The 115343-nt window shown below is 33.4% G+C and carries 107 protein-coding genes (2 of these 107 cut by a window edge); 47 read left to right on the top strand and 60 right to left on the bottom strand.

The window, feature by feature from the left end; genetic code table 11:
* Positions 1–1475: the 3' portion of a hypothetical protein gene (locus tag Q0910_RS05200; RefSeq protein WP_299213274.1), read on the top strand. 226 nt of this gene lie to the left of the window's left edge; the window shows 1475 of its 1701 coding nt (coding positions 227–1701); the start codon falls outside the window, past its left edge; it ends in the stop codon at positions 1473–1475.
* Between the two features lie 138 nt (positions 1476–1613).
* Here Q0910_RS05200 and Q0910_RS05195 read toward each other — a convergent pair whose 3' ends face one another.
* The gene (locus Q0910_RS05195; RefSeq protein ID WP_299213272.1) at positions 1614–2354 is read right to left on the bottom strand and encodes a lysophospholipid acyltransferase family protein; all 741 of its coding nucleotides are present in this window, start codon (positions 2352–2354) and stop codon (positions 1614–1616) included.
* Between the two features lie 74 nt (positions 2355–2428).
* On the opposite strand from Q0910_RS05195, the gene trpS reads away from it, so the two are divergent.
* Positions 2429–3397 (top strand): tryptophan--tRNA ligase, encoded by a 969-nt coding sequence (gene trpS / locus Q0910_RS05190; protein WP_299213271.1) that lies wholly within the window; start codon positions 2429–2431, stop codon positions 3395–3397.
* A gap of 73 nt (positions 3398–3470) precedes the next feature.
* On the opposite strand, the gene Q0910_RS05185 is transcribed toward trpS, so the two are convergent.
* Positions 3471–4160 (bottom strand): hypothetical protein, encoded by a 690-nt coding sequence (locus Q0910_RS05185; RefSeq protein WP_299213269.1) that lies wholly within the window; start codon positions 4158–4160, stop codon positions 3471–3473.
* A gap of 189 nt (positions 4161–4349) precedes the next feature.
* Complete coding sequence (locus Q0910_RS05180; RefSeq protein ID WP_299213267.1) at positions 4350–5822, bottom strand: hypothetical protein; 1473 nt, start codon at positions 5820–5822, stop codon at positions 4350–4352.
* A 235-nt stretch (positions 5823–6057) separates the two neighbouring features.
* On the opposite strand from Q0910_RS05180, the gene Q0910_RS05175 reads away from it, so the two are divergent.
* Complete coding sequence (locus Q0910_RS05175; protein ID WP_118459537.1) at positions 6058–6420, top strand: BlaI/MecI/CopY family transcriptional regulator; 363 nt, start codon at positions 6058–6060, stop codon at positions 6418–6420.
* A 1-nt stretch (position 6421) separates the two neighbouring features.
* Positions 6422–7867 (top strand): M56 family metallopeptidase, encoded by a 1446-nt coding sequence (locus Q0910_RS05170; protein ID WP_299213265.1) that lies wholly within the window; start codon positions 6422–6424, stop codon positions 7865–7867.
* 84 nt (positions 7868–7951) lie between these two features.
* Here the strand turns inward: Q0910_RS05170 and Q0910_RS05165 are convergent, their stop codons facing one another.
* The 8 genes from Q0910_RS05165 to Q0910_RS05130 all read right to left on the bottom strand — a co-directional run bounded on the left by Q0910_RS05165 (position 7952) and on the right by Q0910_RS05130 (position 15735).
* On the bottom strand, positions 7952–8569 hold the full coding sequence (locus Q0910_RS05165; protein ID WP_299213263.1) for a hypothetical protein: 618 nt from the start codon (positions 8567–8569) through the stop codon (positions 7952–7954).
* A gap of 238 nt (positions 8570–8807) precedes the next feature.
* Complete coding sequence (locus tag Q0910_RS05160) at positions 8808–9203, bottom strand: hypothetical protein (protein WP_299213262.1); 396 nt, start codon at positions 9201–9203, stop codon at positions 8808–8810.
* Complete coding sequence (pheS, locus tag Q0910_RS05155) at positions 9204–10223, bottom strand: phenylalanine--tRNA ligase subunit alpha (RefSeq protein ID WP_299213260.1); 1020 nt, start codon at positions 10221–10223, stop codon at positions 9204–9206.
* 112 nt (positions 10224–10335) lie between these two features.
* Positions 10336–11043 carry a ceramidase domain-containing protein gene (locus Q0910_RS05150; RefSeq protein WP_299213258.1) on the bottom strand — a complete coding sequence of 236 codons (708 nt, stop codon included), beginning with the start codon at positions 11041–11043 and terminating at the stop codon, positions 10336–10338.
* Between the two features lie 551 nt (positions 11044–11594).
* Positions 11595–11951, bottom strand: coding sequence for a hypothetical protein (locus Q0910_RS05145; RefSeq protein WP_298314508.1), 357 nt, complete (start codon positions 11949–11951; stop codon positions 11595–11597).
* A gap of 98 nt (positions 11952–12049) precedes the next feature.
* Positions 12050–13183, bottom strand: coding sequence for a hypothetical protein (locus tag Q0910_RS05140; protein WP_299213256.1), 1134 nt, complete (start codon positions 13181–13183; stop codon positions 12050–12052).
* 20 nt (positions 13184–13203) lie between these two features.
* The gene (locus Q0910_RS05135; protein ID WP_299213254.1) at positions 13204–14067 is read right to left on the bottom strand and encodes a sugar-transfer associated ATP-grasp domain-containing protein; all 864 of its coding nucleotides are present in this window, start codon (positions 14065–14067) and stop codon (positions 13204–13206) included.
* Between the two features lie 99 nt (positions 14068–14166).
* Entirely contained in the window at positions 14167–15735 is a 1569-nt protein-coding gene (locus Q0910_RS05130; protein WP_298314513.1) for a 7TM domain-containing protein, read from the bottom strand.
* Positions 15736–15809: 74 nt separating this feature from the next.
* On the opposite strand from Q0910_RS05130, the gene Q0910_RS05125 reads away from it, so the two are divergent.
* From Q0910_RS05125 to Q0910_RS05110, 4 genes are all read left to right on the top strand, one after another.
* The gene (locus Q0910_RS05125; RefSeq protein WP_118459547.1) at positions 15810–16322 is read left to right on the top strand and encodes an RNA polymerase sigma factor; all 513 of its coding nucleotides are present in this window, start codon (positions 15810–15812) and stop codon (positions 16320–16322) included.
* An 80-nt stretch (positions 16323–16402) separates the two neighbouring features.
* Positions 16403–17302 carry a FecR family protein gene (locus tag Q0910_RS05120; RefSeq protein WP_298314515.1) on the top strand — a complete coding sequence of 300 codons (900 nt, stop codon included), beginning with the start codon at positions 16403–16405 and terminating at the stop codon, positions 17300–17302.
* Between the two features lie 77 nt (positions 17303–17379).
* Positions 17380–19932, top strand: a complete 2553-nt coding sequence (locus tag Q0910_RS05115; RefSeq protein ID WP_299213251.1) for a carboxypeptidase-like regulatory domain-containing protein — start codon at positions 17380–17382, stop codon at positions 19930–19932.
* A gap of 86 nt (positions 19933–20018) precedes the next feature.
* Positions 20019–20531: a CvpA family protein gene (locus Q0910_RS05110; protein WP_299213249.1), complete on the top strand. Its 513-nt coding sequence runs from the start codon at positions 20019–20021 to the stop codon at positions 20529–20531.
* A gap of 41 nt (positions 20532–20572) precedes the next feature.
* Here Q0910_RS05110 and Q0910_RS05105 read toward each other — a convergent pair whose 3' ends face one another.
* The 4 genes from Q0910_RS05105 to Q0910_RS05090 form a co-directional block, all read right to left on the bottom strand.
* Positions 20573–22444 (bottom strand): SulP family inorganic anion transporter, encoded by a 1872-nt coding sequence (locus Q0910_RS05105; RefSeq protein ID WP_299213247.1) that lies wholly within the window; start codon positions 22442–22444, stop codon positions 20573–20575.
* Positions 22445–22550: 106 nt separating this feature from the next.
* The gene (locus tag Q0910_RS05100) at positions 22551–23183 is read right to left on the bottom strand and encodes a carbonic anhydrase family protein (protein WP_299213245.1); all 633 of its coding nucleotides are present in this window, start codon (positions 23181–23183) and stop codon (positions 22551–22553) included.
* 14 nt (positions 23184–23197) lie between these two features.
* A complete protein-coding gene (locus Q0910_RS05095) occupies positions 23198–24775 on the bottom strand; it encodes a SulP family inorganic anion transporter (RefSeq protein ID WP_299213503.1) in 1578 nt (525 codons plus the stop codon).
* Between the two features lie 130 nt (positions 24776–24905).
* Positions 24906–25238, bottom strand: coding sequence for a hypothetical protein (locus tag Q0910_RS05090; RefSeq protein WP_299213243.1), 333 nt, complete (start codon positions 25236–25238; stop codon positions 24906–24908).
* Positions 25239–25419: 181 nt separating this feature from the next.
* On the opposite strand from Q0910_RS05090, the gene Q0910_RS05085 reads away from it, so the two are divergent.
* A complete protein-coding gene (locus Q0910_RS05085) occupies positions 25420–26625 on the top strand; it encodes a DUF418 domain-containing protein (RefSeq protein ID WP_299213241.1) in 1206 nt (401 codons plus the stop codon).
* A gap of 3 nt (positions 26626–26628) precedes the next feature.
* Here the strand turns inward: Q0910_RS05085 and Q0910_RS05080 are convergent, their stop codons facing one another.
* The 9 genes from Q0910_RS05080 to Q0910_RS05040 form a co-directional block, all read right to left on the bottom strand.
* Positions 26629–27378 carry a tetratricopeptide repeat protein gene (locus Q0910_RS05080; RefSeq protein ID WP_299213240.1) on the bottom strand — a complete coding sequence of 250 codons (750 nt, stop codon included), beginning with the start codon at positions 27376–27378 and terminating at the stop codon, positions 26629–26631.
* A 12-nt stretch (positions 27379–27390) separates the two neighbouring features.
* Positions 27391–29157, bottom strand: coding sequence for a BatD family protein (locus Q0910_RS05075; RefSeq protein ID WP_299213238.1), 1767 nt, complete (start codon positions 29155–29157; stop codon positions 27391–27393).
* Between the two features lie 10 nt (positions 29158–29167).
* Positions 29168–30037 (bottom strand): tetratricopeptide repeat protein, encoded by an 870-nt coding sequence (locus Q0910_RS05070; RefSeq protein ID WP_299213236.1) that lies wholly within the window; start codon positions 30035–30037, stop codon positions 29168–29170.
* Between the two features lie 71 nt (positions 30038–30108).
* On the bottom strand, positions 30109–31143 hold the full coding sequence (locus tag Q0910_RS05065; protein ID WP_299213234.1) for a VWA domain-containing protein: 1035 nt from the start codon (positions 31141–31143) through the stop codon (positions 30109–30111).
* A 120-nt stretch (positions 31144–31263) separates the two neighbouring features.
* Positions 31264–31770 carry an NAD(P)H-dependent oxidoreductase gene (locus tag Q0910_RS05060; RefSeq protein WP_299213232.1) on the bottom strand — a complete coding sequence of 169 codons (507 nt, stop codon included), beginning with the start codon at positions 31768–31770 and terminating at the stop codon, positions 31264–31266.
* 70 nt (positions 31771–31840) lie between these two features.
* Positions 31841–32845, bottom strand: coding sequence for a VWA domain-containing protein (locus Q0910_RS05055; protein ID WP_299213230.1), 1005 nt, complete (start codon positions 32843–32845; stop codon positions 31841–31843).
* Between the two features lie 2 nt (positions 32846–32847).
* Positions 32848–34437, bottom strand: a complete 1590-nt coding sequence (locus Q0910_RS05050) for a DUF4381 domain-containing protein (RefSeq protein WP_299213228.1) — start codon at positions 34435–34437, stop codon at positions 32848–32850.
* Between the two features lie 82 nt (positions 34438–34519).
* Complete coding sequence (locus Q0910_RS05045) at positions 34520–35386, bottom strand: DUF58 domain-containing protein (RefSeq protein WP_299213501.1); 867 nt, start codon at positions 35384–35386, stop codon at positions 34520–34522.
* A gap of 133 nt (positions 35387–35519) precedes the next feature.
* On the bottom strand, positions 35520–36521 hold the full coding sequence (locus Q0910_RS05040; RefSeq protein ID WP_299213226.1) for a MoxR family ATPase: 1002 nt from the start codon (positions 36519–36521) through the stop codon (positions 35520–35522).
* A gap of 413 nt (positions 36522–36934) precedes the next feature.
* On the opposite strand from Q0910_RS05040, the gene Q0910_RS05035 reads away from it, so the two are divergent.
* The 7 genes from Q0910_RS05035 to Q0910_RS05005 all read left to right on the top strand — a co-directional run bounded on the left by Q0910_RS05035 (position 36935) and on the right by Q0910_RS05005 (position 42741).
* Positions 36935–37687, top strand: a complete 753-nt coding sequence (locus Q0910_RS05035; protein ID WP_299213224.1) for an SDR family NAD(P)-dependent oxidoreductase — start codon at positions 36935–36937, stop codon at positions 37685–37687.
* Between the two features lie 78 nt (positions 37688–37765).
* Positions 37766–38269, top strand: coding sequence for an RNA polymerase sigma factor (locus tag Q0910_RS05030; protein WP_299213222.1), 504 nt, complete (start codon positions 37766–37768; stop codon positions 38267–38269).
* Positions 38269–38862 (top strand): hypothetical protein, encoded by a 594-nt coding sequence (locus Q0910_RS05025; RefSeq protein ID WP_299213220.1) that lies wholly within the window; start codon positions 38269–38271, stop codon positions 38860–38862. The genes Q0910_RS05030 and Q0910_RS05025 overlap by 1 nt, the downstream gene beginning before the upstream one ends.
* Before the next feature lie 161 nt (positions 38863–39023).
* Entirely contained in the window at positions 39024–40163 is a 1140-nt protein-coding gene (locus Q0910_RS05020; RefSeq protein WP_299213219.1) for an ATP-binding protein, read from the top strand.
* A gap of 41 nt (positions 40164–40204) precedes the next feature.
* Positions 40205–40933 (top strand): metallophosphoesterase, encoded by a 729-nt coding sequence (locus Q0910_RS05015; RefSeq protein WP_299213217.1) that lies wholly within the window; start codon positions 40205–40207, stop codon positions 40931–40933.
* Positions 40934–41050: 117 nt separating this feature from the next.
* Positions 41051–42031, top strand: a complete 981-nt coding sequence (locus tag Q0910_RS05010; RefSeq protein WP_299213215.1) for a kelch repeat-containing protein — start codon at positions 41051–41053, stop codon at positions 42029–42031.
* 20 nt (positions 42032–42051) lie between these two features.
* Positions 42052–42741 (top strand): hypothetical protein, encoded by a 690-nt coding sequence (locus tag Q0910_RS05005; RefSeq protein WP_299213213.1) that lies wholly within the window; start codon positions 42052–42054, stop codon positions 42739–42741.
* A gap of 119 nt (positions 42742–42860) precedes the next feature.
* On the opposite strand, the gene Q0910_RS05000 is transcribed toward Q0910_RS05005, so the two are convergent.
* From Q0910_RS05000 to hemB, 10 genes are all read right to left on the bottom strand, one after another.
* The gene (locus tag Q0910_RS05000; protein ID WP_299213211.1) at positions 42861–43574 is read right to left on the bottom strand and encodes a 3'-5' exonuclease; all 714 of its coding nucleotides are present in this window, start codon (positions 43572–43574) and stop codon (positions 42861–42863) included.
* Entirely contained in the window at positions 43564–44718 is a 1155-nt protein-coding gene (locus Q0910_RS04995) for a serine hydrolase (protein ID WP_299213209.1), read from the bottom strand. The genes Q0910_RS05000 and Q0910_RS04995 overlap by 11 nt, the downstream gene beginning before the upstream one ends.
* Before the next feature lie 59 nt (positions 44719–44777).
* Positions 44778–45254 carry a methylated-DNA--[protein]-cysteine S-methyltransferase gene (locus Q0910_RS04990; RefSeq protein WP_299213499.1) on the bottom strand — a complete coding sequence of 159 codons (477 nt, stop codon included), beginning with the start codon at positions 45252–45254 and terminating at the stop codon, positions 44778–44780.
* Positions 45254–46372, bottom strand: coding sequence for a CNNM domain-containing protein (locus Q0910_RS04985; RefSeq protein WP_299213207.1), 1119 nt, complete (start codon positions 46370–46372; stop codon positions 45254–45256). The genes Q0910_RS04990 and Q0910_RS04985 overlap by 1 nt, the downstream gene beginning before the upstream one ends.
* A 223-nt stretch (positions 46373–46595) precedes the next feature.
* Positions 46596–47723: a T9SS type A sorting domain-containing protein gene (locus tag Q0910_RS04980; protein WP_299213205.1), complete on the bottom strand. Its 1128-nt coding sequence runs from the start codon at positions 47721–47723 to the stop codon at positions 46596–46598.
* Between the two features lie 293 nt (positions 47724–48016).
* Positions 48017–48487 (bottom strand): DinB family protein, encoded by a 471-nt coding sequence (locus Q0910_RS04975; RefSeq protein ID WP_299213497.1) that lies wholly within the window; start codon positions 48485–48487, stop codon positions 48017–48019.
* Positions 48488–48531: 44 nt separating this feature from the next.
* Positions 48532–48930, bottom strand: coding sequence for a c-type cytochrome (locus Q0910_RS04970; RefSeq protein ID WP_299213203.1), 399 nt, complete (start codon positions 48928–48930; stop codon positions 48532–48534).
* Positions 48931–48944: 14 nt separating this feature from the next.
* The gene (locus tag Q0910_RS04965; protein WP_299213201.1) at positions 48945–49322 is read right to left on the bottom strand and encodes a TerB family tellurite resistance protein; all 378 of its coding nucleotides are present in this window, start codon (positions 49320–49322) and stop codon (positions 48945–48947) included.
* A 223-nt stretch (positions 49323–49545) separates the two neighbouring features.
* Positions 49546–51090: an anti-phage dCTP deaminase gene (locus tag Q0910_RS04960; RefSeq protein ID WP_299213199.1), complete on the bottom strand. Its 1545-nt coding sequence runs from the start codon at positions 51088–51090 to the stop codon at positions 49546–49548.
* A gap of 28 nt (positions 51091–51118) precedes the next feature.
* Positions 51119–52093 (bottom strand): porphobilinogen synthase, encoded by a 975-nt coding sequence (gene hemB / locus Q0910_RS04955; RefSeq protein ID WP_299213197.1) that lies wholly within the window; start codon positions 52091–52093, stop codon positions 51119–51121.
* A gap of 326 nt (positions 52094–52419) precedes the next feature.
* On the opposite strand from hemB, the gene Q0910_RS04950 reads away from it, so the two are divergent.
* A complete protein-coding gene (locus tag Q0910_RS04950; protein ID WP_299213195.1) occupies positions 52420–53301 on the top strand; it encodes an ABC transporter ATP-binding protein in 882 nt (293 codons plus the stop codon).
* 2 nt (positions 53302–53303) lie between these two features.
* Positions 53304–56903 carry a M1 family aminopeptidase gene (locus Q0910_RS04945; RefSeq protein WP_299213193.1) on the top strand — a complete coding sequence of 1200 codons (3600 nt, stop codon included), beginning with the start codon at positions 53304–53306 and terminating at the stop codon, positions 56901–56903.
* Positions 56904–57157: 254 nt separating this feature from the next.
* Here Q0910_RS04945 and Q0910_RS04940 read toward each other — a convergent pair whose 3' ends face one another.
* Entirely contained in the window at positions 57158–60154 is a 2997-nt protein-coding gene (locus tag Q0910_RS04940; protein ID WP_299213192.1) for a carboxypeptidase-like regulatory domain-containing protein, read from the bottom strand.
* Between the two features lie 359 nt (positions 60155–60513).
* Here Q0910_RS04940 and Q0910_RS04935 point away from each other — a divergent pair, with 359 nt between their 5' ends.
* The 3 genes from Q0910_RS04935 to Q0910_RS04925 all read left to right on the top strand — a co-directional run bounded on the left by Q0910_RS04935 (position 60514) and on the right by Q0910_RS04925 (position 64304).
* Positions 60514–62022 (top strand): carboxypeptidase-like regulatory domain-containing protein, encoded by a 1509-nt coding sequence (locus tag Q0910_RS04935; protein ID WP_299213190.1) that lies wholly within the window; start codon positions 60514–60516, stop codon positions 62020–62022.
* A 236-nt stretch (positions 62023–62258) separates the two neighbouring features.
* Positions 62259–63767 (top strand): carboxypeptidase-like regulatory domain-containing protein, encoded by a 1509-nt coding sequence (locus Q0910_RS04930; RefSeq protein ID WP_299213188.1) that lies wholly within the window; start codon positions 62259–62261, stop codon positions 63765–63767.
* Between the two features lie 21 nt (positions 63768–63788).
* Entirely contained in the window at positions 63789–64304 is a 516-nt protein-coding gene (locus Q0910_RS04925; protein ID WP_299213186.1) for a GNAT family N-acetyltransferase, read from the top strand.
* A gap of 13 nt (positions 64305–64317) precedes the next feature.
* Here Q0910_RS04925 and Q0910_RS04920 read toward each other — a convergent pair whose 3' ends face one another.
* The 9 genes from Q0910_RS04920 to hemA all read right to left on the bottom strand — a co-directional run bounded on the left by Q0910_RS04920 (position 64318) and on the right by hemA (position 71776).
* Positions 64318–64716 (bottom strand): hypothetical protein, encoded by a 399-nt coding sequence (locus tag Q0910_RS04920; RefSeq protein ID WP_299213184.1) that lies wholly within the window; start codon positions 64714–64716, stop codon positions 64318–64320.
* 163 nt (positions 64717–64879) lie between these two features.
* Positions 64880–65494 (bottom strand): hypothetical protein, encoded by a 615-nt coding sequence (locus tag Q0910_RS04915; protein WP_299213182.1) that lies wholly within the window; start codon positions 65492–65494, stop codon positions 64880–64882.
* 162 nt (positions 65495–65656) lie between these two features.
* Positions 65657–66559 carry an oxygen-dependent coproporphyrinogen oxidase gene (hemF, locus tag Q0910_RS04910; RefSeq protein WP_299213180.1) on the bottom strand — a complete coding sequence of 301 codons (903 nt, stop codon included), beginning with the start codon at positions 66557–66559 and terminating at the stop codon, positions 65657–65659.
* Positions 66560–66562: 3 nt separating this feature from the next.
* Positions 66563–67354 (bottom strand): EI24 domain-containing protein, encoded by a 792-nt coding sequence (locus Q0910_RS04905; protein WP_299213178.1) that lies wholly within the window; start codon positions 67352–67354, stop codon positions 66563–66565.
* A 72-nt stretch (positions 67355–67426) separates the two neighbouring features.
* A complete protein-coding gene (locus Q0910_RS04900; protein ID WP_299213176.1) occupies positions 67427–67924 on the bottom strand; it encodes a hypothetical protein in 498 nt (165 codons plus the stop codon).
* Positions 67925–67926: 2 nt separating this feature from the next.
* Positions 67927–68952, bottom strand: a complete 1026-nt coding sequence (gene hemE / locus Q0910_RS04895) for a uroporphyrinogen decarboxylase (RefSeq protein WP_299213174.1) — start codon at positions 68950–68952, stop codon at positions 67927–67929.
* Complete coding sequence (locus tag Q0910_RS04890) at positions 68949–69611, bottom strand: uroporphyrinogen-III synthase (RefSeq protein WP_299213172.1); 663 nt, start codon at positions 69609–69611, stop codon at positions 68949–68951. The genes hemE and Q0910_RS04890 overlap by 4 nt, the downstream gene beginning before the upstream one ends.
* The gene (gene hemC, locus Q0910_RS04885) at positions 69612–70526 is read right to left on the bottom strand and encodes a hydroxymethylbilane synthase (RefSeq protein WP_299213171.1); all 915 of its coding nucleotides are present in this window, start codon (positions 70524–70526) and stop codon (positions 69612–69614) included. It lies immediately after the preceding gene.
* On the bottom strand, positions 70526–71776 hold the full coding sequence (gene hemA / locus Q0910_RS04880) for a glutamyl-tRNA reductase (RefSeq protein ID WP_299213169.1): 1251 nt from the start codon (positions 71774–71776) through the stop codon (positions 70526–70528). The genes hemC and hemA overlap by 1 nt, the downstream gene beginning before the upstream one ends.
* 198 nt (positions 71777–71974) lie before the next feature.
* On the opposite strand from hemA, the gene Q0910_RS04875 reads away from it, so the two are divergent.
* A complete protein-coding gene (locus Q0910_RS04875) occupies positions 71975–72865 on the top strand; it encodes an AraC family transcriptional regulator (protein ID WP_299213167.1) in 891 nt (296 codons plus the stop codon).
* On the opposite strand, the gene Q0910_RS04870 is transcribed toward Q0910_RS04875, so the two are convergent.
* Complete coding sequence (locus tag Q0910_RS04870; RefSeq protein ID WP_299213165.1) at positions 72866–73048, bottom strand: hypothetical protein; 183 nt, start codon at positions 73046–73048, stop codon at positions 72866–72868. It abuts the gene before it with no gap.
* A gap of 241 nt (positions 73049–73289) precedes the next feature.
* Here Q0910_RS04870 and hemH point away from each other — a divergent pair, with 241 nt between their 5' ends.
* From hemH to nadD, 10 genes are all read left to right on the top strand, one after another.
* A complete protein-coding gene (hemH, locus tag Q0910_RS04865) occupies positions 73290–74327 on the top strand; it encodes a ferrochelatase (protein WP_299213163.1) in 1038 nt (345 codons plus the stop codon).
* Positions 74327–75709, top strand: coding sequence for an MATE family efflux transporter (locus Q0910_RS04860; protein WP_299213161.1), 1383 nt, complete (start codon positions 74327–74329; stop codon positions 75707–75709). Before hemH ends, Q0910_RS04860 begins: the two co-directional genes overlap by 1 nt.
* Before the next feature lie 219 nt (positions 75710–75928).
* Entirely contained in the window at positions 75929–79006 is a 3078-nt protein-coding gene (locus Q0910_RS04855; protein WP_299213495.1) for a glycosyl hydrolase, read from the top strand.
* A gap of 34 nt (positions 79007–79040) precedes the next feature.
* Positions 79041–79310 carry a hypothetical protein gene (locus Q0910_RS04850; RefSeq protein ID WP_299213159.1) on the top strand — a complete coding sequence of 90 codons (270 nt, stop codon included), beginning with the start codon at positions 79041–79043 and terminating at the stop codon, positions 79308–79310.
* Positions 79300–79590 carry a hypothetical protein gene (locus Q0910_RS04845; RefSeq protein ID WP_299213157.1) on the top strand — a complete coding sequence of 97 codons (291 nt, stop codon included), beginning with the start codon at positions 79300–79302 and terminating at the stop codon, positions 79588–79590. Before Q0910_RS04850 ends, Q0910_RS04845 begins: the two co-directional genes overlap by 11 nt.
* Entirely contained in the window at positions 79590–80141 is a 552-nt protein-coding gene (locus Q0910_RS04840; protein WP_299213155.1) for a CopD family protein, read from the top strand. Before Q0910_RS04845 ends, Q0910_RS04840 begins: the two co-directional genes overlap by 1 nt.
* A 21-nt stretch (positions 80142–80162) precedes the next feature.
* Entirely contained in the window at positions 80163–80717 is a 555-nt protein-coding gene (locus Q0910_RS04835) for a GNAT family N-acetyltransferase (RefSeq protein WP_299213154.1), read from the top strand.
* 121 nt (positions 80718–80838) lie between these two features.
* A complete protein-coding gene (locus Q0910_RS04830; RefSeq protein WP_299213152.1) occupies positions 80839–81705 on the top strand; it encodes a YicC/YloC family endoribonuclease in 867 nt (288 codons plus the stop codon).
* Between the two features lie 36 nt (positions 81706–81741).
* Complete coding sequence (gene gmk / locus Q0910_RS04825) at positions 81742–82314, top strand: guanylate kinase (RefSeq protein ID WP_299213150.1); 573 nt, start codon at positions 81742–81744, stop codon at positions 82312–82314.
* A 58-nt stretch (positions 82315–82372) separates the two neighbouring features.
* Positions 82373–82954 carry a nicotinate (nicotinamide) nucleotide adenylyltransferase gene (gene nadD, locus Q0910_RS04820; RefSeq protein WP_299213148.1) on the top strand — a complete coding sequence of 194 codons (582 nt, stop codon included), beginning with the start codon at positions 82373–82375 and terminating at the stop codon, positions 82952–82954.
* A gap of 167 nt (positions 82955–83121) precedes the next feature.
* Here nadD and Q0910_RS04815 read toward each other — a convergent pair whose 3' ends face one another.
* Genes Q0910_RS04815 through Q0910_RS04805 form a run of 3 tightly spaced genes read right to left on the bottom strand, consistent with a single transcriptional unit; the run spans position 83122 to position 85597 of the window.
* A complete protein-coding gene (locus Q0910_RS04815) occupies positions 83122–83901 on the bottom strand; it encodes an enoyl-CoA hydratase-related protein (RefSeq protein ID WP_299213146.1) in 780 nt (259 codons plus the stop codon).
* A 16-nt stretch (positions 83902–83917) separates the two neighbouring features.
* Complete coding sequence (locus Q0910_RS04810; RefSeq protein WP_299213144.1) at positions 83918–84124, bottom strand: DUF4177 domain-containing protein; 207 nt, start codon at positions 84122–84124, stop codon at positions 83918–83920.
* 12 nt (positions 84125–84136) lie between these two features.
* The gene (locus Q0910_RS04805) at positions 84137–85597 is read right to left on the bottom strand and encodes a HAMP domain-containing sensor histidine kinase (RefSeq protein WP_299213142.1); all 1461 of its coding nucleotides are present in this window, start codon (positions 85595–85597) and stop codon (positions 84137–84139) included.
* Positions 85598–85725: 128 nt separating this feature from the next.
* Between Q0910_RS04805 and Q0910_RS04800 the strand changes: the two genes are divergently transcribed.
* From Q0910_RS04800 to Q0910_RS04780, 5 genes are all read left to right on the top strand, one after another.
* The gene (locus Q0910_RS04800; RefSeq protein WP_299213140.1) at positions 85726–87414 is read left to right on the top strand and encodes an ABC transporter ATP-binding protein; all 1689 of its coding nucleotides are present in this window, start codon (positions 85726–85728) and stop codon (positions 87412–87414) included.
* A gap of 134 nt (positions 87415–87548) precedes the next feature.
* Positions 87549–88082 (top strand): hypothetical protein, encoded by a 534-nt coding sequence (locus Q0910_RS04795; protein WP_299213138.1) that lies wholly within the window; start codon positions 87549–87551, stop codon positions 88080–88082.
* A 172-nt stretch (positions 88083–88254) separates the two neighbouring features.
* Positions 88255–88488 (top strand): hypothetical protein, encoded by a 234-nt coding sequence (locus Q0910_RS04790; protein WP_299213136.1) that lies wholly within the window; start codon positions 88255–88257, stop codon positions 88486–88488.
* Between the two features lie 439 nt (positions 88489–88927).
* The gene (locus Q0910_RS04785) at positions 88928–90064 is read left to right on the top strand and encodes an SPFH domain-containing protein (RefSeq protein WP_299213134.1); all 1137 of its coding nucleotides are present in this window, start codon (positions 88928–88930) and stop codon (positions 90062–90064) included.
* Positions 90065–90167: 103 nt separating this feature from the next.
* Positions 90168–91286 carry a DNA helicase PriA gene (locus Q0910_RS04780; RefSeq protein WP_299213132.1) on the top strand — a complete coding sequence of 373 codons (1119 nt, stop codon included), beginning with the start codon at positions 90168–90170 and terminating at the stop codon, positions 91284–91286.
* Between the two features lie 2 nt (positions 91287–91288).
* Here the strand turns inward: Q0910_RS04780 and Q0910_RS04775 are convergent, their stop codons facing one another.
* From Q0910_RS04775 to Q0910_RS04740, 8 genes are all read right to left on the bottom strand, one after another.
* Complete coding sequence (locus tag Q0910_RS04775; protein ID WP_299213130.1) at positions 91289–91831, bottom strand: hypothetical protein; 543 nt, start codon at positions 91829–91831, stop codon at positions 91289–91291.
* 14 nt (positions 91832–91845) lie between these two features.
* Positions 91846–95544 (bottom strand): T9SS type A sorting domain-containing protein, encoded by a 3699-nt coding sequence (locus Q0910_RS04770; protein ID WP_299213128.1) that lies wholly within the window; start codon positions 95542–95544, stop codon positions 91846–91848.
* Between the two features lie 89 nt (positions 95545–95633).
* A complete protein-coding gene (locus tag Q0910_RS04765) occupies positions 95634–96011 on the bottom strand; it encodes a hypothetical protein (RefSeq protein WP_299213126.1) in 378 nt (125 codons plus the stop codon).
* Between the two features lie 215 nt (positions 96012–96226).
* Positions 96227–97780: an aldehyde dehydrogenase family protein gene (locus Q0910_RS04760; protein ID WP_299213124.1), complete on the bottom strand. Its 1554-nt coding sequence runs from the start codon at positions 97778–97780 to the stop codon at positions 96227–96229.
* A gap of 255 nt (positions 97781–98035) precedes the next feature.
* Positions 98036–98962 (bottom strand): hypothetical protein, encoded by a 927-nt coding sequence (locus tag Q0910_RS04755; protein ID WP_299213122.1) that lies wholly within the window; start codon positions 98960–98962, stop codon positions 98036–98038.
* Between the two features lie 15 nt (positions 98963–98977).
* Complete coding sequence (locus tag Q0910_RS04750; RefSeq protein ID WP_299213120.1) at positions 98978–99517, bottom strand: 3-hydroxyanthranilate 3,4-dioxygenase; 540 nt, start codon at positions 99515–99517, stop codon at positions 98978–98980.
* 115 nt (positions 99518–99632) lie between these two features.
* Positions 99633–99845, bottom strand: coding sequence for a hypothetical protein (locus Q0910_RS04745; RefSeq protein WP_299213118.1), 213 nt, complete (start codon positions 99843–99845; stop codon positions 99633–99635).
* A 353-nt stretch (positions 99846–100198) separates the two neighbouring features.
* The gene (locus Q0910_RS04740; RefSeq protein ID WP_299213116.1) at positions 100199–101122 is read right to left on the bottom strand and encodes a nicotinic acid mononucleotide adenyltransferase; all 924 of its coding nucleotides are present in this window, start codon (positions 101120–101122) and stop codon (positions 100199–100201) included.
* A gap of 214 nt (positions 101123–101336) precedes the next feature.
* Here Q0910_RS04740 and Q0910_RS04735 point away from each other — a divergent pair, with 214 nt between their 5' ends.
* From Q0910_RS04735 to Q0910_RS04700, 8 genes are all read left to right on the top strand, one after another.
* Complete coding sequence (locus Q0910_RS04735; protein WP_299213114.1) at positions 101337–102332, top strand: NAD(P)H-dependent glycerol-3-phosphate dehydrogenase; 996 nt, start codon at positions 101337–101339, stop codon at positions 102330–102332.
* A gap of 47 nt (positions 102333–102379) precedes the next feature.
* The gene (locus Q0910_RS04730; RefSeq protein WP_299213112.1) at positions 102380–103207 is read left to right on the top strand and encodes a tetratricopeptide repeat protein; all 828 of its coding nucleotides are present in this window, start codon (positions 102380–102382) and stop codon (positions 103205–103207) included.
* 75 nt (positions 103208–103282) lie between these two features.
* Positions 103283–103528, top strand: a complete 246-nt coding sequence (locus Q0910_RS04725) for a VF530 family protein (protein ID WP_299213110.1) — start codon at positions 103283–103285, stop codon at positions 103526–103528.
* Between the two features lie 109 nt (positions 103529–103637).
* Complete coding sequence (locus Q0910_RS04720; RefSeq protein WP_299213108.1) at positions 103638–104093, top strand: nuclear transport factor 2 family protein; 456 nt, start codon at positions 103638–103640, stop codon at positions 104091–104093.
* A gap of 3 nt (positions 104094–104096) precedes the next feature.
* Positions 104097–104945 (top strand): sulfurtransferase, encoded by an 849-nt coding sequence (locus tag Q0910_RS04715; protein ID WP_299213106.1) that lies wholly within the window; start codon positions 104097–104099, stop codon positions 104943–104945.
* Between the two features lie 29 nt (positions 104946–104974).
* Positions 104975–106072: a glycoside hydrolase family 3 N-terminal domain-containing protein gene (locus Q0910_RS04710; RefSeq protein ID WP_299213104.1), complete on the top strand. Its 1098-nt coding sequence runs from the start codon at positions 104975–104977 to the stop codon at positions 106070–106072.
* 47 nt (positions 106073–106119) lie between these two features.
* Positions 106120–109260 (top strand): S41 family peptidase, encoded by a 3141-nt coding sequence (locus Q0910_RS04705; protein WP_299213102.1) that lies wholly within the window; start codon positions 106120–106122, stop codon positions 109258–109260.
* Positions 109261–109323: 63 nt separating this feature from the next.
* Positions 109324–110037 carry an SGNH/GDSL hydrolase family protein gene (locus Q0910_RS04700; RefSeq protein WP_299213100.1) on the top strand — a complete coding sequence of 238 codons (714 nt, stop codon included), beginning with the start codon at positions 109324–109326 and terminating at the stop codon, positions 110035–110037.
* Here the strand turns inward: Q0910_RS04700 and dprA are convergent, their stop codons facing one another.
* Complete coding sequence (gene dprA / locus Q0910_RS04695) at positions 110038–111141, bottom strand: DNA-processing protein DprA (RefSeq protein ID WP_299213098.1); 1104 nt, start codon at positions 111139–111141, stop codon at positions 110038–110040.
* Between the two features lie 209 nt (positions 111142–111350).
* Between dprA and Q0910_RS04690 the strand changes: the two genes are divergently transcribed.
* Both Q0910_RS04690 and Q0910_RS04685 read left to right on the top strand, forming a co-directional pair.
* Positions 111351–112382: an SPOR domain-containing protein gene (locus Q0910_RS04690; protein WP_299213096.1), complete on the top strand. Its 1032-nt coding sequence runs from the start codon at positions 111351–111353 to the stop codon at positions 112380–112382.
* A 213-nt stretch (positions 112383–112595) separates the two neighbouring features.
* Complete coding sequence (locus tag Q0910_RS04685) at positions 112596–113105, top strand: acyl-CoA thioesterase (protein ID WP_299213094.1); 510 nt, start codon at positions 112596–112598, stop codon at positions 113103–113105.
* Between the two features lies 1 nt (position 113106).
* Here the strand turns inward: Q0910_RS04685 and Q0910_RS04680 are convergent, their stop codons facing one another.
* The 3 genes in view from Q0910_RS04680 to Q0910_RS04670 are tightly spaced (at most 7 nt apart) and all read right to left on the bottom strand, a layout consistent with a single transcriptional unit that may run on beyond the window.
* A complete protein-coding gene (locus Q0910_RS04680) occupies positions 113107–113880 on the bottom strand; it encodes a sulfite exporter TauE/SafE family protein (RefSeq protein ID WP_299213092.1) in 774 nt (257 codons plus the stop codon).
* Between the two features lie 7 nt (positions 113881–113887).
* Positions 113888–115117: a peptidoglycan DD-metalloendopeptidase family protein gene (locus Q0910_RS04675; protein WP_299213090.1), complete on the bottom strand. Its 1230-nt coding sequence runs from the start codon at positions 115115–115117 to the stop codon at positions 113888–113890.
* A protein-coding gene (locus Q0910_RS04670; RefSeq protein WP_299213088.1) for a DUF4292 domain-containing protein crosses the window boundary here: on the bottom strand, positions 115114–115343 show its final stretch. It continues 544 nt past the right edge of the window; only the last 230 of its 774 coding nucleotides appear in the window; its start codon lies beyond the right edge, outside the window; its stop codon occupies positions 115114–115116. The genes Q0910_RS04675 and Q0910_RS04670 overlap by 4 nt, the downstream gene beginning before the upstream one ends.

Here is a 115343-nt window from a genome sequence, read left to right as displayed (position 1 = left end):
CTATAGTTGTAACTAAGGATTCGGAAAACACAGATAATTTATCTACTGAAAATCAAGACAGCAATACAACCATTCCTGATGATGGTCTTGTAGGCACTTCAAAAAATGAAAAATCAAACTATAATGATGGAGCATCCGAAAGTTCCAACGCGAATAACGAAGCGATTACGAATAGTTCCTTAAAAAATGATGATAAGAAAGATACTCCGTTTGATATAACTTCAGATTCTAAATCTACCATTTCAGATACTTATAAAAACCCTTCTGCAAATAAAAACACTACCAATAAAGAGTCTATAACAACCACTAATCTAACAAATACCGAAGCAATTGTTTCCAATAAAGATAATCAGAAAAAAGACGACATGTTATTGGAACAAAAAGCAACAACTTTAAATACAGTAGCTGAAACACAAAAAACCAGTACTTCTGAAATAAATAAAGAAAAAGTTCTTATTACTGGCACAGCTATTACTGCTAAAAATGGGATAGCAGAAAATAATAACGCTACTAACAATCAATCAGAAAATATTACGAAAAAAGAGAGCCCATATTTCCAAGATCCAAGTAATAAGGAAAATACCATTAAGGAGTCTATTGTAGACAACCAAGAAGAATCTAATAATTTGGGTAAAGAAGAAGTTTCTGACCAGACTTCAGATCAAAATCAGGGTAGTGGAAAAAAATCAATCTTTGAGGCTATCAAAGAAAAAGAAGAAAAAGAAAAAATTATAGCAGAAACCAAGTCAGGTAAAAGATGGAACATATCACCAAACGTTGCTCCAGTGTACTATGATTCATTTGGTGGATCTTCTATCGATGCAGAATTCTCTGATAATAATAAACAAGGACAAGTCAATCTTAGCTACGGTATCCAAGTTGCTTATTCAATTAATAAAAAGTTAAGTGTACGATCAGGAGTGAATAAGGTTGATGTTGGGTATAATACAGAAGATGTAGGATTTGGAATTTCTTCTGTAGGTAGGGGAGACAATAACAATGGCTTCACAAATACCCAAAGCATTATTGTGTCAGATTTTCAAGCTACACAAGCCAGCTTTACTCCTTCTCCTCCTGATATTAATGGTGAAGTTTTAGTAAAATCTCAAAATCCTGGATTACTTAATCATAGTATTGGATATATCGAAGTCCCGCTAGAACTTAAATATTCGCTAACAGACTCTAAAATCGGGATTCATATGATCGGAGGAGTCAGCACACTATTTTTAGAAGATGAAGAAGTATCTATCATTGCCGGTAGTTTTAGAAATGAAAACGTAGCGAGAGATGAAACTGTCAATGATATAAGCTTTAGTGGAAATATTGGTATAGGATTTGATTATAAGTTGTCAGATCAATTCCAGATTAATATGGAACCTATCTTTAAATATCAATTTAATGGATTTAAGGATAGTGCAGAAAATTTTAAACCCTATTATTTCGGTATATATACCGGGATAAGTTTTAAATTTTAAGACAACGAAAAAGAAAAGTAACTAAATGTGTTTTAGGTTATTTTAGTTGGTTAGGTTGAATTATTGCTCTAGGGAAGCAATGATGACAAAGCTGTTTCTGGGGAGGAACAGCTTTTGTTTTTTCTTAAAAATCGCTTTCTATAATTGACCAGATAGTAATTTATCCAAAATGACTTTGCGTATTTTTATGTTAAGCTCTTTCTTATTTTCTTGAGTCGATCCCTCAGTTGGGATTTCTTTATGGACATAAGCCCTCATTTTTCCGGGACTTCCACTAAAAAACGTATATGAAAATCTTTTTTTATTGTCTAGAAACGTTAAAGGAACTATGGGTATCTGATGATCAATCGCTAATCTGAATGCACCATCCTTAAAATCATCGAGCATAATAGATTCGTCCTCTGGAACACCTCCTTCTGGAAATATACAAATGCTAGTTCCTTCCTGTAGTCTGGCTTGCGCACGGTCAAAAACTTCTTTCCGACTTCTCTGACTATTGCGATCTACAAGTATACAGGTTCGTTTATAAAAAAAGCCAAATATTGGAATCTTAGCTAATTCTTTTTTTCCCACAAAAACAAAAGGATTTTTCACACAATACAACATTAACATAATATCTGCCATAGAAGTATGGTTGGCCACAAACATATAGCTTTTATGAGAGTCCACTTTTGCTTCTTTTTTTACTCTAGGAACAAAACCGCTGCCAAACAGCACAATTTTAGCCCAGAATCTGGCGACAACAAAAAACTGCGGATACCACTGCTCTCTTGATGTTAATATCAACAAAACCGGAAATAATATAATAATAGGGATTCCCATCATTACATAAAACCAAATTCGCCAAAGAAGAATCAATATGTATCTAAGGATAAACATAGCCGCAAAAATACACAATTGGTTTGAGCTATCTGAACAAAAAAATTACCTTTGCGAGAAACTATAAAATTACTATGGCAAGAATTCTAACAGGAGTCCAAAGTACAGGAACACCTCATTTAGGAAACTTATTAGGAGCTATTATTCCAGCAATTCATATGGCTAATCAGCCAGAGAATGATTCCTTTTTGTTTATTGCAGATATGCATTCATTAACACAGATTAAGGATGCTAAAACACTAAGAGAAAACACCTACTCTACCGCTGCAACCTGGCTAGCTTTTGGTTTAGACATAGAAAAAACTGTATTTTATCGCCAGAGTGATATTCCACAAGTTACAGAATTGTCGTGGTACCTTAGTTGTTTCTTTCCATATCAACGGTTAACCCTAGCACATTCCTTTAAGGACAAAGCAGATCGATTAGAAGATGTTAATGCTGGGTTGTTTACGTATCCGATGTTAATGGCTGCTGATATTTTATTATATGACGCAGAAATTGTACCTGTGGGGAAAGACCAGGAACAGCATATAGAAATGACCAGAAATGTAGCGGAACGTATGCATAATCAAGTTGGAGAACTTTTTGTCTTACCTGAAGCACAATTTCAGAAAGAAACGATGTATGTTCCAGGAACGGATGGTGCTAAAATGAGTAAGTCCAAAGGCAATACTATTAATTTATTTTTACCAGACAAAAAATTACGTAAAAATATTATGGGCATCCAAACAGACAGTACTCCATTAGAAGAACCTAAAAACCCTGATACCTGTAATCTATTTGCTCTGTATCAACTAGTAGCTACTGAGGAGCAATTAGCAGAAATGCGGGCAAATTATCTGAGAGGTAATTATGGATACGGTCATGCAAAACAAGCTTTATACGAACTCTTAATAAGCAAGTTCTCTAAAGAACGTGAACGCTATAATTATTACATGGATAATCTGGAAGAGATAGATAAAGCATTGGCAATTGGTGCTGAAAAAGCTTCAAAAGTAGCAAACAAAGTACTTTCCAGAGTACGTGAAAAAGTTGGATATTAATATAATTAGAATTGATATAAAAAATGCAGGTTCTCGATTAAGAACCTGCATTTTTTTTCGAACTTATCCATCCCTAAAACCCCGTTTCTATTATTAATAACACATTATGTGTTTTGTTTTCTTTATTAAAGATAACAGGATACTTTCCAGGCTCAATAACATTTCCTCTTAATCCCAATTTCTTGGCTACCGCTCCATCCAGAACAATCTTTTTTTCTAGATAAAACACACTTGGTTGTGGAGTTGGGTCTCCGTAAGCTATTTCGTAACTTGATTGTGGTTGTGAATAAAATTGTACTCCTAATAGGTTTTGGTTCAGGGCGAATGGCACACCTTCTACTTTTTCATCCAGTCGCAATTCATATGCTTCTTTAAAGGACCTGAATTCTCGTGGATCAATTCTTTCATATATTACCCAAGGGTCCATAAAGTCAAAACCACACGGAACTAGTTGACACGGATCCCAAAGTACCGGTGGAAGATTAATTTCAATAAAAGGATTGGGTAAACAGTCTACTCTGACACAAATATCGCCACGAGAAAATTCACAGGATTCTTGACCTGTAATAGGATCAATATCATTCTTAAAATTAGCCTGAAGTGTGAATTTACAAAACTCCCCAGATGCTTTTCCTAGAACAGCCTTATTATCCTGTTCTAAAATTGCCTCGGTAGTTGCAACTTCTTCTGTAATGTTTTCTTTTTGGCAAGCTATTAAAGAAATCAACATTGCCCCAATAATTACTAATGATCGTTTTTTCATGATTACATGGTTTTAAGTTAAAAAATAAAAAAGAACCTCAAGACCATTATCAGCTATAAATAGCTGTGGCCTAGTAAGGTTCTTTGATCATTAGTGTAAACTTTTATGAAGGGGTAAACATTCTAAATAAATAAATTTCCATTAATACCATGGATGAAAAATGAAACTGTCTATTAAATTTAACTCGTTTTAACGAACTGAATCTCCTTTATAAACTTTCATCTCCAGTAATTCATATTTTTTTGCTACCCCACTTGGATCTTTACTCTCATCATTTTTTAAATGTCTATCAAAAAATGAAGTTACAAGTTGGGTGGTGATTTTCATCCCTAGTTCGGCATCTATAACCCCTGTTCCAGCAATTGATTTAACAGGAATCATAAATGGAATATCCATAAAATTGGGGTGTCCTGATTGTAATAACTTACTTTCATAAAAATAATCGGTACTCTTGTTTACATAAACATGAGAATTAATATCCTGATGTTCCGCTGGCCAATCTGCAGAAATATATAAGAATGGTTTATGGTAAATAGTATCCATCATTTCGCCCCACTGAATTCCATCAATATTGGCAGCGGCTTTTATTCTATTATCTGTTATTGTTGCTTGACCAGCTGCACCACCTCCTCGAGAATGGCCAAAAACTCCAATTTTATTCAAGTCTAGTCTGTCTTTAAAAAAACCGTTATCGTTGCGATTCTCTAGTATATCTATTACAGAAACCAAGTCATTAGACCATCTCTTTACTATTTTAGTCACAACATAATCTTTAGAAGCCTCTCTAATTATTCTATGACGCTCATCAAAAGAAATATCCCGTAAAAAGGCATTCTTTATCGGCGTAATATGTTCCATAGATCCCGCATCTTCTCTTGACTGATAGTCATAATCGAAAAACTTCATAGTACCATCAGGAAATGTAGTTCCCAAGCTTTCATAGGTATGTGTAACGTTTATAATAATATACCCGTGACTTACAATTTCTGTCAATAAAGAATAATAACCAGAGGACATTGAACCATAACCAGGAGAAAAAATCAAAACAGGAAACGTTTCTTTTTGGATAGGTGCATCTAGATAAACATCTGTTTTAATACGATCTAGATAATTTATTGTAAAGGGAGGTAAAACTCCCATGCTATATTTTTTGATAAAACCTATTCGGTTTGCATCATCAATATATGTTTCCCTTTTTACATCAGAAATATGTTTTGTAGGATACCATACCTTAACCATCAACTCTCGTTTATCTAAAGAATCTTTAGTTATCAACTCCTCTCGATCCGTCTGTATATGTATCCATTTACTTCCCACAGAATAAGCTCCAGTTGGTTCTGGCAGTGAAAAAACTGGAAGTACTATTGGTAAAATCCAACCAACAATCAATAACATTATCAAACCTAAATATCCCAAACCTCGGCGGAGAGTTAACTTAAAAGGTTTATTTACATATACTAAATACATTCTCCATATCAATATTACAATCAGTAAGTATCCAGGAATCATTTGCCAACGCCAGCCTTCGACACTAAGATGTAAGACCATCACAACACATAAGGAAGTTATCCAATATTTCTTAGGAATTTCCTTAATGGATTGACGTTTTACAAATGGTAAAATTGTTACAAAAATTAATAAGATGATTTCTAAAACTCTCATTTTTTTAAAGGTAAATAGTTATATCTGTTACAAGATTTCTAAAAAAAGCTGGTCATTGACTTTTAATCGATAAACAACTCATTTAGATTCCTTTTCTACCCTTTTAGTCCTTTCAAGTTGCGTAGTCTTATAAAAATTAAAACTAAAACATTAGTTCAAACTAAATATTTAGTTTATATTAGCATTCTCAAACTAAGATCTTAGTTTGAAAGACTATAAAGAAATCAATCAATTTATGAAACAGTTGACCAAAGCAGAAGAAGATATTATGAAAATCCTATGGAATCTAGAGGAAGGCAGCGTAGTTGCGATCCTGGAACAGTTACCAGAACCAAAACCTGCTTACAATACTGTTTCTACGATTGTAAGAATATTAGAAGATAAAGGCTTTGTAAATTATCGAAAAGAAGGAAGAATTCATATTTACATCCCACTTGTTAAAAAAACAGAGTACAGCAATCAGAGTATCAACAAATTAATTGACGGTTATTTTCAAGGATCTTTTAAGAGCATGGTTTCTTTTTTTATGAAGAAAAACGACATCAGTATTGCTGAGATGGAAGCAGCAATGAGAGAAATAAATAAAGAGGAAGAATAACATGATACATTACATACTACAAATCATTGCGTTTCAACTGCTTTTTTTAGTAACATATGATCTATTTCTAAAAAAAGAAACATTTTTTAACTGGAATAGAGCATATCTCCTCATAACCCCTATTCTAAGTTTTTTACTTCCACTGATTCGATTAGATTTTATAAGACAAAATATTCCCACAGCATACACCATACAATTACCCGAAGTACTTATTACAGATTCTCCTATGCAGGTTCATCTTTTACCAGAAGTCGTAATCGGATCAGAGAGTCACCTATCAAGTTACATTTCTTTGATACCAGTTTTTGGGTATTTATGGTATCTGGGAGTGGTAGCAAGCTTATTTTTATTTCTTTATAAGGTTTTTAAAATATTAAATTTAAGAAGATCCGGAACTAAGGTAAATACAAAAAATATTACGCTGGTATCATTACCAAATACAACCACTGCATTTTCTTTTTTCAATACAATTTACATTGGGACTAATCTTTCGGAAATTAAAAAAACCAATGTCTTACTTCACGAAAAAATTCACGTAAGAGAATATCATTCTATAGACCTTATTTTCTTTGAAATATTACGAATTCTATTTTGGTTTAATCCGTTGATCTATATATATCAAAATAGAATAGCCATGCTTCAGGAATATATTGCAGATGCTAAGGCTATAGCAGAAACTAGTAAAAAAGAATACTATCAGAACCTATTATCTCAAGTTTTCGAAACAGAGAAAATTTCATTTATTAATACATTTTTTAATCATTCATTAATCAAAAATCGACTTGTTATGTTACAAAAATCAAAATCAAGAAAAATCTTTCAATTAAAGTATTTATTATTACTACCCGTGGTTTGTATGATGTTAGTGTACACTTCTTGTACTGAAGATGCTAATGCGCAATCCATAGAAAACTCAGAGAATATAGATACTTCAAGGAGTCTTTTGATACAGAAAATAGAAGCGGTAAAGCAACAGATCGCCGTGCAAGGTAATGTGAGCCCAGAAGAAGAAAAAGCTTTAAAAGTTTTATCAGCTTTGGTGAATGGTGATGTTTCAAACGAACAATACCAAGGCATAACAGGTGCTTTAGAAATACCTTTTGGAGTTATAGAGAAGGTTCCTGTATATCCTGGTTGTGAAAACCTCACTAAGGTAGAGGCGAAAAGATGTTTCTCTAAGAGTGTTTCTCAATTCATTGGCAGTGAGTTTAATACAGAAATTGGAAAAGAACTGAAACTTAGTGGGCGTCAAAAAATTCTTGTAAAATTTAAGATAGATAATTTGGGTAATACTACAGATGTTCACGCACGTGGGCCATTACTAGCATTAGAAAATGAAGCAATACGTGTTATTAATCAATTACCTAAGATGACACCAGGAGTGCAAGATGGAGTCAATGTTGGTGTAATGTACTCCTTACCAATAGTTTTTGAGATAAAAGAATAACATCTCATTATAAATCAAAATTAAAGGGCTGGTTATCATGAATTCTAACCAGCCCTTTTTATTGCCAACATTTATGAACTGCTATTAGCGTTCGAAACCTTTTTCTACCGCTAATATGACATTAAAAGTTCCATTTTCCTTATTAGTTATTACTGGATATTTTCCAGCTTTTACCACATTACCTTGCAATCCTAGTTCTTTGGAAATTTCTGCATCAAGAATCAATGAATCTTCTACTGTAAAGACATTATCTTTAAACAAACCTTCCTCCTGATAAAACTGCAATCCTGCTATTTTCTCATTTAAAGCAAAAGGTACAGAAGCTTTTCCTGGATCAATATCTACTTCTAATTTATCTCTAAAAGAGAGGAAATCTCTAGGATCCAACTTTTCGTAGATTATCCATGGATCCCAAATATCAATCCAGCAAGGTACAAACCAGCATGGATCGTAAAAGATAGGAATACATATTTTTTCGAAACCACATATTCCATTAAGCGAAGAGAAACACCTACCTTGAAACCTTAGTCCTCTTTCAAAAATATAGTAACATCGATAGGAAATCCATTTACCTTCTACTTCTGTTTGGTTATTACTTTCATTTACATCTACAATAGAATTTGTTTCTTCTACTGTTTCTTTTTCACAAGCGTAGAATACCCCAATTGCTATTGCTACGGCTAAAAAAAATACTTTTTTCATATTATTTAGGTTTTAAGATTAAAAAAATCCCCATTACAATTGGCTGTTGGCACTCCAATCGTTATAGGGATATATGGTGTAACAAACTCTTTTTTTGATTCTTTAAAGAGTTGTTTTTTAGTAAAACTTTTAAAAAGGGAAATCTGGCGCTAAAGTAAAGTCAATTAGCGTCTCAATTACGGGGTATTAACCTGTTTTTATACAAGTTATTTAACTAATAATTCTATAAAAATGAAGTTTATGAAACCAATACTCCTCGCTGTTCCATTACTGGAAGATCTCGAAAAGCGTTTTCATTAATTGTGTTTTTTCTGAAAATGTATTTCTTATCGAATAGCTTACCTTCCGCAAAGAAGGTAACCGAAAACTCATTATTCATAGCAAATAATTCTTCCTGAATCATTTCGATCTTAGCGGATGATTTAGCATTCACTGTTCCTATACCATGTCTTAATAAAGATGTCTTTTTTTCGGTATTGTAACCTTTGGTAACTACCAAAACCATTTCAATAGGTATATCCTGATCATTAATGATATAAGCATTCCAATCATGACCACCGAATTCATCATTCCATTCTTTGACCACAGCTACGTAGACATTTTCTACTATTGGTATTTCTATATCTTTTTTCAATTATAAGGCAGACTTAAATTGTTCTAAGAAACGTACATCATTTTCGCTTAGCATACGGATATCAGAAATCCCATATAACAATAGCGCTATACGATCGATTCCCATACCAAAAGCAAAACCGCTATATTCTTCTGGATCAATATTACAGTTTTTCAATACGTTAGGATCTACCATTCCACATCCCATAATCTCTAACCAACCTGTTCCCTTGGTCATTTTATAGTCTGTTTCTGTTTCTAATCCCCAATATACATCTACCTCAGCACTTGGTTCTGTGAATGGGAAATAAGACGGACGTAGTCTGATCTTGGATTTACCGAACATTTCTGTGGTAAAATATTGTAATGTTTGCTTTAGATCTGCAAATGAAACATCTTTATCAATATATAATCCTTCTACTTGATGAAAAAAACAATGTGAACGTGCAGAAATTGCCTCATTACGATATACTCTTCCTGGAGAAATAGTTCTTATTGGTGGTTTATTGTCTTCCATATACCGTACTTGTACAGAAGATGTATGTGTACGCAATAGAATATCCGGATCTGTTTGGATAAAAAACGTGTCCTGCATATCACGTGCTGGATGATATTCTGGTAAATTAAGTGCAGTAAAGTTGTGCCAATCATCTTCAATTTCTGGCCCTTCACTTACATTAAAACCAATACGTGAAAATATATCTATAATTTGATTCTTTACTAAAGAAATTGGATGACGTGATCCTAAAGCAATTGGTTCTGCAGGACGTGTAAGATCGCCATAAGCACCCTTTTCTTCATCTTTAGACTCTAGTTCATCTTTTAAGGCTCTTACTTTATCTTCTGCTGCTACTTTTAGGGCATTTATGGCTTGACCAAACTCTTTCTTTTGATCATTCGCAATATTTCTGAATTCAGTAAAAAAGTCATTAACTAGTCCTTTCTTACCCGAAAACTTTATTCTAAACGCTTCAACTTCTTCTTTGGTCTTGGCAGAGAAATCCTCAACTTCTGAGATATATTCTTTAATCTTATCGATCATGATCTTTTTCTTATAGTAGAGGACAAATTTAAGATTTGTACATCATAAAATTGTACATGGCGTCTAAAAAAATGTGTTATTTTGGTAATAAAACGTATAATTTCCAGAAAAATCACCCTTCCGAAAGAACTTTGTTTTGTTTTAGATTATCTCGATAGGTGTATAACATCAAAAAGAAAACCGAAATTCCTCCGAATAGATGCCACAACCAATGTGTTCCCATATAGAAAAGATCAGTTTTCCAGAACGTATCTGCGCTTCTAAAACTTACGGCTATTGCAAAAAACACAAAGGCTAGTATAATTGTTTCTTTATGTCTCCCATTTGTTTTTATGAGATATAAAACAATGGGAAGCAAAACTGTAATTGCCGTAATTATGTATCCTAATGAAATTCTGACCACTGCAGGAATAGGTAATGTGCGTACAGCAAAAGAAACTCCAAAAATTAAGACAAAGGCCAATACTCTTTTCCACCAAAGTCTGTATAATTTAAAAATGAAATAAAAAACAGCCGACATACACAAAACCATAATTGGAACCCAATCCATAAACAACCATATTTGATGACTTCGGGTACCATGAAATAAAGTCCCTCCAATAAAACCGATAGCAAGAATCGGTAAACAAAAGGCTAAAAACAAATGTTGTTTTGGATTCTTATATACGCGTATAGAAAAGTATATAATTATAATTAAAAATACAAGATTGCTAATCGTATTGAACGGTTCTACTGGTAATCTACCCATGATCGTTTCTTGGTAAATCGGTCCGGTATCATTGGGAACAACATTAGGATCATTGATAACATTCAGAAACATATTTTCTTTTTGTATTAAAGTTAAAAAAACGACACAAATTGAGAAGTATTCAAGTGTAATAAATACTGAAAGTAACAAAAAGATAATGCGCTAATAATCAGATAAATATCATTTTTCTAAAATTCTTTAAGAAAAACAATTATTAAGTACGTTAAAGCACGTTAAAAATCTTGACAAAACTGTAGATATTGATTATATTTAGGTATAGTTTTAAATACTATAAAATTCAGCCTTAGATTTTCCCAAAATAATATTTCATAACCAATAAATGCGAACACATGGTATATGACTAAAAGTTAGTCATTATTTTATGTTTAATTAAAAAATGTCGATATGAAAAAGTTATTTTTTGGAATCCTAATTATAGACATGAAAGGATTAAAAGAATTGATAAGCAATCTTCCTTCGGCTTCTTGGTATGCTATGAGAAGATAACTACATTATGAGTAAATTTCTTTAAGACAAGATTTTTATATTACATATTCAAAACATTTATAAAAAAGATGCTCAACTTGAGCATCTTTTTTATAAATCATTATTATTTGACAGCATTAAAAAATATACTCACTTGTCAGGAAATAACTAACAATTGCTTCTTTCATTAAAACTGATTGCTCTCCGGCTTTGAGGTTAGGTAATTGTTCTTTTACAATATAATGTGGCCATCCTTGCTCATCAAAATAATCAAACTCATAATACCCATATGGTTCTAACAACCTACAGATAGCAATATGCATAAGATCTAGCTTTTCATCTTTCTTAAACTTACGATGTACCTGCCCTAATTCCTGCACTCCAATCAGGTAAATGATTGCATCTAAATCTAATGGATCTCCATCAGCAAATTGAGCTGATAATTTTTGTACCAAAACGTCCCATCGTTCTTTTAATTTTTCGTCTCTAGCCATAACGTATCTTTAACTATACTTTCAATTTCTACATAAAAAATTAAGCGTTACAAAAGTAACGCTTAACTAAAAAAACTAACCATCATTTGAGAGAAATATTAAAACTCCCACAATACACCGATTCCAGCATATTGATTTCTATAATTTCTAAATGATCTTGCATCTATATCACTATAGTTAGTACTTCTAATTCTGGAAAACATGGTAGCAGTAATAGAAAAACCTTTCCCTATTTTGTGAGCAGCATTCATCTGAAAGTTTGAATATTCATATTTCAGATCTTCTCCTATACCTCCATCAGTGTTTCTCGCTTCGATATCTGTATAATTTCTTGTAATGAAAGAGAAAGTTCCTCTAATTTTTGTCTTGTCATTGTCATATTTCAGAGCAATTCCAGGACCGAATTGATTGAACCCAGATCGGTTGGTAGAATTATCAATCCTTACATAGTAAACAAAACTTGGCTTTATTTCGAACTGCTTGTTAAAAGGTAATCTATAATACAAAGTTCCTTTTAGATAATCCCAATCTCTTTCTCCATCTGGTTCAATATCACTGGCATTAAAAGTATCATAACGTCTCTTTTTTGCGTATGCTGTTATACCTAACTTGTGTTTTAACTTATTAATTCTAAAAGTTTGAACTGAAGAAATCTGAGCTCCAAATTCACTATATTGTAAATCTCTAACACCAAAGGCATCAAAATTCCTGAAGTTATAAAACCCCTCTATGGTAAGTTGATTATTTGTAAGTGGCGCAAACTGTAAACCTAAGGTTCCTCCATAATTGGTATACCCTAAAGGATTAATTAACACATCCTGATCACCTCCAAGCCCTTCTCTATTCATTCTTATGAATCGTGCTTCTGCAAGTAAAGATGTTTCTCTGCTAAACTTATAGTCATATTTAACGTTCGTATTTAGGCTCCAATAGCTATCATCAAAATTTTCATAAAATATTCTAGAAAAAGGATTCATAGAAACTCTAATTCTATTTTTGCTCCATTTGTATCGATATTTATAATTTAGTTCTATATCCTGATAAAAACTGCTGGATATCAATTCATCCTCATTCAGTATAACTCCTCCTGTTCTTATTTCATCTGGACTTCTAAAATAATTATATTCATACCCTGCTTGAGTTTCTGCATTGAAGGCATTATTACTTTGTGTATATGAAATAATACTCGTTAGTGTTAATATGATTGTTATAGAGATTTTCGTGATTTTCATATTTGTTCTTTTTCCTTTTCTTACTTACTTGTTTTTTCTTCTATTACTTTTTTTAAGCCTTGTTTATTTACTAATTGTATTCCTAATCCCGGCCGCACATTTATTTCCATTATCTGTGGTCCTTTATTTTTATCAATTACAATATCAATTCCCAGATAATCCAAAGGGAAAACTTTTGCTGTTGCAATAGATATTTCCAGAATTTCTTTCCAATATGGAATTGGAACATCTTTTATTATAAATTCACTGTCCGGATGATGATTAAAATAATTTTTACCATCGTATACTTCTGTTAATGTACCTTTCTCTAAATCCACTCCAATACCCACTCCATTTTGATGAAGATTCGCTTTGCCATCCGATCTGTTGGTAGGCATTCTTAGCATTCCCATTAAAGGAGTATTATTAAGCGTAATAATTCTAAAATCAGGTACACCTTGTGGATATATTTTATGAAAAAAGGGATGTGGTTCTATACATTCTTCAACCAAAACTCTATCATGAGAACCAAGAGAAAAGAATCCCATTATGGTAGCGGCCATATGCTGAAATATCTGCCGTTCAGTAATTATTTTTCCGCTGCTTATCCAATTACCTACTGCATCTTTCTTAACAATTTTGATGCCTCCACCACCGCAGCCATTTGCTGGTTTTATGGCCATTGCATCATATTTCTTACAAGCCTCCCAAGCTTTTTTAATATCACTATTGTATTCTATTACAGCATATGTTTCCGCACAAGGAATGTCATATTGATGCAAAATTTCCTTTGTTAATACTTTATCATCAGCAAGAGGATAGTGCTTTTTAGCATTATTAGGATAGATTAACTTAATGTTTCTTTCGTTCAAACCGATTACGTTTGATTTTTTACGATTTCTCATTTTCAGAATTGTTGACAGCATAGTTTTAGATTTTGAAATATTCAATACCACCCCAAAGAGTAAACTAATAGGGTTGGAATACTGTTTCTTATGGATTGATTAACTAAATAGTGGTTTGAAACGATAAAACTCTACCCATCTAATGCCTATATATCTTCCTAGAAGGATTGCAGAGGAAATAATTAGTAGTATAATCTCTGGGAAGATTATTAGGATCGATGGTAATGCTTTCCAGGATAGTAATCCAAAGCAGATTGTAGTAGCTAACAAGGTTTGAAATAGCTTATCGATCGCCATTTTATAACCGTCCTCGACAGTTGCTCGCGAAAAGCGTTCTGCAGCTATTGTAAGAATAATAGTTGGAAAAAAGGTTAATGTTGTAAGCCAGGTTATCTTATACTTTAGTCCGATTGTCGTAGCTATAATCATTAACCCAACCATAATTGTCAAAGAAACTACTAGTTTAGGCGTATACAACAAGCCTATTTTATCAAAAGGATAAGAGATCAACCCCACTAATAAAATCAATCCAACAAATAGTATAATTCCCGATACAAAACCAATATGTAGCATAGAAAATGCGATCAAAACAGGAAGAAAAATCCCGAATGTCTTTACTCCTACTACATTTCTTAAAAAAGCTACTAATAAACCTCCTAAAGGCAATAACAGCAAAAGGTTTAATGATTTTTTTGGCATGATACCTCCTTCTACAAGTCCCCAAAGAGAAATCCCTGATAAGTTGCGTATCTCTTCAGAATTCATCTTCAAAAAAGCAATATGATTTACTTCTTCTATTTGGTACGTATAATCAAACTGAATTCCAGATGTATGGGTTATTAAGAATTCATCTCCCTGATAAATCTCTAAATAATTAGAAGGTATATATGCAAAGTGATTATTTAAGGTATCAAAAGGTATCCAAGTCTCATTAATCAGGACTTCTGCCCAAACGTGAGATGTTCTTTTATTAGAGTTTTCTGCGATGATTCCTCCTTTTATTCTAGCAGGATATCCCAGATTTCTTGATAAGGCTACAAATAGTCTACTCTTTCCGTTGCAGGACGCCTTATTTTGTCGGATTGTAGTTAATGCATCCGTTAATGTAATAATTGGTGCAGAAGGAATACCGGATACATAATCAAAAATATTTTTAATAACCTCTTTATCATTTGTGGTCTCCCGAACAAGCCGTTTGGCTAATTCACTTATGGATTCATCATCCGATTGAATATTCAGTGTTGGTTCCAAGTATTTTTTATACGCATCAGGTATTGTAATAAATGTTTTAGGAATAATATAGTTTTTATCTTTTCCCTCAAAAATGAATTCGTAGTTTACAGAATGATATTGATTCTTATTTGTAGTATTCCAAATCGCTCTTATATTTTCATTCTCTTCTTCTTTTTTCTTGAAATGCAAAGCACTATCTTTTTGGGTATTTCCCTCAGAAATTCTTTGTCTGAAATTATTTTTAGGAATAAACGTTTTTACAAATGTGTTTTTGTCGCCTGACTTAAAAAAATAAGTATAATTTACCTTATACACTTCATCAGGATTAAAGTTATCATAGTTATTTATAATTGGTTTCAACTTAAATCCAATTGAGGTAATAGCTATAACAGTAATCAAGATAACCGTAATTCTAAGATTTGTTTTGGAATTCATAATGAGTTATTTTTGGCTGTATAACCGGACATAAGAAAAATACCCTACCCTGGATTAAAAAAAATATTCCCCCTATGAGTGTATCTCCCAAATCCGTATGCGATCAGCCTGTATTCAATGAGTTGTTCAAAGCGCATTCCAGGACTATTAGAAATCATATTTATTACAAATGTGGAGATCCAGATCAGGCAGAAGATATTATGCAAGAGGCTTTTATTCGATTATGGAATAACTGCAAAAAAATAATCTTAGAAAAAGCGAGGGCTTTTTTGTATAAAGCATCCACAAATTTATTTCTCAATCAGGTCGAGCATCAAAAAGTACGATTAGCATACAGTAAGTTGTCCCATAGAGACAGAAACCATGAATCTCCTGATTTTATATTAGAAGAAAAAGAGTTTATGATAAAGTTACAGAATGCAATAGCTGATCTTACCGAAGCACAACGAGAAGTATTTCTGTTAAATCGTATAGATAAAAAAACATACAATGAAATAGCTGAAATGCTAGGTATTTCGGTAAAAGCAGTAGAAAAAAGAATGCACAATGCTCTAAAGAAGTTAAGGAAAATCATAAAAAATATTTAAATAAGGTAGGGTATTTAGTATATCGCCGGTTATATGGCAAATAGCAATCCTAATTATTCGAAAAAACAATTACAAATTAAATGGCTGAGGACAAAAATCCATATTTGGCAAAATGGTTGAACGATGATTTAACTCCTCAAGAGCTAGAACAGTTTAAAAAGTCGGAAGAATTTGATGACTACGATAAAATTGTAAAAGGTCTTGAATACTTTGACGCACCTTCATTTGACGAAGAAGCATCTCTTGCTGTTACTTTACAAAAACTACAGGATCAGAAAAAAGGAAAAGTCATTCGTTTGAAACCTTTTATTTATGCGATTTCAGCTGCTGCATCCATTTTACTTATTATTGGATTGTTTTTTAATAAAGTTAGCCATACAGTAGACCTAGGGACACAGCTTTCAGTTATATTACCTGATGGAAGTACTGCTGATCTTAATGCAGGCTCAACTTTAACCTACAATCGTTTCTTTTGGTCTCAAAACAGAGAAGTACAACTAGACGGAGAAGGCTTGTTTAAAGTAGAAACAGGCAATAATTTCACGGTTATAACAGATTCCGGAAAAATAGAAGTGCTAGGAACTGTTTTTAATGTAAAATCGAGAAATACCATTTTCGAAGTAGCCTGTTATGAAGGTAAAGTGAGTGTAGAAACTAATTCTAATCAACAACAAATAATTAAGAAAGGGGAAGCTGTTTCACTTAAAGACAACAAATTACATAAAACAAGTATTTCTAGATCTGGACCATTATGGAAAAATGGAGAAAGCCTTTTTATAAGCATTCCTTTAAAAGAAGTTTTAGATGAATTAGAAAGGCAATATAACATCACTTTTATAAGAACCAATATTGATGAAAATAAGCTGTTTTCTGGAGGTTTCTTATATAACAATCTTGATCTTGCTTTAGAATCTGTACTAGTTCCAATGAATATAGAGTATGTTATTAATGGTCTAAGTGTAAAATTATCTAATAAATAGTTTTGATAAGTGCCGAACACGACTGATACAAACCATAAAAAACATAAAATTTTAATGTTACCTGTTATTTTATTTTAATGAAAAAAGCTGTTTTCCTACTATTCTTTTTAACCTATTCGATGCAGGCACAGGTAAAGAAAAATTATAAAAAAGCGCCTTTGCATCAGGTACTTACCGAAATCGCTGAATCCTATGGATTAATTTTTTCTTTTAGTAATGATGTAGTAAAAGACAAAGTGATAACACTTTCACTTAACAATACTCCTCTTGATGAGATTTTGGTGACTTTAAGAATTCTAACCAATCTTACTTATAATAAAATATCTGATAGACAAGTAACCGTAAGCGCTCCTGATACAAAAACTTCTATATGTGGATATATATTTGATGCCGATACTAATGGTCCACTATCCTATGCTTCTGTAGTAATAAAAGAAACAAATGAAGGTGTTATTTCTGACGAAAACGGCTTTTTCCTTTTGGAAAAAATAGATAAGAATACTTCTATTACGATTCAGTATGTGGGATACACAGAAAAAACTGTTCCAGTAGCAACTTTCCAAAAATCAGTTTGTCAACGCATAAGACTTATAACAGAAAGTACTGCATTAGAAGAAGTACTTATCATAGAATATATTACTAAAGGGCTCGGGAAAAATATTGATGGATCTCTTGGTATTGTTAATGAAAATTTAGGAATTCTACCTGGTCAAATTGAGCCCGATATTTTTCAAAGTATGCAATTGATTCCTGGTATTAGTAGTCCTGATGAAACTGCAACAGGCATACAAATTAGAGGTGGTTCTCCTGATCAAAACTTAATTCTTTGGGATAATATAAAAATGTATAATACAGGACATTTTTTTGGGCTCATTTCAGCTTTTAATCCATACGTTGTTTCTGATACAAAAATCTTTAAAGGAGGCGCCGATCCTAAATATGGAGATAGAGTATCTGGAGTAATCGATATTTCTAGTGATACAGAAGTGCCTAAAAAATTTAATGGTGGAATGGGGCTTAATGGTACACATGCTGATCTTTTCTTAAAAACACCTATCTCAAATAAAGTAGGACTAGTTATCTCTGGGAGAAGAGCATATACGGATTACTTAGAAACTCCAACCTACTCTGCATATTTTGACAAAGTATTTCAAAATACTAAAATAACTGATGCATTAAATCCAATCGATCTAGAGGACGAAGATGAAATAGAAGAAGAAATATCGGATAACAACTTTTTTTTCTACGATACAAGTGTAAAATTAATTGCCGATATTTCTGAAAACGATAAAATTCTAGTAAGCGGAATATACACTAAAAATGATCTTGCTTTTGAAATAAATAACGAAGAAGATCTACTAACTGATGATCTTACTATACAAAATAAAGGAGCCAGTTTTTCTTGGATAGGCACAAAACTAGATCGTCTTCATTATGGTATTAAGGGATACTACTCTAATTATGACTCTGATTATAGTTTTACCGAGCGAGAGGAGATGGTAATAGAGGAACAATCTATTCGAAAAAACACTGTAGAAGATATTGGCTTTGACCTTGATCTGACATACGATATATACAAAAAACATTCAGTAACCATTGGTTATCAATTCTCTAACAATAAAGTTTTTTATAATATTACTAGAGATGGTGAATTCGAAACTCCAATTAATGAAACGGATCTTGTAAAAAACAATGCAAACTCAATCTACGCCAATTATAAATTTTCTTTTAAAAATAAGGGGTTAATCAATCTAGGGTTTCGAGCTTCTCATTATTCAGTGGTTGATCAGTTCTATACTGAACCAAGAATAAACATTGAGTATCCGATTACCAAAAACTTACGTGTAAAAGCTACTGGTGAGCTCAGATACCAACCCATAAGTCAATTGGTAGAATTCGAAGATACTCAGCTCCGGTTAGAAAACAGCTTATGGATCCACTCTAATAATGAAGAAATTCCATTATTAAAAAGCGCACAGTTTTCTGGTGGATTATTGTTCTCTAAAAATGATTGGAATTTTGAGATAGATGGATACTACAAAAATATTAATGGTCTAACCTCGCTTACTAATGGATTTAACAATATCAATAATGAATTTTCCACAGGTGAAAGTGATATCATAGGTTTAGATGTATTACTAAAGAAACGATTCAAAAATTTAAGAACCTGGATTGGATATACTTTTAATGATATCGACTATACGTTTCCTGAACTACAAGAGTCATCATTTCCAGGAAATAATGATATCACACATAGTTTTAGATTTTCTAGTACGTTAGAAATTAAAAATTGGGAGTTCTCTTTAGGTTGGATCTGGAGATCAGGTGCTCCTTTTACAGATGCTGATCTTCTCAATGAAGATATAGAGTTTAGCACTCCTAATTCCAGAAATTTACCTGAATATCATCGTTTAGATGCCTCATTGATTTATCATTTTGATATTAATAAAAATAAAAAATGGAGAGGTCAAATCGGTGTCTCTTTACTCAATATTTATGATCGACAAGTACCTATTTCAATACGTTATCAAGCAGATGAAAATGCTGATACAGAAAATGTGGAACTGGATGTAATCCGACAACAATCCTTAGGAATTACACCGAATATAACATTAAGGGTATATTTCTAAATCCGTTAATTAATTGTTTGAGGCTATTTTCTAGATACTACAAAATTTTGATTTAAAACATTATATTAGTCCAAACAAAATTATCAATGAATTACATAGATATCATTTTAGGCATATTGTTGCTATGGGGATTAATCAAGGGGTTTAGTAAAGGTTTATTCGTTTCGCTAGCTTCTTTGGTTGCTTTAGTTGCCGGAATTTATATCGCTGTACATTTTTCTCACCTTGTAGGAGGATATTTAGAGCAATATGTTGATTGGGGAGATGGGGCTATGAAACTTACCGCTTTTGCCATCACATTTATTGTTGTGGTAATTCTGATTTCTCTTGCCGGAAAATTATTGACTAAAATTGCTGATTTTGCCTCTTTAGGAATTCTTAATAAACTTCTGGGTGCAGCATTTGGCGTATTAAAGTTTGCATTTATAGCCAGTGTAGTTATCATATTTGTAGATGCTGGAAATAGATCTCTAAATATAATTAAGCAAGAAACATTAGATTCTTCTATACTCTATTCTCCTGTAAAAAAGTTAGCACCGATGGTACTACCGAATATTTTAAAAAGTGAACGAAGTGATAATTCTGACACTACAGTTTAACTGTTTTTCTATCATAAACTCGCTAAAAAGACTCATTGTTTTTAACCATCCAAAAGCCCTTTATCCCCATACTCTTTTACATACTTCAAACAGCTCGCAAAGTCATCAAAAATACTCGATTCGGGAATAAAGTCAGGAATAATATCAATACGTTCCATCATATATCTTGGTTGTTTCAATAAACTAACAAATAATATATTGATATTCTTCTTTTTAAGATCTAAAAGCATCTCTTCCATAGCATATAATCCTGTTTGATCCATATATTGCATTCGTCCTAGTCTCATAATGACAACAGATGCGGTTTCCGGTATCTGAGAAGCTAATTGCTGAAAATCACTGGTAGAACCAAAAAACAAAGGTCCTTTAAGATGTTTAATAAAAACCTTTTCTTGTAAACTGGTAGGAAAATCTTTTTCATCTTTCCATCCTTCTTCTTTTAGAGGTTTTACATCAGATCTTTCTGCTGTTAAATCTCCAATCTTTTTCATAAACATTAATGAAGCAATCACTAAACCTATACCTACAGCATATATTAAATCCCAAAATGTAGACAGTACTAAAACAGTTAACATGATCAATACTTCAGAACTTAATTTTAAAGGGCCTAATTTAATATCCTTTGGTAAACTTGGAATTGCTTTCAACCCTTTGTAATCCATTACTCCAATACCCACCGTAATTAGTATTCCAGCTAAAACTGCTGCTGGAATTTTTGATGCTACTGGTCCTAATGCTAACATAATTATCAATAACAAAATACCCGCGATCATTCCGGACAATTTAGTTTTTCCTCCGGCATTAATATTAACAACGGTTCTGATCGTTGCTCCAGCTCCCGGAATACCACCAAATATGGCAGCTATACTATTTCCGATTCCTTGACCTACTAATTCCTTATTAGGTTTATGCTTCGTTTTGGTCATGTTATCTGCTACTACACTGGTTAACAAAGAATCTATTGCACCTAAAAGTGATAAAGTAAGTGCCGTAAATATATAAGGAGTAATACTTCCAAGATTAAACTTTGTGAAAATTTCCCATTTAGGAATTGGAATTCCAGTCGGGATTTCTTCAATTGGTCTATATTCGAGTCCAAATCCAACCGCTATTCCAGACATTACTATTAATGCTACCAATGTACTTGGAACCGCTGTTGTAATCCTTTTAAACCCATATATAATAATAATGGTTCCTATTGCCAGTAATAATTCTAACCAATTGATGTTTTTTAAAGCTCTTGGTAAAACTTTCAAAGCTCCTATGGTTCCTGAAGCATCTTTAGCAGCTAAAGTTTTGGATTCCCTTAAAATATCATCTTGTGATATGGTGTTTGCTCTGGAAATAGTTTCTTTGAAATCTTCTAGCACTAAGATTCCTTCTCCTGCCTCCTCTTTTAGAATATTTTCAAGAATTACTTCTTCAGCCTGAGGTTTGAAACGTTCTACAAACTCCACATCTTCTTTAGGGTAATATCCTAATGAAGGTAGTATCTGAGTTAATAAAATAATGACTCCGATGGCTGTCATAAACCCAGAAACAACAGGATACGGAATATATCTAATATATTTTCCTAACCCTATTAATCCTAAACCTACCTGCATTAATCCAGCTAATAAAAACACGGTAAGTATCGCAGGTAATGCCTTTTCTACACTCCCATCATTTGTTGCAATGATTCCAGCAATTATCACCATACTTACTGCTGTCATAGGTGCTGTTGGTCCAGAAATCTGAGTACTGGTTCCACCAAACAATGCTGCAAAAAAACTAATAAAAATGGCACCATATAGCCCAGCAGTTGGACCTAAACCTGAAGATACTCCAAACGCTAACGCTAATGGAAGTGCAACAATACCAGCGGTTAAACCACCGAATGCATCGCCTTTAAAGTTTCCAAAAAATCCTTTCATCTTTCTAGTTTTACAAGGAACAATAATAGTAAAACTATTAGAACTGAAGTAAAAAAGGCCTAAGTCATTATAACTTAAGCCTTTTTTTAAGAAAGTTTTAGCATTTTTAGCCTTCGAAAAAGGTTACACTACCGTCGTTAATATCATACATCCCACCAATAAGGAGTATTTCTTTATTGTCTTCCATTTCTTTTAGCACACTACTCTCTTTTCGAATATTATCGATTGTCATATGCACATTTTTAACAGCTACTTCATTAACAAATTCGATATTCTTAGAATTTCTTAGCGATTCATCAGAAGGTTCAGTTACCGCAGCTACTGCTGGTTTTATTTTACTTAATAAGGCAGTAAGATTTCCTAGTTTTGCATCATCACAAGCTCCTTTTACCGCACCACAAGCAGTATGCCCTAAAACCAATACTAATTTGGTTCCTGCTAGTTTACAAGCAAACTCCATGCTTCCTAGGATATCCTCATTTACAAAATTACCTGCTACTCGCGCACTGAAAACATCTCCTATTCCCTGATCAAAAATTAATTCTGAAGAAACTCTGGAATCAATACAACTTAAGATTGTTGCAAATGGAAACTGACCACTTTTAGTGTCATTTACCTGATCCAAAAGATCGCGATCAGCCATATGTTTCTTCTGAAATCTTTGGTTCCCTTCTTTCAACAATTGTAGTGCTATTTGCGGAGTAATTGCTGCTTGTGTTTCTTTAGTATGTGCTTTCATAATTATTACTTTATTTATGCTGTTTTGGGTCTTAATTTAAAAAAATCTATATAACTATCCGGATTTTCAGCTATTCCTCGTTCAGATATTAATTGAATATCAATATTTCGGTTTTTAGCCTTTTCAGAAAAATCTTCTAATATTTCAATAATATCATTATCCAAGTACCTGGTTTTTCTAACATCTAAGGTAAGATATGTATCTTCAGGCAATCTATCTAATTCTTTTAGGATCGCTCCTTTATTAAAAAACGTAACCTCTTCTGCCAAGGTCATTTTAACCTTATGCTTTCCATTACTTTTATCTTCAATATGCAAAAAGTGGGAGTTCTGATAACTTTTAAATAAGATAACAACAATTCCTACTGCTAATCCAAGTCCTATTCCTACTAATAAATCAGTAAATACAATACCTAGCACAGTAACAATAAACGGAACAAACTGTTTCCAACCGGCAGTCCACATAGCTTTGAATGTTGATGGTTTCGCTAGTTTATATCCAACAATAAAAAGAATAGCTGCCAATACAGAAAGAGGAATCATATTTAACAATCTCGGTATCAAAATAACCGAAGTTAAAAGAAAGAATCCGTGAATAATTGCAGACATCTTACTTTTCCCTCCTGATTGTATGTTAGCCGAACTACGAACAATAACTTGTGTTATAGGCAACCCACCAATCAATCCAGAGACCATGTTTCCAGCTCCTTGAGCTAATAGTTCACGATTAGTTGGTGTTACTCTTTTTTCTGGATCTAGTTTATCTGTTGCTTCTACACAAAGTAAGGTCTCTAGACTTGCTACCAAAGCGATAGTAAAAGCAGTAATCCATACATCTGTACTCGTAATCGCACCAAAATTAGGAAAACTAAATTGTCCTAAAAATGAAGATATGCCGTCTGGAATTGGAACATTTACCAGATGAATATTGGAAATTTCTAAAGAAGAACCTCCTGCAAAAATATAAAAAACAATCCCTATAACTACTGCAACCAATGGTCCTTGTACGAGTTGAAATACTCTCGCCTTTTTAGTTAACACCTTATCCCATAATATTAAAATCCCCAAGCCAATAACAGCGATCAAAGTAGAACCAAGACTTATGGATTTAAAAGCATTGATAATTCCTGAAAATGTATTTTCTCCATCAGTTTGGAAGAATGCAAAATCACCTTCAGACGCACTATCATATCCGAAAAAATGTGGTATCTGTTTCAGGATTATTATAATCCCAATTCCAGTAAGCATTCCCTTTATAACAGACGAAGGGAAATAGTACCCTATAATACCGGCTTTTAAAATTCCAAATAATATTTGGATTGCACCTCCAAGTACAACAGCTACTAAGAAATTCTCGAAACCACCAAGAGCACCAATAGAGGTTAATACAATCGCAGCTAATCCTGCAGCTGGTCCACTAACTCCAATTTGCGAACCACTCAAGGCTCCTACCATAATTCCTCCCACTATTCCTGCAATTAGACCAGAGAAAAGAGGAGCGCCACTTGCTAACGCGATTCCTAAACATAATGGTAATGCTACAAAAAACACGACAATACTTGCTGGAAGGTCGCTTTTTATATTTTTTAAAATACTCATAATTTTAATGATTAAGTTAGTGCCTAAAATCAGGCGATTGAGGTTTACATTGATTTTAAAAATCAAAAGATGCATTCCCTTAACGAATACCGAAGTAAAAAGAGAAAAGCTATTTAATAAAAAATTATGAAAACTCTGGAGGAGGTGTTGTAAATTCTAGATATACGGATGATTTTCCGCAATTTATTTCTGGATAGTCTTTTAGAATTAAAATAGAGACTCTGGTGTTTTTATCATCAGTATATTGAGAAATCTTGTCCTTTTCTTTAAGATCTTCTTTTTCTGAACTGTCCTTTTCTTTAGATTCGGATTTTTCCTCAGTATCATCTATGATATAGGCGATAGAGTCTATATCACCATTATAAAAATTAAATAACTCAATTACATAGTTTCCTATATGGAATAGGAAACCTGATATGATCAAAAATTTTGCTATTTTAATTTTTATGGTAGGCATAAATTTTTTTAATGGGTTATAAAAATAATAGTAATACTTTCAAAATTTGTTAAATGAATTGTAAAATTGATCAATCGAGCTGTTATTTATTAACACTTAAAAATAAATGAACTCACAATATTAGGAGAATTTAACTTTCAGTCTTTGCTTAAACAACTTCAATAAAGTAATTTTAGTCATCTTGAAAAATCTTACTTCTAATAGAATTGTAATTATTGATGCTTTGCGAGGTTTTGCTTTGGCTGGTGTATGTCTAGTTCATATGAATGAACAATATATTGCTTCTCCTCCATCCGAAAATCTAATGGAAGTCACGAATAGTATTTTTGATCAAATACTAGGAGGAGTTATTGGTTTCTTTATTATTGGTAAGTTCTTTGCCCTATTTTCAATTCTTTTTGGTCTTAGTTTTTTTATACAAATGGATGCTGCAGCTAAAAGAGGGGAAAACTTTGGAATACGTTTTCTCTGGAGAGCTTTTTTATTATTTATCATTGGTTATACGCATCAATTATTTTACAAAGGAGATATTCTAACTATATATGCAATGCTGACTCCTTTCCTCATTCCGTTTTATCATTTACAAAACAAATGGATTCTTTTAGTTGCCGGATTGTTTTTAGTAAGCATCCCTAGATTCATATCATATGCAATTCTAGGCAATGAAAGTGCTTTTGGGCTTCCCCCAATTATGGATGGGAACAGTGCCGTAAATATAGAGTACATATCAACACTAAAGGAAGGTAGTATTACAGAAGTATTTACGGCAAACGCTGGTCATGGAATGTTACAAAAAATGGATTTTCAAATTGGGGTATTTGCAAGATTCTATTTAACATTTGGATATTTTCTGATTGGTTTATGGCTAGGTAAAATTGGGATATTTCAAAATGTAGAAGAAAAAATACCATTGGTCAAAAAATGGCTTAAACGAGGACTTATATGCTTTGTAATTGCTATGGCAATAACTGCAGGAGTATTTGCACTATCGCCACAACCTGTTGATTTTAAAAGCTGGTTACACGTAGTAGGTATCAATGTCTATGATTTGTCTAATATAGCACTTACAACAATCATTCTTTCGGGCTTTATTCTTTTATATCGAAAAAAACGCGGATATCAATTTCTTTCCTTTTTTTCCTCATATGGTAGAATGGCATTAACCAATTATGTTCTACAGTCGATTATTGGTACTTTTTTACTTTTTGGCTGGGGATTAGGTCTTTTAGGAAAACTACAGACGATTTACCTCGTTATTATAGCTTTAGCTCTGATTTCATTACAAGCTATAGGAAGTAAAGTATGGCTACAAAAATTTAGATATGGCCCATTAGAATGGTTATGGCGAAGTGCTACTAAAGGTAAGATTCAAGTTTTTAGAAAATAAATTCTATAGTTCTTTAAGGTCTGTCGCAGGAATCCACCCTATTTTTCCATCCGCAAGTTTAATTTTTTTCCAATCATTTACCGTTTCTGTTACTTTGACTTTTGTTCCTTCGTGAAGTTCAAATACTTCTTCGCTACGTAAATTAGGTTCACTTTTTATAGTAGTTTCCTGAGCAAAAATAATGGCATATTGATTATTCTCTATAAAGTTATACTGCTTAAATGCAAAGAAAATTCCAAACAAACCAATAATTAATGAAATCCAAGATCCAAGAAAAAATAATCGTTTCTTAGAAGATATTCTGGCTGAATAGTACAATATAAATAATACAACAAAGAGAACAATACAAAACACAGAAATCCAAGCCCATATATCAAAACTAAACATATTGGTAAAACTATTAATAGTCCTAGAAATTACTCCTTCTGGTATTACATCGATAGCATCAATGGTGGCATTATTAGCAAATGCAAGATTGTTCGTAATATCCTCATCGTTAGGAGCCAGTTCTAATGCTTTCTCGTAATAATAAATACTCGAGCCTATATTGCTCAACTTGTAATTAGCATTCCCAAGATTATAATATAACTCAGCAGATTCCTGACCTTTATCTAAAATTGATTTATAGGCATCAATAGCCTCCTGATACTGTTCTTGATTATAAAAAGTATTGGCTTTTTCGAATACCTGATCATTTTGAGCTATGCTTATCATACTCATTAGAAAAACAACTATTACTACTAAATTCTTCACTACTTTCAATATTTATAATTGTTTATCAATTGCTGCTATCACTCGGGATGCTTTATCATAATCCTGTTGCATAGCCGTAGTTGATGATGGAGTATATCTGGCAAACTCGCAACTTTCTAACAACGCAATAAATTCTATAGAAGTTGTGTCCTCTACTTCTCTCTCCTTCAGTAGTCGTTGGATACGATCTTTACTCATCTCGCTAGTCTGGATATGCAGTTTTGCTTTTAAATAATTATGCAATGCTCGCTCCATTGCGATATAAAACTCCTTCTGGTTTCCTAAGTTCTTTTTGGCTTCTGACAAGTACTTTCGAGCAAGTTTATCTGCTTTTCTAACTCTATTACCACTCACATCACTTAATCTTTCTTCTCTCTTTTTACCAAAAAACAAGAATAACGGAATTGCCAATAGTGGTGCTGTCAATGCAATCCAATACCCTGTAGATTTAAAGAAATATTCTTTCTCTATTGGTTGCAGATTTGCATTTAGTTTTAAAAACCTAAATTGACTTCCCGTTTGCGTCACTGTTTTTTTAGTAGTTCCCGAAGCTTCAGAATTAGTCACTATACTACCACTATCAGGACCGTTCTTCACATTGATCACAATTTCTTCTGATGTAATTCTCTTATATGTTTCGGTTTTTAGGTCGAAATAGGAAAATGAAATAGGTGGAATTGGATATGTCCCCTTAAATTGTGGTACCAGTGTATATGAATCGGAAATATTTCCAGCCATACCGGCAAGATTTGTCCGCACTCTTTCGTTGTGTTCTGGTTCATATTGTTCTAATCCATTAGGTACATTAAGTTTTGGTAAATCAAAAAGTTTTAGATTTCCATTACCAGAAACTAAAACTTTTGTCTCTAAGGACTCTGTTGCATCTAATTCTGTTCTATTGGGAGTTACTTTAAAATCAAAAGATCCTACCGCTCCAGAAAAATCATCTGGTTTACCTTGTTCCGGAAGAGGTTTTACGTTGATTGTTCTTGTACCCGCAGCTACCGTTTTATTTACTGTGGAGTATAATTTTCCTCCAAAAATATCACGACGATTCGTGGGAACATCTACAGCAATAGACAATGTAAGAGGTTCAATCTCCAACTTTCCTGTTTTTTGAGGGTATAACACAGTCTTACCGCAAACAACAAAATTATAAGGTTCTCCTTTAAACTCTCCTCTTTCTACTTTTAGCTGACCAATTTTAATGGCTTGACTCCAAAAATCACTGTATTTTGGGTTATCTATCTCTCTTAAATTACTAATCTGTATTCTCGGACTAACATACAGCTTATATATTACTGTAATAGCTTCATTAAGGTATGGATTCGATTTAGAAACTTCGGCTATTAAATGCAAATTCTCACTAGCCACGTAATCTGCGTTATTACCGTCTTTCGGCTTTTGTACAGCCGCGGTTACTTGAACTTTTACTGGTAATGTCTTATATGTTTGCCCATCAATTTCTATGGTTGCCTGTCCAATCGTAAAATTTCCTCTCTTAGTAGGGGAAAGAAAATAACTAAACGTCTTAGCATATGATCTTTTACCATTAATCCACGAATTACTTATAGATTGGTTAGGTCCTCCAACAACGGTAAATCCATTAAAACTAGGTTGTGTAAAGTTATCGCCGTCTTGATTCATCTCAAAATCAACACGTAATCTTTCATTAATACCCAGCTTTTTCTTACTCACCTTAGCTTCAAACTTAACTTGAGCCACACTCATCTGAGTTATTGCTAAAAATAGTGTTAGAAAAATTAACTTTAGTTTCATCTGTTCTTTATTACCAGTCCTTCTCGGTTTTAGTTTTTGCTCCTTTTGCTTTTTTAGCATTTATCTTATCCTGCACCTTCTTTTCTTCATTATTCATGGCTTCTAATAAACTTTTCACTTGCTGAGGAGATAACTGTCCCTGAACTTGCTGAGGCTGTTTCTTTTGTTCTTCAGGTTTTCCATCTCCTTCTTTTTTATCTTCCTTTTTATCTTTTCCTTCATCTTTTGGATCTCCTTTCTCATCTTTTTCGTCTTCTCCTTTTTGATCCTTTTTATCCTCTCCTTCATCTCCTTTTTTCTCCTTATCGTCTTCTCCTTCTTTTTTATCTTCTTTATTATCGCCTTCCTGATCCTTATTCTCGTTGTTTTTATCTTTGTTTTCGTCCTTATTATCTTTATCGCCTCCTTTATCTTCGTTTTTTTGTTTTTCTAATAACTGTTTTGCTAATGCCAAATTGTACCGAGTCTCATCATCCTTAGAATTATTACGTAAAGCGTTTTTATAGGCTTCTACAGCTTCTTTATACTTTTTTTGCTCCATATAGGTATTCCCTTGATTATGGAATGCTTTATGCTTTTCGGCTTTTGATTCAGCAATTTTTACAGCTTCTGTATAACGCTGTGTAGCCTCATCATATTTTTCGGTATTGTAATAGGCATTAGCTAAATTATATTTTGCCTTAGTATCTACCGGATTCTTAGAAATTGCCTTTCTATACTCTCCTTCAGCCTTTGGGAAATTACCATCTTTAACCAGTACTTCATTACCAGTTGCTACAAATCGGTTTGCTTCGGCTACAATTTCCGCTCTATCCTCTTCTTCCTGCGAAAAACCTATTCCGAATTGGAAACACAACAATATGATTAGTAAATCCTTCATAACGTCTTTATTTTTTACACTTCGACAACACTTCTACAAGCTCAGTGTGACCAAATTCTATTATTTATAACCTATTGTTCATTAAACAAGTTTAGTTTTTTAACCCAAGATGTTTTTCTTTCTAATAAGAAAACATCTAAAAACAACAATAACAAACCAGCTCCCAAAAACCACTGAAACTGATCTTTGAAATCTGCAAATTGCTTAGCTTCGAATTCTTTCTTATCCATACCTTGCAATAACTCTGTAACATTTTCTACTACAGCACTTGTACTTGTACCATCAATGTATGTGCCATTTGCTTGATTTGCAATTTCCTGTAAAATTGTCGTATTCAGTTTCGTAATAACAGTTTCGCCCTGACTATTTTTCTTATAATTCTGTACAATTCCATTACGCTTAATCGGGATTGGACCTCCTTTTGTGGTCCCAACGCCAATGGTAAATATTTTAATTCCTTCTTTAGCTGCATCTTCGGCCATGGATTCTACATTTCCTTCATGATCTTCTCCATCACTTATAATAAACATCACTCGGTTGGTTTGCTCTTCATCATCATAATATGTTTTTGCTAATTCTATAGCTTCATTGATTGCTGTACCCTGAGAGGAAAGCATATCTGTATTCATTGATTGCAAAAACATTTTAGCAGAGCCATAATCTGTAGTAATTGGTAACTGTGGGAATGCACTAGCGGCATATGCAATGATACCGACACGATCACTTGCCAAATTATTAATGATTTGAGTTACCAATTGTTTAGATTTCTCTAGCCGATTGGGCGCAATATCCTCTGCCAACATACTTTTAGATACGTCAATGGCAAATACAACATCTACACCTTCTCGTTTTACAGTTTCTAATTTAGTACCAACCTTGGGATTCACCAAAGCCACAATAAAACATGCCAGAGCCAAACTAATAATGACCACTTTAAGCACTGACTTAAAAACCGACTGGTTTGGGCTTAATTTTTTTAACAGTTCCTTATCGGCAAATTTTTTCTGAGTCGTTTTTTTCCAAATTAAAACACCTAGAAATAGTAGGATCAATATAGGTATCACCAATAACAACCAAAAATATATTTTTTCTTCTAGTAAGTACATTTTTTTATTCTTAGTCTACAGTTTACTACTGTAATTTAAAATACACTCCGACTGCAATTTGACAACACTTCGGCAAGCTCAGTGTGACATCTTAGTATGACAGTTAAGTGTGACATTAGTTTAATTTTTTATTTTTAATGCTAGAGCATCTATTTTCTCTTTTACTTCTAAAGAAAGTTCTTTATTCTCAACCCAAGCATGAATATCGCCCAAATAGTCCATTCCTAAATACGCTGCACTTCGAGAAAAAGGAAGATTAAACTCATCAACTCTATCATTATCGTTACTACAACTTATCATTGCCATCTCTTTTCCTCTTAGCATCCTTCCAAAATCTTTCTCTTTATACAAATAATCAGAAATTCTGTCTAAAAACACTTTCATAATTCCACTCATTGTGTACCAATATACTGGTGTGGCTAAAACTATCGTTTGATAATTCTGTACAATATTCTTGAAAATTACTTCAAAATCATCTTCATTTTTGAATTCATAATCAAAGTAGTTTATTTTTCTTTGATTTAGATCTACTACATCAAAACCCGTCATATTCTTTAAGTAAGAGACTACAGTATTTGTATCCCCGTCACTTCTGGAACTTCCTTGGATTATGATTCCTTTTTTCAAATCTTCTTTTTACTTTATATCTACTTTCTTATTTTATGGATTCCAGCCTACGCTGGAATGACAAAAATCATTAAATAAAACTTCTAAATACAGTGAATCTCAATAGAAACTCAATCAATAATAACAAACCTGCCAACAATACTAATGGTCTGAATTTTTCTTCATAGTTATAGAACTTAAATTCCTCCACATCGGTTTTTTCCAGTTTATCTATTTCTTCGTATATCTGTTCTAATTTTTTATTATTAGTCGCTCTAAAATATTTTCCTTTGGTAACCTTGGCAATTTCTTTTAGAAGTTCTTCATCGATCTCTACTTTTACATTTCCGTATTGAAATGATCCATTGGGCCTTATAGCAACAGGAGCTAATGCCATACCATTGGTTCCTATACCAATCGTATATGTTTTGATACCATATTCTATAGCTAATTCTGATGCAATTTTAGGATCTATAAAACCTGCATTATTGGAACCATCAGTTAATAGAATAATCACTTTACTTTTTGCTTTACTGTCTTTTAATCTGTTAACAGAAGTTGCAAGTCCCATACCAATTGCAGTTCCGTTTTCTAACAGGTTATTATATTCAATTTCTTTCATTGCACTGAGTACAATGGCCTTATCACTTGTTATTGGTGTTTTGGTGAAACTTTCTGCAGCATACATAACTAAACCAATCCTGTCATTGGGCCTTCCTTGGATAAACTCTGCAGCTACATCTTTTAAAGCCTCTAATCGATTAGGTCTTAAATCTCTGGCCAGCATACTGGCAGATACATCAATCGCCATGACAATGTCAATTCCTCTGGTTGTTTTCGTTTTAGTTGAAATATCTACCGTTCTGGGTCGAGCCATAGCCGTAATAATGAGTGCTAAAGCAATTAACCTTACTAAAAGTAATAATGGCTTAAGCTTAGCTAACCAACTCCCAGAAACTTTAAATCCTTTGATACTAGAAATTTTAAGTTCCGCCTGCTGTTTATTTCGTTTCCAGATATAATAAGCAATGGCCAATGGTAGTATTAAAAACAACCAAAAAAACTGTGGATTCTCAAATGTGAAATTTTCAAACATAGTTATTTGGCATTTTTAAGTTCTACTGAGTTAATAATGCGCTGAGCAATATCTTTAGCATATCGATCTTCTTTATCATACACCACCATAATTTGCTGAAAACCTCCACTTTCTCCAAAATTAAGCATCAAATAATCACTTTTTTGTTCCTTCTTGGTTACTGTATTTGTTACTTCTAGGCTTCCGAAGACTTTTATCCCCTTAGCCCCTGCTAATGTTTCGTATTCTTCATCTTTAACCGTAATATTCTTAGCTCCCTGAGATTCAAAATTACCTACAACACCTTCTACTACTTTATTAAGATCTACCTCTGTTTTTTGATTATACTGTATTGTAGAGAGAGTGATATAAAAGTTCCCGATCAGACTTCCATAAACAAACGTCTCGTTTCCTTTAAGAATTTGTTTTTGCTCTTCGGTAAGTTGAAAATTATTTCTAATCAATACTTTGGGAGTAGAAATAGTAACTGGCGGAGAACCATAAGCACTGCTAATCCATTCTGTTTCGGCTAACTCCTTAGTTGGGTGCCCTAGAATCGAATCCTTTACAACATCATAACCTTTAACAATAATAAAAACTGTTAATGTAATTGCTATTACGCCAATACCTGCTAAACTTCCAAATATTATCTTTCTTCTTAATTTTTTCTCTGCTACTGTTTTTCGATATTCTTCATCTGCTAATAACTCTTCTTCTGTTGGTTCCGGAATTGCATTCTTAGTCTCGTTGATCACACGCTCAATAACATTTCTATCCGCCTTTGCAGTACCAATATCCGGTTTAGATTTAGCAAACTTAGCCATGTCTGCTGTTTTTAGTACAGACTTAAGCTCTTCAATCGTATGTTTATCAAGATTTAAAGCTCCCGTTTTTATTTCCTCATCAAGACGAGCAATCAATTCGTCTGTCGTACTCTCCATTGCATGATCATATACTTCTTCATCAATATATTTACGAGCGGTATCACTTAATTGCGAATAATACTCTTTATGGGAATCTTGTTCTAATAAATGTGATGCATCTATTCGCTGAAGTGCTAAAATCGCTCTTTCGTAAGGTGGTAATTCATTTTCTTTAGCTTCTTTTCGTTTTTTCCTTCTTAAAAGCAAGAAAGCGATCAATCCGATTAGTAATATTGGGATTATTATCCACCAAATATATTTTCTCCAATTAAAAAAAGAAGCATCTACATCTACCAATGGCTTGATCTCATACATCTTTTGTTTCGTAGTATCCACCAGCACATCTCGTACTTCTACTATTAGAGAATCAGTTAAAAAAACCTGATCACCAATCATTACTTTTTGTCTTGGAATTGTGTAAGATCCTGAATCAAATTGCGTTAATGCATACTCCTTAATTAAATTGAATCGATTACCGCTCTTAGTAGTATCGGTTTTATAGGATTCTATTACTTCAAGTGGTGAAAATGTCTGCCCTTCTGGAAAAATCACTATTTGAGTAGAATCTGCCTCTACTTGCATTTTATATCTAATTTCTTCTCCAATCTGAATAGAGGTAGAATCAATACCTGCATAAACCTGAGCAGAAATATTTCCAGATAAAACTAGTAAGAAACATATAATTAACATCCCCTTAACCCCCTTCAAAGGGGGAACAAAGTGTCTTTTGTTTATAATTGGTAATTTGTAATTCTTCATTCTTAATGGTCGCCTATCCTCTTCGTTTAAAATATCCTAACAACTTTTTCACATAACTTTCGTCCACACGACTGCTCAACGATCCCGCGCCACTTCTGGTAAAACTATCTCTAAAATAATCTATGCGTTCCCGATAGTATTTAGCATAGTTCACTCTCATTTTCTTGGAGCCTGTATTTACCAATAGTAATTCTCCTGTTTCTTCATCTTCCATTTGTACCATTCCTAAATTCGGAATTTCTTCTTCCCGTCGATCATACACTCTAATACCGGTAACATCGTGTTTTCCGCCCACAATCTTAAGGGTTTGCTGATAATCATCAGTAATGAAATCAGAGAGTATAAAAACTATCGCTTTTTTCTTCATTACGTTAGATAAAAACTTTAGTGCTTCCGTAATATTGGTTTTTTTACTCTTCGGTTTATGCTCTAACAGTTCCCTTATGATTCTAAGCACGTGGGATCTTCCTTTCTTTGGTGGAATGAAAAGTTCAATCTCATCTGTAAACAAGATCAATCCAATTTTATCATTATTCTGAGTAGCTGAAAAAGCTAAAGTTGCGGCAATCTCTGTTATAATTTCTTTTTTGAACTGTTGTTTAGTTCCAAACAATTGTGATCCAGAAACGTCTACCATCAACATCATTGTCAATTCACGTTCCTCTTCAAAAATTTTGATATAAGGTTCGTTATAACGAGCGGTTACATTCCAATCTATACTACGAACATCATCCCCAAATTGATATTGGCGCACTTCACTAAAGGTCATCCCACGCCCTTTGAAGGTAGAGTGATATTCCCCTCCAAATATATGGTCACTCAAGCGCCTGGTCTTGATCTCAATTTTTCGAACTTTTTTTAGTAACTCTTTGGTATCCATAAGCCCCCTAACCCCCAAAGGGGGAACTATTATATGTTATCGTTTTATTTTCTTTTTCTCTCATAATGTAATTAAAACCAACTATTATGACTTCACCCATTTTAAAATTCCCCCTTTGGGGTTAGGGGGCTTTCTATGGTACTTCAATCTCGTTTACAATCTTATTAATTATATCTTCAGAAGTTACATTTTCAGCCTCGGCCTCATATGTAATGCCAATACGATGACGCAATACATCATGTACTACAGCACGAACATCTTCTGGAATAACATATCCTCTTCTTTTTATAAAAGCAAAACATTTAGCAGCGGTAGCCATGTTAATACTTCCTCTTGGGGAAGCGCCAAAATTAATTAATGGTTTTAATTCTTCTAGACCGTATTTCTCAGGAAAACGAGTGGCAAAAATGATATCAAGAATATATTTTTCAATCTTTTCGTCCATATATACTTCCCTTACTGCCTTCTGAGCATTAAGAATCTGTTCCACAGAAACTACTGGGTTTACCTTTTCAAAAGATCCTTTTAGATTTGCACGAACGATTAGTTGTTCTTCTTCTAATTTAGGATAATCGATCACTGTTTTTAGCATAAAACGGTCTACCTGAGCTTCTGGTAAAGGATATGTTCCTTCTTGCTCTACAGGATTCTGAGTTGCCATTACTAAAAACGGTTTATCTAAAATAAAAGTTTCATCACCAATGGTTACTTGCTTTTCCTGCATTGCTTCTAACAATGCACTCTGTACCTTTGCCGGAGCACGGTTGATCTCATCAGCAAGTACAAAATTAGCAAAAATAGGTCCTTTCTTGATTGAGAAGTCATTCTCTTTCATATTAAAGATCAAGGTCCCCGTTACATCTGCAGGCAATAAATCCGGTGTGAACTGGATACGACTAAAACTACCGTGAACAGCTTTTGAAAGCGTGTTTATAGCCAAAGTTTTTGCAAGTCCGGGAACACCTTCAAGCAAAATATGTCCTTGTCCAAGCAGTCCAATTAGTAACCGTTCAACCATATGTTTCTGGCCTACGATTACTTTATTAATTTCTAAAGTAAGTAAATCTACAAATGCAGATTCTCTCTGTATTTTCTCATTGATTGAAGCAATATCAATAGAACTATTTTCTTCCATCTATTCTTTTTTTTAAAGCCGTGAATTTACCATTCATGTTTCAGCATTGCAAATTGTTAAAATATTTTTCTTTTTGTTGTTAATTATAGGTTAAATGTATCCTCTTAAAATACGCTTACGCCCAAATTTTACAGTATATTTAGATCTTTTACTGATAAAAACGGACGTAACAATTTTCATCGGCTTTCGCGATGATGTTTCTAAAGGACGAAAGCTTTTTTAAAGTGTTGCAAAAATGTACATTTAAATTAGAAAACTATCATTTTTCTCCTATGTTATCACAGGAATCTTCTTTTTGGTGGCTTTTGAAACTTTCAAAAATGAAGAATATGAATCCATGTTAGTTTGTGAAACCATAGGATTAGCATTTATTTTAGTAAAAATTTTCAAAAGGAAAAAAATTATTTGATTTTATGAAAACAGCATTAATTACCGGAGCAACTAGCGGAATTGGAAAATCTACTGCTTATGAATTTGCTAAACACGGTATAAACCTAATACTCTGCGGAAGAAGACAAGAGCGTCTTGAAGAATTACAAACTGAATTGTCTGAAACGGTAAAAGTACATACACTCTGTTTTGATGTACGTGATAAAGAACGTGTTTTTAAAAGTATCGGTGAACTTCCACAAGAATTTAGTTCTATCGACATATTGGTTAATAATGCTGGCAATGCTCACGGCCTTGACCCTATTCAAACCGGAAACCTAGATGACTGGGATGCCATGCTTGATATTAATGTAAAAGGATTGTTGTATGTTTCTAAAGCAGTAATCCCAAAAATGATTTCACAAAAATCAGGTCATATTATCAACATCGGTTCTATCGCAGGCAAAGAAGTTTACCCTAACGGAAATGTGTATTGCGCCAGTAAGCATGCTGTGGATGCAATTAATAAGGCAATGCAAATTGATCTTAATAAATATGGAATACGCGTTGGGGCAATCCATCCGGGATTAGTAGAAACAGAATTCAGTAATGTAAGATTCAAAGGTGATGATAAAAGAGCTGATACTGTTTATAATGGTTTTGATCCGTTACAATCAGAAGATATTGCGGATATTATAGCTTTTGTAGTCACTAGACCTTATCACGTAAATATTGCAGATCTAGTAGTTTTCCCAACGGCACAAGCCAACAGCACCATTGTAAATAAAAGTTTATAATTTCTTTTCCAAAAAAAAAATCCAAAAGTGTCATATTTTCAAAAATCTTGTAACTAAGTTAATAGACACCATACTAAAATGGAAAAAGAACTTGAAAAAACCTTCCTTGAAGGGTTAGAGCAAAATAAACATAGATTATTCCGAATTTGCTCTGCATATTCAATCGATCATGAAAGTTCGAAAGATCTTTTTCAAGAAGCAATAATAAATATTTGGCAATCAATTCATTCTTTTAAATCGCAATCCACCATAAGCACCTGGATGTTTAGAATTACTCTAAATGTTTGTCTTAGAATTCAATACTCGCAGAAAAAAAGAAAAAGAATGTTTAAAAATATGGATAGCATTTTAATTGAAAAATTACCTGTTACTTCTGAAAACGAAGAGTCTAATAAGAAGTTGGTTCATCTTCGTCATTGTATTTCTCAATTAAAGGAACCTAACAAATCTATTATTACACTTTGCCTGGAAGAATTATCATATAAACAGATCTCAGAGATCACAGGATTAACAGAAAATCATATTGCCGTAAAAGTGAAACGAATCAGAAGCAAGTTGTTCATCTGTATAAATCAAAAGTAATGATAGAAGAAGAATTAATAAGAATATGGAAATCTTCTAGTAAAGAAGAACAAATCAAATTTGAAAAATCTAAGCTTATAATAGATTTACAAGCAAACATAGATAGGTTCAATAAGAAAATAAAATATAGAGATTTAAGAGAAACAATACCTGCAATAATAATGATTCCCGTTTTTGGGCATCTCGCATATAATATTCCATTTGTTATATCAAAAATCGGAGCTATTATCATACTTCTTTGGTGTATTTATGTAATCATTAGAATCAGAAGTCTAAAAAAACACAAACCAGTGCCTACAACAACATCATATTTGAATTATTTGCTGGAAACAAAGAAATATTTAGCGATTCAGAAAAAATTATTAGATGATGTCTTATATTGGTGTGTTATACCTTCTTTTATAGGAGTATTTGTTTTTTTCATAGGAATCAATCCCGACCCATTAGCACTAATTGGACCATTCATACTTTTAAGTCTTATAGGAGTTGTTATTTATCTCCTAAATAAGCATGCTTCAAAAGTGGAATTTGTTCCACGATTAGAAAGAATAGATAAAGCATTAAAGGATCTAGAAGAATATGAAGACACCTGATATTGTAAGTCTTTTTATTTTTCTAGAAAAATGGAAATACATTTAAACTGCTTGAAACAATTAATAATTGTTTATAATTTCTTTATTACTAACACCTTGCATACCCAATAAAAATTCCTAAGTTTATATGGGAAAAGAATGTATTGCTATTTGTAAGAGGAATGATTAATAAACGGCTTTTAATAAAAAATCTTTTAGCGCATAATGACGAGAATAGTTTTTATGATAAGAAACGTAAACTCAATATTGGCGAAAAAGAAGGAAAAGCTAAATTCCTAAAACATATTTGCGCACTTTCTAATTCTAATCCAAAAAACAATTCTTATATCGTTATTGGAGTTGAAGATGAAGATAATCAGATTATTGGTGTGGACTTTTTTGATGATAGTAAAATTCAAAACCTAGTGAATGCCTATCTTTCTAACCCTCCCATAGTAGCTTATGAAAATATTCCATTTCCACATTTACCTAGTGATAAAGTAGTCGGATTAGTTTCAATTCGTTCTCAGGAAGGTAAATTATGTTCTATGCGTAAAAATATCTGGAAATATTATGGAGGCACAGTCTTTTTTAGAGATGGTAGCATCAGTATGCCAAAAGTGTTTGATATTGAAATCAAAGATGTAAATTCTGAAATCGTAGAATCTATAGAAAGTCACGCGCAAAACAATATCGAATTGACCTTGGATGGTGTTTTTGATTTTATGAACTCTAGAAAAGATTATAATCCAAATTACAAAGTTTTTAAAGAATATTTTGTGGTCTGTTGGTCCGCAAAAGAGAAGCGTATAAAGAATGAAACATATTACTCAAGAGTAGATATCGCATTGATCAATGAGCAGGTTAAATTATTCTACTCTCAGTTTGATGAAGTTAGCATTTCCATTACTGATGAAGAATTTAAAATTATAGAATATGTGCAACTGGGCTTACAAGATACCTACGATTATTACCCTTTAGAAGAAGTTACTATCAAGTTTAAAAACAATGTAAGTTACGATATAGAAAGTAAGCTACTGTTTGAACCACCACAATTTGAACGAAAAACTTTATATCATTTATATAACAGCAACAATTCATTGATAGAGAAACTAAAAAAGAAAATGCCGCTAACAAAAAACGAACAAAAAGATCTTTTAAATCTACCTGTAACCTATCTTTTATGTTATTTCAATGATTTTAGCGAGGCAAAAGATAAATTAGAAGAAGCAAAACCGTATCTAAAAAATTATACCGACGAAAAAGTATATGCATTATACAAAGAAAGTATACGAATACTTAGAAAAATACGATACAGCTAATTATAGATTTAAAATTTTTAATAGGTAACGCTTTAGTAAATATGAACAGAACTCTTGTTATTGGAGATATGCATGGAGCCTTAAAGGCTCTAAAACAATTAATAGAAAAAGTACAAATCACAACCGATGATACCTTAATTTTTTTAGGAGATTATGTCGATGGATGGAGTGATAGTGCTTCTCTTGTTTCTTTTTTAATAGCATTACAAAAAACTCATAATTGTATCTTTATTAGAGGTAATCATGACGAGCTATGCTACACTTGGTTAACGGAAAAAAAATACAACCCTGAATGGATAAAACATGGAGGTCAGGCAACCATTGACTCTTACAATAAATTATCAAAACAAGAGATTGATATTCATCTGGGATTTTATGAAAATCTTACTAATTATTACATAGATGATCGCAATCGTCTGTTTCTACATGCTGGTTTCACTAACCTTCACGGACCTCATAGAGAATATTTCAGCAAACTATTTTACTGGGATCGAACATTGTGGGAAACGGCGCTATCAATAGACCCAACACTCACAAAAACAGATCTCAAGTATCCTAAACGACTTTTACTTTTTGATGAAATCTACATTGGCCATACTCCTGTCACCAGAATTAACAAAACCACACCTGTGAACGCTACCTGTATTTGGAACATTGATACAGGAGCAGCATTTAAAGGTCCTCTTACAATGATGAATATAGACACCAAAGAATTCTGGCAAAGCGATCCTGTATATCTTCTATACCCTAATGAAAATGGAAGAAATTAATAACCAAAATCCGTTTACTTTTTAATTTTAAAATCGCTCTTTAGGGCGATTTTTTATGTTTCATGTTTACCTAATCAAAGATTATGACACAAATAGGAAACTATAAAACGTAACAAAATGAAAACCTCAAAAATTTTATTAGTATTTCTACTTATTATACATATTGCTTGTGATACAGATGATGATGATATTGTAATAGATGATGTTTCAGAAACTTCTTTAACCTTTGATCTAAAAACTTCAGAAGATCAAATGGGTGGATTTGCAGAAAACACCATGGTTGTATTTGATGGAAAAGTATGGTCCGTGGGTGGAGATAATGCATATACTGCCGATGACACCTATGGAAACGCTGTTTGGTCAAGCGATAATGGAATAAATTGGGTATCCGTTACAAGTAACCTTTTCGAAGCAAGATATCGTCATACTTTAACTGTATTTAATAATGAAATGTGGTTAATTGGTGGAAAAAACAACTCCGAAAATCTTTTATCCGATATTTGGCGATCCAGCGATGGTCTGACATGGTCAAATGTTACTATGACAGCTCCTTTTGGTAATATGTCCGCTCATACCACCACAGTATTCAATAACAAAATGTATGTCATAGGCCCTTCTTCATCAAGAACCGATATGCTGGTATGGTCTACAACAGATGGTATTAACTGGATAGAAGAAAATCCAAATGCTTTCCCTGTACGAGGCAATCATGAAACTGTAGTTCTTAATAACACCCTGTATGTTATCGGAGGGAGAAATGAAACTAGTCGATTCAATGAAATCTGGTCAAGTACTGATGGTATTAGCTGGTCATTAGTATCTACATCCACTCCTATTTTTACTGCTAGAGATTTATATACCGCAACTGTTTTTAATAACAAAGTATGGGTTATTAATGGCCAGTCAGAAACATCAAGGATTATACAAGATATATGGTATTCTTCTGATATGATTAACTGGACAAGGTATGAGGAAGTTATTCCTTTTGAAAGTTCGCATTCTCATACAAATCTAGTTTATCGTAATGAGCTATGGCTTTTTGGGGGATACGTGGCATCTGGAACTTCTGGAGAAATCTGGACAATTGATGAAGATTAAACATTAATAAATTATTATATATGAGAACTTTATCTATAATTTTAGTAATTCTTGCTTTAGGAAAGCTTACCGCCCAAAACAATTGTAGTCAATTTTATCCTTCAAAAGAAGGAACTACGATCACAATGCATCACTTTAACCATAAAAACAAACTAACTTCTAAAACGAGTTACGAGGTTTTGGATATCAATTCTTCAGGATCTGAATCGAAGATTACGATGAGTATGTATCTAAGTGACGCTAAAAAACAAAAAAAAATTACGGAAGCTCAATTTACAGTAACCTGTGATGGAGGTATTACAACCTTAGATCCAGAATCTATAATTTCTCCTAATTTATTTAATCAATACAAGAATATGGAATATCGTATTGAAGGAAATGGTATTGATATCCCGAATTCATTATCCGTAGGTCAAGAATTACCAGATGGTCAAGTAACTATGTCTGTTGATGCCGGTGTAATGAGCATAGATATGACTGTAGATCTTAAAAAACGAAAAGTAGCATCAACAGAGATCATTACTACTTCCGCAGGGTCATTTAATTGTTATCTCATCACATACATCAATGAAACTAATATGAGTATGGGTATGAAACAAACTTCTTATGTAAAACAATGGATTGCAAAAGATGTTGGTTTGGTACAACAAGAAACCACAAAATCGAATGGGAAATTATTAAGCAGGTCTGTTTTAGCTAGATTACAATAAAAACTATTGTAAACTTATTATTAAAGAGAGCTCATTCAGGTGGTTCTCTTTTAACCCACTTTATACAATAGAAAATCTATTGTATAAAGTGGGTTAAATAATTATATCAATTTTCGATTTCATACCGAAACTACCTCATCATCATCTAATAGTTCTTCTTGTCTCAAGCGTAAAAGAATCTGAGCGACAGCAACAGTATCTTTTTCACAGTAAATAACAATACGATCAATATCATTTTCTTCATAATACACCTGTCTTACCTGACTACCATCAATGTCATCTTTTGGAGAAGGGATTCCTAAAATATTTGTCAAAAGCTTAAGAGAGGTATAGTGTTTATAGTCCCCAAACTTCCATAAATCCAAAGTGTCTAAATGCGGAACCTCCCAAGGTTTTTTACCAAATAAATTTAGTTTAAAAGGCAAACTAATATTGTGAATAATCATTCTTCTGGCGATATACGGAAAATCAAACTCTTTACCATTATGCGCACAAAGCAAATGATGTGGGTGATTAAAGTGCGCTTCTAACAAGTTTTTGAAATCTATAAGCAGTTGCCTCTCATCACCAAAAAAAGAAGTAGTTCTAAAAGACCTTGTCTCTCCTTTAAACGTAAAATATCCAACTGAGATACAGACGATCTTTCCAAATTCTGCCCAGATACCAGCTCGCTCGTAGAATTCTTCTGGAGAGAACTCTTCTTTACGTTGAAATTTAGTTTTATCAGCCCATAGATATTTCATTTCATCCGTTAGGGCATCAAAGCTTTTTTGCTCCGGAACTGTTTCGATGTCTAGAAACAAAATGTGTTCTAAGTTAATTTTATGAAGCATTCTCTAACATTTTATAAGTCTCCTCAATATAAATAAAGAAATCTTCACTAAAAGATCCTTGTGGTCCTCCACGATGATGTCCTAAACGAACAATAATTACATCATCCTGAGGAATACTAATTACATATTGCCCTAAAATACCTCGCATTACAAATATCTCCTTATCAAGGTGATCAGATAACCAAAACCCGTAGCCGTACATGTCATCTTTCTCAAAGCGTTTTTGCGTAGCGAGTTTTGTAAACTCTTTTGGCAATATTTGTTTCCCTCCAAACTTCCCATCATTTTTAAACAGCACTCCAAAACGAGCAAAATCTCTAGCATTACTAGCGATACAGCAATACGATTTTTCCATTCCGCTATCTTCACTATCCACTTGCCACAATGCATCTTGTTCCATACCCATAGGTTTCCAGAAACTCTCACTTAGATATTCTGATAAACTTTTACCAGTTGCTTTTTCAACTACCATGCCCAATAACTGTGTATTACCACTTAAATATCTAAATTCTTTTCCTGGTTCATCCACAATTTCTAATCCATTCATCACCTCTCTTAATTCGGGGTCATAGTAAGCTCTTGCTGTTATTGAAAATGGGCTTGTATAATGTTCTGTCCAATTTAATCCAGATGACATTGATGATAGATCTCCTACAGTTACTTTAGCCGCTATTCCTTCTGAGAATTTAGGTAGAAAATTTCCTATTGGTTGATCTAAGCTTTTGATATATCCATCCATAATGGCTTTTCCTAATAAGGCGGTTGTGATGCTTTTTGCCATAGAAAAAGAGTTGGTTTTAGACTCTACACCATAACCTTCAGCATAGTTCTCATACCAAATACTGTCGTTTTTAATAATCATAAATGCCACGGTTCCCATTTCATCGTTGATATTATTTAACCTTTCGGTAGGTGTAGCTGTATTATAATTAGCATGTAATTTCCAGGGAATCGGTGTACTACCTTTTTCTACAGTATGATTATCAAAATATGTATAATCATCTATATATGCAGTTTTATGTCCTGTCATATATACAACACGTACTCCTTTTAGGATATAGTCATAATCAAAAATGTATAATAAAACCACACAAAGTAGAATAATACCTACGAGGCCTTTAAGAAGTTTTTTGAGAATTTTCATTTGCTTTTTGAAATTTTAAAGCTCTAAGGTATGAAAATAAATTTTTGAGAATTTTCTTTCTAAAACAAAGATTGTTGTTTTACTGGACTTTCATGCTCCAATAACCATTTTTTCCGCCATAATCCGCCGGCATATCCGGTAAGCGATCCATCACTACCAATGACACGATGGCAAGGTACTACTACCCACAATGGATTTTTACCGTTAGCAGACGCCGCTGCTCGTATACATTTAGGATCTCCTAATTGTTTAGCGATATCTAAGTAGCTAACCGTTTTACCAAAAGGAATTTTAGAAAGCTCTTGCCACACCTTTTTCTGAAAATCAGTACCAGATGGATTCATTTTAATGCTGAAATCACTTCTATTTCCCTTAAAATACTCCTGTAACTGAATTACTGCTTCCTTAAGTATCTCCGGAATCTCTTTAGAAAGATCTTTTTCTGTGTCTTCGGTTATTGAAATTTTTGTAATACCATTTTCATCTCCTGATATAGAAGCAATACCTAAAGGAGTTTTTATGAAAGCGGTTTTGATCATTCTTCTTTTTTATCATCCAGCAGTCCTATACGGCGAGCTCGGTCTTCCCAATTTTTTCGTGCTAACTCCTGCATATTAGAATCTTGATCACTTTCATCCATAATTTCCAATCCTAATAAGGTTTCGATTACATCTTCCATGCTAACTACACCGCTTACAGAACCATATTCATCTACTACCAAAGCTATATGGTTTTTAGTTTGAACTAACTCATTAAATAAATCCGGAATTGGTAAGTTTCTGGTTGTAAATATGATAGGTCTTTTTATTTCGGCAAGAAGTTTATGACCATTTTGGTTTGCCATTTCCTTAAAAACTTCATCTTTTAATACTTGCCCTGTTATATTATCAGAATTTTCCTTATACACAGGAATTCGGGAAAAACGTAGATTTTGGTTTTCATTAAAAAACTCTTCTACGGTTGTATCTTCAGAAGCAGTTTTAATCACCGTTCTTGGAGTCATGACATCTTTTGCAAAAATAGCCTTAAAATTCAATAGATTCCTGATTACTTTAGATTCTGATTCTTCAAAAACACCTTCTTCTTCGGCAATATCAGCCATGGCAGTAAAATCTTCTCTGCTTAACACAGATCCGTGATGTCCTTTGCCACCGATTAACTTAGTAGTTAATTGTAATATCCAGAGAATACCTGTCCATTTTAGTGGCCAGATCAAAACATGTAATGCTTTAGAGGTAAAATTAGATAACTGTTTCCAATAGGTTGCTCCGATAGTCTTAGGAATAATCTCTGAAGCTACTAATATCAAAATAGTCATAATAGAAGATACAATTCCTACCATAAGATCTTCCGTAATCTCCATCCCAAGAATTGTACGGGTTTCAGATCCATACATTTCGCCATATGCTACTTTTGCTTGTACACCTACCAATATAGCTCCTACAGTGTGTGCAATAGTATTAAGCGTTAATATGGCAATTAGTGGCCGGTCTACGTCCTTCTTTAGCTTTTCTAAAGAAGTTGCATAAGCTTTCCCTTCTTTTTTCTTAACGTTAAGAAACGTAGGAGTAATACTCAGTAAAACTGCTTCCAAAATTGAGCATAAAAACGAAAAGAAAATAGATACGACTCCGTATACAATTAGTAGTGCCATGGTATAAGATTAGTTCTGCTAAAGTAATAAATAATTTCAGTAGGAGTACGATTAGTATACGCTAAGAATCAAAAATGCATATATTCTAAAGAAGAATTAATCTAGATATGAATCCTTTATCTAAAAAGAACTCTAAAATGTATTATATCTCATTTAATCCCACAAAGCACAATGAATTTTTCTTCAGGTTTTGTGGGATTAAATAATATTTTGGATTCTATATTTATTCAGTCTTCAATATTTTGAAAACTTGATTGTCAATATTCAACAAGTATATATTTGGTTTTAGTTGTGATAAATCAATTTGTTCCTTTTTAGTAGTAATGCTTCCGCTAACCAGATGTTCACCCAAAAGAGAAAATATTTTATAACTCTTAGAAATAGCAAAATCACTTTCTACAGTAACATAAGAATTTGTAGGATTCGGATATATGCTTGTGGTTAATTGAGCATTGACGTCTATTTCATCAACCGATAATGTTTGGCAAGAAACATTTGTTTCAAATGTTGATGCAGTTGCTGGATTATTGAGTAATTCATCATTGATTAAAGAGCAATAACAATTGTTGTTATTTAGTTTTGACCTTAACCAAGAAATAGCTAGCTTCCCTACATTTCCTTGTGCTCCTGCTGGATTATTTGCTGCAGAATGATTCCCGTTTTTTATTTCATACAATAATTTATCAGTTCCCTCTGGAGTTACATCATAGTGGATATCAGCGTGCTGAGATGGTTGTGCAGTAGGATCATTTTGACCACTAAAAATAAGTACAGGAGCTGAATGATCAAGAGATGGCCTATTAAATGTTGGTAACCAAGGACATAAGGCAACTACAGCTTTTATATTAGCATTCATAACTGCTGCTCGTTGGGCTCCTCCTCCTCCCATAGAGTGGCCACTTACAGCAAATTTATCAATATCAACTTGTCCCAGGAGCGGAGAAGAAGTTCGCGTATTCTCATTTTCTAAAGTTTGAAGAGCAGCGATAAGGGCTGTTGCTCTTTCATCTGGAAATGCATTTCTATTATTAGTCCCTATAACTATAGCTACGATTCCATGAGAAGCATAATAAGGTCCCCAAGCTCTCACCGATCCGGGACCAGCCGTAAATCCAGGCACGATGGCAATACTCGGATATGGCGGTGTTCCATTTATAGGATAGTATACTGTTACTTCTCGATAACCTGAACTATTTGGTAAGCCGTCAGATTCTGAATAGGAATCAATGTCATACGGACCAGGATTTGTTATAGATTCTAATGTAATATCACTGCATTGCGCATAGCTAGAATAGAAGCCTGTTAGCGTTACTACTGCAACTAGTAGTAATACTTGTAAATTTTTGATCATGAGTTTGAATTGTTAGGTTGAAAGAATAATGTGTGAATATTTTATTTAATAATAAGCTTAGTTGAGAATTGAATATATGTTAATCTTTTTAACTATGAATCCTTACTTTTATTATTTGTACATAACAAAATAGTATTTGTAAATAGCATCTCAATAAAAATCTATGTATTGTTTTCTCTAGAATACAAATTTAATGCACCTTCTAATTTTTCTAATATTGAAGTTTTACTCTGATCTCTGATTCTGACTAAAACGTCATAAGGATAAATTGAGCAAAAGCTAATGGTGTGTTTTTACCACCCCACATACTTGGGTGGTTTAATCTCATTAAGATTTAAATACACGATTAACTGTCCTCTATGATGTGTTACATGATCCTGAAGCAGATTCAAAATCTGAAGTTTGGATTTTGGGCCAGCAAAAAAATCTACTTCGGTTTTTAGTGACTCTTCTTTTGCATTCTGCACTCGTTCGTAGACAAGATCAAATGACTTTTCGAGTAACTTCATAATCTCGGCCTTAGAATCAGGAGCATTTTCTGCAAGCTTTTTACGATCAAAGACTTCTTCAGAAAAGTAGGTCGTACTAAGCCATAGCATATTCCCACAGATATGAAGCAATTGATTTTTAAAATCCATTTCACGTTCTGAAGGAGTATATAGATACTTGTTTTCGGGCATAGATTCCGCTATTTCTAGCAAATACTCTTTAGAGTTATTCCACTTTTCCAAAAAAGCGGATTTTGGGGTTACTTGTTGAGACATTATGGGATATGAAATAAAAAAAAGAAGAAAGAATATTCGTTTCATTACTTAGTAGTCACTTCATTCATATATAATTCTATTGCTTTCAATTCTTCGTCGGTGAATTTTTCTAAGCGAGCAAAATTGGTTTTCATTACTGCATAATTATCAGGATCTACAATAGGATCTTTTTTTTGTCTTAAAAAACCTATGATATCGCCATTTTGTTCTTTGTAGATTTTCATGATCTCTGTTACACTTGGACCTACGGATTTCTTATCCATTCGATGACAGGAATAACAGTTTCCTTTACCCTTAAACAGCTCTTTACCTAATTCGAATTCTGGAGATGTTGTTTTTTTCTTTGATCCGATAACGATTTTTTCTTTTTCGGTTTTCTTTTCTGATTGACAACTAGCAACTACAAAAGTGATGCTTAAGAGTATTAAAAAAATATTTTTCATTGTGTGTGATCTTATCAATTAAATAAATTATCAATGTCTTTTTTGAATCTTTCTAAAAGATCTTTAGAAAAACTATTAATTACTTTTTCTTCTTTAGAACCAATACCATCAGTTGTTTCTGCAATTTTAGTCAACGCATAAATCATAAAATCATATTCTTCATCCGGGCCATTATCAGAAAAAACTTCTATAACCCTTTTATATAAAGTTTCGATATCATTTTGATTATCATTTTCATAGTCAAAAGACCATTTAATTTCTTGTCCTTTTGGATGTGCCTTTAGGATTTCTTCCAGCGTTTTTACTTCTTCTTTCTGAATCACACCATCACTCATAGCAATTACATACAATAATTCTCCAAAAGTCTGATACAATCGATCCCTACTTACCATAAATTATTTTACTTTTTATTATTACTAAAAAAACCATCAAAATATGATGGCTATCTTTTAGATTTTATTTGCATTAAAAAGTTCTCTTACGATTTAATATTCTCGTATTTAGTTCTCTATTTTGAGATCTTTGAATAGAAATAACTTTTACTTCTTTCGCAGTATTCTCAAAATTCAATTTCAATTGATTTTTGGAATTCTGTTTAGTAGTGGACATTTAGGATTAGTTAATAATTTTATCAAATTTACCATTTTTATTTAATTCCTCAGTAGCTTTCTTCTCTAAAAAAGGAATAGCTTCTAAGGAAACACTTTTTCTTGGTGATGCTTTTTTTCGTTTAACAATAAGCTTTTTACCATCTTTCTTCCTCTTTTCTGCATCATTAATTTTAAACAAATCAATATACCTTTTAGGAGAAACACCGTCATACATTAAAACTTTAACTCTATTTTCAGTATTAAATCTTTCCGTTATAGAATCACTATGCAATTTTAAAGCCAAACTTTTTTTGTAAGGCTCTATATAGTATACTTCTTTAATTCCAGCTGCAACAATATGTCTAGCACAATTATGGCAAGGATAAGTGGTACAAAAAAGCTTACCTCCTAATATTTCTGAGCCAGATTTTTGAGTTGCATTAATCATCGCATGCATCTCTGCATGTACAGCTCTGGAAAACTCTATTAAATCTCTTATTCTAGAGTCCTTCAAAATATTAAAAACATCATTAGATTTTTCTTTATTTATTACTTCCTCTTCAACTAGTTTCTCAGTAATTAGATTTATTAATTCATTTTTTTCTTCATCATTAAAGCACTTCCCACCGCTTTTATTTATACATCTATGATCATCTCCATTTAAATCATTTTCAGTATATAAATTACCGCCATACTTTGGAACATCATTCCAGCCCACTGAAATAATATCACCAAGCTTGTTAGTAATTGATGCCCCAACTTGTCTAGATAAGCAGGCAGAATTTGCAGAGGCTGAAGAAGCCATATACATCGCAGTTTCCTGATATGTTGGAGTTGTTATTTTTGTTCCAAATACTAAATCTAGAAATCGCTGTATTTTATCATTAACTATTTTATCATTACTATCTTCTATTCTTAAAAAATAATCTGCATTTGGAAAAGTTTTTGATACTTTTTGTCCATGATCTTCAACTTGTTCTGAATCAATTTTTACCAATCTTTCAATGTCAGGATTTTCAATGCCCTTTACACTTAAGTTTTCTTTTCTAACCTCCAGTGGAGAAAAAACACCTATAAAGTAAAAAATATTTTGATATACTCTTTTTAATAATCTATATTCTGAAATATGTTTTATTGAATTTATAATATAACAGATTCTTTTTTTCTTTACTAATTCCTTATCTGTTTTAGATTTTGATTGTCTATCTTTTGTAATCTCATGAACTATTAGCTTTGATAAAATGTCATTCCCAAATTGATTTCTTAGTTCATTACCCTTATTTATCAATTCTTCATAATAACTGAATTTTTTTTCCTTTTTAGGAATTTCGAATTGCATTCTAATAAAATCGCTTAATTTAATTTCAATACAATCATATCCAAAAGTATCTTCCAGTATTTCCTTCAAACTTTCGGAAACAAAATTTATATCTGATCCTATAGGGCCGCATAAACCAATTATTAGTTCATCAGTAATAGTATAATCTAAATATTCATTAATTCCAGTTGGTTCTTTTATTTTTTTAGGTTCTCTATCATCTTCAATTTTGAGTTGTTTGGCCTCTGACATAAGTTAAATTTTCCCCTAATCTACAAAATTAGCATAAAAGTTTAACTACATCTTTAGCAAAATAGCTAGCAATGATATGTGCTCCCGCTCTTTTAAACGCTATTAGTTGTTCTATCATAATTGTATCATGATCCAACCATCCTTTTTCTGCTGCTGCTTTAAGCATTGCATACTCACCACTTACTTGATACACCGCTACAGGAACATCAACGGCCTCCCTAATATCGCGCAAAATATCCAGATAAGCTAATCCTGGTTTGACCATAACAATATCGGCTCCTTCCTCTATATCATTCAGTGTTTCTTTAACCGCTTCATCTCGATTAGCGAAATCCATCTGATAGGTTTTTTTATCTCCAAAACCAGGTGCAGAATCCAAGGCATCTCTAAACGGTCCATAAAACGCCGATGCATACTTGGCACTATAACTCATAATACCTGTATTCTTATAGTTTTCTGTTTCTAGAAGCTCTCTAATTGCCAAAATTCTACCATCCATCATATCACTAGGCGCTACAAAATCTGCTCCCGCTTTAGCGTGAGATAACGACATCTTTGCTAAAACCTCGCAAGTAGGATCGTTAACAATATATCCATCCTCCACAATACCATCGTGTCCATATGAAGAATATGGATCCAATGCCACATCGGTCATCACCAACATTTCTGGTGCTACATTTTTTACAGTTTTTATGGCTCGCTGCATCAATCCATCAGGATTTAAGGCTTCGGTTCCTTTATTATCTTTAAGATTATCAGGAACTTTAACAAAAAGCAATACTGCCTTTAACCCCATCATCCACAACTCTTTTACTTCGTCTTTTAATAAGTCTAAGCTATATCTGTAATATCCAGGCATCGAAGCGATCTCTTGCTTTATATTATTACCTTCTACCACAAAGAGTGGCACTAAAAAATCATTAGGGGTGATTGTATGTTCTCTAACTAAAGATCGAATTGATTCTGTAGTTCGTAATCTTCTATTTCTGCGTAGTTGATGCATTAATTTGTTAGTAGTTTATAAGAAACGTAAATATACCAACTTATAACGTAATTTCGGGTGGATCATTTTCACAAAATTAAACCAATTATGTAACAAACGCCTAACATAACCTACTAACTATTTAACCCGCTTTATGCAATAGAAAATCTATTGCATCTGTGAGCTACCGCAAATACTATCGCTTCGCTACTATTTTTGATTTCACCGTAGCGGTGCTATGCTAAAATCAAGAAAAAGCTAGTATTTCTCGCATCTCAAAGCTTCATAACGAAGTTCTATTGCATAAATCGGGTTTAATAGATAAAAATTGCTAAACCTTATTTTATATGCTGACAATAAAAAATCTCAATAAAACGTATCCTAACGGAACACAGGCATTAGACAATGTCAATCTTACTTTAGAAAAAGGAATGTTTGGTTTGTTAGGTCCTAACGGGGCTGGTAAATCTACCTTAATGAGAACTATTGCCACGCTACAATTAGCAGATACAGGATCTATCCATTTTGATGGTATTGATGTTTTTAAACAACCTGAAGAGCTGCGAAAAGTGTTAGGATATTTACCGCAAGATTTTGGGGTATACCCAAAAGTTTCTGCAGAGATGATGTTAAATCACATTGCTAAAGTAAAAGGGATTACTAATACTGCTGAGCGAAAAGGATATGTTGCCGATTTATTAAACAAGGTGAATTTATACAAGTTTAGAAATCGTAATCTAGGTGATTTTTCTGGAGGAATGAGACAACGTTTTGGAATTGCGCAGGCACTATTAGGAAATCCAAAACTAATTATCGTAGATGAACCTACTGCTGGTTTGGATCCTTTAGAACGTAATCGCTTTCATAACTTACTAAGTGAATTAGGTGAAAATGCTGTAGTAATTTTATCTACTCATATCGTAGATGATGTAACAAATCTATGTGAACATATGGCAGTTTTTAATGAAGGTAGCATCCTTGCACAAGGGAATCCACAAGAATTATCTAGTACTTTGGATAACAAAATATTCAAAAAACAAATTGAAAAATCAGAATTGGATCGCTATGAAAATGAATATACCGTGCTCTCCAATTATTTAAGAGGAGGCCAGTTTTTTGTAAATATATATAGCGAAAACACTCCTGGAGACGGTTTTGAGCAAATGGACAATGGTTTAGAAGAATTTTATTTCTTTAGTATTAACCAAAAGCAAGAACAGGAGGCATAGTTATGAAAGAAATTTTCTTATTCGAATTACAATACCGTTTCCGAAGGCCTGCTACCTGGATTTATGCTGGATTAGGACTTTTGATTGCCGGTCTATGGGGATATTTTCAGGAATCCTCTACCGCACAATTCGTAAATAGTCCAAATAATATTGCTGAGATTATTGCTCCCATCTCTGTCATTTCCATTTTCTTTTATGCAGCTATTATGGGGGTTCCCATCTTTAGGGATCAAGATCATAAAACTGCTCAAACCTATTTTACATTTCCTATCACTCAGAAATCCTATGTATTAGGAAGGTTTTTTGGAAGCTTCACCATTGTCAGCTTATTAAATCTTTTTATTGTGATCGGTGCAATTATTGGATTTACCTGGGGTATGTTTGCTGATAGACCGGATTATGGAGCGTATGAAGTTTTTAATTTATCATCTTACTTAATACCATTTATATTTCTATTACAGATCAATGCCTTTTTAATTGGTGCTCTCTTCTTTTGTTTAATGGCATTTTTTAAAAAAATGCCCATCATTTATCTAGGAGGAATAGTACTATTTCTATTATATAGTATCTCAGGAAACTTACTGTCAAGTCTAGATAATCAATGGTTATCAGTATACCTGGATCCGTTTGGCGGTAGAGCTTTTTCTTTTGTAAAAAAATATTGGTCAATAAATGAGTTAAACACCAATCAACTTCCGATCTATGGGAAATTCTTATTAAATAGAATGCTTTGGTTAGGATTGGGAATCCTATTTTTCTTACTAACTGTTTTCAAATTTGATTATAAAAAGTTTCTGCTTTCTGGTAAAAAAGAAGGTAAAATCAAAAATGACAAATTCGTTCCTTCTTTATTAAGTCCTATTCAGCAGGTTTTTACTAAAAAAACTGAAAGAAACAAACTATTATCTTTAAGTAAGATTGAGTTTCTTTCGATCATCAAAGACCCAGTTTTCATCATCTTGATGATCATCGGACTTGTGTTCTCTTTAATTATTATTTTCACCAACAACGAAACGTATGGAACTCCTAATTTACCGCTCACAAGATTTGTAACACCTTTTATTTCTGGTGGAATTTCTCTTTTATCCATTGTTATTTTAATCATTTATTCTGGTGAAGCAGTGCATAGAACTCGTAAAAACAAAACCTTTGTTTTTTATGATGCATTACCTATCAATACTACAAGTCTATACTTTTCTAAAGTTATTTCTTTATTGGGTGTAGCCGTAGTATTAGCATCTGTCAATATCATAATTGGAATATTATTTCAGACATTTAATGGTTATTTTGGATATGAACTAGGCATGTATGCCGTGTATAATTTTGCATTAATCCTTCCGACTTTCATAACAACCATTTTTCTATGTTTCTTTATCCATGTATTGGTTAACAATAAGTTTCTAGGGCATTTTATTATCATATTGGCTTATATCGGACTTCCATTATTGGTTCAGTTCGGTTTTAAAAGTAACAATCCACTTCTAATTTTTACGGGCTCCACTCCATTTTTTCTTAGTGATCTGAATGGTTTTGGTCATTATATGCATGGTACGTTTACTGTAAATATGTATTGGGCTTTAATGATGGCTATATTACTAGTCATTGGCACTGTATTCTGGAATCGCGGATTCTTTGCTACGACAAAGGAACGATTAACACTTGCTATAAGAAGATTGAATTTTAAAATGATCGGAGCATTACTCATGGTAATCATTGCTTTCGTATCCGTAGCTGGCTATAGCTATTACAATCTAAAAGTATTAAACTCTATCGAGGATGGTGATTACTTTAACAAAATAGCAGCAGATGCTGAAAAAAAATATGCTAGATTAATCAATCAGGCGCATCCACAGGTTACTGATCTGAAAGTCTACATTGATGTTTTTCCAGACACAAGAGCGTTAAAAGCGAAAGGAGAATTTAAGTTAATTAATAATTACAACACTCCTATTGATACCTTATTATTAAATGTTCAGTATCCTGCAGAACATACTCAATTAGGAGAAATTATCTATAACGGTGTTTCACTAAAAGCTGTGGTTTCTGATTCTATTAATAGAATGTATTTCTATAAATTGCCTACTACACTACAACCTGAAGACACTGCAAAGTTGTCAATTTCTATGTCTGCTGAGACCAAAGGATTTGCTAACAGTATGGAAACTCAGATATTAAATAACGGTACTTTTCTAAACAATTCTATCTTCCCTGATTTTCATTATGATAGAACACTTAGTGATAATGGAACTCGAAGAAAATATGGATTGGAAAAATTAGATTACTTATTTCCACCTAGAACGGATTCTACGGCTTTAAAAAAGAATCTTTATAACGAAGATGCCAATTATATTAATTTTGAAGCTGTGGTAAGTACCTCATCTGATCAAATCGCTATTGCGCCTGGTAAATTAGTAAAAGAATGGAAAGAAGATAATCGAGTCTATTTTCACTATAAATTAGAATCTCAGACGGATCTATTCTTTAATGTAGTTTCTGCCAGATATGATGTAGAGAAGTCCAGTTGGATAGCACCAAGTGGGAAAAAAGTAGACATAGAGATCTATCATTCTCCTAAACATAAAAGAAATTTAGAATATTTTATAGAAGGTACAAAAGTAGCACTGGAGTATTGTTCTAAAAATTTCTATGAGTATCCAAATTCTGTGATCAGAGTTGTCGAGTTTCCTGCACATTCTCAGTTTGCTCAATCTTTTGTCACCACAATTCCATACTCAGAAGACTTTGGGTTTGCCGCTGATTTTGAAAAGGCTGAAGATTTTAATTATGCTTTCCGTGTAACCGCACATGAAGTTGCTCATCAATGGTGGGGACATATTGTAGCACCTAGTAAAACATCCGGCGCTACAATTATTGCAGAAACCTTAGCTGAGTATTCATCGTTAATGACCATGAAACACGAGTATGGCGAAAATGGGATTAAAAACTTTCTTAAGTATTCTCTAGATGCCTATTTACGCAGTCGTGCCTTTAGTTTTAAACCGGAGCGATCGTTAATCAATGTAGAAACAGGCGGTTATATTTGGTACCGCAAAGGATCTATGGTGATGTATGAATTACAGGATATTATTGGTGAAGAAAAAATCAATACAGCCTTAAAAGGATTCTTAGAAGAGTATAAAAACTTTGAAAAAGGCGTATATCCTACTTCAGAAAACTTATATGATGCTATTTATAAAGTGACACCAGATTCTCTTAAATACTCAGTAGAAGACGGTTTTAAAAAGATTGTGTTGTATGAAAATAGAATCAAAGAAGCCAAAACCAAAAAACTGGATAATGGTACCTATGAAACCACCTTTACAGTAGATTCTAAAAAAATCTATTATGATGATAAAGGAAAAGAAGAACGCACAGATGATAAAACAAATTATATAGAAGTTGGTTTGTTTGGTGAGGACATTATAGATGATCAGGAAGTACCACTTAAAAATCCATATTATCTGGAGCGAAAATGGTTACTACCTGGCGAAAACACATTTACCATTATAACAGACAAAAAACCAGAAAAAGCGGGAGTTGATCCGTATAATAAGTTAATAGACAGGAACTCTAATGATAATCTACGAGGAGTAGAAGAGTAAGGGTCAGAGACCCTATTTAATTACAAAAAAGCAAGATGAATACGTAATGCTCTGTAAAAATTTAGTTAGTTAAATGCTGAAAATCACGATAAGAAACAGTTGTTTCTATCGTGATTTTCTTTTTATAATTTGGTAAAATATTTGGCTTTTAAGACCTGTCCTCGTCTGGAGCAACCTCAGCCTTCCATAAAATACTTTCTAGAATTGCTAATTTCAAAACTGTGGTTATAACACAATGTTTTTTGTTTAAAGTCTTATAAAATTATTTTATCTAGTGTTACTTTTTCTTTTTGGTTAGATAGGTTAATACATTGTACTTTTTTTGTTTCATTAGGCAGACCATAATTAGTATACATCGTATATTTCATAAATGCAGGGTTTAAAGCTGAAGCATCACCGAATGATTGAACATTTATAATCCATTCACCAGGCATTGCATTATCAATTATAAACTCTTTAGATGACACCCCTGATTGTACCCTAGATAATAGTTCTTCCTTATTTTCTCGAAACACATGTTTCCATTTAGAAAACTTCTTTTTCGGACTTACGAACTGAAGTTCAAATTCTGACTGAGGATCACTCCATTGAAAAACAAGACGCACCGGCACTCCTTTTACAGCTAAAAATTCATCGGGTACATCCTTATAAGTAAGCTCTGATCTATGAAAGTTTAGTAATCTCCTAATTTCTGACTCGGCTTGTTCTGCAATTTCCTCAAAGTCCATTGTAGATTCCTTATTTCGTAATATTTTTTTATACAGTTCAAAGGCTTCTTTATATTTTCCGATCGAAACGTAGATTCGTGCCAAATCCAGATGAGATTGCGCCGCATCAGGAGCTAAGTCAAAGATGCGCTCATACAAAAACGCTGCGTTATGGTATTCCTCTATAGCTTCTAACTTAAAAGCTAAGACTAATAATGCCTGTGGATTATCGAACCCAATTTCAGAAATATTAGATAAAACTTGATCTGCGAATGCAGTATTCCATACCCTAAAATAAGAGGCACTATAGCTATAAAAAGGTATACTTATGGGATACTTCTTTCTAAGGCTATAGTATATCTCTTTTGCTTCTTTATAACTTGTACTATTCCACAATTCATCTAAATAAGAAGGTCTATTGTGATTAACATCTAGTAAAAAACTAGAGGTTGTGTAATCATTTCCTTTAACTAATAAATCATTAATTGGTTTTCCATCTTTATTATTTGATATATCACCATATTTAGTGGTGATAATAAAAACTCCATTTCTTGCGGCTTGACCAAACCTAGCAGACGCTGATAAGCCAGTTAGTACAGATATTGATTTTATCTGTGTAGGGAATAGAAAAGTTGGTGGCTCGTTAAATTGTAGACCATCTACTACAAATAAGGGCGGTGTGCTATTGTCAGCAGCAAGCGAAAGCTTTGTTCGTATTTCATAAACGGCCTCATCTCCCCAACCAAACACCTGGACTCCCGGAAACTGACCTCTTATTAAGTCAGAAAGATAAATAGCAGAGTGAAGAAAATCTTCTTCTTCTACGGTATAATAAGCGTGCCCAATTGATTTCTTATTCACATTGTTGCCATACACATCTTTTACTATGTCATCTGATTCGTTACTTTCTTTAGTCTCTACTATTACTTCTTCCAGAACGGTGTGATTAGAAATAAGATCTACCTTAATATTTTTTCTTGCGTCCAAAGCAATTTCTTGAGATTCCATCCCAAAAAAATCAAATGTCAACACATCTTCCATGCTAGCATCTATGGAAAACGATCCATTAGCATCTGTAGTTGTTTGGATCAACGTCCCTTTTACAGAAACTTTACAACCTTGTACAGGTTTCCCACCAGAAGTGACTAAACCTTTTATTAATTCTTGATTTTTGTCGATCTGGTATACATTATTATCTTCTAATTCATAAACTATATTAGACAATGCCTGATCAACAGAGATCTTAGTAAGATTAAGATAATAACCTTCACTCTGTACCGCGGCTTTGTGTAATAACAAATCGTCCGGATTTGGTAAATGATTAATATAAAAAACCGGAACATCATAAACCTGTTCAAAAGAACCAAAAGTGGTTCGACCATCACTAACCACTAGATATTGATCAGGTTTGTTTTCTTCCTTAAAAAGAGCGGAAAAATTAGTCGCTCCATTATAGTCCATCTTACTAAGTGATTCAATAAGTTGGTTGCTTTTGCCATTTCTTATGTCAAACTTTTGTTGCTCATGAATTGTATTAGAAAAGGGTATCAGCGTTACCGTAGTGTTTTCTATTTTTTTCAAATACGCTTTTAAAAATTGGTATGTATATTCCGGATCATGATTCGTTGCAGAAAAAGAGGTATCCCAATAAAGCACAATATCATCAGGGTTTTCTCTTTTTCTTAGTTGCCCTTCTTCGACAGGGTATGATATATCTACACTAAATGCCATTCCTATATCCCAATGTACATCCCAATGATCCTGACTTATAGAACGCAGATAAGATATACCTTCTTTAGATGCTCCAATAGAAAATTCGATGTCTTCTCCATATACTTTTACCAACTCTAAACTAACAATAATATCATCATGCACCACGATATTATAATCCATTAAGTCTATAACTTCTTCGCCTTTTTCTTTGGTAATAGTATGATAAATATTACTGGTTAACATGTTTCTACCCGGAGCCCTTCTTTTGTGTTCATGCACATTCACACGCACTAATAAGCTATCTGTAATATTCTCATTTATATTAAACTTAAGTCGCAGTAGTTTAGAATTCTTATGGCTGATTCTAATTCTAGTGCCAATCTCACCACCTAGCGCCTTGGCATCTTTCCAATACCCCATAAAACCATTAGAGACACTTGATCTACCAACTGTCTTTTTCATTCTTTTTTCTGCCGTTACTGTAGCCGCTTCTAATTCATAGATAGCCGGCTCCATTAAAATGGTATTATTATTTGTCAATAGTTGGAACAATTCCTTAACAGATAATTGCATTGTTTTATATCCTAAACTCGATAGCTGAAAGACATTGCTTCTATTTATTTCCTGTTCGTCGTATTGTAAAAAGATATGACCATTCTGATCACTAACTGTGCCGATACCTTCGTCTAAAAAACCAACATTCACAAAAGGAATAGCTTTCTGAGTATCTCGATCCAAGACATAAGCGTCTATAGTAATCTCGTATTGAGCGGATATGAATCCACTTATAAATAATGTGCAAATGAGTAAAAAAATTATTTTTGATTTCATAGGCATATAGAATACTAACGTTTAAACCAAAGTTACAAATGATATGTATCTTATTAAGTATAACAATCTATAAATTAGTGTTATAAAGAAGTAATCTGTTACCACAAATATTGGTTTTTTATGAATATTATAACACTATTGTAGAATAGAAGTTTTATCTAACACATTAAAAACCTGAATACTATTTGTTTATTATAAGGTTTTCTCCTTTTGTAACATTTCCCCTTCACATCCGTCTTCTCCGTACAGTGCCTCCTATTCTATTAAAATCAAATAGTATATAACGCAGGCAACCTTTATAGATCTATTTACGTCTATATGAATAACTATCGGATATCAAAAAACGAAATCATCAAATTATGAATATCAAAAAACTTACAGTAGTATCTATTGCTTTTTTATCAAGCATATCTATATCTGCACAAACCATAAGTTCTAAAGTAGTCGATAAAAAAACAAACGAACCTATCCCTTACGCGACAATTCAATATGCAGAAAATGGAGGTGTAATTACAAATGAAGAAGGGATGTTTAGTTTTACATTAGATCAACGATCTGCAAAAATAGACTCTATCTATATCTCTTCTATGGGGTACGAAAAAGTTGGTATTGCATTAAACTCCATTACCGATAATATTATCTATATAGAACCAAAAGCTATAGAACTCAGTGGTGTGTTTATCTCTAATAAAAATCTGGGCATCGATGAGATTATTGATAATGTAAAAGAGAATGTAGATCAAAACTACAGTAAAGATTTGTCACATAAAAAGCTTTTTTATAGACAATCAGACTTTAGTGATCTGCATAAAATGAATATAAAATTCAAAAAGTCTACCATCAAAGAGTTTAACAAGAAGTTTATAGATAGTGTGCTATCCATTATCCCAAGAAAATCTGCTTACTATACAGAAGCGTTATGTGATCTCTATGGTAATTTTGACAAGCAAAAACTAAATATCATTAAAGGTGCAGAACTCTATGACAAAAGTAATGATGGTTCTATGGAGGCACTATCCGACAAGTTGGAAGAAATTTTAAAAAAGAACGTAAAGCCCAACTCATATCTAAAGATAAAATCAGGTTGGATTCTTGGTACTAAAGTACAAATGGACTCTATTTTTGATGCCAATGAAGAAGCTGCAGAGGTAAAAAGCGAAGTAGAGAAACCTAATAAAAATGAAGAAAACTATTTTCTTAAATACAGAAAATCATCGCTACAAGACTTACTATCTAGTATGTTTTTTCAGGAAGATTCTAAACTCAATTTTATCGAAAAATCTAGTCGATATAAGTTCGAACTAATAGATTATACGACCATAGACGATAGTAGTGTTTATATTATCAATTTCGAACCTAAAAGAGGGGCGGATTTTAAGGGAACAATGTATGTAAATACACAGGATTTTGCTATTATGAGAGTTGATTATGAGAATGTAAAAAACCTTCAGAACTTTGGTCTATTAGGTGTCAGTTTTCACGATACCATGTATAAAGGCAAAACGATCTTTGCTAAAGGAGCAGATGGTAAATACAGTGTGCGCTACATAGAAAAGACCAGAGGAAATGTTTTTGGAATTGATCGTCCACTTAAAATTATCGAGAAAAACAAGTTTGTAAAAGGAAGGCGCAAACAAAACGAGCTATCCTTAGGACTGGATATCGGTGCAGGTGAAATTAGTAAATATGAAGTTGTTGTTTTTGATTCTCAACCTATTACAGAAAGTCAGTATGAAAGTAGTAAAGAAAACAAAACCATCAAACCACAGTACCTCTCTAAATACGATCCGGATTTCTGGAAAGGATATAACATCATAGAGCCTAATACTGCGATTAAACAATTTACAGCGATTGAAGGAGGCTTATAGTCCTCTAAATTAGATTTTGTTAATTCTGCTGAACCTGTTAGAGCACAATCAAGACTATCATAAGAATCACTTTGTTCAAAAGGGATTTTATTCAATTTATTTGTTATAAATCAGTAAATATCTCGTCTTATTTTAAGAATATATTACCATAATTGTATTCTTTTTCGTTGTAACTATGTAATAGATATAATGGAATCTATACTTTTATCGTGTAATTTTATGAATCTACTGATGCTATGAAAATGAATAAAATTGTGTTACTAATTCTTAGTGTATGGATGATTTCTTCTTCTATAAAAGCTCAAAAAATTAGCTCTAAGGTTGTTGACAAAAAAACCAATCAACCCATACCCTACGCTACCATACAGATTGGAGAAAATCAAGGAATAGTAACTAACGAAGAAGGAAGTTTTAGTATTACTCTAGATGATATTCAATCCAAAATAGATTCTATCTACATTTCTTCTATGGGTTATGAAAAAGTCGGTGTTGCTGTAACAAGTATTACGGATAGCATTATATATATCCAACCCAAAGCTATAGCATTAAAAAGTGTTTTTATCTCTAACAAAAATCTTGATATCGACGATATCATTGACAATGTAGATGATAATATGGAAGATAATTATAGATCTGATCTTGCTAAAAGCAGACTATTTTTTAGAGAAACTAATACCAATTTTATTAAAAAAATGGATATTGAGTTTAAAAAATCTACTATCGAGGAGATTGACAAAAAACTAGTAGATAGTATATCCCGAGTGATTCCGAGAAATTCTGTTTTTTATGCGGAGGCTTTATGTGATTTTTATGGAAATACCGATAAACAGAAACTAAATGTAATCAAAGGAGCTCGTCTATATGATAAAAACAATAATGGATCTATAGAAGGGGTGTTTAAGAAAATGGAGAAAATCTTTAAAGATAATGTAAAACCTAATTCATATCTAAAAATAAGATCAGGACTCTTTAGTCAAAAAGTACAGGTAGATTCGATTCTTAAAGCGAATCAAGATGCTCAGGATATCGCAGATGGAATTGATAATCCAAAAGAAAATTTCTTCTTTAAGTCCAGAAAAATGAATCTCAAAAACCTGTTTAATGAAATGTTATATCAGTCAGATACTAAATTGAATGTGATCAAAAATTCAGGCAGGTATATTTTTGAGCGAGTAGATTATACCATACTGGATGATGTGGGAGTATATGTGATCAAATTCACACCAAAAAGAAGAGGTGATTTTAAAGGTACCTTATACGTAAATACAGAGGATTTTGCAGTGATACGCGTAGATTATCAAAACGTAAAGCGTTTACGTAGTTTTAACTTATTAGGTGTTAGTTTTGAAGAAAATGGATATAGTGGCACTACTATTTTTCAGAAAGGATCAGATGGTAAATATGGGGTAAAATTTATAGAAAAAGTAACAGAAAACAAATTTGGTGTAGATCGTCCATTAAGTATTATAGAGAAAAATAAATACGTTAAAGGAAGAAACAAGCAAAATCAGTTGTCCCTTAACCTAGATGTCATTAGTTACGCTAAAAACAAGTATGAAGTGATCGTCTTTGATGCTAAAAATATCACCGAAGCAGAATATAATAACGGTAAAGAAAATAAAAACGTACAATCCACTTATTTATCAAAATACAGTCCGGATTTCTGGAAAGGTTATAATATTATAGAACCTAATACTGCAATCAAACAGTTTAAAGCTATTGATGAAGATATAGAAGAAGAATAAACCGGTTATTTTATTAACATAATGAATACTGAGATTACATATAGAAAAGCTGCATTGAGTGATACTTTACAACTTTCCATTCTGTACAAACAGGTATATATGAAAACATATGCTGTACAAGGAATCACTAAAGAATTTGCCAATTTTGTATCCGATAAATTCTCTGTAAAAGCCATTGAAAAAACCATAAAAGAGGAAGATTCTATTATTGTGGCAACCTACAAAGATAATCCTATAGGAGTTGCAGAGATTGTTTATAAAAGTACTTGTCCTTTAAGAAATAAGATAGCTCCAGAGCTTGGAAAACTATATGTACTGGATTGGTTTTTTGGAAAAGGTGTGGGTTCTGGATTACTTAATGCGGTGGAAAAAGAATTAAATAGTAAAGAGTATACAGAACTTTGGCTTTGGGTATATATAAAAAACGAAAGAGCAATTTCTTTTTATGAAAAACAACAATTTAATTGCATCGGTAATGCTTTTTTCGAAATGGAAATGAACACCTATGAAAACAAAGTAATGCTAAAAACCATTTAATGTTATTACATTTCTAATCGGTTAACTTCAACGTTCTTAATAAAGCCTCAAAATAATAACCTTCTTGCTCTGGGATAATAGTAGTTTTATAAGCTGTATTCTTTACTACGTAAAAGGAAGAAGATTCCGTATCCTTATCATCCTGATGTAAATTGACAATCTTCTGGATAAAATCATTAATTAGCAGCACCTCATCGTAGGTGATCTCACGTCTTATTGTAGGTTGGTCACTTTTATACACCAGATAATCATCTCTGAAGCTCATTGATTTCTTTGTTGCTCCTATTTGATGAAATTCAAAAGTAAAATCCTGAGAAGTAAAAATCTTATTAATATTCTCTGCTGTAGGCTCTACATTACGAGCACAGCTAGTAATGAAAACTAGTATAGAAAGTATTAAAATTTTTCTCATTTTTTCACTTTTAAAGTATGTCTTCAACCAAGAATTGAAGACAGTCGATTTTAATCAAAATATCAATCTTAACTATAAGGATACAAAAAAAGGTATTGATTATCATAACCAATACCTTTATAATTTTATATGAAAACCCAATTAACATAATTGGTATACTGTATTATTTCACAGCTAGCCTCTTGATAGAATTTTCAAAATCTACATTCTCAAGATTACTTATCAGTAACCCAATACCACCTGTTTTAGAGGCAACAATGTACTCTGCCTGATATTTCTTTTCCATTTTATACCCTTTTAGGTATTTTAACTTCACAATTTTAGAAGTTGGAGTAAAGAAAAATCTTCCGTGGATTCTTTTGTAACGTACTTCTTGCACATTTGCTTCATCCTTTAGTTGTCGGCTTAACGCTTCTACAACTGTAGCAGCTCTATGCTCATCTAATTGATAAAAATCACACGCATAAATAAATACATAGTTTTCTACATTTTTCTCATCAACGAACAACTGAAAATCAACATTTTTATCTTCGATTTTTTTCAATTCCTCTAACGCGATCTTCTTAAATTTAGGGCTATCGGTTAATGAATCTAACCGAACCTTAAACTGCTCAGGGCTTGTTTTTTCATACCCCTTGGTAAGCATTATCGTATTCTTACGAAACTCGATTGTGTTTTTTTTGGAGAAATTTGTAAACTTAGACTTCTGTTTTCCATCTGTGAAGTATTGACATCCAGTCAGAAGGATTACAGTTAATAATAGTAAAATTTTTTTCATAGGGTTCTGGGTGTTAATTGGTTAAAAATTTATTCAATAAGCCCCATAAGTGTGCGCAAGGTAATAAAAAAAACCATACAAACAACCTTTTGTCCTAATTTTTGTGCATTTTATCCGATTAAACTTGAATAGTAACCGGTTTTTACCCGGTTTTTGGTAGGATTACACCCACTCTTTCGGGTTCTTTAAAATTTCTAGTAATCGTTCTTCTTCAGAACCTAATGCAGGATGATGATCATAGCGCCATTGTACTTGTGGCGGTAAACTCATTAGAATGCTCTCAATTCTTCCGTTTGTTTTTAGCCCAAACAGTGTTCCTTTATCATGTACCAAATTAAACTCTACATACCTACCACGGCGAATCTCCTGCCAATCTTTTTGTATATCAGTAAATTTTGTGTTTTTTCTTCGTTCTACGATAGGAACGTAAGCCTGTAAGAAACTATTACCCACTTCTGTTACAAAATCATACCAATTTTGCATAGTCATCGTCTCTGTTTTCTTACAATAGTCAAAAAATAAACCTCCTACTCCACGACCTTCACCTCGATGCGCATTATAAAAATATTCATCACATTTCTTTTTATACAATGAATAAAAATCAGGATTGTGTTTATCACAAGATGTTTTACATACCTGATGAAAGTGTCTTGCATCCTCATCAAACAAATAGTATGGTGTAAGATCCTGTCCACCACCAAACCAACTATCCACAACAGCACCCTCTTTATCATACATCTCAAAATATCTCCAATTGGCGTGTACTGTTGGTACCATTGGACTTTTAGGATGCAACACCAGTGACAATCCGCAGGCAAAAAAGTCTACATCTCCTACATTAAAATAGCTCCGCATCGCTTTGGGTAATTTGCCATGAACTCCAGAGATATTAACACCTCCTTTTTCGAATACAGCTCCTTTTTCAATAACTCGTGTACGACCTCCTCCACCTTCAGGACGTTTCCAGATATCTTCTTTAAATGTAGCTTGACCATCAACTGCTTCTAATCCAGACGTAATTGTATCCTGTAAATCTTGTATATATTGATAGAATCTTTCTTTCATGTTTTATGCTTCAATTTTAGAAACCTCATTAGAATCTTTTCCTTCAATAAGTCCTTTTTGATTCAAAATTTTAACTGTCTCAGTAGACGCAGCTACTACAGAAATTGGAAGTGTAACAATAAACCCAATTATGGGTATAAATAGCATGAACATAAACACAATACCATTACCAATGGCTGTTCCTCTGTGCTTTCTTACAAATTGAATACTTTCTTTATACTTAAAATGACGTTCCATCGTATAATCCATATTTCCAAAACCTATATAATATGCTTGTATGGCAAATATCAATATCGTAGCGATAATTCCGATTACCGGAATAAGACTGAGAATTAATAAAGGAATGATAAATAATAATTCTCTAAACAAGTTTCTTACGTTAATACGAATACCACGCATCAGCTGTTCTCTGAATGAAGTGTTACGATGCTGATGTGTTTGATGGGCATCTCCTAAAAGGTGTGCTTCTACTTTTTCTGAAACAGGGCTCATAAATGGTGCCGACAGCGCCATAACGATATGCTTATACAACACTAATCCCAACGCTAGTATTAATAAGATACTAAAACCTTTACTAATCATAGCGAATGTTTCTGATCCCCAATCCCAAACCCATGCCTTGGCAATAAAACCTCCTAGAGGATCTGATAAAAACCAAGCTGAAACCATAAAAATGATTCCGGTTAAAAAACTAATAAGAATCGGGATGGCGAAATACTTCCACAATCCTAGTTTAGAGATTAAAGCAAAACCTCCAAAATATGCTTTGATACCATTAATAATGTTCTTGATCATAATCTTATGAATTGGTTAACTTCTTATAAGTAGTCTTTTTGAGAGTTTTGTTTCAAAATTTATACAAATGTATTAGTTATTCCCTTCAAAAAGATATACCAAATTGTCATCAAATTCATTTATTTCCTTTATATCTTTTACCAAGTTAGCATTCTTCGTTTTTTCTTCCAGAAAAGCAATTATTTCCTCTTCCGAAGTGTTTTTTAACCGTTTAAAATAAGCTCTTCCTAACCTATTGTTATGTAAATCCATTGCTTCTTCTATGGCTTTATTAGGCGCTAATTTTTCGTGTAAATCAGTAATTTTCTGAGCCCAGATAATGGATTTTTCTTCATTTTTAGAATGAACAAAAGTTTTTTGACAAATCAATGCATTCCATAACGCATGCCTGAAAGCATTTGCCTTTCCGTTATTATGATGTGTTTTTCCATATAAAGAATCGCAAATGATCATTGTTTTTTTAGTAGCTCTTAATGTAGGAATTATATATAATGGATTTTGTAATAACAACCCTGATAATCTAAATAGTTGTCTAACACTAAATCGACTAATAATATTCCTGATCTTCATCGTTACACCTTGTATTCCTTTACAGCATCAACAAAAGCTCTGGCATTCTCGACAGGGATATTTGGTAGAATTCCGTGTCCTAAATTGGCTATATATCGATCTTTACCAAATTCGTCTATCATCTGTTTTACCATCTTTTTAATATCCGATGGAGGTGATAATAATCTAGATGGGTCAAAATTACCTTGTAACGTGATATTTCCACCGGTAAGATATCTTGCATTTCTGGCAGAACATGTCCAATCTACTCCTAATGCAGCAGCACCTGAGTTTGCCATTTCGTTCAAAGCGAACCAACAACCTTTACCAAACACAATCACTTCTGTTTCATCCTTTAGTGCATCCACAATTTGCTGGATGTATTTCCAAGAGAACTCCTGATAATCCACTGGAGAAAGCATACCCCCCCAACTATCGAATACTTGAACAGCATTTACTCCTGCAGCTACTTTTTTCTTCAAGTAAGCAATGGTAGTATCTGTGATTTTTTGTAATAACTGATGTGCGGCTTCTGGTTGCGAAAAACACAATCCTTTAGCCTTATCAAAGTTCTTAGAACCTTGTCCTTGTACCGCATAACATAATATAGTCCAAGGTGATCCTGCAAAACCAATTAATGGAACTCTGTTGTCAAGTTTTTCTTTAGTCATCTTGATCGCATCCATCACATATCCTAATTCTTCATCAATATCTGGAACAATAACTTGATCTACATCTGCTTGTGATCGAATCGGGTTTGGTAACCAGGGTCCAATCCCATCTTTCATCTCCACTTCTATATTCATTGCCTGCGGAATGACTAAAATATCACTGAATAATATAGCAGCATCCGGACCAATAATATCAATCGGTTGCACTGTAATTTCTGATGCTAACTCAGGTGTTCTACATCTAGTAAAGAAGTCATACTTTTTCTTTAATGCCATAAATTCTGGCAAATATCTTCCTGCCTGACGCATCATCCATACTGGTGGGCGATCAACAGTTTCTCCTTTTAAAGCTCTTAGAAATAAATCGTTTTTTATCATATCCGTTTATCAAAGTATTTAACTGCCTGAACGATCACATTCTCTACAGTTGGTTTGTTAGCAACAATAATATTGTCTGTATATTTTTTAGCTTCAGAAGCTGTGGTATTTCCAATACAAAAAACTGTGCTTTTATCGATCAGGTTATTAGAAACATAACTCTCGACTGCTGATGGACTGAAAAACAATATTCCATTAAAAGTACGATCAAATTTCTTAGATTTTTTGTGTGTTTTATAAACTACTACTTCTTCCAGTTCTATATTATTTTCTTCCAAAATTAATGGTAATTCATCTCTTCTCAGATTTCCGCAAAAAAAGAAAAACTGTTCGTTTTTATAGTTTTTTGAGATAATTTTACCTAAATCAGTAGCATTTTGAGCAGTTTCAGCAACTTTCAGTCCATTTGTCTCCAAAAGTTTTTTAGTATTCTCGCCCACACAGAAACAATTCTGAACTCTGAATTCTGAATTCTGAATTGCTTTCACCGCATTCTTACTGGTAAAAATTGCGTGTTTTACATCTCCATTAAAATCGACATCCAGTAATTCAATCTCAATTGCACTATATTCTACAAATCCAATTCCAGAATTTAGTAGCAGCTCTTTTTGAGCTGTAGAGAGTTTTTTTGTGGATAATATGGTGGAATTAGAGTTCAATTATTTTAAACTTGCTTTTATCTTCTTCATCAATTCTTTACCTCCATTATTCAAAATTTCTTGCGCACATTCTATCCCAAAGTTTTGTCTATCTTCAAGCTTTATCGTTTTGCTAACCTCTATTTTATCTTTTCCATCTAGACTAAATAAAACTCCGGTAAAATAAATTTGACCACTTTTAATTTCCGCTAAAGCTCCAATCGGTGCGGTACAACCACCTTCTAATTCTCTGAGAAATTCTCTTTCTATATGCACACATATTTTAGAATCTGTATGATCAAGATGAGAAAGTGCATCTATACAATAAGTATCTTCTTCTTTAGCAACAACCAGCATTGCTCCTTGTGCTGGTGCTGGAGTCATCCAACTCAGATCCAAATACTCTTTCGGTTTCAGGTTTATTCTTTCTAATCCCGCAGCAGCAAAAATAGCTCCGTTCCAATCACTATCGTTTAGCTTTTGCATTCGGGTATTTACATTACCTCTTAAGTCTACAACTTTATGACTGGGAAATTTATGCAACCATTGTGCTTGTCTTCTTAAACTACCTGTGGCGATAGTTCCTTCTCCATCTAAGAAACCCAATCCTTTATGCAAGAGAATATCCTGTACATTAGCACGCTCTAAAACTGCTGCTTCAACAATACCTATTGGCAAAGCCGTTGGAACATCCTTCATAGAATGCACTGCAATATCAATGTCATTATTGAGCATTGCTATATCAAGTGTTTTGGTAAAAATTCCTGTTATTCCTAATTCATATAATGGTTTATCTAAAACAATATCACCAGTAGATTTTACAGGAACTAAGGTTGTAGTAAAGCCAAGATCTTCTAACTTATTCTGCACTGTATGAGCCTGCCAAAGCGCTAACTCACTATCTCGGGTACCAATGCGGATTGTTTTATTTTCCACTATTTATTTTGTATTTGGAATACTTTCTGAATCAGTTCTATACTTTCGGAAGAAGAAGTATTTTCATCCTTAAGATGATTAGCGAAGTGATTTGTAATTTTTTGGATAATGCGATCACTAATAATTGTAGCCTGCTCTTCATTAAAGTCAGAAATCTTTTTTCGTTGTAGATTGATTTCTGCTTCTTTAAAAGAAGCCAATTTATTTTTTAGTGCTTTTATAGTTGGTGCAAATTTTCTGGTTTCCATCCAGCTATCGAATTCCGACCTAACCTCATCAATAATAGCTTCTGCTTTTGGGATATGAACTCTTCTGCGTTGCAAAGTATCATCTGTCATTTTGGATAAATGATCCATGTGTACTAAAGTAACATTTGGTAATTCTGAAACATTAGTATCCACATTCTTCGGTACGGATAAATCCAAAATAAGTAAAGGTTTATCTGTGGTGATTAAGTCTTTGTTAATTGTTGGTTTTTGGGCTCCTGTTGCCACAATTAACACATCAGAATGATTTACCTCTTCTTTAAGATTATCAAAATCTTTAACAACAAGGTTAAATTTTCCAGCTACTTTCTCGGCCTTATCTCTTGTTCTATTAATTAAAACAATATGATCGTTCTTGGTATGCTTTACAAGGTTCTCACAAGTATTTCTACCGATTTTCCCTGTACCAAAAAGCAATATGTCTTTATCAGTCACATAGGGTACTCTTGCAAGAATATATTGTACTGCTGCAAAACTAACAGACGTAGCACCGCTAGAAATCTCTGTTTCGTTTTTAATACGTTTGCTTGCCTGAATAACAGCATTAGTCAATCGTTCTAAAAACGGATTGATCATTTGTACTTTCTTAGACGCTTTGAAACCGGCTTTTATTTGACCTATAATTTCAAAATCACCTAAAATCTGACTATCTAATCCTGTTCCCACTCTAAATAGATGAGCTACTGCCTTACTATTTTTATGAACATATGCTACTTTTTCGAATTCTTCGACAGTACCATGTGTATGTTCACATAAAAGTTTTATTAACTGAAATGGATGTTGTGCAAAACCGTATAGCTCTGTACGATTACAGGTAGACATTACTAAAAGGCCTTCAATTCCTTCCTCCTTTGCTTGTATTAAAATAGCCGTTTTTGCTTCCTCGTTTATACTGAAATGTCCACGTATTTCAGCGTCAGCTTTTTTATAGCTGAGACCGATTGTATAAAAATTCGCTCCTTTCGTACGTAGATGAGACTCCATTGGTTATTTCAATTTTTCCGTAGCAAAAATATCCCAGATCAGGTTTAAAAAATAACGCTAGGAGTTTTTAAAGTATCGGAAAGCGTTGTTTGTACCTTCAAATATGTAAAATCGGGTAAAAACACCTATTTTTGTATGAGTCCCAAAGATTGCTATTTAAATTGTTTAGATTTATTCTAAATAAATACTTTAACAAACATGGAAATACAGCTAAAAAATAACGCTCCAGGAATTCTGGAAGAGACCATTATAGACGAGGGTTTCTATATCCTAAAATTTCAGAACGAAACTAATGATAATCAGCGTATTATAAGAGATATTAATAGTAGCTATATCCAGTTTCACTTCTGTGTAAAAGGTGTTATGAAGTTTAATTTTAACAACGGAAGTTACGCAATACCTTTATCAGAAAAAAAATCCCTTTTACTCTACAATCCTCAACGAGATTTGCCTATGAATCTCGAGATGGAAAAGGACTCTTGGTTGGTATCTCTTTTGATTTCTATTAAAAAGTTTCATTCTTTGTTTTCGAGAGAAGCAGATTATATTCCTTTTCTTGGGGAAGGTAATCGTGATAAAAAATACTATACCGATGCAGACATTTCTCCCTCTATGACTGTCGTTCTCAACCAAATACTAAGTTACAACTTACACAAATCTATTAAGTTATTATATTTTAAAGGCAAATCGTATGAACTATTAAGCTTATACTTTAATAAACCCGAAGATGCAGATATAGATCAGTGTCCATTTCTGGTTGACGAGGAAAATGTTCTTAAAATTAAACAGGCTAAAGAAATTATTATTTCCAGAATGGCAGAACCACCTACCCTTCAGGAATTATCGAAAGAAATTGGGTTGCCCTTAAGTAAACTTAAAGATGGGTTTAAACAAATATATGGAGAACCTGTCTATGCTTTTTTATTTGATTATAAAATGGAAGTCGCTCGCCAATTACTTGCCTCAGGAAGCCATAATGTTAATGAAGTTGGGTTAAAAGTAGGATATAGCACAGCAAGCCACTTTATAGCTGCTTTTAAAAAGAAATTTGGCACCACACCTAAAAAATATGTGATGAACTTAAGCTAATTAACCATCTTGGGATTCCTTAACAGGAATTCCTTCTCCTTTTTGTAGTGAAACTATCGAATCATACATTCCTCTGTCATTTTCCTCTTTATCCACTAATACGGACACAAACTCGAAATTCTCCAATAATTCTAAAATAAAGGGTAACTTGTCCTTTTCGACATCTACAATAATACGTTTCATTTCATTGCTTTTTTTGATCTTATAAAAATAAGAAAATATTATGTGGGAACTTCTAGTTTATAATATTTTAACTTGCATATAGAGTTTCTTTATATTTAAGAATATTAACGGGTTTAAAACTCTTTTTGATATTTAATTTAACTATTAAATTTATGATACTATTATCAATAAGTCTTATTATAATTTTATGATCTATCCATAGAATAGTTTGTATTTTTACCTCTCGAAAAAGAAAAAATTTATGAGTAAAGGTGTACTTCTTGTCAACTTAGGTTCTCCCGATAGTACTAATCCAAAAGACGTAAAGAAATATCTTGGTGAATTCTTAATGGATCCTAGAGTTATTGATGTTCCATTATGGGCAAGGACGTTGTTGGTAAAAGGAATTATTCTGAATACAAGGCCGAAAAAATCTGCAGCCGCTTACAAAAAAATATGGTGGGATGAAGGCTCTCCTCTAATTGTGCTTTCAGAGCGATTACAGAAAAAAGTCGCAGAACGAACACCCATTCCGGTTGGTTTAGCAATGCGGTATGGCTCTATGAGTATCAAAAAAGGATTGCAAGAACTGCACGAAAAAGGAGTTGATGAAGTTTTAATCATTCCATTATATCCGCAATTCGCGATGGCAACTACAGAAACCATTTTGGTACTTGCAGAAGAACTACGAAAAGAACATTTTCCTCATATGAAGTTCGCAGATATTCCTGCCTTTTATAATAAACCAGCATACATAGAAGTACTATCCAACAGTATTGCTGAGAAAATTAATGATCTGGATTACGAACATTTATTATTCTCATATCACGGTGTTCCCGAAAGACATATCAGGAAGAGTGATATTAGCAACGGAAACTGCAAAATGGACGGAAAGTGTTGCTTTAAAAAAGGATCAATACAACACGAGTTCTGTTATCGTCATCAATGTGAGATAACAACAGTACAAGTAGCTAAGAAATTAGGACTTAAAAACGGCACGTATTCTACCTCGTTTCAATCTAGGTTAGGATTTGATCCCTGGCTACAACCTTATACAGACAGAACCATCGAAAGAATGGGGAAAGAAGGTATTAAAAAAATGGCCATTGTCACTCCTGCCTTTGTATCCGATTGTCTAGAAACTTTAGAAGAAATAGCTATGGAAGGAGAAGAAATCTTTCACGAAGTTGGAGGAAAAGAATTTACCACAATTCCTTGTCTAAATGATCGGGATGATTGGGCTGATGTAATAGGAAATTGGGTAAATGAATGGGTAGAAGCTAAAACCCCTGTCCTGTAATGACAAAAGTACACTCTGAAGCTTTAGGAACACAACCTATTGGCAAACTTCTGATCCAGCAGGCAGTTCCTGCGTCTATTGGAATATTAGTCATGTCTTTGAACATGATTGTAGATACTGCCTTTTTAGGAAATTGGATAGGTGGACTTGCGATTTCAGCAGTACAAGTAGTAATTCCTTTTACCTTTTTTATTGGAGCTATCGGTTTAGCAATTGGTATTGGTGGTAGTTCGGTATTATCAAGAGCTTTGGGTTCTGGAGATCATGATAAAGCATTGCGGGTTTTTGGAAATCAAACAACACTTACTTTTTTAATTTCTGGTTCATTAGCGCTGGTAGGACTACTTTTTCAAGATTTTTTTATTGGTTTCCTGGGAGCTGATGATTCTTTTAAAGACTACGCTCTTATCTATTACAGAATTGTTCTATACGGAATTGTTATGCTATCCATGTGTATGATGGGTAACAACGTAATACGTGCAGAAGGAAAACCAAAATTCGCGATGGTAGCCATGATATTACCAGCTATTGGTAATATTTTTCTGGACTATCTTCTTATTAATGTAATGGGATATGGTATGGAAGGAGCAGCTTGGGCTACTTTTATTAGTTATGCAATTTGCTTTGGCTTTATTCTTTGGTTTTTTATTGCTAAAAGCGAACTACGATTGAATTTAGAATGCATTAAATTAAAAAAGAAAATCGTAAATGAAATAAGTGGTTTAAGTTTTGTCACCCTAGCAAGACAAGGCACTATAGCAGTACTTGGAATTCTTTTAAACAATGTCCTTGGTAATTATGGTGATGAACTAGATATTGCATCTTACGGAATTATAAGAACTGTACTCATGTTTGCTCTGTTTCCGGTAATTGGAGTTAATCAAGGATTTATGCCCATTGCCGGATACAATTATGGTGCTAAAAAATTTCAAAGAGTACGAGAATCTATCAATACTTCCATCACTTATGGAGGAATACTGGCGATTTTGATATTTATTATCATTATGGTGTTCCCTCAAGAATTTATTTCAATTTTTGTAAGCACGAAAGAATCACTAGATCCAAAAACGCTGGCCGATAATAAAGAAATTCTAAGACGAACTCCATCGGCATTAAGATTAGTATTCCTGGCAACTCCAGTTATTATAGTACAACTTATAGGATCTGCTTATTTCCAATCCATAGGAAAAGTAATACCCGCACTATTACTTAGTCTTACAAAACAAGGGTTCTTTTTAATTCCGCTAATCTTAATATTACCTCCATTCCTTGGAGTTTTAGGAGTTTGGATTGCATTTCCGATAGCAGATGTACTCTCTACAATTCTTACTGGGTATTATTTAAATAGAGAAGTTAGAAAAACCTTGGCGACATCTAACTAAGACTGCTTAATTACTATCCTTAAAAAACCAACATAGAGGAGAAAACGGAAATCAACTAAGGTTAAATTTACGTGAAAATCTTTCTCAATAGCCATTTATTCCAGATTTTAGTGGGCCATCAAATCTACTTACTATGAATTCTTACGGCGTTAAGGCGTAAATTATAAACTCAACTAGATGTACTCAAAAATTTTAAAACTCACATTGATTGTCTTTCTTATGATCGGCAATTTCTCATCATTAAACGCACAAACGTATAACGAGGAGTTATATGATGCGTTAGAATATCGATTAGTCGGCCCGTTTAGAGGTGGCCGTAGCGCTGCAGTAACCGGAGTTCCTGGCAAACCAAATCTGTTTTATTTTGGTGCTACTGGTGGTGGAGTATGGAAAACAACCGATGGTGGTCGTACCTGGGAAAACATATCCGATGGATTTTTTGGTGGATCAGTTGGTTCCATTTCAGTTTCCAAAAGTGATCCAAATGTTATCTATGTTGGTGGTGGTGAAAAAACACTTCGTGGTAATGTATCTTCTGGATACGGAGTTTGGAAAAGTGTTGACGCAGGAAAAACCTGGATCCAATCGGGTCTTCCAAATAGTAGGCATATACCAAGAATAGCAATACACCCAACCAATCCTGATATTGTATATGCTGGTGTTTTAGGAAACATCTATAAACCTACTCAGGATCGAGGAGTTTATAAAAGTATTGATGGTGGAAAAACTTGGAATAAAGTATTATTTGCCAATCAGGATGCAGGAGCAGTTGATCTGACATTAGATCCTAATAATCCAAGGATTTTATACGCTTCTACCTGGAATGCCAGAAGAACACCATATAGTTTAAGCTCGGGAGGTAATGGTTCTGCTTTATGGAAAAGTACAGATAGCGGAAAAAACTGGAAAGAAATATCAAAAAACAAAGGTTTTGCAAAAGATACCTTAGGAATTATGGGAGTAACTGTTTCTCCTGTTAATAGTGAAAGAGTTTGGGCAATTGTAGAGAACAAAGAAAAAGGAGGAGTTTATCGAAGTGATGATGGTGGTGAAACTTGGAATCTTTTAAATAGTGATCGTAGTCTTCGCCAACGTGCCTGGTATTACACCCGTATTTATGCTGATCCGAGTGATAAAGATGTGGTGTACGTAGTAAATGTATCGTATCATAAAAGTAAGGATGGAGGAAAAAACTTTAGTAGTTTCAGAGCGCCACATGGTGATCATCACGATCTGTGGATAGCTCCAGAAAATCCAAAACGTATGGTTATTGGTGATGATGGTGGTGCCCAAATTACCTATGACGGTGGTGAGACCTGGAGTACCTATCATAATCAACCTACTTCTCAATTTTATCGCGTGACCACAGATAATAGTTTCCCTTATAGAATTTATGCTGCTCAGCAAGATAATTCTACTATTAGGATTAATCATAGAAGTACAGGTTGGTCAATTTCTGAGGATGATTGGGAATCCACAGCTGGTGGAGAATCTGCTCATATTGCCATAGATCCAAAGGATAATGATATTGTATATGGAGGTAGTTATGATGGTTTCTTAACTAGGGTAAATCACAAAACCGAAACCGTAAGATCTATTAGTGTTTGGCCAGATAATCCAATGGGACACGGTGCTGAAGATATGAAATATCGTTTTCAATGGAATTTCCCTATTATGTTTTCAAAACATAATCCAAATAGATTATATACTTTTTCAAATCAAGTTCACGTAACCGAAAACGAGGGACAAAGCTGGGAAGTAATAAGTCCTGATCTTACCCGAAATGATCCAAATAAACTAAAATCTTCTGGAGGACCTATTACTCAAGATAATACTTCAGTAGAATATTATTGTACGATTTTTGCAGCTGCAGAAAGCCCTCTTAAAGAAGGTTTATTGTGGACCGGAAGTGACGATGGATTAGTTCATGTAAGTCAAGATGGTGGAAAAAACTGGAATAACGTCACTCCAAAAGGAATGCCAGCATGGATGATGATTAACAGTATAGAACCAAGTAGCTTTAATGAAGGTACTTGCTACATTGCTGGAACGCGATATAAATCTGGAGATTTTGCACCGTATTTATATAAAACTACGAATTATGGCCAGTCCTGGACAAAAATTACCACAGGAATAGCTAGTGAACATTTTACTCGTGTACTTCGTGCAGATCCTAAACAAAAAGGGTTATTATATGCAGGTACCGAAACCGGAATGTATATTTCTTTTGACGATGGTTCAAATTGGAAATCGTTTCAATTAAATCTTCCTATTGTACCAATTACCGATCTAGCAATTAAAGACAATAATCTGATTGTTGCAACGCAAGGAAGAAGCCTTTGGATCATTGATGATCTTACGGTACTACATCAACTTAGTAATAGTTCTAAAACTCAGGAAAACATCCTATTTAAGCCAAAGGATACCTATAGAATGAGAGGTGGAAGCCAAAAAGATTCCAAAACTGAAGGAACGAATCACCCAAGCGGAGTAATTACGTATTTCAACCTTAAAAACTTTGACAAAGAAAAAGATACTATATCGCTTACTTATTTTAATACAAAGGGAGATACGATTAAATCATTTAGTACTAGTGCAAAGGAGAAAAAAGATAAACTAGTTGATCTAAAAAAAGGAGCAAATCAGTTTAACTGGAACATGCGAGGAGATGGAGCAGAAAAATTGAAAGGAATGATTTTATGGTGGGCAAATCTTAATGGTCCTAAAGCTGTTCCCGGAACTTATAAAGTAAACCTGAATGTAAACGGAACAGCAATTTCTCAACCATTTACTATCCTAGCTGATCCCAGAGCAGAGGCTACTCTACAACAAATGCAACAGCAGTTTGATTTTATCACTAGTGTGAACAAAACAGTAGATAACGCGCATCAATCCATTAAAAAAATTAGAAAAATAAATGAGCAATTGAAGTCTTTCTCAACGCAGTATAAAGACGATGAAAAAACAAAAGACTTAGTGACAAAAGCTAAAGACCTACAGAAGCAGTTTGGAGAAATTGAAAAAGCATTATATCAAACTAAAAACCGTAGCGGTCAGGATCCTTTAAATTTCCCTATTAAATTAACCAATAAACTTGGACATTTGAATTCATTAGTAGGAATGGGAGATTTTGGACCTACCTCACAAGATATTGCAGTAAAAAATGAATTAACCAAACAAATCGATGATCAACTAAAGTCTTTTGACAAATTAATTTCTGAGGAAATAAAAAGCTTTAATGCAGAATTCAATACCCTGAAGTTAAATTATCTTTTTGTGGAGGAAGCAAATAAATAAGGACTCATTTATTTCTTATCTTTGATGTATGAATATGAATACGAGAAAATTAGAGTTAATTCAACTTATTATGGATTGTCATAATATTGAAATACTTAATGAAATCGAAAGTATTTTAAATGAAATTCCGGATAATATGGTTTTGGAACCTAATCAAATGTATAAAACAGATTCAATTGATTTGGTTCCTGAATCCCACTACAAGCTTTTAGAAGAAGATCGCAGAAGACACCTCAACGGAGAAACAAAAGGTTCTACATGGAACGAAGTAGAAAAGCGGCTCAGGAAAAAATATGACCTATAAACTTATTCTAAAGCCTAGAGCTGTATTAGAATTAGAAGACGCTCTAGAGTGGTATGATTCTAAATCGAAAGGATTAGGTTTTCGGTTTTTAAATAGCATAAGATCTGAAATCTTATATATTCAGAAATTTCCAAAGCATTTTCAAATTTCAAAACACTCTTTTCGTCAAGCTCCCGTTCAACGGTTTCCATTTGTGATCGTTTTTGGTATTGAAAACGATACAATAATCATTTACTCAATTTTTAATACACATCAAAACCCTACGAAGAAACCAAAATAATGCAAGAATACTATAACTATATAAAAGCCCTGCACCTCATCTTTGTGATTACATGGTTTGCAGGGCTCTTTTATATTCCTAGATTATTTATCTATCAGATCGAAGCCTTCCAGAAACCTTCTCCTGACAAAGAAATATTAGGGAATCAACTAAAACTAATGGCTAAACGTCTTTGGTATATCATTACCTGGCCTTCAGCTATTTTAGCGACAACATTCGCTATTTGCTTATTAATTTTAAGACCTGTTTTACTAGAATTGCCTTGGATGCACGTAAAATTGGCGTTCATTGTGTTGCTTTTTATCTATCATTTAAAAAGTCACCAAATTTTTAAACAACTTCAGGTTGGTATTATAAAATGGTCTTCTAATCAGATGAGAATATGGAATGAAGGCGCCACAATAATCCTATTTGCTGTTATATTTTTAGTAATCGTTCGAGATGCTGTTAATTGGATTTATGGAGTCATCGGAATTTTGTTACTTGCTGTTTTATTAATGCTAGGTATAAAGTTATATAAAAGAATACGAGATAAAAACCCAGATGCATAGTATAAATTTCGAATTTTAGAATTGAGCTTCTTTCCAAAAACATATAAAACTAAAAATGATCAGTCTATCACTATTAGACAAGTAGTATCTGATGATGCCGAAAAACTATTAAAGCTCAAACTAAAATATCTAAAAAATACCGAAAGTTTGCCTTTGCTCGTAAATGAATACCCAAACGATATTCATCAAGAAAGCGATATGATTGAACGGTATCAATCAGAGAAAAACAGTATGATTTTGGTGGCCGTTTTCAAAGATGAGATTATCGGAAACATAGATCTTACCGGAAGTTGGAGAAAAAAGATGCAACATACTGCAGTTATTGGCATGGGAATTGACACGCAATGGCAAAATCAAGGTATTGGTACTTTATTACTTCAGAATATTATTGACTGGGCAGAAGAAAATCAAATTTTGAAAACGATCTGGCTAGAAGTATATGCCAATAATACATCAGGAGTTACTTTATACAAAAAGATGAAGTTCCAACAATCTGGAGTCATCCCTAATTTCTTTCTGGAAAAAGGAGTGTTCGTTGATAAAATTATTATGCATAAAGAAGTTTCTAAAAGTTAAAAACCTCCATTGAAAATAGGTTTTTAATTAGTTTCACTTGATCCTTCTACATTCATAATTCTGCATTCGTAATTAGTTTGTATCTTCGTGTAATTTTTTAATCGAGTACTGATATAAGCATATGATCAAATCCATGACAGGTTTTGGGAAGTCAATCCTTCAGCTTCCTACCAAAAAAATCACTATTGAAGTAAAATCACTAAATAGTAAGAACCTAGACCTAAACGCAAGAATTCCCTCTCAATACCGCGAAAAGGAGTTAGAAATGCGTAAGACCATTGCCAAAACTCTAGAAAGAGGTAAAGTAGATTTTGGTTTATATGTAGAAGTTACTGCAGAGGAAAACTCGACCAAAATCAATGAATCTATTGTAAAAGATTATATGAAGCAATTGGGGTCTATATCCCAATATGCAAAGCAAGAGGAATTGGAGTTAATAAAAATGGCGGTTCGTATGCCGGATGCTTTAAAAACAGAACGAGCAGAGGTTGATGAAACAGAATTTAAAGCTATAAAAGGTGGTCTTCTGGAGGCTTTGGAAGCAATAGAAAACTATAGACTAGATGAAGGAAAAGCTTTAGAAAAAGATTTCATCACTCGTATTAAGAATATTAGTGATTTGCTTAATAAAGTAATTGAAATTGATCCCGAACGGATTGAGGTTGTTCGAGAAAGATTGCATAAAGCGGTTTCTGAATTAAAAGAGCAAGTAGATGAAAACCGATTTGAACAAGAATTGATATACTATCTTGAGAAATTTGATATTACTGAGGAAAAAGTAAGACTTGCTAATCATATAGAATATTTTACAACCACTTTGAATTCTAAAGACTCTAATGGTAAAAAATTAGGTTTCATTACACAGGAAATTGGTCGTGAGATTAATACAATTGGTAGTAAATCTAATTATGCACCTATGCAGCAATTAGTTGTGCAGATGAAAGATGAATTAGAGAAGATCAAAGAGCAATTGCTTAATATTTTATAACAGAGAAACTGTATAGTTGCGAAACTAGGAGATATTATGAATACAGGAAAACTTATCGTATTGTCTGCACCATCCGGCAGTGGAAAAACTACTTTAGTTAAATATTTATTACACAATGAGGAATTGAATTTAGATTTCTCAATATCCGCTGCTTCCAGAGAACCTCGTGGAGGAGAAATACACGGAAAGGATTATTATTTTCTCTCCCTTAGAGAGTTCAAGGATAAGATCAAAGCAGATGAGTTTCTAGAATGGGAAGAAGTATATCGTGATAATTTTTATGGAACGCTGAAAACAGAAGTACAACGTATCTGGGATAAAGGCAAACATGTTATTTTTGATATCGATGTAGTTGGTGGACTGGATATTAAAAGAATCTATCCAGATAGAACACTTGCTATTTTTGTAAAACCACCTAGTATCGAAGAATTAAAAATCCGATTAAAGAAACGCAAAACTGAGTCTGAAGACAAGATCAATATGAGAGTTGCTAAAGCCTCTACAGAGTTAGCAACCGCTCCGCAATTTGATGCTATTGTAACTAATGATGATCTAGAAAAAGCAAAGGCAGAAGTGCTTCAGTTAGTGAAGAAATTTATTGTAAATTAAATTTTATAATAATTAAATAGATTCCCGTCTTCACGGGAATGAAAAATCACCACTTTTCATGAAGAAAATAGGTTTATATTTCGGAACATTTAATCCTATTCATATAGGTCATTTGGCTATTGCCAATCATATGGCAGAATATTCAGATCTAGATGAAATCTGGATGGTAGTTACTCCTCATAATCCATTTAAGAAGAAAAACTCTTTGCTAGATAATAACCATCGATTAGAAATGGTATATCGCGCAACAGAATCGTATCCCAAACTAAAGCCCAGCGACATAGAGTTTAAGCTACCTCAACCTAATTACACAGTGAACACATTAGTTCATCTACAGGAAAAATATCCTGACTATCAGTTTAATTTGATTATGGGCGAAGACAATCTGAAAAGCTTCCATAAATGGAAAAACTATGAGGCTATACTAGAAAATCATCACATTTATGTATATCCAAGGATTTCTGAAGGAATAACGGAACATCAATTTAAGAATCATCCAAAAATTCATCCAGTAGCTGCCCCAATCATGGAAATATCTTCCACTTTTATTAGAAATGCTATTCCTGAAGATAAAAACATTAAGCCCTTACTCCCAAAAGAGGTATGGGAATATATTGATGAAATGAATTTTTATAGGTAGAAGAAGTTAATCGAAAACTATTATAAATCAAATCCGTCACATTGAGCGTAGTCGAAATGTATTCAAAATCAACAAATATTATTTCTCGACTCCGCTCGAAATGACAGAAAAGTCTTTTTTAAAAAGTATATGTTCTGAAAAAATCAGAGCTGACAGATTATTATTAATTACTTCCCAGGAAAATCAGCCTTTCTTTTTTCTAAAAATGCAGTGGTTCCTTCTTTAAAATCTTCCGTTCCAAAACAATTTCCGAATTCTTTAATTTCTGTTTTAAATCCATTAACACCATCTTCATAAGCCGCATTAATAGCATTAATAGCTGAACCAATTGCTACTGAAGAATTTCGCATAATCTTACTTGCCAGTTTTTCTGCCAATGGCAATAACTCTTCCTGTGAAACTACGTGATTTACCAATCCATAATTTAATGCTTGATTGGCATCAATCATTCCCGCTGTCATAATCATTTCCATAGCTCTACCTTTGCCTACTAACTGCGGTAAACGTTGTGTACCTCCATAACCTGGAATTACTCCCAGAGAAACTTCTGGTAATCCCATTTTGGCATTATCACTGGCTACTCTAAAATGTGCCGCCATAGCCAGCTCTAATCCACCGCCTAATGCAAAACCATTAACCGCAGCAATTACTGGTGTAGATAAATTTGCCACAAAATCAAAAAGTAACTCCTGCCCTTTTGCGGCAAGCTGACCTCCTTGATCTACAGAAAAATTAGCAAATTCGCTAATATCAGCTCCAGCTACAAAAGCTTTCTCTCCACTTCCAGTTATGATAATCACCTTAGACTGGGCATCTTTATTTGCTACATCAAAAGCATTATGAAGCTCCTGAATAGTTTCCTTGTTAAGTGCATTTAATTTTGAAGGACGATTGATGGTAATAGTTGTTATACCACCATTATGAGATGTGAGAATATTAGTGTACATTTTCTATATTGTTTGTTTATTGTTTTAAATCCTTTTCGAAGTATAAATAGAAATACATTCCCATACCAAAATCTTCGACATCTGTAGATACTAATCTCCATCCATCTTTGGCATAAAAATCCAATTTTTCCTGAATATCTTTAGAGGAAGATTTTAAGATATGTTCTTTATCCAGCGTTAGTTTTGAATAATAAATCAACGATTCTAATTTATACTCTTTCATAGTTTCAAGTATTTACTGCTCTTTTGGAAATTTCACCTTAAAAACGGTTCCTTTTCCTTCCTGAGATGTAAAGGTAATACTTCCGTTATAGGTTTCCACAATATTTTTTACCATACCCAATCCTAATCCCATACCACTGCTCTTTGTAGTAAATTTTGGTTCAAAAACCATTTTTTTATTTTCATCATTTATACCAATTCCATTATCTGCTACAGTAATAACAACATTTTCCATTTCTGTAAAAACATTTACCATAATTTTAGGAGTTTGATCTTCTGGGATAGCTTGTATAGCATTCTTAACCAGATTAGTCACTACCCTTATCAACTGCGTCCTATCAAACTTAGCAATAATCTTCTCCATTTCTGAAGGGAAAACAATATAATCTTCATTAAAAATATCAAGTGCTAATCCTACTATTTTAACAACATCTAATGTTTCGCTTTTCTGCGCTGGCATCTGCGCAAAATTAGAAAAAGCAGAAGCAATGGAGCTCATAGTGTCAATCTGTTGGATCAATGTGTCACTGTACTCTTTTACTTTTTGTTCGATATTAGGATCATTGGGATCAAACTTCCGTTCGAAACTCTGAACCGTTAATCGCATCGGAGTTAGTGGATTTTTAATTTCATGCGCAACCTGCTTTGCCATTTCTCTCCAAGCTGCTTCTCGCTCACTTTTAGCCAGCATCGCAGCACTTTCTTCTAACTCATCGATCATACTATTATATGCGTTTACTAACGAATAAATCTCATCACTAGAATCTCCTATCCTGATTCTCTTGTTACGTTTATCTAAGCGAGTCTGATCTATAGTGTCTGAGATTGTTTTAAGAGATCGCGTAATATATTTTGATAAAAAATATGCTAATATTATAGCAATTAACAACATCAGCAAATATACTTGACCGAGTCTCTTTAAAGATTCCCATAATTCTCTGGAAAAGAAATTATCATCTTCCAGATATGGTAAGTTGAGTATTGCCAGTGGTTTTGATTTATAATCCTTAATATATGTGTATGAGGATAAAAAATGTTCTCCATTTTTTTCAGAAACTCCCAGGTATCGTTTTTCATATCCACTCCCTAAAGTATCAATAATGCGTTGGCTTAACTGTTTATCAGTAGTATCATTCACAAAAGTTTCCTCTGATTTAACTAGTAATTTTCCGGACAAACTATAAATATTAACTGGTAACGTATGCTCCTGAGAAATTTGAGAAATTCTCTTTTTCTCTCTAAAAATCAAAGCAACATTCTCCTCAGTTACTGGATATGTAGTGCTTCTTAATGCATTATTAATGGCTATTTTAATTCGCTCTTCTTTCCTTTCTAATCGTTCACGATGATAGTCTTCTGCCTCCTCTTTGTATTGATATACCGTAATTGCAGCAACCAAGACAGAAGCTAACAAAACTAATACGGTCATGGAAATAAAAATCCTCGTTCTAAGGGATAGTTTGGTAAGCTTCATAGTATTCTTTGAAACGTAAATATAGCAAATATCACACCAAAATAGCTTTTAAAAGAAACCTTAGACACTAGCTCACTACATTTCATTTCTTTAGTTGGAATTGGCTAAATTTACTTAGTTTTGATTCTATGGATACTGATGCTTTACTTTCTGTTAAAAATATAAACGTTTCTTTTTCTTCTGAGGAAAAAGAAACCCAAGTATTGTATGATATTTCATTTGATATCAATTCTGATGAAATCTTAGGTGTTGTGGGAGAATCCGGAAGTGGTAAATCAGTGACTTCTCTAGCCATTATGGGATTACTTCCTACGCATACAGCAAAAGTTTCTGGACAAATCCTTTATGATAACCATTCTCTGCTTGATTTGGATACTAAAACATTAAGATCTATTCGAGGCAATGAAATCGCTATGATTTTTCAGGAACCCATGAGTTCTCTTAATCCATCTATGAAATGTGGTAAACAGGTTATAGAGATATTGTTGCAGCACACTCTTTTGTCAAAATCCGAAGCCAAGGAAGAAGTGCTTTCTTTGTTTGAAAAAGTAAAACTCCCTGATAGCATTCGCGCCTATAATTCCTATCCTCATGAACTGAGTGGTGGACAGAAACAACGTATAATGATTGCTATGGCCATTGCCTGTAAGCCTAAACTACTTATTGCTGATGAACCTACAACTGCATTAGACGTTACTGTACAGAAAGAAATTATTGGTTTGTTAAAAGATCTACAGAAAGAATATAAAATGAGCATTCTCTTCATTTCTCACGACTTATCTTTGGTATCCGAAATTGCAGATAAAGTTCTGGTGGTTTATCAAGGTAAAATGGTAGAATATGGTGCTACATCAGAAATTTTTAGTAATCCACAGAAAGAATACACCAAAGCATTAATTCATGCCAGACCATCACTTGACGTTAGGTTTAAAAATTTACCTACCATAGAAGATTACCTTACCGATCAGACCGAGGAAAGAGAGGTTATTACTAAAACACAGCGAACACAACACCACAAAGGATTATACAGCAAACCTCCTCTATTAGAAGTAAGAAATGTAGAAAAAACCTTTTTTTCCAAAGTGGGTTTGTTTGGTAAAAAAGAATTTAAAGCGGTTGATGGGGTTAGCTTTAAATTATATGAAGGTGAAACCTTAGGTCTTGTTGGAGAATCTGGATGCGGTAAATCTACTTTAGGAAATACAATTCTACAATTAGACAAAGCCAATAGCGGCGAGATTTTATATAAAGGTCAGGATATTACAAAAATTTCTTCTTCAGAAATAAGAAGTTTAAGAAAAGAGATTCAGTTAATATTTCAAGATCCATTTGCATCTCTTAATCCACGTTTAACAATTGGTAAAGCAATTATGGAACCCATGAAAGCCCATAATCTTTATGACAATAACGGAGAGCGAAAAGAAAAAACCATTAATCTATTAGAACGCGTTGGATTAGACCCAGCATATTTTAACCGATATCCTCATGAATTTAGCGGTGGACAGCGTCAACGCATAGGAATTGCAAGAACCATAGCGCTCCAGCCAAAATTAATCATCTGTGATGAATCCGTAAGCGCGCTGGACATTTCGGTTCAAGCACAAGTTTTGAATTTACTGAATGAACTAAAAGAAAAATTTGGTTTTACCTATATTTTCATATCTCATGATTTGGCCGTGGTGAAATATATGTCTGATCAATTATTGGTTATGAATCAAGGTAAAATTGAAGAGCAAGGAGATGCGGATAACATCTACGCAAACCCAAAAAAGGAATACACACAAAAACTAATCGATGCCATTCCTAAAGGTCTGTAGTACAATATAAATATAGCGCTCTTTTTTAATTATAAACACTCATAAGCATCAAGTTTCTTATTGTATGTGTTTACCTTTTTGTTTTCACTAACACTAAGTTTTAAACAACAAAACTTAAAATGATGAAAACAACAATGAAATTTTTAACGTATGTAATGATGGCTTTTGCCTTAGTATTAACCACTGCTTCTTGTGATGGTGAAGATGGTATGGATGGAGCAGAAGGGCCGCAAGGGGAACAAGGAATTCCCGGACCAACAAGAGAATCCATTTATACAGAATCAGGTAGTCTGAATTCAGGTTCCATAACCGCAACTGATACTTTTAATCCAGTAGGTCCCCCACTAAGTTTTACTAAGGTTTATGATGATTCAAACATTGAAGTTTTTCTAAACTCCAATGTATCTGGAGGAACTTTTGCTGGAGGAACATCGGGAGTTAGATTTGAGATTAGAGTCGATGGTAATCCAGGAACTCTCAATAATAACGGTGTAATAAGAACAAGTAATTCTAGCGAGTTCATTTCTATTTTTGATTTGTTTGAAGATCTGGGGACAGGAGATCACACTGCACAAATCTATGTAGAAACCAATGGTGGTACATCTACAGGTGTTCTATTGGACCCAGGAGGATGGAATGGGAAAATAATTGTTAAGGAAACATTTTAGCACAAATAATTTCCAAAAAATTAAGCTATTTAAAATTAAATGGATCAAATAGCCTTCGATCTAAAAAAACCTATCAAAAGCCTATCTCAGCCAATTGGATAGGTTTTTTTAGATCTAATACTTACCTCTTTATACTTATATACATTAATTAAAAATATTAAAACTCAAAATCATGAAAACAACAATGAAATTTTTAACCTATATATTGATTGCTTCTGCTTTAATAATGACTTCTTGTGATGGAGAAGATGGAACCGACGGAGAGGACGGTGAAGACGGCAATGCCGAAGTAATATATAGCGAATGGATCCCAGCAGACTTTACTGGAAACTCTTCCTCCTTAAAATTTATGGGAATCGACTTTCCACCTCAACTTCCTTCAGCTTTTAGTATCAAAAACACCTAGATTATCTTAGTATATTTTACAGGTTTTGGAGATGGAAACGTATATCTATTACCTGCATTAAATTTTAGAGGAGCTCAATTTACTTATGGTTTTGGGAGTGAGGCTTCTGCTGCTAGTGATATTAGTATTAGAGTACAAGCACTTAGCAGAGATCTTACCGAGTTTCAGATTGACCCGGCAAGAGGCAATAGATTAAGATATGTAATTATACCTCCTAAATATTCCGACTGGAAGATCTTCTGTTGATTACAGGGATTATGAAGCTGTTAAAAAATTCTATAATCTTAATGATTAATTTATAAATTTACCTTTTTGTACCATACAACCTCTTTATGCTGTGCATAAAGAGGTTGTATTTTTTAGAATTAACTCAAAATTAATTTTTACACAAGCATCCTATTTTGTAGTTTTAGAACACGAATTATAAATCAACTCACCGATGGGAATTTTTGACGAAATAAAGAAGAAGCTTAGCAATGAATTTATAGATATTATAGAATGGTTAGACAACACTCAGGACACCATTGTACATAGATTCGAACGTTATCAAAACGAAATAAAAAACGGTGCTCAGTTAATAGTTAGAGAAGGGCAAACAGCTGTTTTTATTAATGAAGGTCAATTAGCAGATGTATTCGAAGCTGGGACATATACGTTAAATACTCAAAATTTACCAATTTTAACAACCTTAAAAGGTTGGAAATATGGATTTAATAGTCCTTTTAAGGCAGAAGTCTATTTTGTAAACACCCACCTATTTACTGATGAAAAATGGGGAACAAAAAACCCAATAACACTTAATGACGATCGCTTTGGATTAGTAGAAATCAGAGCCTTCGGAACCTACGCTTTTAAAGTTAATGATCCCGGAAAATTTATCATTGATATTGTTGGTACAGATGCTAATTTTACCAATTTCGAAATCAATGAGCATCTTAAGAGTTTAATTTCTACTCGTTTTACGGATACAGTAGGAGAAGCCAACTTCCCTATAGAACTATATGCCGCTAATACAACAGAATTATCAGAAACTTGCAAGGAAGTAATGCAGCCTGAATTTAACTCTGTAGGTATTTCTTTGGAAAAATTCTTCATTGAAAATGTTTCAATGCCTGAAGATTTGAAAAAAGAAATCTTCGAATATAGTAGAATTGACAAGCTTGATCTTGATAAATTAACCAAGTTTAAAACAGCTAAGGCTATCGAAGCTGCAGCTGCTAATGAAGGTGGTACTGCCGGAGCTGGAATGGGAATGGGAATGGGCTTTGTACTTGCTCAACAAATGGGTGGTATGATGAACCCAATGGCTGCTCAACAGCAAGTACAACCTCAGCAAACTTCTCCTGTTGCTCCTCCGCCAATGCCAGTTCAGGTTCAGTACTTCTATGCTTCTAATGGTCAGCAAGCCGGACCTGTATCTTTTGATCAGTTAAAAGTATTATTTGCCAATAGAACAGTCAATAAAGATTCTTTAGTCTGGAAACAAGGAATGGCCAATTGGACAGCTATTAAAGATGTAGAAGAGTTAAAATCATTCTTGGGCGGAAGTACTCCTCCTCCATTACCAGGGGCATAAAAAAACAATATTCTGTTAATAAAGACATCCTTATTCTAGCCTTCTTCTGTCTAAGACGGAAGAAGGAACTATTTTGTAAAACCTTTAGTATTATAATTCCTACATGGAAGAAGAAAAAAAAGCCTTTTCTGAACAAAAAAAATCTTGTGCTAATTGTGGTGCCGAGCTAACCTATAAGCCGGGAACTACCCAGATTACATGTGATTATTGTGGCCATGAGGAAACTATTGTACAGCACGAAGACGGTTTTAAAGAATTAGAATTAAAGCCGTATTTGAATGAAATGGGATCCCTTTCTCATTCTGAAGAAATTATGATGCTCCATTGCAAGAATTGTGGAGCAAACCAGCATATTGAAGAAAATTATAAATCACTGCACTGTGTATATTGCACAATGCCTCTGATCATAGAAGATGCTTACAAAGAAGATTGGATTCTTCCTGGTGCTGTTTTGCCATTTCAATTTGATCAAAAAAAATCGCATCAGATATTTTCTAAATGGGTAAAAGGATTATGGTTTGCTCCTAATAATCTTCAGAAAGCTGCTTTAGATCCAGAATATACCAAAGGCCTGTATCTTCCTTATTGGACATTTGACGCACAATTATATGCAACTTATACAGGACAAAGAGGGGATTATTATTATGTAAGTGTTCCCTATACCACTACAGTTAATGGAAAATCGGTACAACGAACAAGACAAGAAAGAAGAACCAGATGGACTTCAGCAAGCGGTAATATTAGTGGTTTTGTAGATGATACCTTAATAAAAGCTTCACATCAGCGTAAAAATCCAATACCCACTAAAATTGCTCATTGGAATCTTCAGTCTTTAGAGACATTCAATACTAGTTTTTTGGCTGGTTTTGTTACTGAAAAATATACAATTCCTTTAAAAGATGGTCATTTGTCTTCTACGCAAGAAGCCGAAACGATAGCACGCTCTTGGGCATGTCACGATATTGGTGGCGATACGCAACGGGTACATTCTATTAATATGAGTTTATCAGAAGAAACCTTTAAACATATCTTACTTCCTGTTTATATCAGTGCTTATAAATATAATGGAAAGAAATACAATTTCTTTGTCAATGGACAAACAGGAAAGATCTCCGGAAAAAGACCTTATTCTTTTTGGAAAATATTTTTCTTTAGCCTGTTTATTATTGCCATAATCATCCTGATTGTTTGGTTATCAAATACTTATGGTGATCAACAATAAAACTAATTTTTAGGTGTAAAACTAATGATTTGGTAAGCTGTCTTACTACTGTTTTGACATAAAACCTCCAACACCACAAGATTAATCTCTTGATTTGCATCAGTTTTTTTTTGTAATGTTTCAAAATTCCTTAGTTGATTTTTAGTAAGTCCAAAAAGAACTTCTTGTTCGGATGAGATCATATTAACAATACCTGAGCCTGAACCAATAACACTTTTTACTTTTACCATTGCGGTAACCTCATATAAAGTTCCGCAAATAGACTTATTTTCAAAAACCTTGAGAATAATTCCTGTAAGGTGTACTGTATTTGGTGATATTTGATCATTGGAAGTAACATTTAATTTAGTTACTTCGTTGTCATTTTGATCTCCAAACTTTGGCTTCTCTACTTTTGGCTTCTCAGTATTACTCTTTTCTTTTTCTTGAGCAATACTATTTGATTTACAAGAAAATAAAATTATAATCAAGCCTATATACATTAGTTTATTCATGATATCTTTAAAATAAAAAAAGGAGTTAATTAAATCAACTCCTTTTTTCATAATTAATTGTTATTCTATCTCTTTAGCAATTTAACAACAGTATTGGTGTTTGTTCCTGAGATTTTTGCATAATATAACCCAGATGCTAAACTCGATGCGTCCCAAGTAATATTAGCGTTAGAATTAACATCGGATATAGTATGTATTAAATTACCTGTACTATTAAAAATATTGATATTTACACTTTTACTTGACTTCGAAATTGTGTCTCCAAGATTAAAGAAAAATTCATTACTCGATGGATTAGGGTATACAGCAATATCTTTTGCAAAATCCAATGTAGTTAATGGAACTTCAGCTTCAGGACCAATAGGTTCTATATCGGAGCCTATAATATCACCAAAAATTTGGAAAATTTGATCTAAAGGTGTTCTTTCAAATACTAAAGAACCTGTTGACCAATCTGTTGCCCCTAATCCAAAAATATTAGCTGCATCCCTGAACTGTGTTTCTTCTCCTATAACATTATCCTGCGAAGCCCAAAACCACTGGCTTGTACCAGGATTAAAAGCAAGGTTTACATATACCGATATCCAATACTTACCGCTCTTTAGGGTTACTATTTCTGGCAAGAGAATATTTAGATTTGAATTATTAAGCTCTGATATTGGTGTAATGCCACCACTATTATAAATTTCCTCTCCTGGCAATCCTTCGTCATCTGTGAAAATTACTATTGTTACATTATCAAAAGAAGGGGTTCCTCGAAGTCCTCCAAATGCCAATACTCTATCAATATTCCATGTATTTCCTTCGGGTACCGTAAAATCATCCGCTGACTGCGCTAATCCTCCAAAATCTAAGAAATTCTGGGATGGTAATGTTCCTATCTGAGTATTCGTCTGCTCATAGATTGAGGGCTCTGATACAGTAACTGTAAAACCTTCCGAAACTTGTTCCTCTCCAGAGGTTGCTACCAATCCAATAGAAGAAGCCCCAACGGAATTAGGAGCATAGGATAATGTTAACGTATTACCAGATAATACTGCTGTTACTAATTCCGGATTAGAATTAGTCAGCTCTATATCGATTGGTAATCCCTGTGATTGTACAAACAAACCGTTTACGTCTATTACTGTTTCTTCGCTATTTTCGTCCACTCCGAAATCATCTAATAAAAATGCAGTAGTTAAAGAAGATTCTGGTAATGGGTTTGCATTTATAGGAAAACGTGCACTAAACAATCCACTTCCGTGGGCTGCAACCGCTATAAACCCATCTTTTCTAGTAACTACCTCATCAGTCACTGCATTGCCTATAGCAAAATTCTCTTTTCTCCATACAGTGTTTTGTCCATTCAATCTTCTGGTAGAATATAGACCTGTACTAGTTGCAGCAAATATTCTTTGTAACCTAGATCCCGCAACTCCAGTACTTCCGCCTAAGAAAGCTGTACTTCTGACAGAAGGACCGTTACCGGTTCCATCTGCATTTTCTTCTAAATTACCACTGATATTTGTCCAAGAATCACCACCATCTTCTGTAATGAATACACTAGGAATTCCGTAGTTAGAGAATGTAACAATTACACGATCAGCATTAGACGGATCTATATTAATATCATTAACAAAACCTGCAGGTAACCCTTTTCCTGTAGATATATCTACTATCTGTTGATTATCTATATTGGCATTATCCATTCTAAATACAATTCCTGAATTTGTACCATAGTATAATCTATTTGCTACCGGAAATCTAGAAGCTTCCAAAGCAGTTATAGTAGATCCATCTGGAGTTATTGTATTTGTGAGATTTACCCAGTTTTCTGTTGCATTTGTATTCGTAAATAAAGGCAATTCATCGAGATCATTATTCCTCCAAATAGAACTTCCTGCCGGCATATACATAATGTTATCATTATTAGGGTCAAGGATATATGGATTTACAAATGAAAAACCTGTAGCTCCTGCTGGTTCTACGGCAGAGAATGACTGAAAAACTCCATTTTCATCAAAATTAAACCTGAACACATTTCCTCTCTGAGAAGAAACATAGCGAGTTCTTCCATTATCTGCAATTGCACTATATGTTCCATCTCCACCGAAATCTTCTTCCCAAATAGCATTAGAATCTGTAGAGTTGGTAAACCAAGTACCATTATCCTGGAATCCTGCTAATAAGTCATCTGTATTAGGTTCTGGATCAAAAGCTACATGATACGGCTGTGTAGTAATATATCCATTATTCAAAGAAGTCCAACTTACTGGCTCAACACCATCATCCGTAGCTGTTATATCTTCGGTCACAAAAACTCCACCATCATTTCCTGATAATGCTTTATTAGGATTAGAGGGGAAAAACAATAAGGCATGTTGATCTGGATGTTGGTTGGTATATAAGCTTACATCATTTAGTGGAGAATATCCTGCTATCCAGCTTTCTTGTCCTGCAGGAGTAGTAAATCCTGTTGTGGATCTATAGATATTAGTTCCACCCACAAATACCATATTACTATCTGTAGGGTGTACCTTAATCACCATATTATACTCTCCTTGCAAATTTAAGTTTCCTACACGTCCACCAATCCCAAAAGGTAAGTTTACACTTAAATCTGTCCAGGTTCCTGACGCTACATCGTATCTATTTAATAATGCAGGAGTTCCTCCACTGTTATTTTGTGTAAGGAAATATACCGTGTTTTCATTAGAAGGATCAATTCCCATAACAGTTCTTCCGTATGCAGGCACAAAACCTTCTGGAGTAATATTGGTCCAAGTCTCGCCATCAGTAGATGTAAAGAAACCAGCTGTAGGATCGGTATCAGAATCTATGGTAGCATAAATTTGACCTGTAGAAGAAATTACTACTTCTGCTTTGCTATCAAAACCTCCAGTTAATACTTCTGAAAAGGAATTTCCTCCATCCTGAGACCTTTGAATACCTGTAATCGTACCCAAATAAATATCTCCATTTCTAGGATCAATAGCGATCGAATTAACTAAGTCAAAAGGTTCATTTGTATTGAATATACCAACATCAGGATTTACTGTAGCTCTTAATAGCTCAAATGTACGTCCTCCATCTCGTGATTTGTATACACCGCTTCCTTGATAGAATGCGCCTCCGGCGTTAGCAGAATTTCCATAACGTTCTCCAGAAATGTAGTACCAAGTAAAGTTATGTCTTGGTCTTGGATCTTGTACAATTCCTGTAATACTTGGACTTTGAAAAGATCTTGTAACCTTTCTCCAAGTTTCTCCTCCATTCTCTGTTCTCCATAACCCTCCAGATACTCCACCTGCTAAGATTATATTTTCATTTCTGCTGTCAATTGCTAATGCACGAGTTCGACCTCCTACATTAAATGGCCCTCTATTTTTCCAGGAAGAAAACCTACTGGATTTCGAAGACTTTGGAGCTGTTGCAAGTGATTTCTCAGAATCTTCACTAATACTGATCTTACTAGAAAATTGAAGCTCAGCTTTTCTAATCCCATCAGGTATTTTTCCTGTAGTTGGATTTTTTAATCTCATAAACTCAAACTCCGATCGCTCAACGGCATTATCTGCTTGTCGTTGAAGCGGTGTTTTTGAATCTGTAGATCCTTTTTTACTATCAAACATTCTTGTTTGCTTGTACAACTGATGACCTTTATTAGATTTTTCATCAGCACTTGTCTTTAATTGTTGTGTTTGAGAAGTTACAGAATAGGTTGTAAAAACCAATGTACAAACACACAAACCTCTTTTGAGGCATCGTAGAATTGTATTCATATTATGAGTTGATTTTGTGTGAACCCCAAAGCTAACTCATTAAATACAAAGTAGTTGTTAAAATATTATCAAAATATTATACTATTTTATTAATTAGGTTGAAGCATAATTTCTCTGCTTTCAGTAATCACATGACAGATGTCTTTATCTACGATAATCGGAATAGTGGAAGTAAATGTTTCATAACCATTACCACTAACCGTTATGATATAGGTTCCTGTTCTTTCAAAAGCACCTATAAAAGTATCTGTGTTAGCAAAATTCACCAATGTTTCTGTATAATTATCATCCGTAGCTACCACAGTAATTCCTGAAATCAAAAATGTATCATTATTGTTCGCGTCTTTTACAGTAATCTCTAATCCAGGCCTAAGTTCTTCTGTACAAAAAACAGGATCCAATGTGTCCTGCTCATCAAGATTACAAGCGGAACTAACAACCAAAAGAATTAAAATTAATTTCTTCATATCTCTTTTACATATTTATAATAAAGATGCAGTTATAGTGTTGTGGTTGCGTCTTTACTTTTACGAAGATATATATTCATTATAAAATTACTTCATTTCTATGAATTTGTTAAGGGTCTCTTTTCATTGAAACTGAAGACAACAATACTTAAATAACAAAAAAGTATCCTTTTTTTGAAAAAAAGGATACTTTAAAATATATAGTTTTAGATATTTTATAAATCAAACTTAATTCCCTGAGCTAAAGGCAATTCAGTTGTGTAGTTTATTGTATTAGTTTGTCTACGCATATAAACTTTCCAGGCATCAGAACCAGATTCTCTTCCTCCACCAGTTTCTTTTTCTCCTCCGAAAGCTCCTCCGATTTCGGCACCAGAAGTTCCTATATTTACATTAGCAATTCCACAATCGGATCCTGCATGCGATAAGAATCTTTCTGCCTCACGAAGATTATTAGTCATAATAGCAGAAGATAACCCTTGAGCTACACCGTTCTGAATATCAATAGCATTTTCTACATCACCACTATATTTTAATAAGTATAAAACCGGTGCAAACGTTTCGTGTTGAACAATTTCAAATGAATTATCAGCTTCTGCTATTGCCGGCTTTACATAACACCCACTTTCATATCCTTCTCCAGATAGCACACCCCCTTCTACAACAATATTTCCACCTTCTTCAACTACTTTTTCTAAAGCACTTTGATATCCTTTTACTGCATCTTTATCAATCAAAGGACCAACGTGATTATTTTCATCTAATGGATTTCCTATACGTAATTGTTTATAGGCATCTACCACTGCATTTTTTACTTTGTCATACATGGATTCATGAATAATCAGTCTTCTTGTTGATGTACATCGTTGTCCCGCAGTTCCTACTGCACCAAACACAGCACCAATAACGGTCATCTTAATATCAGCATCCGGTGTTACAATGATTGCATTATTACCACCTAACTCCAATAATGATTTACCTAAACGTTGTCCTACAGTTGCTCCAACAATTTTACCCATTCTGGTAGATCCTGTTGCAGAAATTAATGGCATACGTTTATCAGTAGTCATCATCTCTCCTACTTTATAATCTCCATTGATAAGACAAGAAATTCCTTCGGGTAGGTCATTATCTTTTAAAACTTTAGCAATAATATTTTGGCAAGCAACCCCACAAAGCGGCGTTTTTTCACTTGGTTTCCATACACATACATCTCCACAGATCCAGGCTAAAGCTGTATTCCATGCCCAAACTGCCACTGGAAAATTAAATGCAGAAATAATACCTACAATCCCCATTGGGTGATATTGCTCATACATTCTATGTCCTGGTCGCTCAGAATGCATCGTTAATCCGTGCAACTGTCTTGATAATCCTACAGCAAAATCACAGATATCAATCATTTCCTGTACTTCTCCTAATCCTTCTTGATACGATTTCCCCATTTCATAAGAAACAAGTTTACCAAGTGGTTCTTTTAAAACTCGTAATTCTTCTCCGAACTGTCTTACGATTTCTCCTCTAAGAGGTGCTGGCATTACCTTCCATGATTTAAAAGCTAATTGTGCTTTCGATATCACTTTTTCATAATCATCTTTAGTTGTGGTAGTCACTTTTCCGATTAATTTACCATCAACCGGAGAAAAAGATGAAATTTCTTCTCCATTAGAAAACCAATCAGAACCTGTAGAAGTTCCTTTGTTAAGGTCAGAAACACCTAATTGTTTTAATGCTTCCTCTATTCCAAAATCTGTTGCTATAGCTGCCATGTTTTTTGAATTATTTTTTAAGATCGTAAAGATACTGTCTTTTACAGATATATTAAATTTTGATCTATTATAAAGTTTATTTTGAGTAATTTTTTAAAAAAATACCATTAAAAAAATCAATCTTCTAAGAAAATAAGATTCTTTGGATTAAATTGATCTTCATTTATTGACACAAAAATCGCATATCTATCAAAATAATCTTGTGTTTATATTTTTGATTATATCTATTTTCATTTGTTAAATACGCTAAATAGTTTAATGAGTTTTATTTTCCTTTTTAATGTAATGTTTTTCAAGTTCTTCAAAAATGTCCTCTAACATATGAACGTATTTGTTGTTTTCTATAAGATCTTCTTTTAACAATCCACAAATACCAGTTTCAATATTAATTACAAAAAATTGCTTAAGTGTATCTGGAGGTAGACTTTGCTCAACTACTATATATGAATCAAAAAGTGTTACGTTTTTTATTGATTCCCATCTCAGTTTTTCTGGTCCTCCTGTAAGAGGATAGTCGCTAATAAATAACCATTTATACAAATTATCTTTTTCTACAATAACACCGTGAGAAGTACGGGATATGGTATACAATTCGTTTTTGTCTATAAAAGTTATGCTATCTCCCGATTTATTTCGATAATGATTATGAGCATAATACACTAAAAAACCTTTTGCATTTCCATCTACCTGTTCTGCGTTACTATAGAAAGGAGCCAGTTTCTTTAAGGTATCTCCTTTAATTTCGATATAATAATTATCAATATTTTTATACTTAGTAGTATTCCAAGGTACTTGAGGATCGTAAATAGTATTAAAAATCGAATTGTTTTTTAATTTACTATTTGAAAATGCTCCGTTAATCATCCATGCCAATGAAGCATCCGGATTACTTCTTTTTGTGGGAAGTAATTCTTTTTTCATTACTTCCAAAAAAGGTTTATTCTCTGTTTTGCCTAATTCTGAAGGTATATACACCAGTTCTTTAATATCACAAAAGCATCCATAATCCGAGAGTTCGTGTTTTTCTTTAGTTTTTCCATTTATAACCTGAACGTAACCGCTTCCTGATTTCAGGGTGTCAATAATTCCATCTCTATTGAAATCCTTTGTACTGATTTTTTCATTGCTTAGCTGACCATATGTCGAAAAGGAAAGTAAAATTAGAAATATTCTGTACATCATATATCCCTGCTTACTTTAATCATCCATTACAAATCTTTTATCTACTGGTATTGTTGTTCCACAACTATTACATGTTCTTAAAGCTTTACTTCCATAAAAATCTTTAAAATGTTTTAGAAAATCCTTCTCAATATCATGCAACTTAAAGTATACTTCGTGTAATTTGGTATTACAGTTATCACAAAACCACAATAATCCATCTTCTGCCTCTAGATCAACTCGCTTTCTTTCAATTACAAGTCCAATAGATCCTTCATAACGAACCGGAGAATGAGGTACTTTTGCGGGATGCAGATACATATCACCTGGTCCCAACTTCATGGTTTTTTTTTCACCATCTTCCTGGATATGGACTTCGATCTCTCCTTCTAATTGATAGAATAACTCTTCTGTTTCATTATAGTGATAATCTTTTCTGGCGTTTGGCCCAGCGACGATCATAACAATATAATCTCCTGCTTCTTTGTATAAATTTTTATTCCCAACAGGTGGTTTTAGTGTATCTCTATTTTCTTCTATCCACTTATTAAGATTAAAAGGTCTTTGGATTGCCATACTTATTTATAATTTGAAATATAAAATTAAGGAAATGGTAGTGAATCTTTCTAAAAACTAAAGTAATCTTATTTAAAAAAAATAAAAGCGGACCAAAGTCCGCTTGTTTTTAGGTTTAGCAACCGGTATCTTCATATTCTAAACTTCCATCCGTTGGACATGGATCAGAGCATGATTGTGTAATTATGATTTGATATGGGCTATTTCCAGGTCTGAAAATACATGCACAACATTCATCAAAAAATGGGAAACCTCCTCCTTTAATAGATTTTTGTGCAATCTTACTTAACTTTTTACTGTTGTCGATGTTTAAATTTTTTTTTAGCATAATATTAAATTGATTTGTTATGATACTAAAGATAAAAAAACAATATAGTCTTTTGTCTTTATTTACCCAAAATACATCCTCAATTTTGTCAATTTGAGGTCTTATTATCAAATACTTATAGTCGTTTTTAAAAAATACATAAAAGGGAGTTTTCTCAAATATAAAAACATTAATAATCTCACAAAAAACTTGTGACATCCTGAAACAAGTTAGGAATTAATTCGATTAGGCATTTTGTTATTGAAAAGCGGTATATCACTAAAAAGAAATCGCCCAGACAAGATTTCTCTTGTAGAGCGATTTCCAACTAAATAACCAACCAAAAAAATTTATATCGTCTAGCGCGACTTGTTTTATTTTGTAAGCTTCATAAAATCAGCTTTTTTTAATCTTTTCTTATCATTCTGCGATGGTTTTCCATCTTTAGAATTTTTGAACTGCAGGTATCCTCTACCAACAAATTCATAGATAGTTCCCGAAACAGGATGTAATAATTCTATCTTACTATCATTTATAACGGTCAACTCGAAATATTCATTGCCCAAATAATCGTAATCAAGTGTTAAATTTTTCATATAGAAATTATTAGTAACATCTTCTACAGCATAATACCCTGTATAATCGTAGTATATATCATTGATGTTAGACACATTAACATCTTCCGAACTTCTAAAATTATCTCCTGATCCGTAATACAAAAACTGTAAATAATTTTCATTATCAAACTCGTTTAGTGCTCCAAACTCACTAGTATATACTTTTTCCCAGGTTGTATACTCGTGCAGGAAGTAATGTATATTGTCATAGAATACTCTATCATAATCAAAAGTATTTCTTTGATATCCTATCAAATAATAACTGGTATTCGTAACTCCATCATATAATCTTATCTCATTATTTCCATATTGGGTTACATCAAGACTATACGTTCCATCTATGTCGTGACTAATATCTACTTCCATATTAAAAGCGTTATAATACCCAACATCTAAACCAAAACCGTTTCCGTTACTTCCAATACCCACCAGATTATTATTGGCGTAAAAGGTTCCATTTTTGAATGAAACGGTAAACGCCTTCTGAAGAAAAGGAATCTCTCCATTACCTTGGGTACGTTCTATATCTACATACCATATTTCATATGTGTTTAATAATTCATTCAAAGAAATAGAAGGTTCTTCAATATAAATATCATCTTCTACTATAACTTCTGCTACACAGGAAGTTAAAAGCATTGAACCTAAGATAAAAGCCGAAAGTAATTTTAAAGTCTTCATAAGCTAAGTGTTTTTTAATTTTATCTGATCTTTTTATTGTTTTTTACTTGTCAGATAGAATTCGCCATAGAACGTTTAGTTTTGCATCAACATATTCTAATGACTCATTTCAAATAAGAGAAACCAAAACGTGTGCCAAAAACATATTCAATTGATTATCAGATGTTTATTTTGAGATGTATTTTGCTTATTTTTGAACTCACAATCATTTTACATGGATAAAGAATTAAAATTTGCCGTAATCGGTGGTGGTAGTTGGGCTACAGCCATTGTAAAAATGCTAACAGAAAACCTGAATGAGGTAGGTTGGTATATGAGAAGTGTATACGCTTTAGAACATCTCAAAAGACAGCAACACAATCCAAACTATTTAAGTTCCGTAGAGTTTAAGATGGATCAACTTAGACTTACCAATGATATTAATGAAGCTGTGGAATATGCAGATTACCTAATTTTTGCGATTCCTTCTGCATTCTTACATACCGAATTAGAAAAACTTACTGCTCCATTAACGGACAAAGTTATTTTTTCTGCCATTAAAGGAATTGTTCCTGAAACCGGATTAATTGTCGGCGAACATTTTCATGATGTGTATAATATTCCCTTTGATAATATCGGTGTGATTACCGGTCCATGTCACGCAGAAGAAGTGGCACTAGAGCGTCTTTCGTACTTAACAATTGCTTCTAATGATGAAGCAAAAGCAGAAATTATAGCCAAAAACCTAAGTAGCGAATATATCAAATGTAAAGTTAGTGATGATATCATCGGAACTGAATATGCCGCTGTATTAAAAAACATTTATTCTGTTGCTGCAGGAATTGCTCACGGTTTAGGATATGGAGATAATTTCCAAAGTGTATTGATGAGTAATGCTATTCGCGAAATGAAACGTTTTATTAAGAAGATTCATAAAATGAAACGTAATATCAACGATTCGGCATACTTAGGAGATCTACTGGTTACTGGCTATTCTATTTTTTCTCGTAATCGTATGTTTGGTAATATGATTGGTAAAGGATACACTGTAAAAAGTGCTCAGATGGAAATGAATATGGTTGCCGAGGGATACTATGCGGCCAAAACTGCTTATGAACTCGATGCAACTAGTAGCACTCGTACTCCAATTATTGATGCAGTTCATGATATATTATACGAAAACAAAAACCCTAAAAAGATATTTAAAAAACTAGCAGATAAGCTGGATTAAGGTTAGAGATTAGAAAGAAAATCTATTAGATTTAAAATAAAAGAACTATGAATAAGCTAACAGGGTTTTTATTGGCATTATTACTGTTTAATTCTTGTAAAAATAATGGACAGGAATCAAGTTCATCGAAAATGGAAAGTAATACTAAAATTGAATTTACAGATTCTTTAGGGAATAAAATATCTAAAGATGAATTAGCTAAATCAACTGGTTCATTTAATTATGAAGTTTTTGGAATCGGAAATGTTCCAAAATCTGCTAAGTTACTGCATAACCAGGCGAGACAACATGGACAAAAAGGAGACTATAAAAAAGCAATAGAAACTTTAAATTTGGCTTGTAAAGAGGCGCCCGATTGGGTATATCCGGTTTATGATTTAGCATATACTTATTTATTAAAAGACGATTATGATAATGCTCTTAAATATTATCGTTTAACGGATAGTTTAGCCCCAAAGGGATTCTACACTTCTAAAACTGCCTTACACACATTAGAAAAAGAAAAAAAGGGGGATTTAAAACAAGGTCTTTATAAAATGTATATTTCGCTTGAATGGATTAATGACCCTAAGGAAAAATTAGAAATGACTGAATTGCTGGTTTCTAAATTTCCAACATTCGCACCTGGCTGGAAAGAGTATTCTTCTCTTTTAGAAGGTGAAAAAAGAAGAAATGCAATAGAAAAAGGACTTGAACTTGAATCAGATATTGAAACAAAAGGGATGCTGTTAATTAATAAGGCATTAATGATTGATCAAGAAGGTGATAAGAAACAATCTATTGAATTATTAACGAACGTAATTTTTGATTCAAACTCCACTTATGGAAATATTGAGTTAGCTAAATTTGTACTAAATAACATTATCAAAGAATAGCCAGATTATTACAATTCGCTAATGTATATGGATCCTTTGGGATAAAGAAACACCGCTAAAATAAAAACCTTATTAATGGACAATCAAAATAATACTAACAAAAAACAACCTAATAATCCGCTACACGGGATGAAATTGTTAAACATATTAGAATTGTTGGTAGACCATTATGGGTGGGAAAAATTAGCCAATAAAATTCCCATTAACTGTTTCAAAAATGATCCATCGATTAAATCTAGCTTAAAGTTTTTAAGAAAAACACAATGGGCAAGAGATAAAGTTGAAGATCTTTATCTGGAATTTGATAGAAAAACAAGATAGAAGATATGCTTACTAGATAAAAAAATAGTTTTTGCAATTTTCCATATCAATTTTATAACTATAAACAAGAACTTCTTAAAAAGCGTTATTTCTTTGTAACTTTATAAACATGAAAGAACTTATTGAAACATTTTATACCGGTTTACGTGAACGAAATGCAGAAAAGATGATATCCTGCTATCACGAAGACATCGTTTTTGAAGATCCTGGTTTTGGAAAACTAAATGGTGATAGAGCTAAGAAAATGTGGCAGATGCTTTGCAAAAATGGGAAAGATCTTAAAGTAGAATTCTCTAAAGTAGAAGCAAATGACCAAAAAGGGTCTGCACATTGGGAAGCATGGTATACTTTTAGTCAAACCGGAAGATCTGTTCATAATAGTATTGATGCAGAATTCGAATTTAAAGATGGTAAAATCATAAAACATACGGATCATTTTAATCTACATCGATGGGCTTCGCAAGCCATTGGCTGGAAAGGCAAATTATTGGGAGGAACCAATTTCTTTAAGAAAAAACTACACCAACAAACTAATAGATTACTTGATAAGTTTCAAGCATCATAGATAATGGCAGCATTAGAACTTCCGACACCAATCATATCTACAGATTGGCTCTCCACACATTTAAATCATCCCGATCTAGTCATTCTGGATGCGAGTATAAAGAAAGTGACTTCCTCTAAAGAATCATCCAAACAAGATCTGAAAATACCAGGTGCTAGATTTTTTGATATTAAAAAAAATTTCTCTGATCAAGAATCAGATTTACCGAATATGCTTCCGTCTTCTGATAGTTTTGAAGAAGGTTGCAGAAAATTAGGAATCAATTCGGATTCTAAAATTGTAGTTTATGATACAATCGGTATATATTCCAGTCCAAGAGCTTGGTGGATGTTTACAATAATGGGACATAAAAGCGTAGCTGTACTTGATGGTGGTTTTCCAGAATGGATCAATCAAGGCCTACCTACTGAAAACAAAGGTAGTTTGCCAATATTTTCGGTTGGAAACTTTAAAATAAACGATCGTTTCAAATGTACTGTTAACGCTAAAGACGTTTTATTTGAAATGAACAGTTCAGAATCTCTTATCCTTGATGCTCGCTCATATGGTAGGTTTATGGGCACGGATCCAGAGCCACGATCAGATTTAAAAGGTGGGCATATCCCAAATTCAATAAGTCTTCCTTATACCAAAGTTTTACAGGATGGAAAAATGCTACCAACCAAAGAGCTTGTTAAACTATTTACTGATTTTGATATTGAAAATAAAAAACTGATCTTTAGCTGCGGTTCAGGCATTACAGCTTGTATCATTTTATTAGCAGCTAAACTTTCTGGATATACCAATCTATGGATTTATGATGGCTCCTGGAGTGAATGGGGACAATTAGAAGGTGTTCCAATCCAATGTTAACCTATAGAAACCAACCCTAACTCTTATTTATGCGATATTTTCCTTTATTAATCCTTTCAGCCTTATGTAGTCTTCAAATCAATGCCCAGTCTCAGAAATTTGGCTTACAAGATTTTTACACGTATAATTCCGAATTAGAATATACCGTAGACTCTATCTATCATACACTCTCCGAAAGGCAACAAGTAGCTCAAATGATTATATCATCTGCCGGAGAATTGGGAAAACCAATGACAACCGTAAAAAAACTAACAGAAAGTGATGCCATTGGCGGTGTAGTTTTTTTGAAAGGAAGTAAAAAAACACATACAGAGAGTATTAACACCTTAAATGAGATTTCTTCTAAAAATAAGACCCTTCCACTACTCTTTAGTATGGACGCGGAACCCAGTCTATTTGCCAGCCGTATCAAAGGCGCGAAAGATGTAGGTAAAACAATTGATATAAAAACGGAAGCACAATCAGATGCCGTAGTGAATACTATTAATACCGAACTTAGGGAAATAGGCGTACATCATAATTACGCTCCGGTTTTAGATATCAGCGCTAGTAACGAAGCAATCAAATCCAGAAGCTATGGCAGCAATAAAGACTCCGTAATCAGCCTGGCCAATCAATTCATAAAATGTACCCAAGAAGGTGGAATTATAGCAACTGCAAAGCATTTTCCCGGTCACGGTCTGGTAAAAGGAGATACACACAAACAAAGTGTGTATATCGATGGACCATTACAAGAAGTAGCTAATTACAAGCAGATTATCGAAGATGGAGTGCTATCTATTATGATTGCACATATCACTATACAGAATAACGAGAAATATGGAACAGATGGTTTACCATCCAGTTGCTCCAGAAAAATTATTACAGGTTTACTAAAAGAAGAAATGGGATTTAAAGGAGTCATCATTTCTGATGCGCTAAATATTATGAAAGCCGTAACCATCCTTGACAATGCTCCCTTATTGGCTTCTAAAGCTGGTTGCGACTTAATTTTGATGCCTCAAAACGAACAGACGACTATCAATGCTATTCTTGCTGAAATGAAAACGAATCCTGCTTATAAAAAACAAGTAACACAATCTGTTAAGAAGGTATTACGATTAAAGGTTTGTGGAGGAGTTATTTAACTTTATTTCAAATTATTCAATCAGACAACACTTATTCATCAATCAAAATGATCAAATCAATATTCACGTTTTTTTTATCTTTATTCTTCATAATAATTCTCCAAGGACAAGAAACTTATTTCACACTTAATCCAACATTAACTCCTAGCGGCGACACCATCATATTTAGCTACGATGGAGATTTATGGAAAGTAAATTCTAACGGCGGAAATGCAACTAGACTCACTGCAATGCAAGGAGATGAAACGCGTCCTTCGGTTTCTCCAGATGGAAAATGGGTAGCATTTAGTGCTTCGCAATATGGTAATAAAGATGTATATATTATACCTCTAGAAGGTGGAGAAATTCGACAACTTACATTCCACGATTCAGCAGATACTGTAGAGAGCTGGTCTTGGGACTCTAAAAAAATATTCTTTACTTCTTCTCGGGAAAACAATTTCAGTGGTTATGAGGTCTCCATTCTTGGTACTACCCCTAAACGTCTTTTCAATCATTATTTCAATAGAATACACAACATTGCGAAACATCCAAAAACAGGAGAAATATACTTTAATGAAAGCTGGGTCAGTATTGGTTTAGTACATAGAAAAAGATATAAAGGAGATTACAATCCGGATATTAAATCTTATAGTGTTTCGACTAAAAAATATAGTCAGCATACTTCATATCGAGGTATGGATTTATGGCCAACTTTTGATAAAAATGGTTCTCTTTATTTTGTTTCTGATGAAGTTAATGGCAAATTCAACTTATATACTTTAAAAGAAAACAATAAGATACCTCTAACACAATTCACAAGCGATATAAAAAGACCTCAAGTAAGTGCCAATGGTAAAAAAATTACATTTACCAAGGACTACGAACTTTACTTATACGATGTTGTTTCTAAAAGTTCAAAAAAGGTTGCTATACAGCTCTTCAATAACAATACGTTACAAAAAACACAAGATTTTAAAGTTGGTGGTAAAATAACAAACTTTGATATTTCTTCTGATAATAAAAAATTAGCGTTTGTTTCTAGAGGAATTTTATTTGTATCTGATATCAAAGGTAAATTTATCAAACAAGTTTCTATTGAGGCTCCTAAAGAACGAGTTGTAGAAGTAAAATGGTTAGATGATAATAAAACCTTGCTTTTTAATCAAACGATAAAAGGCTACTTGAACTTATTTACTATTTCAGCTGATGGAAAAGGAAAAAAGAAACAGATTACAAAAGATTCAAGAAACAACATCAATATTGAAATAAACCCAAAACATACCGAAGCAGTATATATAAGTGGAAGAGATGAACTGAGATTGCTAGATTTAAAGAATCTAAAGAGTAAAACCGTTGTAAAAGATGAATTTTGGGCTTTGTACGCACCTCAACCTAAATTTTCACCTGATGGAAAGTATATTGTTTATAATGCCATTCGAAATTTTGAACATGATGTTTTTACCTATCATATTCCTTCAAAAAAAATTATCAACTTAACTAAGACAGGTGCTCCAGAAAATAGTCCTATTTGGTCTCCTGATGGAAAGTATATTTACTTTAGCTCTAATCCTACTAAACCAGGTTATCCCTATGGATTGAGTGAAGCTAGTATTTATCGAATGGCTCTTGGTAAATATGAAAAACCTTTCAGATCAGATAAGTTTGATAAATTATTTATAGAAAGTATTGAAAAAGAAGAGGAAAAAGAAGATGCAGAGACTGTTATTGAAAATCTTAATATTAGTATCAATGAGTCTGGTTTGATGGATCGTGTAGAACGCATTAGTCCAGAATACGGTTATCAAGGTGAAACCGATATCATTAATAAGGATGAAATTTCATATATTCTTTACATTTCAAATCATGATAAAGGAGAATCTCAATTATGGAAAACAACGATTAAACCATTCGAAGAGAACAAAACAGAAAAAGTAAGAGACATTAAAGGTAATAACTATCAAATAGTTTCTGCAAAAGATAAAAATTACATTTTGATTGATGGAGATATTCATACGCTGGATATTAAAAGCAATAAAACAGAAAAGATTAAAATTGACTTTACATTTCGTAAAGCAATGGTTAACGAATTTGAACAGATGTTTTATGAAACCTGGGCAAATTTCGGTGAAAACTTTTATGATGGTGATTTTCACGGTGAAGACTGGACAAAACTAAGAGATAAGTATGCTAAGTTCTTGTCTTTTATCAATAAACGCTCTGAATTAAGGTTGTTATTAAACGACATGCTTGGCGAACTAAATACTTCTCATGTCCGGTTTAATTCAAATGGTGATGAAGAAAAGCAATTTTATAAAACCCAGAGTTTATCTATTGGTATCGTTTTTTCTGCAAAAGATCCGTTTTTAGTTGAACAAATTATTGATGATGGCCCTTTGGATATTAAAAATAAAGATATTATCAAAGGAGATCGACTTATTTCAGTAAATGATCACAAGATTGATCCTAAAAAGAACAGAGAATTTTATTTTGCGAAACCTTCTTTGGATAGTGAAGTTAAGCTAATCTTTTCGCGAAATGGCAAGGAATTTCCGGCAAATGTTCACCCTATTTCTTCTAGAAACAACAGGTATCTTTTGTACGATGAATGGGTAGATGATAATCAATCTTATGTTAACCAAAAAAGCAATAATAGAATAGCTTATGTCCATATGAAAAATATGGGCAGAAATGAACTTGCTAATTTCAAAAAAGAGATGGTATCTGAAGCTTATAAAAAAGATGCCTTAATACTTGATTTACGATTTAATACTGGAGGAAATGTACATGATGAGGTATTACAGTTCTTATCTCAAAAACCGTATTTACAATGGAAGTATAGAGATGGTGCGCTTACTTCTCAACCAAATTTTACTCCAGGAGCTAAACCAATTATCCTGTTGATTAACGAACAAACATTAAGTGATGCAGAAATGACTGCTGCTGGCTTTAAAGAACTTGGTTTAGGAAAAATAATAGGAACAGAAACCTATAGATGGATTATTTTTACATCCAGTAAACGTTTAGTAGACGGATCTTCTTATCGACTACCTTCTTGGGGATGCTATACCTTAGATGGCAAAAATCTTGAAAAAACAGGAGTCTCTCCTGATATTTACATTAAAGAGACTTTTAAAGATCGCCTAGATGGAAATCAACCTCAACTGGATAAAGCTATTTCTGAAATATTAAAACAACTAAAAAAATAAGCTAGTAAACAATTCATTTTATAAAAGTGTAAATTTCTTAACTTTAGCTAAAAAGCTATTAAAATGATTAAGAAAATAAATGCAATTTTATGTATACTCTTCATTCTTATTTTCGGATGTGCTTCTGATGATAACCTCCCTTTAGAAACTCAAGAAGAGGATGAACAAACAGAGGAAACCAAAATTTTTTCGTTTTTAGCATTAGGTGATTCATATACCATTGGTCAAGGAGTATCTGAAGATGAAAGCTGGCCTTTTCAATTAAAAGATGCTTTTGCCACTCCAACCAAAAAAATTGAACAATTAACAGTAATCGCAAGAACAGGATGGACCACAAGAAACCTGATTACTGCCATAGAAGAAAGCAATCCACAAAATCACGATCTGGTTTCTTTACTTATTGGCGTTAATAATCAATTCCAACAAAGAAATTTTACCGAGTTCCAATTAGAGTTTAACATTCTTCTAGAGAAAGCAATTTCATTAGCAACTAATAAAAAAGATAATGTAATTGTTGTTTCTATACCAGATTATGGTGTCACTCCTTTTGGAACGAGTAATAGCGAAACCATTGCATCAGAAATTGACGCATATAATGCTTACATAAAACAGAAGTGTATTGAGACAGAAATAGTATTTATCGACGTGACTACTATCTCTAGGGATCTTGGTAACTCTGAGGGGTCCTTGGCTACAGATAATCTGCATCCTAGCCGATATCAATACAGTTTATGGGTGGAAAGGATATTGCCTGTGGTAAAAGAAATTTTGAAGTGATTAAATCGTTTCAAACAATTTTCCCGGCAAAGGTCTGATTACTCCTTTCAATTCCATATTTAGGAGAATCGATGCCACTTTAAACGTAGGAATTTCGCATTTTAATGCAATAACATCCAGTAATTCTTTTCCATTTTTGTTTAGAAAACTATAGATTTTCTTTTCATCACCTTCTAACTCCACAAAAAGTTGTTTTTGAACAATGGGCTGTTCTTTTTCCTCCAATTCCCAGTTAAGCATATAGATCAGATCCGCTGCACTGGTTAGCATATGTGCTCTTTGTGTTTTGATAAGTGTATTACATCCTGAACTAAGAGAATCACCTACTCTTCCTGGTACGGCAAAAACTTCTCGATTATAAGAATTCGCTATTTCGGCAGTGACCAGAGAACCTCCTTTATCTGCACTTTCGATGACAATGGTGGCTTCGCTTAGTCCCGCAATGATGCGATTACGACCTAAAAAATTATTCCTATCAAAAGTATCCGTACTCCAGAAATCAGTAAAGAATCCTCCGTTTTCTTCAATCTGTGGCATATACTTTTTATGTGTCTTAGGATATATTTGATTTAATCCATGAGCAAGACAACCTACTGTTTGTAAGTTATGCTTTACTGCTGCTCTTTGGGCTGTGATATCAATACCATACGCAAAACCAGATACAATAACCGGGTTTAAAGGAATGAGCGTTTCGATTAGTTCTTCGCAGAATTTCACACCATAACTAGTCACTTTTCTCGTGCCTACAATACTTAACATCTTTTTCTTTTTCAAATCGATGTTTCCTCTACTAAACAATACTACAGGACTATCTATACAATACTTCAGTTTTTCTGGATAATTCGTCTCGTCATAGGCCGTATAATTGATATTGTTATCCAACACAAACTGTAACTCATTTTCTGCCGCATTGCGATGCCCTTTATTCTGAATTTCCTTAATCTTTACGGTTCCTATACCGTCAATCTTTAACAAATTCGACGGTTTTTCTTTCAGAACTGCTTCTGCAGAACCTACTTCTCTAATCAGTTTTTTGATAGAACTATCGCCTAGATTCGGTGCTTTTTTTAAGGTAAGTAGTGCAATTAATTTTTCTGTGGTCATGTAATCTGTTATAAGTCAGCACAAGAAACGAAAAAAATCAAAACTGTTAATAAAATCAAGGGGTATAGTTATTATTAGAACCAATTTTTTTTACCTTTGAGTAACCATTAACCAACCTAATTTTTCAGGTTAAAACTAACAGGGCTTACTAAATCTTCTAAATTAGTTTACACTGAAAATATTAGATAGCATTTTTAAGAAAGGGGACGATGAATAATACGGCAAAATACATCAGTGAATTATTATATAGGTATGAATGTGTAATCTTACCAGGTTTTGGTGCTTTTCTAACAAAGCGTCAACCTGCAATGATTCAAGAATCAACGCATGCTTTTTTTCCTCCTCAGAAATTAATTTCTTTTAATAGCCAACTTCAAAATAACGACGGATTATTAGCAAACTATATGGCTTCTGCCGAAAATATATCCTATACAGATGCAGTTGCTAAGATTCAGCGTTACGTATTGTCACTAAATAATAAAATGGCAGTTGGTCAACGAGTGGAATTAGGTGGAATTGGTTCTTTTTTTACATCTGTTGAAGATACATTACAGTTTGAACCTTCTCAAGACACAAATTACTTAACAGAAGCTTTTGGTTTGAATTCTTTCATATCTCCATCAATTGTTAGAGAAGAAGAAAAAACTGCACCAAAAGTAGTAATGGCTCAAGTAACTCGTGAAGCTTACAAAGAAGAAGTGCAAGCTATTGAAGAAACTACTCCTATTGCGTTTACACCAGAAAGAAGACGTGAGCGTCCGTATATTAAATATGCAGCAGCTGCGGCTATTCTCGTTGGAGTTGTTGGATTCATAGGATTGGATCAATTTAACAAACAAGTTGATTTAGAGAATGATCGTATCTCTGTAAATGCAGAAAAGGAAATTGAAAACAGAATTCAGGAAGCTACTTTTGAGATTGCAAGCCCGTTACCTGCTATCAATCTAAATATTATTAAAGCAGAAGAAGCTAGTTCTGAAAACTCTAATCCTATAACTGTCAATACAGCTGGAAAATATCACGTGGTTGCAGGTGCATATAGAATTAAAGCTAATGCCAACAAAAAAGTACTTAAACTAAAAACCAAAGGGTTTGATGCGCGCCTGATTGGCGTAAACAAATACGGTTTACATCAAGTAGTTTATAATAGCTATGAAAACAGGCTAGAAGCTCTAAAAGCTTTACAAAACATCAAAAAGCAACAAGATCGTCGTGCTTGGTTATTAGTTCAAGAACTTTAATTCTTATTTCTTAAAAATATTTTTCTTACTTAATCCTTCATAAGTATTATGTTTCAGTACTAATTTTTAGTTCTGAGGAAGATTCTTTTTTATTTTTTACAAAAACATTGAAAATATATTAATTCATCAAAATGACTGGATATCAGTTTTCTGTCTTCGTATAGTCGTTAGTTTATTGTACCTGATTATCTTTGCCAAAAATTACCAAAATCTATGGAAGCCAGATATCCTTCAGAATCTAGAACTATATTAACTGACCTTGTTTTACCGGGAGAAACGAATCCGCTTAATAATCTTTTTGGAGGAGAACTATTAGCACGTATGGACCGCGCAGCAGGTATTGCTGCAGGAAGACATTCCAGAAGAATTGTAGTAACCGCTTCGGTAAATCACGTAGCATTTAGCAAAGCAATCCCTTTAGGGAGTGTAGTTACTGTTGAAGCAAAGGTTTCTCGTGCATTTACATCATCTATGGAGGTGGTAATTGATGTTTGGATAGAAGACCGCCAAAGCGGTGATAAAACCAAAGCAAACGAAGCCATATACACGTTTGTGGCAGTAAATGAGAGCGGTGCACCGGTGTCTATTCCACAGATCAAACCGGAAACCGCATTAGAACAGCAACGTTATGACGCTGCATTACGTCGTAAACAACTTAGTCTGGTTCTTGCCGGTAAGATGAAACCGGATGATGCTACTGAGTTAAAAGCTTTATTTACTTAATTTAAAGAAACCCCGCTCCTAAGGCAACCGAAATTAGAATCAACATAATAGCAACCACTATTTGTAAAAATTTTAAGGTAACCTTCTTCAACAGTTTATTACCAATGAATGCTCCGGCAATAGCCGATAATGTAGCACAAATTACCAATGGTAGATTATCACTAATTCCAGATTCAGTAACGTTCGTGGCATACACACTAAGACGGGTGAAGTCTACAAAAGTAGAAACCACAACTGCGGTTCCGATAAAAGCTTCTTTAGAAAGTCCCGCTTTGATAAGAAATGCCGTTCGTAAAGCTCCTTGATTTCCAGAAAGTCCTCCAAAAAAACCACTCAAAGCACCTCCAAGTGGGAGTTTTTCTTTGCCAAATTTCAATTTTGTGAAATATGGGATCAAATCCATGCTGGCAAAAATGATAAGCAAAATCGAAATAATAAATTTTACGGGGTATACTTCAAAAGTTTTGTCAAACAAATTGTAAGCAAAAAGCGGCTTTATGTCAGGAATGTTTACTAATACCCAAGCTCCGGCAAAAGCTGCTATAACCGCAGGGATTCCGAATCGTAACAGAACGGTCTTATCCGCATTTTTTCCTACTAAAAACAGTTTAAAAACATTATTAAAAAAGTGAACTACACCAGTTAATGCAATGGCAATTTCTACAGGAAAGAAAATCATCAACACAGGTGTTAGAATAGTTCCTAAGCCAAATCCAGAAAAAAAAGTGAGAATAGAAACTAAAAACGCTACAAGTGAAATAATAACTATTTCCATTATTCTATCACATTTTAAAAATCCAGGATTGAGGATTTAATTTCTTTGTATCCTTAAAGATCAAAAATTTCATAATAGCACGACCAGTAGCGGGATTTACACGCACTTCTCCAATACTTTGTTTGGTTAAAACTTTCTGACCTTCTTTTACTGAAATATTTTCTAGGTTGTAATACACTGTAATATAATTACCATGTCTTACGTGAACCAGTCTTCCTGCACCTTTCAATTTCTGAATTGCCATTACTTCTCCTTCAAAAATTGCTCTCGCTTTTTCGCCTGGTCTTGTTTCCAGCTCTACTCCACTACTATTGATTTGAATATTAGGCAGTGTAGGATGTGGTTGACGCCCATATTTTCTTGTTAATTTACCTGTTCCAACCGGCCACGGAAACTTTCCTTTATTCGATGTAAAATTATCTGCCAGTTTTTTATCCTCCGGAGTTAACGCAAAAGTTGTTGCGGATCCTTTTTTAGATGCTTTCTTTCCCGCTTTTTTATTAGCTTTTGCAATAGCTTCACGAATTAACTTATCAATAGCTTTATCCAGAGCGGTTGCTTGTTCTTGTTTCTTCCTTATTTCCTTTTTATAGGTACCTTCTTTTTTACGAATAGATGCCATTAAGGCTTGCTGTTGTTTTTTCTCTTCTTTTAGTTGCTCCTGAGCATCTCGATTCTCTTCTACGAGCAATTGCTTATTTTTTTTCCTCTCTAGCAAATCTTTATTTAGCCTCTGAAGCTCTTCTGCACGTGTTTGTATTTGATCAGCCTGTTCCTTTCGATGCTCATTATATTGCTTCATATACTGAAGTCGTTTATAAGCCTGAGTAAAATCTGATGATGACAACAAAAACATAATCTTGCTTTGTTGCGATTTACTTTTATAAGATTTTACAATCATTCTAGCATAATCTTCTTTTAAAACCTTTAACTCTTCACGATACGACCCCATCTTTTTGAGATTGTTATTAATCTCTCTTGTCAGCAGGTTTGCTTGCTGATTCGTAATCTTTATAAGGTTTTGTCTGGTGCTTATTTGAGAATTTAGCGTTTCTACTTCATCAAGTACGGATCGCTGTTTGAGTTTGGTATCAGCAAGTAATGATCTCATCTGCTCAATCTGTTCTTTAAGGCGACGACGTTGCTCTTCCAGCTGTTGCTGTTTTACGCTTTGAGAAAATGATGGAATACTAACTAATAGCATTCCCAATATGTATATAATTTTTTTCAGCCTCATTCTATAGTCACTTGCTCGTATCCTGATGGTATTTTAAACGGAAAACTTACCCTCGCATTGTAATCTACACTACGATAATCTATCATTATGGTAGTTCTAGCTATTCCTTCTGAGGCCAGGATACTTATTTCTTTTGGAAAATCTTGATTTCCAACTTTCTGGTAACTACTATAATTAATGAGCAGGTTTCTATTTTCTATAGGCTGTTTTAGTTGTTGGGAGAATA

Source organism: uncultured Aquimarina sp. (genome assembly GCF_947495315.1).
GTDB lineage: Bacteria > Bacteroidota > Bacteroidia > Flavobacteriales > Flavobacteriaceae > Aquimarina.
This window is presented reverse-complemented; position numbering and strand designations above follow the sequence as displayed.

Bases quoted from the DNA above. Each gene is read 5' to 3' on its own strand.
- Q0910_RS05195 (WP_299213272.1), bottom strand. From the start codon at position 2,354: ATGTTTATCCTTAGATACATATTGATTCTTCTTTGGCGAATTTGGTTT.
- trpS (WP_299213271.1), top strand. From the start codon at position 2,429: ATGGCAAGAATTCTAACAGGAGTCCAAAGTACAGGAACACCTCATTTA.
- Q0910_RS05185 (WP_299213269.1), bottom strand. From the start codon at position 4,160: ATGAAAAAACGATCATTAGTAATTATTGGGGCAATGTTGATTTCTTTA.
- Q0910_RS05180 (WP_299213267.1), bottom strand. From the start codon at position 5,822: ATGAGAGTTTTAGAAATCATCTTATTAATTTTTGTAACAATTTTACCA.
- Q0910_RS05175 (WP_118459537.1), top strand. From the start codon at position 6,058: ATGAAACAGTTGACCAAAGCAGAAGAAGATATTATGAAAATCCTATGG.
- Q0910_RS05170 (WP_299213265.1), top strand. From the start codon at position 6,422: ATGATACATTACATACTACAAATCATTGCGTTTCAACTGCTTTTTTTA.
- Q0910_RS05165 (WP_299213263.1), bottom strand. From the start codon at position 8,569: ATGAAAAAAGTATTTTTTTTAGCCGTAGCAATAGCAATTGGGGTATTC.
- pheS (WP_299213260.1), bottom strand. From the start codon at position 10,223: ATGATCGATAAGATTAAAGAATATATCTCAGAAGTTGAGGATTTCTCT.
- Q0910_RS05150 (WP_299213258.1), bottom strand. From the start codon at position 11,043: ATGTTTCTGAATGTTATCAATGATCCTAATGTTGTTCCCAATGATACC.
- Q0910_RS05145 (WP_298314508.1), bottom strand. From the start codon at position 11,951: ATGGCTAGAGACGAAAAATTAAAAGAACGATGGGACGTTTTGGTACAA.
- Q0910_RS05140 (WP_299213256.1), bottom strand. From the start codon at position 13,183: ATGAAAATCACGAAAATCTCTATAACAATCATATTAACACTAACGAGT.
- Q0910_RS05135 (WP_299213254.1), bottom strand. From the start codon at position 14,067: ATGAGAAATCGTAAAAAATCAAACGTAATCGGTTTGAACGAAAGAAAC.
- Q0910_RS05130 (WP_298314513.1), bottom strand. From the start codon at position 15,735: ATGAATTCCAAAACAAATCTTAGAATTACGGTTATCTTGATTACTGTT.
- Q0910_RS05125 (WP_118459547.1), top strand. From the start codon at position 15,810: ATGAGTGTATCTCCCAAATCCGTATGCGATCAGCCTGTATTCAATGAG.
- Q0910_RS05120 (WP_298314515.1), top strand. From the start codon at position 16,403: ATGGCTGAGGACAAAAATCCATATTTGGCAAAATGGTTGAACGATGAT.
- Q0910_RS05115 (WP_299213251.1), top strand. From the start codon at position 17,380: ATGAAAAAAGCTGTTTTCCTACTATTCTTTTTAACCTATTCGATGCAG.
- Q0910_RS05110 (WP_299213249.1), top strand. From the start codon at position 20,019: ATGAATTACATAGATATCATTTTAGGCATATTGTTGCTATGGGGATTA.
- Q0910_RS05105 (WP_299213247.1), bottom strand. From the start codon at position 22,444: ATGAAAGGATTTTTTGGAAACTTTAAAGGCGATGCATTCGGTGGTTTA.
- Q0910_RS05100 (WP_299213245.1), bottom strand. From the start codon at position 23,183: ATGAAAGCACATACTAAAGAAACACAAGCAGCAATTACTCCGCAAATA.
- Q0910_RS05090 (WP_299213243.1), bottom strand. From the start codon at position 25,238: ATGCCTACCATAAAAATTAAAATAGCAAAATTTTTGATCATATCAGGT.
- Q0910_RS05075 (WP_299213238.1), bottom strand. From the start codon at position 29,157: ATGAAACTAAAGTTAATTTTTCTAACACTATTTTTAGCAATAACTCAG.
- Q0910_RS05070 (WP_299213236.1), bottom strand. From the start codon at position 30,037: ATGAAGGATTTACTAATCATATTGTTGTGTTTCCAATTCGGAATAGGT.
- Q0910_RS05065 (WP_299213234.1), bottom strand. From the start codon at position 31,143: ATGTACTTACTAGAAGAAAAAATATATTTTTGGTTGTTATTGGTGATA.
- Q0910_RS05055 (WP_299213230.1), bottom strand. From the start codon at position 32,845: ATGTTTGAAAATTTCACATTTGAGAATCCACAGTTTTTTTGGTTGTTT.
- Q0910_RS05050 (WP_299213228.1), bottom strand. From the start codon at position 34,437: ATGTTAATTATATGTTTCTTACTAGTTTTATCTGGAAATATTTCTGCT.
- Q0910_RS05045 (WP_299213501.1), bottom strand. From the start codon at position 35,386: ATGGATACCAAAGAGTTACTAAAAAAAGTTCGAAAAATTGAGATCAAG.
- Q0910_RS05040 (WP_299213226.1), bottom strand. From the start codon at position 36,521: ATGGAAGAAAATAGTTCTATTGATATTGCTTCAATCAATGAGAAAATA.
- Q0910_RS05035 (WP_299213224.1), top strand. From the start codon at position 36,935: ATGAAAACAGCATTAATTACCGGAGCAACTAGCGGAATTGGAAAATCT.
- Q0910_RS05030 (WP_299213222.1), top strand. From the start codon at position 37,766: ATGGAAAAAGAACTTGAAAAAACCTTCCTTGAAGGGTTAGAGCAAAAT.
- Q0910_RS05025 (WP_299213220.1), top strand. From the start codon at position 38,269: ATGATAGAAGAAGAATTAATAAGAATATGGAAATCTTCTAGTAAAGAA.
- Q0910_RS05020 (WP_299213219.1), top strand. From the start codon at position 39,024: ATGATTAATAAACGGCTTTTAATAAAAAATCTTTTAGCGCATAATGAC.
- Q0910_RS05015 (WP_299213217.1), top strand. From the start codon at position 40,205: ATGAACAGAACTCTTGTTATTGGAGATATGCATGGAGCCTTAAAGGCT.
- Q0910_RS05010 (WP_299213215.1), top strand. From the start codon at position 41,051: ATGAAAACCTCAAAAATTTTATTAGTATTTCTACTTATTATACATATT.
- Q0910_RS05005 (WP_299213213.1), top strand. From the start codon at position 42,052: ATGAGAACTTTATCTATAATTTTAGTAATTCTTGCTTTAGGAAAGCTT.
- Q0910_RS05000 (WP_299213211.1), bottom strand. From the start codon at position 43,574: ATGCTTCATAAAATTAACTTAGAACACATTTTGTTTCTAGACATCGAA.
- Q0910_RS04995 (WP_299213209.1), bottom strand. From the start codon at position 44,718: ATGAAAATTCTCAAAAAACTTCTTAAAGGCCTCGTAGGTATTATTCTA.
- Q0910_RS04985 (WP_299213207.1), bottom strand. From the start codon at position 46,372: ATGGCACTACTAATTGTATACGGAGTCGTATCTATTTTCTTTTCGTTT.
- Q0910_RS04980 (WP_299213205.1), bottom strand. From the start codon at position 47,723: ATGATCAAAAATTTACAAGTATTACTACTAGTTGCAGTAGTAACGCTA.
- Q0910_RS04975 (WP_299213497.1), bottom strand. From the start codon at position 48,487: ATGTCTCAACAAGTAACCCCAAAATCCGCTTTTTTGGAAAAGTGGAAT.
- Q0910_RS04970 (WP_299213203.1), bottom strand. From the start codon at position 48,930: ATGAAAAATATTTTTTTAATACTCTTAAGCATCACTTTTGTAGTTGCT.
- Q0910_RS04965 (WP_299213201.1), bottom strand. From the start codon at position 49,322: ATGGTAAGTAGGGATCGATTGTATCAGACTTTTGGAGAATTATTGTAT.
- Q0910_RS04960 (WP_299213199.1), bottom strand. From the start codon at position 51,090: ATGTCAGAGGCCAAACAACTCAAAATTGAAGATGATAGAGAACCTAAA.
- hemB (WP_299213197.1), bottom strand. From the start codon at position 52,093: ATGCATCAACTACGCAGAAATAGAAGATTACGAACTACAGAATCAATT.
- Q0910_RS04950 (WP_299213195.1), top strand. From the start codon at position 52,420: ATGCTGACAATAAAAAATCTCAATAAAACGTATCCTAACGGAACACAG.
- Q0910_RS04945 (WP_299213193.1), top strand. From the start codon at position 53,304: ATGAAAGAAATTTTCTTATTCGAATTACAATACCGTTTCCGAAGGCCT.
- Q0910_RS04940 (WP_299213192.1), bottom strand. From the start codon at position 60,154: ATGAAATCAAAAATAATTTTTTTACTCATTTGCACATTATTTATAAGT.
- Q0910_RS04935 (WP_299213190.1), top strand. From the start codon at position 60,514: ATGAATATCAAAAAACTTACAGTAGTATCTATTGCTTTTTTATCAAGC.
- Q0910_RS04930 (WP_299213188.1), top strand. From the start codon at position 62,259: ATGAAAATGAATAAAATTGTGTTACTAATTCTTAGTGTATGGATGATT.
- Q0910_RS04925 (WP_299213186.1), top strand. From the start codon at position 63,789: ATGAATACTGAGATTACATATAGAAAAGCTGCATTGAGTGATACTTTA.
- Q0910_RS04920 (WP_299213184.1), bottom strand. From the start codon at position 64,716: ATGAGAAAAATTTTAATACTTTCTATACTAGTTTTCATTACTAGCTGT.
- Q0910_RS04915 (WP_299213182.1), bottom strand. From the start codon at position 65,494: ATGAAAAAAATTTTACTATTATTAACTGTAATCCTTCTGACTGGATGT.
- hemF (WP_299213180.1), bottom strand. From the start codon at position 66,559: ATGAAAGAAAGATTCTATCAATATATACAAGATTTACAGGATACAATT.
- Q0910_RS04905 (WP_299213178.1), bottom strand. From the start codon at position 67,354: ATGATCAAGAACATTATTAATGGTATCAAAGCATATTTTGGAGGTTTT.
- Q0910_RS04900 (WP_299213176.1), bottom strand. From the start codon at position 67,924: ATGAAGATCAGGAATATTATTAGTCGATTTAGTGTTAGACAACTATTT.
- hemE (WP_299213174.1), bottom strand. From the start codon at position 68,952: ATGATAAAAAACGATTTATTTCTAAGAGCTTTAAAAGGAGAAACTGTT.
- hemA (WP_299213169.1), bottom strand. From the start codon at position 71,776: ATGGAGTCTCATCTACGTACGAAAGGAGCGAATTTTTATACAATCGGT.
- Q0910_RS04875 (WP_299213167.1), top strand. From the start codon at position 71,975: ATGGAAATACAGCTAAAAAATAACGCTCCAGGAATTCTGGAAGAGACC.
- Q0910_RS04870 (WP_299213165.1), bottom strand. From the start codon at position 73,048: ATGAAACGTATTATTGTAGATGTCGAAAAGGACAAGTTACCCTTTATT.
- hemH (WP_299213163.1), top strand. From the start codon at position 73,290: ATGAGTAAAGGTGTACTTCTTGTCAACTTAGGTTCTCCCGATAGTACT.
- Q0910_RS04860 (WP_299213161.1), top strand. From the start codon at position 74,327: ATGACAAAAGTACACTCTGAAGCTTTAGGAACACAACCTATTGGCAAA.
- Q0910_RS04855 (WP_299213495.1), top strand. From the start codon at position 75,929: ATGATCGGCAATTTCTCATCATTAAACGCACAAACGTATAACGAGGAG.
- Q0910_RS04850 (WP_299213159.1), top strand. From the start codon at position 79,041: ATGAATACGAGAAAATTAGAGTTAATTCAACTTATTATGGATTGTCAT.
- Q0910_RS04845 (WP_299213157.1), top strand. From the start codon at position 79,300: ATGACCTATAAACTTATTCTAAAGCCTAGAGCTGTATTAGAATTAGAA.
- Q0910_RS04840 (WP_299213155.1), top strand. From the start codon at position 79,590: ATGCAAGAATACTATAACTATATAAAAGCCCTGCACCTCATCTTTGTG.
- Q0910_RS04830 (WP_299213152.1), top strand. From the start codon at position 80,839: ATGATCAAATCCATGACAGGTTTTGGGAAGTCAATCCTTCAGCTTCCT.
- gmk (WP_299213150.1), top strand. From the start codon at position 81,742: ATGAATACAGGAAAACTTATCGTATTGTCTGCACCATCCGGCAGTGGA.
- nadD (WP_299213148.1), top strand. From the start codon at position 82,373: ATGAAGAAAATAGGTTTATATTTCGGAACATTTAATCCTATTCATATA.
- Q0910_RS04815 (WP_299213146.1), bottom strand. From the start codon at position 83,901: ATGTACACTAATATTCTCACATCTCATAATGGTGGTATAACAACTATT.
- Q0910_RS04810 (WP_299213144.1), bottom strand. From the start codon at position 84,124: ATGAAAGAGTATAAATTAGAATCGTTGATTTATTATTCAAAACTAACG.
- Q0910_RS04805 (WP_299213142.1), bottom strand. From the start codon at position 85,597: ATGAAGCTTACCAAACTATCCCTTAGAACGAGGATTTTTATTTCCATG.
- Q0910_RS04800 (WP_299213140.1), top strand. From the start codon at position 85,726: ATGGATACTGATGCTTTACTTTCTGTTAAAAATATAAACGTTTCTTTT.
- Q0910_RS04795 (WP_299213138.1), top strand. From the start codon at position 87,549: ATGAAATTTTTAACGTATGTAATGATGGCTTTTGCCTTAGTATTAACC.
- Q0910_RS04790 (WP_299213136.1), top strand. From the start codon at position 88,255: ATGAAAACAACAATGAAATTTTTAACCTATATATTGATTGCTTCTGCT.
- Q0910_RS04785 (WP_299213134.1), top strand. From the start codon at position 88,928: ATGGGAATTTTTGACGAAATAAAGAAGAAGCTTAGCAATGAATTTATA.
- Q0910_RS04780 (WP_299213132.1), top strand. From the start codon at position 90,168: ATGGAAGAAGAAAAAAAAGCCTTTTCTGAACAAAAAAAATCTTGTGCT.
- Q0910_RS04775 (WP_299213130.1), bottom strand. From the start codon at position 91,831: ATGAAAAAAGGAGTTGATTTAATTAACTCCTTTTTTTATTTTAAAGAT.
- Q0910_RS04770 (WP_299213128.1), bottom strand. From the start codon at position 95,544: ATGAATACAATTCTACGATGCCTCAAAAGAGGTTTGTGTGTTTGTACA.
- Q0910_RS04765 (WP_299213126.1), bottom strand. From the start codon at position 96,011: ATGAAGAAATTAATTTTAATTCTTTTGGTTGTTAGTTCCGCTTGTAAT.
- Q0910_RS04760 (WP_299213124.1), bottom strand. From the start codon at position 97,780: ATGGCAGCTATAGCAACAGATTTTGGAATAGAGGAAGCATTAAAACAA.
- Q0910_RS04755 (WP_299213122.1), bottom strand. From the start codon at position 98,962: ATGATGTACAGAATATTTCTAATTTTACTTTCCTTTTCGACATATGGT.
- Q0910_RS04750 (WP_299213120.1), bottom strand. From the start codon at position 99,517: ATGGCAATCCAAAGACCTTTTAATCTTAATAAGTGGATAGAAGAAAAT.
- Q0910_RS04745 (WP_299213118.1), bottom strand. From the start codon at position 99,845: ATGCTAAAAAAAAATTTAAACATCGACAACAGTAAAAAGTTAAGTAAG.
- Q0910_RS04740 (WP_299213116.1), bottom strand. From the start codon at position 101,122: ATGAAGACTTTAAAATTACTTTCGGCTTTTATCTTAGGTTCAATGCTT.
- Q0910_RS04735 (WP_299213114.1), top strand. From the start codon at position 101,337: ATGGATAAAGAATTAAAATTTGCCGTAATCGGTGGTGGTAGTTGGGCT.
- Q0910_RS04730 (WP_299213112.1), top strand. From the start codon at position 102,380: ATGAATAAGCTAACAGGGTTTTTATTGGCATTATTACTGTTTAATTCT.
- Q0910_RS04725 (WP_299213110.1), top strand. From the start codon at position 103,283: ATGGACAATCAAAATAATACTAACAAAAAACAACCTAATAATCCGCTA.
- Q0910_RS04720 (WP_299213108.1), top strand. From the start codon at position 103,638: ATGAAAGAACTTATTGAAACATTTTATACCGGTTTACGTGAACGAAAT.
- Q0910_RS04715 (WP_299213106.1), top strand. From the start codon at position 104,097: ATGGCAGCATTAGAACTTCCGACACCAATCATATCTACAGATTGGCTC.
- Q0910_RS04710 (WP_299213104.1), top strand. From the start codon at position 104,975: ATGCGATATTTTCCTTTATTAATCCTTTCAGCCTTATGTAGTCTTCAA.
- Q0910_RS04705 (WP_299213102.1), top strand. From the start codon at position 106,120: ATGATCAAATCAATATTCACGTTTTTTTTATCTTTATTCTTCATAATA.
- Q0910_RS04700 (WP_299213100.1), top strand. From the start codon at position 109,324: ATGATTAAGAAAATAAATGCAATTTTATGTATACTCTTCATTCTTATT.
- dprA (WP_299213098.1), bottom strand. From the start codon at position 111,141: ATGACCACAGAAAAATTAATTGCACTACTTACCTTAAAAAAAGCACCG.
- Q0910_RS04690 (WP_299213096.1), top strand. From the start codon at position 111,351: ATGAATAATACGGCAAAATACATCAGTGAATTATTATATAGGTATGAA.
- Q0910_RS04685 (WP_299213094.1), top strand. From the start codon at position 112,596: ATGGAAGCCAGATATCCTTCAGAATCTAGAACTATATTAACTGACCTT.
- Q0910_RS04680 (WP_299213092.1), bottom strand. From the start codon at position 113,880: ATGGAAATAGTTATTATTTCACTTGTAGCGTTTTTAGTTTCTATTCTC.
- Q0910_RS04675 (WP_299213090.1), bottom strand. From the start codon at position 115,117: ATGAGGCTGAAAAAAATTATATACATATTGGGAATGCTATTAGTTAGT.